This window comes from Sinisalibacter aestuarii, from assembly GCF_027923545.1.
GTDB classification, from domain to species: Bacteria; Pseudomonadota; Alphaproteobacteria; order Rhodobacterales; family Rhodobacteraceae; genus Sinisalibacter; species Sinisalibacter aestuarii.
Genome location: NZ_BROH01000001.1, coordinates 695,001 through 806,695, shown reverse-complemented (window position 1 = coordinate 806,695; position 111,695 = coordinate 695,001). Strand labels below are relative to the sequence as shown.

General features: G+C 65.0%; 104 protein-coding genes, 1 tRNA gene, 2 rRNA genes, 3 pseudogenes and 1 riboswitch (2 of these 111 cut by a window edge). Of the genes and pseudogenes, 44 read left to right on the top strand and 66 right to left on the bottom strand.

What is annotated here, in order from left to right; genetic code table 11:
- The 3 genes from QMG28_RS04080 to QMG28_RS04070 all read right to left on the bottom strand — a co-directional run.
- Positions 1–142 carry the 5' portion of a 4-(cytidine 5'-diphospho)-2-C-methyl-D-erythritol kinase gene (locus tag QMG28_RS04080; protein ID WP_307726340.1) on the bottom strand. Its footprint begins 683 nt before the window's first position, so the window shows 142 of its 825 coding nt (coding positions 1–142); the start codon lies at positions 140–142; the stop codon falls past the left edge of the window.
- Positions 142–1,845, bottom strand: a complete 1,704-nt coding sequence (locus QMG28_RS04075; protein WP_281840875.1) for a tetratricopeptide repeat protein — start codon at positions 1,843–1,845, stop codon at positions 142–144. The genes QMG28_RS04080 and QMG28_RS04075 overlap by 1 nt, the downstream gene beginning before the upstream one ends.
- Positions 1,846–2,177: 332 nt before the next feature.
- Positions 2,178–4,133, bottom strand: coding sequence for a lytic transglycosylase domain-containing protein (locus QMG28_RS04070; RefSeq protein ID WP_281840874.1), 1,956 nt, complete (start codon positions 4,131–4,133; stop codon positions 2,178–2,180).
- A 147-nt stretch (positions 4,134–4,280) separates the two neighbouring features.
- Between QMG28_RS04070 and dapA the strand changes: the two genes are divergently transcribed.
- From dapA to smpB, 3 genes are read left to right on the top strand one after another with little or no spacing between them, the layout of a single operon-like run.
- The gene (gene dapA / locus QMG28_RS04065; protein WP_281840873.1) at positions 4,281–5,153 is read left to right on the top strand and encodes a 4-hydroxy-tetrahydrodipicolinate synthase; all 873 of its coding nucleotides are present in this window, start codon (positions 4,281–4,283) and stop codon (positions 5,151–5,153) included.
- Position 5,154: 1 nt separating this feature from the next.
- On the top strand, positions 5,155–5,631 hold the full coding sequence (tsaA, locus tag QMG28_RS04060) for a tRNA (N6-threonylcarbamoyladenosine(37)-N6)-methyltransferase TrmO (RefSeq protein ID WP_281840872.1): 477 nt from the start codon (positions 5,155–5,157) through the stop codon (positions 5,629–5,631).
- Between the two features lie 15 nt (positions 5,632–5,646).
- A complete protein-coding gene (smpB, locus tag QMG28_RS04055) occupies positions 5,647–6,126 on the top strand; it encodes an SsrA-binding protein SmpB (protein ID WP_281840871.1) in 480 nt (159 codons plus the stop codon).
- Positions 6,127–6,264: 138 nt separating this feature from the next.
- Here the strand turns inward: smpB and fmt are convergent, their stop codons facing one another.
- The 3 genes from fmt to def (QMG28_RS04040) are packed head-to-tail and all read right to left on the bottom strand — an operon-like array spanning position 6,265 to position 8,179.
- Positions 6,265–7,164 (bottom strand): methionyl-tRNA formyltransferase, encoded by a 900-nt coding sequence (gene fmt, locus QMG28_RS04050; protein ID WP_281840870.1) that lies wholly within the window; start codon positions 7,162–7,164, stop codon positions 6,265–6,267.
- Positions 7,161–7,658: a peptide deformylase gene (gene def, locus QMG28_RS04045; protein WP_281840869.1), complete on the bottom strand. Its 498-nt coding sequence runs from the start codon at positions 7,656–7,658 to the stop codon at positions 7,161–7,163. The genes fmt and def (QMG28_RS04045) overlap by 4 nt, the downstream gene beginning before the upstream one ends.
- Positions 7,658–8,179 carry a peptide deformylase gene (def, locus tag QMG28_RS04040; RefSeq protein ID WP_281840868.1) on the bottom strand — a complete coding sequence of 174 codons (522 nt, stop codon included), beginning with the start codon at positions 8,177–8,179 and terminating at the stop codon, positions 7,658–7,660. Before def (QMG28_RS04040) ends, def (QMG28_RS04045) begins: the two co-directional genes overlap by 1 nt.
- A 272-nt stretch (positions 8,180–8,451) precedes the next feature.
- Here def (QMG28_RS04040) and QMG28_RS04035 point away from each other — a divergent pair, with 272 nt between their 5' ends.
- Entirely contained in the window at positions 8,452–9,624 is a 1,173-nt protein-coding gene (locus QMG28_RS04035; protein ID WP_281840867.1) for a MalY/PatB family protein, read from the top strand.
- Between the two features lie 9 nt (positions 9,625–9,633).
- On the opposite strand, the gene QMG28_RS04030 is transcribed toward QMG28_RS04035, so the two are convergent.
- Genes QMG28_RS04030 through QMG28_RS04020 form a run of 3 tightly spaced genes read right to left on the bottom strand, consistent with a single transcriptional unit; the run spans position 9,634 to position 12,176 of the window.
- Positions 9,634–10,566: an alpha/beta fold hydrolase gene (locus tag QMG28_RS04030; RefSeq protein WP_281840866.1), complete on the bottom strand. Its 933-nt coding sequence runs from the start codon at positions 10,564–10,566 to the stop codon at positions 9,634–9,636.
- A 60-nt stretch (positions 10,567–10,626) separates the two neighbouring features.
- Positions 10,627–11,541: an ornithine cyclodeaminase family protein gene (locus QMG28_RS04025; RefSeq protein WP_281840865.1), complete on the bottom strand. Its 915-nt coding sequence runs from the start codon at positions 11,539–11,541 to the stop codon at positions 10,627–10,629.
- Positions 11,538–12,176, bottom strand: a complete 639-nt coding sequence (locus tag QMG28_RS04020; protein ID WP_281840864.1) for an HAD family hydrolase — start codon at positions 12,174–12,176, stop codon at positions 11,538–11,540. Before QMG28_RS04020 ends, QMG28_RS04025 begins: the two co-directional genes overlap by 4 nt.
- A gap of 133 nt (positions 12,177–12,309) precedes the next feature.
- On the opposite strand from QMG28_RS04020, the gene QMG28_RS04015 reads away from it, so the two are divergent.
- The 5 genes from QMG28_RS04015 (at position 12,310) to QMG28_RS03995 (ending at position 17,325) form a co-directional block, all read left to right on the top strand.
- Positions 12,310–12,687, top strand: coding sequence for a DUF1636 family protein (locus QMG28_RS04015; protein ID WP_281840863.1), 378 nt, complete (start codon positions 12,310–12,312; stop codon positions 12,685–12,687).
- Positions 12,684–13,661 (top strand): threonine-phosphate decarboxylase, encoded by a 978-nt coding sequence (locus QMG28_RS04010; protein ID WP_281840862.1) that lies wholly within the window; start codon positions 12,684–12,686, stop codon positions 13,659–13,661. The genes QMG28_RS04015 and QMG28_RS04010 overlap by 4 nt, the downstream gene beginning before the upstream one ends.
- On the top strand, positions 13,658–14,569 hold the full coding sequence (gene cbiB, locus QMG28_RS04005) for an adenosylcobinamide-phosphate synthase CbiB (RefSeq protein WP_281840861.1): 912 nt from the start codon (positions 13,658–13,660) through the stop codon (positions 14,567–14,569). Before QMG28_RS04010 ends, cbiB begins: the two co-directional genes overlap by 4 nt.
- A gap of 42 nt (positions 14,570–14,611) precedes the next feature.
- Positions 14,612–15,820, top strand: a complete 1,209-nt coding sequence (locus tag QMG28_RS04000) for a lytic murein transglycosylase (protein ID WP_281840860.1) — start codon at positions 14,612–14,614, stop codon at positions 15,818–15,820.
- A 656-nt stretch (positions 15,821–16,476) separates the two neighbouring features.
- Positions 16,477–17,325, top strand: coding sequence for a hypothetical protein (locus QMG28_RS03995; protein WP_281840859.1), 849 nt, complete (start codon positions 16,477–16,479; stop codon positions 17,323–17,325).
- On the opposite strand, the gene QMG28_RS03990 is transcribed toward QMG28_RS03995, so the two are convergent.
- The 3 genes from QMG28_RS03990 to smc form a co-directional block, all read right to left on the bottom strand.
- Positions 17,312–17,797, bottom strand: coding sequence for a YbjN domain-containing protein (locus tag QMG28_RS03990; protein WP_281840858.1), 486 nt, complete (start codon positions 17,795–17,797; stop codon positions 17,312–17,314). The genes QMG28_RS03995 and QMG28_RS03990 overlap by 14 nt on opposite strands.
- Positions 17,794–18,276 carry a YbjN domain-containing protein gene (locus QMG28_RS03985; RefSeq protein WP_281840857.1) on the bottom strand — a complete coding sequence of 161 codons (483 nt, stop codon included), beginning with the start codon at positions 18,274–18,276 and terminating at the stop codon, positions 17,794–17,796. The genes QMG28_RS03990 and QMG28_RS03985 overlap by 4 nt, the downstream gene beginning before the upstream one ends.
- A gap of 84 nt (positions 18,277–18,360) precedes the next feature.
- Entirely contained in the window at positions 18,361–21,816 is a 3,456-nt protein-coding gene (smc, locus tag QMG28_RS03980) for a chromosome segregation protein SMC (RefSeq protein WP_281840856.1), read from the bottom strand.
- A 184-nt stretch (positions 21,817–22,000) separates the two neighbouring features.
- Positions 22,001–22,217: riboswitch (cobalamin riboswitch) on the top strand.
- A 33-nt stretch (positions 22,218–22,250) separates the two neighbouring features.
- Here smc and QMG28_RS03975 point away from each other — a divergent pair.
- The 3 genes from QMG28_RS03975 to QMG28_RS03965 all read left to right on the top strand — a co-directional run bounded on the left by QMG28_RS03975 (position 22,251) and on the right by QMG28_RS03965 (position 24,510).
- Positions 22,251–22,916: an energy-coupling factor ABC transporter permease gene (locus QMG28_RS03975; protein ID WP_281840855.1), complete on the top strand. Its 666-nt coding sequence runs from the start codon at positions 22,251–22,253 to the stop codon at positions 22,914–22,916.
- A 77-nt stretch (positions 22,917–22,993) separates the two neighbouring features.
- Positions 22,994–24,058, top strand: coding sequence for a cobalamin biosynthesis protein CobW (cobW, locus tag QMG28_RS03970; RefSeq protein WP_281840854.1), 1,065 nt, complete (start codon positions 22,994–22,996; stop codon positions 24,056–24,058).
- A complete protein-coding gene (locus tag QMG28_RS03965; protein ID WP_281840853.1) occupies positions 24,055–24,510 on the top strand; it encodes a GNAT family N-acetyltransferase in 456 nt (151 codons plus the stop codon). The genes cobW and QMG28_RS03965 overlap by 4 nt, the downstream gene beginning before the upstream one ends.
- A 32-nt stretch (positions 24,511–24,542) precedes the next feature.
- On the opposite strand, the gene QMG28_RS03960 is transcribed toward QMG28_RS03965, so the two are convergent.
- Positions 24,543–24,788 carry a hypothetical protein gene (locus tag QMG28_RS03960; protein ID WP_281841070.1) on the bottom strand — a complete coding sequence of 82 codons (246 nt, stop codon included), beginning with the start codon at positions 24,786–24,788 and terminating at the stop codon, positions 24,543–24,545.
- A 53-nt stretch (positions 24,789–24,841) separates the two neighbouring features.
- On the opposite strand from QMG28_RS03960, the gene cobN reads away from it, so the two are divergent.
- The 3 genes from cobN to QMG28_RS03945 are packed head-to-tail and all read left to right on the top strand — an operon-like array spanning position 24,842 to position 29,405.
- On the top strand, positions 24,842–28,537 hold the full coding sequence (gene cobN, locus QMG28_RS03955; RefSeq protein ID WP_281840852.1) for a cobaltochelatase subunit CobN: 3,696 nt from the start codon (positions 24,842–24,844) through the stop codon (positions 28,535–28,537).
- Between the two features lie 5 nt (positions 28,538–28,542).
- Positions 28,543–28,944, top strand: coding sequence for a GNAT family N-acetyltransferase (locus QMG28_RS03950; protein WP_281840851.1), 402 nt, complete (start codon positions 28,543–28,545; stop codon positions 28,942–28,944).
- Entirely contained in the window at positions 28,941–29,405 is a 465-nt protein-coding gene (locus tag QMG28_RS03945; protein ID WP_281840850.1) for a GNAT family N-acetyltransferase, read from the top strand. The genes QMG28_RS03950 and QMG28_RS03945 overlap by 4 nt, the downstream gene beginning before the upstream one ends.
- Before the next feature lie 25 nt (positions 29,406–29,430).
- On the opposite strand, the gene QMG28_RS03940 is transcribed toward QMG28_RS03945, so the two are convergent.
- A complete protein-coding gene (locus QMG28_RS03940) occupies positions 29,431–29,673 on the bottom strand; it encodes a hypothetical protein (protein WP_281840849.1) in 243 nt (80 codons plus the stop codon).
- 220 nt (positions 29,674–29,893) lie between these two features.
- On the opposite strand from QMG28_RS03940, the gene QMG28_RS03935 reads away from it, so the two are divergent.
- Positions 29,894–31,102 carry a TsoY family (seleno)protein gene (locus QMG28_RS03935; protein ID WP_281840848.1) on the top strand — a complete coding sequence of 403 codons (1,209 nt, stop codon included), beginning with the start codon at positions 29,894–29,896 and terminating at the stop codon, positions 31,100–31,102.
- A gap of 110 nt (positions 31,103–31,212) precedes the next feature.
- Positions 31,213–31,821, top strand: a complete 609-nt coding sequence (cobO, locus tag QMG28_RS03930) for a cob(I)yrinic acid a,c-diamide adenosyltransferase (protein WP_281840847.1) — start codon at positions 31,213–31,215, stop codon at positions 31,819–31,821.
- A gap of 12 nt (positions 31,822–31,833) precedes the next feature.
- Here cobO and QMG28_RS03925 read toward each other — a convergent pair.
- Positions 31,834–32,223, bottom strand: a pseudogene (locus QMG28_RS03925) (transposase); the annotation flags it as partial.
- 284 nt (positions 32,224–32,507) lie between these two features.
- Here QMG28_RS03925 and QMG28_RS03920 point away from each other — a divergent pair.
- Positions 32,508–33,341 carry a CPBP family intramembrane glutamic endopeptidase gene (locus QMG28_RS03920; RefSeq protein WP_281840846.1) on the top strand — a complete coding sequence of 278 codons (834 nt, stop codon included), beginning with the start codon at positions 32,508–32,510 and terminating at the stop codon, positions 33,339–33,341.
- A gap of 168 nt (positions 33,342–33,509) precedes the next feature.
- On the opposite strand, the pseudogene QMG28_RS03915 reads toward QMG28_RS03920, so the two are convergent.
- A pseudogene (locus QMG28_RS03915) lies at positions 33,510–33,624 on the bottom strand (IS3 family transposase); the annotation flags it as partial.
- A 115-nt stretch (positions 33,625–33,739) separates the two neighbouring features.
- On the opposite strand from QMG28_RS03915, the gene QMG28_RS03910 reads away from it, so the two are divergent.
- Together QMG28_RS03910 and rimO are read left to right on the top strand one after the other, a co-directional pair.
- Positions 33,740–34,324, top strand: coding sequence for a GcrA family cell cycle regulator (locus tag QMG28_RS03910; protein ID WP_281840845.1), 585 nt, complete (start codon positions 33,740–33,742; stop codon positions 34,322–34,324).
- 63 nt (positions 34,325–34,387) lie between these two features.
- On the top strand, positions 34,388–35,755 hold the full coding sequence (gene rimO / locus QMG28_RS03905; protein WP_281840844.1) for a 30S ribosomal protein S12 methylthiotransferase RimO: 1,368 nt from the start codon (positions 34,388–34,390) through the stop codon (positions 35,753–35,755).
- 205 nt (positions 35,756–35,960) lie between these two features.
- Here rimO and QMG28_RS03900 read toward each other — a convergent pair whose 3' ends face one another.
- From QMG28_RS03900 to QMG28_RS03890, 3 genes are all read right to left on the bottom strand, one after another.
- Positions 35,961–37,322 carry a hypothetical protein gene (locus QMG28_RS03900; protein WP_281840843.1) on the bottom strand — a complete coding sequence of 454 codons (1,362 nt, stop codon included), beginning with the start codon at positions 37,320–37,322 and terminating at the stop codon, positions 35,961–35,963.
- A gap of 202 nt (positions 37,323–37,524) precedes the next feature.
- Entirely contained in the window at positions 37,525–40,857 is a 3,333-nt protein-coding gene (gene carB, locus QMG28_RS03895) for a carbamoyl-phosphate synthase large subunit (RefSeq protein WP_281840842.1), read from the bottom strand.
- 317 nt (positions 40,858–41,174) lie between these two features.
- Positions 41,175–42,398: an SAM-dependent methyltransferase gene (locus QMG28_RS03890; RefSeq protein ID WP_281840841.1), complete on the bottom strand. Its 1,224-nt coding sequence runs from the start codon at positions 42,396–42,398 to the stop codon at positions 41,175–41,177.
- Between the two features lie 230 nt (positions 42,399–42,628).
- Here QMG28_RS03890 and aspS point away from each other — a divergent pair, with 230 nt between their 5' ends.
- On the top strand, positions 42,629–44,428 hold the full coding sequence (aspS, locus tag QMG28_RS03885) for an aspartate--tRNA ligase (protein ID WP_281841063.1): 1,800 nt from the start codon (positions 42,629–42,631) through the stop codon (positions 44,426–44,428).
- A 71-nt stretch (positions 44,429–44,499) separates the two neighbouring features.
- On the opposite strand, the gene QMG28_RS03880 is transcribed toward aspS, so the two are convergent.
- Positions 44,500–44,688, bottom strand: coding sequence for a hypothetical protein (locus tag QMG28_RS03880; RefSeq protein ID WP_281840840.1), 189 nt, complete (start codon positions 44,686–44,688; stop codon positions 44,500–44,502).
- Positions 44,689–44,879: 191 nt separating this feature from the next.
- Here QMG28_RS03880 and QMG28_RS03875 point away from each other — a divergent pair, with 191 nt between their 5' ends.
- Complete coding sequence (locus QMG28_RS03875; protein ID WP_281840839.1) at positions 44,880–45,599, top strand: GNAT family N-acetyltransferase; 720 nt, start codon at positions 44,880–44,882, stop codon at positions 45,597–45,599.
- Between the two features lie 3 nt (positions 45,600–45,602).
- Here QMG28_RS03875 and QMG28_RS03870 read toward each other — a convergent pair whose 3' ends face one another.
- Positions 45,603–46,304, bottom strand: a complete 702-nt coding sequence (locus tag QMG28_RS03870; RefSeq protein WP_281840838.1) for a response regulator — start codon at positions 46,302–46,304, stop codon at positions 45,603–45,605.
- Positions 46,305–46,436: 132 nt separating this feature from the next.
- Here QMG28_RS03870 and mce point away from each other — a divergent pair, with 132 nt between their 5' ends.
- Both mce and QMG28_RS03860 read left to right on the top strand, forming a co-directional pair.
- On the top strand, positions 46,437–46,841 hold the full coding sequence (gene mce, locus QMG28_RS03865) for a methylmalonyl-CoA epimerase (RefSeq protein ID WP_281840837.1): 405 nt from the start codon (positions 46,437–46,439) through the stop codon (positions 46,839–46,841).
- On the top strand, positions 46,841–47,122 hold the full coding sequence (locus tag QMG28_RS03860) for a DUF1467 family protein (RefSeq protein WP_281840836.1): 282 nt from the start codon (positions 46,841–46,843) through the stop codon (positions 47,120–47,122). The genes mce and QMG28_RS03860 overlap by 1 nt, the downstream gene beginning before the upstream one ends.
- Before the next feature lie 26 nt (positions 47,123–47,148).
- Here the strand turns inward: QMG28_RS03860 and QMG28_RS03855 are convergent, their stop codons facing one another.
- Genes QMG28_RS03855 through QMG28_RS03845 form a run of 3 tightly spaced genes read right to left on the bottom strand, consistent with a single transcriptional unit; the run spans position 47,149 to position 49,578 of the window.
- The gene (locus tag QMG28_RS03855) at positions 47,149–47,835 is read right to left on the bottom strand and encodes an EI24 domain-containing protein (protein WP_281841062.1); all 687 of its coding nucleotides are present in this window, start codon (positions 47,833–47,835) and stop codon (positions 47,149–47,151) included.
- Positions 47,835–48,413, bottom strand: coding sequence for a nitroreductase family protein (locus tag QMG28_RS03850; RefSeq protein WP_281840835.1), 579 nt, complete (start codon positions 48,411–48,413; stop codon positions 47,835–47,837). Before QMG28_RS03850 ends, QMG28_RS03855 begins: the two co-directional genes overlap by 1 nt.
- 49 nt (positions 48,414–48,462) lie before the next feature.
- Positions 48,463–49,578: a class II histone deacetylase gene (locus QMG28_RS03845; protein WP_281840834.1), complete on the bottom strand. Its 1,116-nt coding sequence runs from the start codon at positions 49,576–49,578 to the stop codon at positions 48,463–48,465.
- 59 nt (positions 49,579–49,637) lie between these two features.
- Between QMG28_RS03845 and QMG28_RS03840 the strand changes: the two genes are divergently transcribed.
- Positions 49,638–49,892 carry a DUF167 domain-containing protein gene (locus QMG28_RS03840; RefSeq protein ID WP_281840833.1) on the top strand — a complete coding sequence of 85 codons (255 nt, stop codon included), beginning with the start codon at positions 49,638–49,640 and terminating at the stop codon, positions 49,890–49,892.
- 1 nt (position 49,893) lies between these two features.
- Here QMG28_RS03840 and QMG28_RS03835 read toward each other — a convergent pair whose 3' ends face one another.
- Positions 49,894–50,139, bottom strand: coding sequence for a DUF8831 family protein (locus QMG28_RS03835; RefSeq protein ID WP_281840832.1), 246 nt, complete (start codon positions 50,137–50,139; stop codon positions 49,894–49,896).
- A 113-nt stretch (positions 50,140–50,252) separates the two neighbouring features.
- Here QMG28_RS03835 and QMG28_RS03830 point away from each other — a divergent pair, with 113 nt between their 5' ends.
- The 3 genes from QMG28_RS03830 to QMG28_RS03820 are packed head-to-tail and all read left to right on the top strand — an operon-like array spanning position 50,253 to position 51,287.
- Positions 50,253–50,513, top strand: coding sequence for a DUF6455 family protein (locus QMG28_RS03830; protein WP_281840831.1), 261 nt, complete (start codon positions 50,253–50,255; stop codon positions 50,511–50,513).
- A 46-nt stretch (positions 50,514–50,559) separates the two neighbouring features.
- Positions 50,560–50,919, top strand: a complete 360-nt coding sequence (locus QMG28_RS03825; protein ID WP_281840830.1) for a YigZ family protein — start codon at positions 50,560–50,562, stop codon at positions 50,917–50,919.
- Positions 50,916–51,287, top strand: a complete 372-nt coding sequence (locus tag QMG28_RS03820; protein WP_281840829.1) for a diacylglycerol kinase — start codon at positions 50,916–50,918, stop codon at positions 51,285–51,287. Before QMG28_RS03825 ends, QMG28_RS03820 begins: the two co-directional genes overlap by 4 nt.
- A 6-nt stretch (positions 51,288–51,293) precedes the next feature.
- Here QMG28_RS03820 and QMG28_RS03815 read toward each other — a convergent pair whose 3' ends face one another.
- A complete protein-coding gene (locus QMG28_RS03815) occupies positions 51,294–51,749 on the bottom strand; it encodes a hypothetical protein (RefSeq protein WP_281840828.1) in 456 nt (151 codons plus the stop codon).
- 360 nt (positions 51,750–52,109) lie between these two features.
- On the opposite strand from QMG28_RS03815, the gene QMG28_RS03810 reads away from it, so the two are divergent.
- The gene (locus QMG28_RS03810; protein WP_281840827.1) at positions 52,110–52,703 is read left to right on the top strand and encodes a thymidine kinase; all 594 of its coding nucleotides are present in this window, start codon (positions 52,110–52,112) and stop codon (positions 52,701–52,703) included.
- Between the two features lie 10 nt (positions 52,704–52,713).
- Here the strand turns inward: QMG28_RS03810 and QMG28_RS03805 are convergent, their stop codons facing one another.
- From QMG28_RS03805 to QMG28_RS03790, 4 genes are all read right to left on the bottom strand, one after another.
- The gene (locus tag QMG28_RS03805; RefSeq protein ID WP_281840826.1) at positions 52,714–53,667 is read right to left on the bottom strand and encodes a 2-hydroxyacid dehydrogenase; all 954 of its coding nucleotides are present in this window, start codon (positions 53,665–53,667) and stop codon (positions 52,714–52,716) included.
- The gene (locus QMG28_RS03800) at positions 53,668–54,009 is read right to left on the bottom strand and encodes a tRNA-binding protein (RefSeq protein ID WP_281840825.1); all 342 of its coding nucleotides are present in this window, start codon (positions 54,007–54,009) and stop codon (positions 53,668–53,670) included.
- Positions 54,006–54,821 (bottom strand): pyrroline-5-carboxylate reductase, encoded by an 816-nt coding sequence (gene proC, locus QMG28_RS03795; protein WP_281840824.1) that lies wholly within the window; start codon positions 54,819–54,821, stop codon positions 54,006–54,008. Before proC ends, QMG28_RS03800 begins: the two co-directional genes overlap by 4 nt.
- Before the next feature lie 281 nt (positions 54,822–55,102).
- Entirely contained in the window at positions 55,103–55,606 is a 504-nt protein-coding gene (locus QMG28_RS03790) for a type III secretion system chaperone family protein (protein ID WP_281840823.1), read from the bottom strand.
- A 391-nt stretch (positions 55,607–55,997) separates the two neighbouring features.
- Between QMG28_RS03790 and QMG28_RS03785 the strand changes: the two genes are divergently transcribed.
- From QMG28_RS03785 to urtE, 6 genes are all read left to right on the top strand, one after another.
- Positions 55,998–57,959 (top strand): acetoacetate--CoA ligase, encoded by a 1,962-nt coding sequence (locus QMG28_RS03785; RefSeq protein WP_281840822.1) that lies wholly within the window; start codon positions 55,998–56,000, stop codon positions 57,957–57,959.
- Positions 57,960–58,318: 359 nt separating this feature from the next.
- Positions 58,319–59,602: an urea ABC transporter substrate-binding protein gene (urtA, locus tag QMG28_RS03780; protein WP_281840821.1), complete on the top strand. Its 1,284-nt coding sequence runs from the start codon at positions 58,319–58,321 to the stop codon at positions 59,600–59,602.
- 60 nt (positions 59,603–59,662) lie between these two features.
- The gene (gene urtB, locus QMG28_RS03775) at positions 59,663–61,627 is read left to right on the top strand and encodes an urea ABC transporter permease subunit UrtB (RefSeq protein ID WP_434784415.1); all 1,965 of its coding nucleotides are present in this window, start codon (positions 59,663–59,665) and stop codon (positions 61,625–61,627) included.
- A 79-nt stretch (positions 61,628–61,706) separates the two neighbouring features.
- Positions 61,707–62,939, top strand: a complete 1,233-nt coding sequence (urtC, locus tag QMG28_RS03770) for an urea ABC transporter permease subunit UrtC (protein ID WP_281840820.1) — start codon at positions 61,707–61,709, stop codon at positions 62,937–62,939.
- Positions 62,936–63,676, top strand: a complete 741-nt coding sequence (gene urtD, locus QMG28_RS03765) for an urea ABC transporter ATP-binding protein UrtD (protein WP_281840819.1) — start codon at positions 62,936–62,938, stop codon at positions 63,674–63,676. Before urtC ends, urtD begins: the two co-directional genes overlap by 4 nt.
- Positions 63,677–63,679: 3 nt before the next feature.
- Entirely contained in the window at positions 63,680–64,375 is a 696-nt protein-coding gene (gene urtE, locus QMG28_RS03760; RefSeq protein WP_281840818.1) for an urea ABC transporter ATP-binding subunit UrtE, read from the top strand.
- Here the strand turns inward: urtE and QMG28_RS03755 are convergent.
- From QMG28_RS03755 to QMG28_RS03730, 6 genes are all read right to left on the bottom strand, one after another.
- The gene (locus QMG28_RS03755; protein ID WP_281840817.1) at positions 64,372–65,670 is read right to left on the bottom strand and encodes a TRAP transporter large permease; all 1,299 of its coding nucleotides are present in this window, start codon (positions 65,668–65,670) and stop codon (positions 64,372–64,374) included. The two genes, urtE and QMG28_RS03755, sit on opposite strands and share 4 nt — an antisense overlap.
- Positions 65,660–66,184 (bottom strand): TRAP transporter small permease, encoded by a 525-nt coding sequence (locus tag QMG28_RS03750; RefSeq protein ID WP_281841059.1) that lies wholly within the window; start codon positions 66,182–66,184, stop codon positions 65,660–65,662. The genes QMG28_RS03755 and QMG28_RS03750 overlap by 11 nt, the downstream gene beginning before the upstream one ends.
- A gap of 72 nt (positions 66,185–66,256) precedes the next feature.
- Positions 66,257–67,345, bottom strand: coding sequence for a TRAP transporter substrate-binding protein DctP (dctP, locus tag QMG28_RS03745; RefSeq protein WP_281840816.1), 1,089 nt, complete (start codon positions 67,343–67,345; stop codon positions 66,257–66,259).
- 23 nt (positions 67,346–67,368) lie between these two features.
- Positions 67,369–68,250, bottom strand: a complete 882-nt coding sequence (locus QMG28_RS03740) for an amidohydrolase family protein (RefSeq protein WP_281840815.1) — start codon at positions 68,248–68,250, stop codon at positions 67,369–67,371.
- On the bottom strand, positions 68,247–68,723 hold the full coding sequence (locus QMG28_RS03735; RefSeq protein ID WP_281840814.1) for a MarR family winged helix-turn-helix transcriptional regulator: 477 nt from the start codon (positions 68,721–68,723) through the stop codon (positions 68,247–68,249). The genes QMG28_RS03740 and QMG28_RS03735 overlap by 4 nt, the downstream gene beginning before the upstream one ends.
- Positions 68,720–69,499, bottom strand: coding sequence for a crotonase/enoyl-CoA hydratase family protein (locus QMG28_RS03730; protein WP_281840813.1), 780 nt, complete (start codon positions 69,497–69,499; stop codon positions 68,720–68,722). Before QMG28_RS03730 ends, QMG28_RS03735 begins: the two co-directional genes overlap by 4 nt.
- 120 nt (positions 69,500–69,619) lie before the next feature.
- On the opposite strand from QMG28_RS03730, the gene QMG28_RS03725 reads away from it, so the two are divergent.
- Positions 69,620–71,440, top strand: a complete 1,821-nt coding sequence (locus QMG28_RS03725; protein WP_281840812.1) for a feruloyl-CoA synthase — start codon at positions 69,620–69,622, stop codon at positions 71,438–71,440.
- 52 nt (positions 71,441–71,492) lie between these two features.
- On the opposite strand, the gene purU is transcribed toward QMG28_RS03725, so the two are convergent.
- The 16 genes from purU to QMG28_RS03645 form a co-directional block, all read right to left on the bottom strand.
- Entirely contained in the window at positions 71,493–72,377 is an 885-nt protein-coding gene (gene purU / locus QMG28_RS03720; RefSeq protein ID WP_281840811.1) for a formyltetrahydrofolate deformylase, read from the bottom strand.
- Between the two features lie 481 nt (positions 72,378–72,858).
- Entirely contained in the window at positions 72,859–73,305 is a 447-nt protein-coding gene (locus QMG28_RS03715; RefSeq protein WP_281840810.1) for a universal stress protein, read from the bottom strand.
- A gap of 92 nt (positions 73,306–73,397) precedes the next feature.
- On the bottom strand, positions 73,398–75,059 hold the full coding sequence (ggt, locus tag QMG28_RS03710; RefSeq protein ID WP_281840809.1) for a gamma-glutamyltransferase: 1,662 nt from the start codon (positions 75,057–75,059) through the stop codon (positions 73,398–73,400).
- 21 nt (positions 75,060–75,080) lie between these two features.
- Entirely contained in the window at positions 75,081–75,305 is a 225-nt protein-coding gene (locus QMG28_RS03705) for a hypothetical protein (protein ID WP_281840808.1), read from the bottom strand.
- A 19-nt stretch (positions 75,306–75,324) separates the two neighbouring features.
- Complete coding sequence (locus tag QMG28_RS03700) at positions 75,325–76,965, bottom strand: L-lactate permease (RefSeq protein WP_281840807.1); 1,641 nt, start codon at positions 76,963–76,965, stop codon at positions 75,325–75,327.
- An 884-nt stretch (positions 76,966–77,849) separates the two neighbouring features.
- The gene (locus QMG28_RS03695; RefSeq protein ID WP_281840806.1) at positions 77,850–78,452 is read right to left on the bottom strand and encodes a hypothetical protein; all 603 of its coding nucleotides are present in this window, start codon (positions 78,450–78,452) and stop codon (positions 77,850–77,852) included.
- Positions 78,453–78,461: 9 nt separating this feature from the next.
- The gene (locus tag QMG28_RS03690; protein WP_281840805.1) at positions 78,462–78,827 is read right to left on the bottom strand and encodes a hypothetical protein; all 366 of its coding nucleotides are present in this window, start codon (positions 78,825–78,827) and stop codon (positions 78,462–78,464) included.
- 252 nt (positions 78,828–79,079) lie between these two features.
- Positions 79,080–79,565, bottom strand: coding sequence for a hypothetical protein (locus tag QMG28_RS03685; RefSeq protein WP_281840804.1), 486 nt, complete (start codon positions 79,563–79,565; stop codon positions 79,080–79,082).
- Positions 79,562–80,098: a hypothetical protein gene (locus QMG28_RS03680; RefSeq protein WP_281840803.1), complete on the bottom strand. Its 537-nt coding sequence runs from the start codon at positions 80,096–80,098 to the stop codon at positions 79,562–79,564. Before QMG28_RS03680 ends, QMG28_RS03685 begins: the two co-directional genes overlap by 4 nt.
- Positions 80,095–82,665, bottom strand: a complete 2,571-nt coding sequence (locus tag QMG28_RS03675) for a VWA domain-containing protein (protein WP_281840802.1) — start codon at positions 82,663–82,665, stop codon at positions 80,095–80,097. Before QMG28_RS03675 ends, QMG28_RS03680 begins: the two co-directional genes overlap by 4 nt.
- Positions 82,662–83,597, bottom strand: a complete 936-nt coding sequence (locus QMG28_RS03670) for a hypothetical protein (RefSeq protein WP_281840801.1) — start codon at positions 83,595–83,597, stop codon at positions 82,662–82,664. The genes QMG28_RS03675 and QMG28_RS03670 overlap by 4 nt, the downstream gene beginning before the upstream one ends.
- Positions 83,598–83,659: 62 nt before the next feature.
- Positions 83,660–84,190, bottom strand: a complete 531-nt coding sequence (locus QMG28_RS03665; RefSeq protein WP_281840800.1) for a TMEM70/TMEM186/TMEM223 family protein — start codon at positions 84,188–84,190, stop codon at positions 83,660–83,662.
- Positions 84,187–84,714, bottom strand: coding sequence for a hypothetical protein (locus QMG28_RS03660; RefSeq protein WP_281840799.1), 528 nt, complete (start codon positions 84,712–84,714; stop codon positions 84,187–84,189). The genes QMG28_RS03665 and QMG28_RS03660 overlap by 4 nt, the downstream gene beginning before the upstream one ends.
- Positions 84,711–85,190, bottom strand: a complete 480-nt coding sequence (locus tag QMG28_RS03655) for a hypothetical protein (protein ID WP_281840798.1) — start codon at positions 85,188–85,190, stop codon at positions 84,711–84,713. The genes QMG28_RS03660 and QMG28_RS03655 overlap by 4 nt, the downstream gene beginning before the upstream one ends.
- Positions 85,191–85,198: 8 nt before the next feature.
- Entirely contained in the window at positions 85,199–85,780 is a 582-nt protein-coding gene (locus QMG28_RS03650) for a hypothetical protein (RefSeq protein ID WP_281840797.1), read from the bottom strand.
- A 1-nt stretch (position 85,781) separates the two neighbouring features.
- Entirely contained in the window at positions 85,782–86,261 is a 480-nt protein-coding gene (locus QMG28_RS03645; protein WP_281840796.1) for a hypothetical protein, read from the bottom strand.
- A 195-nt stretch (positions 86,262–86,456) separates the two neighbouring features.
- Between QMG28_RS03645 and QMG28_RS03640 the strand changes: the two genes are divergently transcribed.
- From QMG28_RS03640 to QMG28_RS03625, 4 genes are all read left to right on the top strand, one after another.
- Positions 86,457–86,879, top strand: coding sequence for a putative pterin-binding protein (locus QMG28_RS03640; protein ID WP_281840795.1), 423 nt, complete (start codon positions 86,457–86,459; stop codon positions 86,877–86,879).
- Positions 86,876–88,210, top strand: coding sequence for a sensor histidine kinase (locus QMG28_RS03635; RefSeq protein WP_281840794.1), 1,335 nt, complete (start codon positions 86,876–86,878; stop codon positions 88,208–88,210). The genes QMG28_RS03640 and QMG28_RS03635 overlap by 4 nt, the downstream gene beginning before the upstream one ends.
- Positions 88,207–89,172, top strand: a complete 966-nt coding sequence (locus tag QMG28_RS03630) for a response regulator (RefSeq protein WP_281840793.1) — start codon at positions 88,207–88,209, stop codon at positions 89,170–89,172. The genes QMG28_RS03635 and QMG28_RS03630 overlap by 4 nt, the downstream gene beginning before the upstream one ends.
- Before the next feature lie 473 nt (positions 89,173–89,645).
- A complete protein-coding gene (locus tag QMG28_RS03625) occupies positions 89,646–90,740 on the top strand; it encodes an FUSC family protein (RefSeq protein WP_281840792.1) in 1,095 nt (364 codons plus the stop codon).
- A gap of 393 nt (positions 90,741–91,133) precedes the next feature.
- On the opposite strand, the gene wrbA is transcribed toward QMG28_RS03625, so the two are convergent.
- The 6 genes from wrbA to QMG28_RS03590 form a co-directional block, all read right to left on the bottom strand.
- Positions 91,134–91,727, bottom strand: a complete 594-nt coding sequence (gene wrbA, locus QMG28_RS03620; protein ID WP_281840791.1) for an NAD(P)H:quinone oxidoreductase — start codon at positions 91,725–91,727, stop codon at positions 91,134–91,136.
- Between the two features lie 41 nt (positions 91,728–91,768).
- Positions 91,769–92,677, bottom strand: a complete 909-nt coding sequence (locus QMG28_RS03615; protein WP_281840790.1) for a pirin family protein — start codon at positions 92,675–92,677, stop codon at positions 91,769–91,771.
- A gap of 409 nt (positions 92,678–93,086) precedes the next feature.
- On the bottom strand, positions 93,087–93,815 hold the full coding sequence (locus QMG28_RS21020; RefSeq protein WP_434784414.1) for an acyl-CoA dehydrogenase family protein: 729 nt from the start codon (positions 93,813–93,815) through the stop codon (positions 93,087–93,089).
- Between the two features lie 29 nt (positions 93,816–93,844).
- Positions 93,845–95,005, bottom strand: a complete 1,161-nt coding sequence (locus tag QMG28_RS03600) for an acetyl-CoA C-acetyltransferase (protein WP_281840789.1) — start codon at positions 95,003–95,005, stop codon at positions 93,845–93,847.
- 36 nt (positions 95,006–95,041) lie between these two features.
- Positions 95,042–95,440, bottom strand: a complete 399-nt coding sequence (locus QMG28_RS03595; protein WP_281841057.1) for an enoyl-CoA hydratase/isomerase family protein — start codon at positions 95,438–95,440, stop codon at positions 95,042–95,044.
- An 86-nt stretch (positions 95,441–95,526) separates the two neighbouring features.
- Positions 95,527–96,354 carry a helix-turn-helix domain-containing protein gene (locus QMG28_RS03590; RefSeq protein ID WP_281840788.1) on the bottom strand — a complete coding sequence of 276 codons (828 nt, stop codon included), beginning with the start codon at positions 96,352–96,354 and terminating at the stop codon, positions 95,527–95,529.
- 179 nt (positions 96,355–96,533) lie between these two features.
- On the opposite strand from QMG28_RS03590, the gene QMG28_RS03585 reads away from it, so the two are divergent.
- Together QMG28_RS03585 and QMG28_RS03580 are read left to right on the top strand one after the other, a co-directional pair.
- Positions 96,534–98,027 carry a 4-hydroxyphenylacetate 3-hydroxylase family protein gene (locus QMG28_RS03585; protein WP_281840787.1) on the top strand — a complete coding sequence of 498 codons (1,494 nt, stop codon included), beginning with the start codon at positions 96,534–96,536 and terminating at the stop codon, positions 98,025–98,027.
- A gap of 74 nt (positions 98,028–98,101) precedes the next feature.
- Entirely contained in the window at positions 98,102–98,599 is a 498-nt protein-coding gene (locus QMG28_RS03580; protein WP_281840786.1) for a flavin reductase family protein, read from the top strand.
- Positions 98,600–98,719: 120 nt separating this feature from the next.
- Here QMG28_RS03580 and QMG28_RS03575 read toward each other — a convergent pair whose 3' ends face one another.
- The 4 genes from QMG28_RS03575 to QMG28_RS03560 form a co-directional block, all read right to left on the bottom strand.
- Entirely contained in the window at positions 98,720–100,216 is a 1,497-nt protein-coding gene (locus QMG28_RS03575) for a tripartite tricarboxylate transporter permease (protein ID WP_281840785.1), read from the bottom strand.
- A 25-nt stretch (positions 100,217–100,241) separates the two neighbouring features.
- Positions 100,242–100,748 (bottom strand): tripartite tricarboxylate transporter TctB family protein, encoded by a 507-nt coding sequence (locus tag QMG28_RS03570; RefSeq protein ID WP_281840784.1) that lies wholly within the window; start codon positions 100,746–100,748, stop codon positions 100,242–100,244.
- A gap of 33 nt (positions 100,749–100,781) precedes the next feature.
- Complete coding sequence (locus QMG28_RS03565; protein WP_281840783.1) at positions 100,782–101,855, bottom strand: alcohol dehydrogenase catalytic domain-containing protein; 1,074 nt, start codon at positions 101,853–101,855, stop codon at positions 100,782–100,784.
- Positions 101,856–101,987: 132 nt separating this feature from the next.
- Positions 101,988–102,953 carry a Bug family tripartite tricarboxylate transporter substrate binding protein gene (locus tag QMG28_RS03560; RefSeq protein WP_281840782.1) on the bottom strand — a complete coding sequence of 322 codons (966 nt, stop codon included), beginning with the start codon at positions 102,951–102,953 and terminating at the stop codon, positions 101,988–101,990.
- 531 nt (positions 102,954–103,484) lie between these two features.
- On the opposite strand from QMG28_RS03560, the gene QMG28_RS03555 reads away from it, so the two are divergent.
- On the top strand, positions 103,485–105,788 hold the full coding sequence (locus QMG28_RS03555) for an arylsulfatase (protein ID WP_281840781.1): 2,304 nt from the start codon (positions 103,485–103,487) through the stop codon (positions 105,786–105,788).
- A gap of 107 nt (positions 105,789–105,895) precedes the next feature.
- Positions 105,896–106,813 (top strand): annotated as a pseudogene (locus tag QMG28_RS03550) (formylglycine-generating enzyme family protein); the annotation flags it as partial.
- Positions 106,814–106,839: 26 nt separating this feature from the next.
- On the opposite strand, the gene QMG28_RS03545 reads toward QMG28_RS03550, so the two are convergent.
- From QMG28_RS03545 to QMG28_RS03530, 4 genes are all read right to left on the bottom strand, one after another.
- Positions 106,840–108,495, bottom strand: a complete 1,656-nt coding sequence (locus QMG28_RS03545; RefSeq protein WP_281840779.1) for an IclR family transcriptional regulator — start codon at positions 108,493–108,495, stop codon at positions 106,840–106,842.
- 583 nt (positions 108,496–109,078) lie between these two features.
- Positions 109,079–109,155, bottom strand: a tRNA-Met gene (locus QMG28_RS03540).
- Between the two features lie 82 nt (positions 109,156–109,237).
- Positions 109,238–109,352: ribosomal RNA gene (gene rrf, locus QMG28_RS03535) — 5S ribosomal RNA — on the bottom strand.
- Between the two features lie 77 nt (positions 109,353–109,429).
- Positions 109,430–111,695, bottom strand: a 23S ribosomal RNA gene (locus QMG28_RS03530) (it continues 567 nt past the right edge of the window).

Genomic DNA, 111,695 nt, shown 5'->3' with positions numbered 1-111,695 from the left:
TCGCATCGGCCGGCATCACCCGCACCCGGTCGCCGATATCCGCGAAGACCACCAGGCTGTCGAGCAGGTGGTAGCCATCCGGGCGCTGGCCGGTAACGTGCAGGCACAGGTTGATCTTGGCAGGGGCAAAGGTGCGCGACATCATTTGCGGAGCGGCTCCCCGCCTTCTTCCTCGAGCACGGCATCGAGCCCGACCTCCAGCTTGCGCCGGATCCGGTCGGGGTTCAGCTCTTCGAGATTGGTGTCGTCGGTGACGAAAGACAAAGCCCGCCGCCACTGGAAATCGGCCTCGCGCTTGCGGCCCACGGCCCAGAACGTATCGCCCAGATGGTCGTTCAGCACCGGGTCGAGCGGCAGAAGCTCCACCGCGCGCACCATTTCCTCCACTGCTTCGTCGTAGCGTCCGAGCCGGTAATAGACCCAGCCGAGGCTGTCGCGGATATAGCCGTCATAGGGCCGGGCGGCGACGGCGCGCTGGATCATGCCCAGCGCTTCGTCGAGATTGCGGCGCTGCTCGACATAGGAATAGCCGAGGTAGTTCAGCACCGAAGGCTGGTCGGGGAACAGTTCGAGCGCGTGGCGAAAATCCGCCTCGGCCTCGTCCCAGCGCCCCTGCCGCTCCAGCGTGATGGCGCGGGCGAAATACACGCTCCACTGCCCCGGCAGGTCTTCGATATAGAGCGCGATGGCCGCGTCGTAATGCGGCGTGGCCTCTTCGAACCTCTGCTCAAAGCGCAGCGTGTCGCCGATAGAGGCATGGACGGCGGCCAGTTCCGGCCGTTTTGCCGCCAGCGCTTCCAGCACGGCGAGCGTTTCGTCGATCTCGCCCATCCGCCGCAGCGCGGTGGCCCGCCCAAGCTGCGCCTGCGGATAGCCCCGGTCGGTCTCCGGCACGCGGGCATAGGCTTCGGCGGCCAGCTCGTCATTGCCCATCTCCTCGAAGACCTGCGCCGCCACCAGAGCCGCGCCCACATGGTTGGGGTCGAGATGCTGGGCGATACGGGCATAGATCAGCACCAGCCCCGGATCGGCATCGCCGAGCAGCGACTGGCCGACCTCGTAGAACAGTTGCGCCAAGCCGCCGCGCGCGCCGCTGACGGCGCTGAACGGGATCGGCTTGCCGGCGGCCAGCTCGTCGCGCAGGGTCAGCAGCTCTTCGTCGGTGGTGTCGGGAAAGGCGCTGTCGAGCAGCGCCACCGCGTCGGGGTTGCGTTCAAGCTGGCTCAGGACCTGGGCATAGGCGACCACGCCGGCACGGTTGAGCTGCAGCACCTTGTCTTCGCCGCCGAGAATACGCGCCGCGCCCTCGTAATCGCCCACCTGCGCCAGCGCCAGCGCCTTCTGGAACAGCGCCGCGTCGCCCACCGCATCGTCTTTCGCCAGATCGTCGAACAGGCCGATGGCACGGTTGACCTGACCCTCGCCGATCGCCGTCCAGGCGCGGATCATCTGGTCGAGAAACAGGCCCACGGTGGTGCCCGCATCGAGCATCTCTTCCACGACCGCCCAGTCCTCGCGCTGCATCGCGTCGGCGATCAGCACCAGCCCGGCCACCTGGTTGTGGTCTTCCAGCCCGGTGAGGCGGCGTGCCACGGGCACGGCGGCGGCAATCTCGCCCAGCCCCATCTCGGCCATGATCAGCCCTTCCATCAGGCCGAGATTGTCCGGATCGCGCGCCAGCGCCCGGGTGCCGTATTCGACCACCGCGCGGTAATCGCCGCTCATATCGGCCGTGCGGGCCGCGAGATAGGCGCCGGCAAGCCCGTCCTGGGCGGCGGCGGGAAGGCTGGTGCCGGTCAGCGCGAGGGCGAGACCGAGCGTGCGGAGAAGGCGAATAGGCGGCAAGGGGGGCTCCGTCGCAAAAGGGTTGGGGGCACCCTAAAGGGCCGGAGAGAAGGGTTCAATGGATGTGCGGCATCTGGCCGGTGCTGCTGACGGAGCCGTGAGGTGCGGCGGCCTCGCGCCTGAGCGCGGGCCTGCCCGGAAAAGGCGGCTCGGCACGGCTGACGTCCTGTACCTGCGTTTGGAAATGAGCGGAGCCCAGACGCAAAATCCGGCCTGATCCTTTGAAATTACAGGGTTTTGCGCCTTCGTCGGGGCGCTACTTTTCCGGAATTCCAGTGCCCCGCTTCAGGCAGGCCGCACGCCCACCCGCCTCTCAGCCCAAAGCCCCGCCCTCAGCGCCGCTTGAGCTCATCGGTGAAGCGGATCGCTTCGGTCTGGCCGGTCAGCCGGGCGCGGTAATTGGGCAGGCTCTCCGTCACCCGCATCACATAGTTGCGGGTCTCGTCGAACGGGATATGCTCGATCCAGTCGACGATATCGACATTGCCCGCGCGCGGATCGCCATTGGCCTCGCTCCAGCGCCGCGCCCGCGTCGGCCCGGCATTATAGGCCACCGCGATCAGCACCGGGTTCTGACCGAATTGTTCGATCAGATAGGCCAGGTATTCCGAGCCGAGCCGGGTATTGTAAGCCATGCCCTCGGTCAGCTTGCCTTTGTCATAGGCCACGCCCACACGCCTGGCCATGTCTTCCGCCGTGCCCGGCATGAGCTGCATCAGCCCCATCGCCCCGACACCCGACACCACCCGCGGGTTGAATTCACTCTCGCGGCGTGAAATCGCCAGTTCCAGTGCGCGCGGCACGGTGCGGTTGCCCCGCCCGATATCGGGCGTCGGAAAATAGGGCCGGTTGTAAAGCGTGCCGTGAAAGCTCAGCGCATATTTGGCGAGCGAAAGCTGCAGGTAGGGCGCCTCTGCATCCTCGGCCCATTGCATGAGCTGGCCGGTGGCGGTGCGGTCGAGGCTTTCCATCAGGTGGGCCACGAAGCGGCGGGCATAATAAAGCTCGCCCGCCGCCAGCGAGAGCCGCCCCGCTTCCATCACCGACGATCCCCAGAAGCCGGCCTCCCGGTAGCCGGAATAGGTCTCAGGCCCGGTCAGATCGGTGCGCATCGCCAGCCCCGCCTTCTCGGCAGCCAGCAGGCCGTAAAACGCCGTCTGATGCTGGCCCGCCGCCGAATAGGCCCCACGCGCCTCCTCCGCCCGGCCCAGTGCTTCCAGCGCCCGGCCCTCCCAATAGCCGCCGCGCCCGAGGCTGATCGGGCTTTCCACGCCAGACTTATGCACTCTGAAATGGCGCAGCGCCGTCTCGGCATCGCCCAGCTTGCGCAGGGCGACATAGCCTGCGAGCCATTCCAGCTCGGCGCGGTCCTCGCCATCGCCAAGCTGGTGGTTGGCCGCGATCCGGTAAGCGGTGCGGTCCTGGCCCTCGCGCATCGCCCAGCGGGCAAGCATGAGCCGCTGCCCCGCCCAGCGCGCGGGCTGTCCGAGCGAGGCCGCCGAGCCGGAGCGCTCCAGCAGCAATTCGATGGCGCTGTCGTTGCGGCCCTTCAGCACCCGCCAGAGAAACCGCTCATAGGCCAGGCCGGGATCGTCCTGCAGCGCGCCGGGCACATTGCCGATCGCGGCATCCACCCCATCGGTCTGCTCACGCAGGGCGATACGGGCATTGGCAAGCGCCTTATGCCCCTCATCCACCCGCGCGAGCTGGCGCTTGGCCTCGCTCGTCAGACCACGCCAGAGCAGCATATCCATCCGCGCCCAGTGATGGCTGGCCAGCGTTTGCGGCCAGTCCACCATGAACTGGTCTTCTTCCTCCCGGCTGAGCGAGAACGAGGTCCAGCCCCGGATCGCTTCGGCCATCGCTTCCTGCTTCGCGCCGGTATCCCACAGCGCCTTGGCAAAGCGCAGCGTGCCCGATCCGGTCTCGGGCTTCTGGGCGATGAAGAAGTCGAGCACCAGCGCCGGGCTCGCATCCGCGGGAATCGTTTCTTCCGCCCGCTCGCGCAAAAGCGCGAGCCCCGGCCAGTCGGGGCGGCGGGCCAGAAACGCCACCGTCTCGTCGAAACTGCCCCTGGAGGCGCGCAGCCGGTTCCACTGGATGATGTCGCTGGCAACCGATCCGCGCGGGCCAGCGGCGTCGAGCGCGCCATCCCAGTCGCCCTTGCGCATAAGCTCGAATCCCCGCTCCAGCGCGGCGACGCTGCCCGCGTCCTGCGCCTGAAGCGCACCGGAAAGCCCAAACCCGAGGCTCGCGGCGAGCATCAGGGCACGAAGAAAGACTAGCATTTTTTCAACCATGCCGCATTCCTAACGCGCACGCGCGCTGCTTCAACACACAATCTTGGCATTTGCGCGCCATGCGGCTAGTTTCCGCCGCGTTTGACCCGGCGCCGATTCAGGTGCCCCTCTGAAACCCGCAAAAAGGAGCGTGTCATGTTCAAAGGATCAATTCCTGCCCTGGTCACGCCGTTCAAGAACGGCGAGCTGGATCTCGACGCGCTCAAACACCTGGTGGACTGGCACGTCGAGCAGGGCTCGCACGGGCTGGTGCCGGTCGGCACGACGGGTGAAAGCCCGACGCTGACCCACAGGGAGCACGAAACCGTGGTCGAAGAGGTGGTGAAGGCCGCCGCCGGCCGCATCCCGGTCATTGCCGGCGCCGGCTCGAACAACACCGTCGAGGCGGTGCGCTTCATGAACCACGCCAAGGCGGTGGGCGCCGATGCCGGCCTCGTCGTCACCCCCTATTACAACAAGCCCACCCAGCGCGGGATGATCGCGCATTACACCGAGCTGGCAAAGGTCGGCCTGCCGATCATCATCTACAATATCCCCGGCCGCTCGGTGGTCGACATGACGCCCGCGACGATGGGTGAGCTCGCAAAGCTCGACATGATCGTCGGCGTGAAGGACGCGACCGGCGATCTCGCCCGCGTGGCGCAGCATCGCATCACCTGCGGCACCGGCTTCATCCAGCTCTCGGGCGAGGATGCCACCGCGGTGGGCTACAACGCGATGGGCGGCACCGGCTGCATTTCCGTCACCGCCAACGTGGCGCCGAAGCTGTGCAGCCAGGTGCAGGAGGCCACGCTCGCGGGCGATTATGCCACGGCGCTGGAGCTGAGCGACAAGCTGATGCCGCTGCACCTGGCGATCTTCCTCGAACCGGGCGTGGTGGGCGTGAAATACGCCATGTCGCGCCTCGGCCTGATCGCGCCGGAGGTGCGCTCGCCGATGCTGGAGGCGACCGACGCCACCAAATCCGCCATCGACGACGCGATGCGCCATGCCGGCCTGATGAACTGAGATGGGCGACCGGCCCGCAATCCGGGAGGGCGAAATCGCCCTCCCCCATGACCCCGCCGCCCGAACCGATGCCGGGCTGGTCTTCATCGGCCGCATCCGCAGCCCCTGGGCGCGCGGCAATTGCCCGAAGAACATCTCGAAGGCCCGCGCCGAAAAACCGGACACCTGGATCGAGCTGAAACCGGAATTCGCCCCGGCGCTGGCCGGGCTGACGGTCGGCCAGCCGGTGATCCTGCTCTACTGGATGGACAATGCCCGGCGCGATCTCGTCGTGCAGGCGCCGGCACATGTCGACGCGCCGCGCGGCACCTTCGCCCTGCGCTCGCCCAACCGGCCCAACCCGATCGCCGCCGCCACCGTGCGCATCACCGCGCTTGACGGCGCCCGGATCGGCATCGACGCGATTGATTGCTTCGACGGCACCCCGCTCGTCGACATCAAACCGTGGCTGGAAACCATCGACATCCCGCCCGCCTGAGCCTATCTCCACCCCATGGCGAAGAAGAAAGATACCGATCCCAACTACAAGGTGATCGCCGAGAACCGGCGGGCGCGGCACGATTATGCCATCGAGGACGATCTCGAATGCGGCATCGTGCTGATGGGCTCGGAGGTGAAAAGCCTGCGAAACGGCGGGGCGAACATCGCCGAGAGCTATGCCGAGGTCGACGACGGAGAGCTCTGGCTCGTCAACGGCTCCATCGCCCCCTACGAACAGGCCAAGACCTGGGGCCACGACGAACGCCGCCGCCGCAAGCTGCTGGCGTCGAAAAAAGAGCTGGCCCGGCTGTGGAACGCGACCCAGCGCAAGGGGATGACGCTGGTGCCGCTGGTGCTCTACTTCAACCACAAAGGGCTGGTGAAGATCAAAATCGGCATCGCCAAAGGCAAGAAGCTGCACGACAAGCGCGCCGACGATGCCAAGCACGACTGGAAGCGCCAGCAGGCCCGGCTTCTGCGCGAACGGGGCTGACAGAGGGGGGCTGTCTGCCCCCCACGCGCTGCGCGCTCCCCCCGAAGGTATTTTGGGAACAGAGAAGCCCATCACCTTCTTCGTTCCGTAAATACCTCGCAGGGGGTCCGGGGGATGCGAAATCCCCCGGCCTCGCCGTCAGCTCACCCGCTCGGGCATCTCGAAACCGCGCAGGAAGTCTTCGCGCTCCATCGCCCGCTTGCCGGGGCGTTGGGCGCGGATGATCTCCACCGCGCCGGTGCCGCAGGCGATGGTCAGCGGGCCGATCACCGCGCCGGGCGCGCCGCTGCCGGGGGCGAGGCGCGAGGCCAGCAGCTTCACCCGCTCGCCATTGATCTCGCACCAGGCGCCGGGAAAGGGCGAAAGGCCGCGGATGAGGCGGTCGACGGTTTCCGCCGGTTGCGACCAGTCGATCCGCGCTTCGGATTTGTCGATCTTGGCGGCATAGGTCACGCCCGCATCGGGCTGTGGCTCGGGCGTCAGCGTGCCGAGCCGGTCGAGCGCCTCGACGATGGCCGCCGCGCCGAGCGCGGAAACGCGGTCATGCAAGTCGCCTGTGGTTTCCTCGGCGCCGATGGCGAGCCTCTTGCGCAGAAGCACCGGGCCGGTATCGAGGCCGGCATCCATCTGCATGATGCACACCCCGGTCTCGGCATCCCCCGCCATGACCGCGCGATGGATCGGTGCCGCACCGCGCCAGCGCGGCAGCAGCGAGGCATGGATATTGAGGCAGCCGCGCGCGGGGGCGTCGAGGATCTCTTGCGGCAGGATCAGCCCGTAGGCGACCACCACCGCGACCTCCGGAGCGAACGCGGCAAACTCCGCCTGCGCTTGCGGATTGCGCAGGCTCGCGGGGTGGCGCACCTCGAGCCCCAGCTCCAGAGCGCGGGCATGGACCGGGGTGGGCCGTTCCTTCTTGCCGCGCCCGGCGGGGCGGGGCGGCTGGCAATAGACGGCGGCGATCTCATGCCCCGCCGCCACCAGCGCATCGAGCACCGGCACGGAAAACTCGGGCGTGCCCATGAACACCAGCCTCATCGTGCCAGCTTCCTTGCCTTGGCCACCAGCCTGTCGCGCTTCAGCTTCGACAGGCGGTCGAAATACATCCGGCCGTTCAGGTGGTCGATCTGGTGCTGCACCGAGGTTGCCCAGAGGCCGACGAAGTCGCGCTCCTCCACCTCGCCCGCCGCGTTGAGAAACCGCACGGTCACGGCGCGGGGGCGGCTGATCCTGGCCCAGACGCCGGGCAGGTTCGGGCTGGCCTCGTCATGCTCGCGCATCTGCACGCTCGCATGCAGCACTTCGGGGTTGGCCATGCGCACGGCCTGGCCGCGGTCTTCCGAGGCATCCACCACCGCCAGCGCCTGCATGATCCCGAGCTGCACGGCGGCCAGGCCGACGCCGGGCATCGCCTCCATCGCCTCGATCATCTCGTCCCAGATCGCGCGGGTCTCGTCGGTGATTGCCGCCACCGGCGCGGCGGGGCTGCGCAGCCGCTTGTCGGGCCACATCACGAAGGGGCGGTGCCCCATCAGGCCCGCGCCCGGTCGCGTTTGTATTTCTGGCTCTTGCGGGTCATCATCTGGCGCTTCATCGGGCTGAGATAGTCGATGAACAGCTTGCCATTCAGATGGTCGATCTCGTGCTGCAGCACGGTGGCCCAGAACCCGGCGAAGTCGCGCTCCTGCTCATTGCCATCGCGGTCGAGCCAGCGCACCTTGATCTCGGCGGGCCGCGTCACCTCGGCATATTGCTCGGGGATCGACAGGCAGCCTTCCTCATAGACGGAGGTTTCGTCCGACGAGAGCAGGATCTCGGGGTTGAACATCGCGATCGGCTGCGGCTCGGCCTCGGGGTCTCTCGATGCATCGGCCACGATCACGCGGCTCAGTACCCCCACCTGCGGCGCGGCGAGGCCGACGCCGGGCGCGTCATACATCGTTTCCAGCATATCGTCGGCCAGCCGGCGCAGTTCGTCGGAGATATCCGGAACGGCATCGGCCACCTTCTTCAGGCGCGGGTCGGGGTGGATCACGATCGGGCGAATAGACATGAGGCTGATTTAGGCCAAGGCCGGTGCGCACGCAAGCGGCGGGGGAGTGTTCCGATAAGCCTGAAGCTCACGGGAGAACGAAAAGATAGAGTTCTGGATATCAGACGCAATCAGGAACAATATTCTGATCATAAATCAATGCCAGAATTATGTGCCAACATTGAACATCTCATAAGAACAATGTATCAGCTTCACAGCTCCGCGCCCTCGGAGCAACCCTTGAACACCGTCCCGCCCGCGATAGGCTCGCCCGAATCCATTCCGGAGGCCCCATGAACTTCGACGAAATCTACGACCGCGTTGCAACCCGGTCCAGCAAGTGGACGCTGATGGCGTCCGGGTTCGGCATCACCGACGCCGAGACCCTGCCGATGTGGGTCGCCGATATGGATTTTCGCGCGCCGTCCTTTCTGAGCGACGCCGTCCGCGAGGTCGCCGAAGCGGGGGATTTCGGCTATTTCGCCCACACGGATACCTACCGCGAGGCCGCTGCCTGGTGGTCGAAGACCCGGCATGGCTGGGAGATCTCGCCCGACCGGATCATCAATACCGCCAGCCTCGGCAACGCCATCGCCTTCGCGATCCAGACCTGGTCGACCCCGGGCGACGCGGTGGCGATCTTCACGCCGGTCTACCACGAATTCGCGATGAAGATCCGCAAGAACGGCCGCACCGTGACCGAGCTGCCGCTGGTCGCGGCGGATGGCCGGTTCACGCTGGATTTCGATGCCTGCGAGGCGCGGATGACCGGGCGCGAAACCATGCTTCTGCTCGCCTCGCCGCATAATCCCGGCGGCCGTGTCTGGACCGTCGACGAGTTGCGCGCCATCGCCGATTTCGCCGCGCGGCACGATCTGGTTCTGGTCTCGGACGAGATTCACAACGATATCGTCATGCCCGGCTTCACCCATGTACCCACCGCCCTTGCGGCGCCGGATGCCCGTTCGCGGCTGGTGACCATGACATCGGCGTCGAAAACCTTCTCGATCGCCGGCACCCGGCTCGGCGCGGTCATCATCGAGGATGACAGGCTGCATCGCCAATATGCCAATATCGTCAACCGGGCGGATCTGTATCCCAACCTGTTCGGCGTCGTCCTCTCGCGGGCGGCCTATTCGCCCGAAGGCGCGGCCTGGGTCGATCAGCTTGTCGGCTACCTTGCCGAAAACAACGCGCTGTTCCACGAACGGATCTCGGCCATTCCCGGCACGCTCGTTCACGAACTTCAGGGCACCTATCTGGCCTGGGTCGATTTCTCGCGCCTCGGCATGACGGATGAGGAGCTTTGGCGCCGGGTGACGCAGAAGGCCCGGGTGCTGCCCAGCCCCGGCCCGAATTTCGGCACCGGCGGCGAGGGCGGGCTGCGCTTCAACCTCGGCACGCAGCGCGCGCGGGTGGAAGAGGCGGCCGACCGTCTGGTCGCGGCCTTCGCCGATCTGCAATAGGCGCGGCGCTCAGTCCGGCATATCGCGCAGGAAGGTGCGCACGGCGGCGTTGACCTCCTGCGGGTTGGTATAGGCCAGCGCATGGCCGGCACCGGGAACCACCTCGTGATGGGCCTGCCGGTTCCAGCGCGTCAGCTCGCCCATCGCGGTGATCGGGACCACCGGGTCTTTCTCGCCCCAGATCGCCAGCGTGGGAATGTACATCGCGGCGATTTCGCGGTGCACCGGCTCCATCGGCGTGCTGAGCGTATGGCGCTCCGACGAGAGGATCGCGGCCAGGTAGCCGCGATGGCGCAGCTCCTGCGCGATCCGGTGCGGCAGATCGGCGATCACGCTGGGCGATTGCGCATCCCGTTGCGCGCCCCGCCGCAGCATCGCACCCCCGAACAGGCCCCAGAGCCAGGTGCCGAGCGGCCCGGTCCTGGCGGCGAATTTGAGCAGCCGGCCCGGGCGGTACTCCATGCCCGCCGGGGCGAGCAGAATGAGGCGCTCCACCCGGTCGGACTGGTCCGCCGCGAACTGGGCGGCGATCGCTCCGCCCATCGAATAGCCCATCAGCGTCACCGGCTCGTCCACACCCAGATCGTCGAGCAGCGCCCCGAGCTGGGCGGTATGAAAGGCCAGCGTCTGCCGGCCCGCCGCGCGGTCGGAATAGCCGCGCCCGTACAGATCGTAGCTCAACACCCGGTAGCCGGCCTGCACCAGCCCCCGGATCAGCCCGGAAAACACCCAGGAGGGCGAACTCAGCCCGTGCACCAGCACGATGGTATGCGTCGATTTTCCGCCATGCCACTGGTAATGCGTGCGCCCCTGCCCCAGATCGGCGAACCGGCCCGGCGCGTAGTCGCGGGCGCGGTCGTCGATCGGGCGGCGCATCGCTTCGAGGATGGCCGGAAGCGCGAGGAGGATCGCGGCGGGAACAAGAAGGATAAGCCAGGTCATATCTGCCTCGGATCAGGGACAGGGCCGAGTGTGCCGCCCGGCGCGCCCCGGCGCAACGGGCTACCGGCTGCGCCACTTCTCAAGGATATAGCGCGCGGTCATCAGGTCGAGATGGGCGCCGCCGCCATTCTTGAACAGGGTGATGTCGTCCGGCGCGCGGGTGAAAGCGCCGGCGTCGATATCGTAGAAATCGCCCTGCACATCGGCGGGCGTCACCACGCCCTCCTCCAGCGGGATCTTCAACTCGCCGATATGGCCCAGCACGGTCGCCCGGCTGTCCATGAAGATGCGGGCCCGGCGCATCGCTTCGTCATCGGCTTCGCGCATGTCGGGCCGGTAGGCGCCGATCAGGTCGAGGTGCTGGCCCGGCTGCAGCCATTCGCCCATGACCAGCGGCGCGCGGGTCATGGTGGCGCAGGTGATGATATCCGACGCCATCACCGCGCTTTCGAGATCGCTCGCCACCAGCGTATCGGGAAAATGCGCCGCCATCTCCTCGGCCCCGGCGGGCGAGCGGTTCCAGACCTGGAAGCGGGCATGGGGGAACAGCACGCCATAGGCCTCGCGCAGCGAATGCGCCACCGTGCCGGCGCCGACGATGAGAATGCAATCGGCATCGGGCCGCGCCAGCAGCCTCGCCCCGAGGAAGGAATCAACCGCCGTCTTCCACTTGGTGACGAGGTGAAAATCGACCATCGCTTCCAGCGTGCCGTGATCGTCGGAATAGAGCGTCACGCCACCATTCACCATCGGCAGGTTATCGGCAGGGTTTTCGGGAAAGATCGTGGCCGTCTTCACCGCACTGCCCATGCCGTCGATCCAGGCGGCGCGCGACAACAGCGTGTCCGGCTCGCGGTACAGAAAGGTATCGCCGATCTCGGCTTTCGGCATCCGGTGGCCGGCGACGAAGGCATCGGCCAGCTCGTGCCAGTCGAGCAGGCTCTCGGCCTCGAAGGGAATAATCTCGATCGTCATGCCGCGTCGTCCTCCGTGAGCAGTCCGGCCCGCACCAGCCGCGCGGCCCATCCGTCCGGCCCGTCAAACAAATGGCCCTGCCAGCCGCGCGCTTCGGCGGCGGCAACGTTCTCGGCCCGGTCATCGGTAAACAGAAGCCGCTGCGGGGCGATCCCGCAATCCTCCTCGACCATTTCGTAGATCTGCGCCTGCGGCTTGGTCACGCCCATATGGCTGGAAATATAGCGCCGGTCGAACTCGGCCAGAAAGGGATGATGCCGCTCGCTCTGCGCGAGGCTCTCACGCCCGTAATTCGACAGGGCAAAGACCGGCACGCCAGCCCGGCGCAGCGCCCGCAACAGCCGCACCGAGCGCGCGATGGGCGGCGCGGCGATCTCCGACCAGCGGTCATGCCAGATGCGAATCTCGTCCGCGAAGGCAGGATATCTTTCGGCGGTGGCATAGACCGTATCGCGGAAATTCTCGCCCAGGTCGATCCGGTCGGCCATGTGATGCAGGTCGACGGCGGCAAACATCGCTTCGCGCCGCTCCCTGCCGACGATCTCGTCATATCGCGCTTCCGGCTGCCATTCGATCAGCACGTTTCCGATATCGAAGATCACAGCTTCAGGCCGTGGAAGGCTTTGACGACTCATGACAAAAGCCTAGTGGCTGCGGCTGGGCGAGGGAAGCGGCAATCGGGCCGCAGGCGGCCCTTGCCGGCGGTGGCTCTGTTGCCTTCGGCGGCGTTTTCCGTTTCAAACGGCGGGGCAATGCTGGGAGGATGGCGTGGCAACCACCTGGATCACGATCTGCGACACCTGCAAACGCGACGACTGGGTCGCGCGCGGGGCGGAGCGCACCGATGGCGAACGGCTGGCCGATCTGGTCGAAGCGGCGGCGGCAGGCACCGGGCTGGCGGTGCGGCGCACCTCTTGCCTGATGGGCTGCGACCATTCCTGCAACGTGGCGATCCAGGCGCAGGGCAAGCGTGCCTATACGCTGGGCCGCTTCGAGCCTTCCGCCGAGGCCGCCGAAGGGATCGTCGCCTATGCGCAGGGCCACGCGGCTTCCGATACCGGGCAGGTGCCCTACCGCGAATGGCCGCAGGCGGTGAAGGGGCATTTCATCACCCGCCACCCGCCATTGCCGGAGGATACGGCATGAGCGCCGCAGGCTTCGATCTGCGCGATCACGGCGGCGGGCTCGACGATGCCGTGGCGCTTTATGGTGGCACGCGGGCCGAGTGGCTCGACCTCTCCACCGGGATCAATCCGCGCACCTACCCGGTGCCCGACATCCCGCCCGAAGCCTTCACCGCCCTGCCCGACCGGGTGGCCGCGCAAAAGCTGGAAGCCGCCGCGCGCAGCTTCTGGATGGTGCCCGACGGCGCTGCGGTTCTTGCCGCGCCGGGCGCCTCCTCGCTGATCGCCAACATCCCGCGCCTCGCCGCGCCGGGCCGGGTGCGGATCGTCGCGCGCAGCTACAACGAACACGAAGCCGCCTTTCGCGCGGCGGGCTGGGAGGTGCTGCGCGCCGACCCCGACAGGGGGCCGCTGGCCGAGGCCCGCGTGGCGGTCCATCCCAACAACCCGACCGGCCACATGTTTTCCGGCGAGAACGAGCCGGAGGGCCGCCCGCTCCTCGTGATCGACGAGAGCTTCTGCGACGTGATCCTCTACAATTCCCGCGTCGAGGGCTGGGCCACGAAGCCCGGCGTGGTGATCCTGAAAAGCTTCGGCAAGTTCTGGGGCCTGCCCGGGCTGCGTCTCGGCTTCGCCATCGGTGACCCCGTGCTGATCGCACAACTGAAAGAGATGCTGGGGCCCTGGCCCGTCTCGGGTGTGGCGCAGCATGTGGGCCGGGCCGCGCTGGAAGACATGGGCTGGGCCAACATGGCCCGGCAGGTGATGAATCTCGACGTGGCGCGGCTCGATGCGATGGTGCAGGCGAAGGGGGCCGAGCTGATCGGCGGCACCGGGCTGTTCCGGCTCTATGAGGTGGACGATGCCGCGCGCTGGCAGGAGATTCTGGCGCAGGGCAAGGTCTGGAGCCGCATCTTCCCCTATGCCCCCACCTGGCTGCGCCTCGGCCTGCCGCCGGTGGACCGGTGGGGCCAGCTTGAGGCGGCGCTGGCATGATCCACGTCCTCGCCCTGGCCGTTGCCCTCGCGCTTGACGCCGCTATCGGCGAGCCCGACGCGATCTGGAAGCGCGTGCCGCATCCGGCGGTGCTGATGGGCCGCGCGGTGGGCTGGGCCGACCGCAAGCTCAATCACGGCGAGGGCCGGATGATCACCGGCGCGGTGACGCTGGCCGGCCTGATCGTGGTCGCCTGGGTGGTGGGCGATCTCGTTGCCTCGCTCGGCTGGATCGTCGAGGCGCTGGCCGCCGCCATCCTGCTCGCCCAGCGCTCGCTGGTCGAGCATGTGAAGGACGTGGCCAATGCGCTGAGCCTGTCGCTGGCAGACGGGCGCGCGGCAGTGGCACGGATCGTCGGGCGCGATACGGCCGGGATGGACGAGCCGGCAGTGGCCCGCGCCGCCATCGAAAGCGCGGCGGAGAATTTCTCCGACGGGGTGATCGCCCCCGCCTTCTGGTTTCTCGTCTTCGGTCTGCCGGGGATGCTGATCTACAAGATGGTCAACACCGCCGACAGCATGATCGGCTACCGCACGCCCGAGCACGAGCAATTCGGCAAGGCGGCGGCCCGGCTCGATGACGTGCTGAACTGGGTGCCGGCGCGGCTCTCGGCCCTGATCATCCACCTGCTTGCCCCCCGCCCCGGCGGCTGGGCCAGGATCCGGCGCGATGCGGGCCTTCACCGCTCGCCCAATGCGGGCTGGCCGGAAGCGGCGATGGCGGTGAACCTGCGCGTCGCACTGGCCGGACCGCGCAGCTACCACGGCCAGATGACCGAGGACGCCTTCGTGAATCCCGATGGCGCGCACGAGATCGGCGCGGCAGAGATCGACGGCGCGGTCGCGGTGCTCTGGCGGGCCTGGGGCGTCGCACTCGGTCTCGTGATCCTGATCGCCATTGTCACGTGATGCCAGCCTGCTAGGCTCGCACGGAACATGACGAGGGACCCCATGCGTAAATTTCTGTCAGCCATTGCTTTGAGCCTCAGCCTTCCCACCGCGTCGTTCGGCGCCGGCGCGGGCGACATTCCCCCGCCGATGATCGAATGCGGCGGCTCGTTCTCGTCCTTCGTGGGCCGGATGAAAGATCTCGCGGTATCGAAAGGCCATGACCGCGCCACCGTCGACACGTTCTTCGCCAGCGTACAGCAGGACCAGCGCACGCTTGGGGCCGACCGGGCGCAGGGCATCTTCACCACCGGTTTCATCGAATTCTCGCGCAAGCTGATCTCGCAATACCGGATCGACACGGGCCGCGCGAAGCTCAGCCAGTATGACAGCGTGTTCGACACCATCGAGCGGCAATTCGGCGTGAGCCGGGGCGTTCTGGTGGCGTTCTGGGCCTTCGAGACCGATTTCGGCGCCTTCCAGGGCGATTTCAACACGCTCAACTCGCTGATGACGCTGAGCCACGATTGCCGCCGGCCGGGCCTGTTCCAGCCGCAGGTGCTGGCGGCCATCGACCTGTTCGAGCATGGCGATTTCTCCCCCGCCAGCACCACCGGCGCCTGGGCGGGCGAGATCGGCATGGTCCAGATGCTGCCGATGGATATCCGCGACAGCGGCATCGACGGCGACGGCAACGGGCATGTGGATCTGAAAGGCTCGGCGCCCGATGCGCTGATGTCCGGGGCCAACATGCTGCGCAAGCTCGGCTGGCGCGCAAACGAGCCATGGATTCAGGAAGTGACGCTGCCGCAGGGCTTCGACTATTCGAAAACCGGCACCGATCAGAAAATGAGCGTGAGCCAGTGGGCGACGCTCGGGGTGGCCCCGCGCTCGGGCAGCTTCACCGGCGCGGCTAGCCTGCCGGCCTCGGTGCTGGTGCCACAGGGGCATGGCGGCCCGGCCTTCATCGCCTACCCGAATTTCGACGTCTATTTCGAGTGGAACCAGAGCTTCACCTACGTGATGACGGCGGCCTATTTCGCCACCCGCCTCGAAGGCGCCGATATCTACAATGCCGGCACCCCCGGTCCGGCGCTCTCGGGCGCACAGATGAAAGCCCTGCAGCAGAAGCTGCAGGCGATGGGCTATGACGTGGGCGCGGTCGACGGCATCCTCGGCGCCAGAACCCGCGCCGCCGTCCAGCGCGAGCAGGCCAGGCTCGGGCTCATTGCCGATGCCTGGCCGACAGTGGAGCTTCTTAACCGTCTTTGACGGGGGCCGTTTACGAAATCGAAAGGTCTGTGATAGACTTTGTGGTATCGGAACTTGTTTCAGTGTCATCACCGAAATCAAGTGCCCCGCGGAGAGGCAACTCCGCGGGGCTTCTCTTTCAGGGCCTCAGAGACCGATCCAGAGCCGGATGATTGCAACCAGCAGCGATGCTGCGGCAAGTATCACCATCCATTTTCGGAACCCGTGTTCACTCAGTGCCATCACCTCCAATCACCGCGAAGGATCGCGGTGAGGTGACGCTAGCGGGCAAATTGTCACCACTTCCTTAAAGCTCTGGTGACTCTGGCAGAAAAGACGCGCTTCGACCGGGCGGCAGTTTACCGAATCGAAAGGTCTGTGATAGAATTTGAGCTATCGAAAAGTGTTCAGTGTCATCACCGAATCTAAATGCCCCGCGGAGTTGCTGCTCCGCGGGGCAACTCTTTCACGGGGTCACGCCCCGATCCAGAGCCGGATAACCGCCACGATCAACGATGCAACCGCGATGGCGATCATCCATTTTCGAAAAGTCTTTTCGTCCAGTGTCATCACCTCCTCTCACCGCGAAGGGTCGCGGTGGCGGGATTTGACTCAAATTGGATGAATACCGGGTTAATCTCGGTTACCAATTGGACAGGACAAAGGACGAGGCCCGCGTGGACGGTGAAGTCGCACAATTGGCAGCCCTGGTGATCTCGGCCAACCACCGGCTCACCCACCCCGACGATCCTATGCTCTGGTTCGCCACGCAGCGCGCCTTTGCCCGGTGCGGCGCGATCAGTTTCGAGGTGGCGGCAAAGCAGCGCGAGGGCGGCCCCGCGCGGGTGACGATGGCCGAAACGCCGCGCGCCTGGCTCGATCAGCTTGCCCGCTCGGGCACCAAGCGCGTGCTGCTCGGCTTCGAGCGGCAGGACGAGGAGATGGTGCCGGGCGAAACCATTCCCGACCGCGTGGCCGCCGGATTCGCCGGCGGCGGCAGCCTCTGGACGATGACGACCGAAACCGACGATGGCCGCGCACTGGGCTGGCGGTCGGCATGGAAGGCGGCCTATCCGGGCGCGCGCGACGGGCGGATCTGGGCGGTGCGCTACACCGCCACGGCGAGCGATCCCCAGCCCGCCGGGCGCGACCTCGACGCCGCTGCGACCGAGCTGCGCCACGCTTTGGCTGAGATGAGCGAATTCGCCTGGTCGCATGACGCCAAAGAGGCCAATCTGCGCTTCACCGCGGCGCTTGCCCTGCTCGAAGGCGCGCCGGACCCACGGCCCTTCCCGCATTCGCCCGGCGCGGCCGATACCCTGTCGGACGAGGCCCGCCGGCTGCTGCACGCGGCGCAACGGGGCTGGATGTTCGACGATATGGGGCAATGGGGTCCGCTCAAGGTGGACGAACCGACATGGCGCGACCATGCCCGCCGCTCCGAAGCGCTCTATGACGCCGTTACCGCCGCCGTCGTCGCGGCGGCGAATTCCTCGGCCCCCGCCCGGCCGATCACCAGCCGATGAACTCCTCGAACTCGGTCAGCCGGTCGAGCCAGAGATCCATGAGGCTTTCAAAATCCACCGGGCTCATCCCGTCAACGCCGGTAAACACATCCATTTCCAGCCGGACGACCCCATCGTCGACCCGGTAGGCCCGCGTGTAGCGGCGCTCTTCGCCGTTCCATGCGTTAAGCGCCTCATAGGATGTCGGCTCTTCGAGGCTGTAGGCAAAATAAAACTGCACCGACTGGCAATTCGCGTTGTCGACGCAATCGTAGAACCACAGCGGCATGATCACACCGTTGTAGCGGAACTCGATGAACGGATCGCCTACCCCGTCTTCGGAGAGCTGGGCCGGATAGCCGGCATCGAAGAAGAAGTCGATGAAACTCTGCGGATCGGAGGCGCGCAGGGTGTCGGCCCGGGCCCCGCCGGCCAGCGTGGCGGCCAGAGCAGCCCCGGCCAGAACCGGCTTCAGCCCGACCCGGTTCATCATTCCGAGACCCAGCCCACGCGGTCTTCGAACTCCGCCGCCGCTTCGACGAACACATCGAGCAGCAGCCCGAAATCCTCGCGCGAAAGCCCGTATGCGCCGGTCAGCACATCCATCGTGAACACCACGTCATCTTCATCGTCGATGGCGGCGCTGGCAAAGCGGTTTTCCTGGTTCAGCGCGTTCACCACGTCCATCCCGACTTCGCCATCGGTCTCATAACCGATATAGAACTGGACATTGGTGCATGCGGCGTTGTCAGTGCAATTGTAAAAGAAAATCGTGTATTGCCGGTCGCCCTTGCGGAACTGCACCATCGGGTCGCCATAGCTGTCGACATCGACCTTCGAGGCTATCCCGGTATCGAACAGGAATGCGGTCAGGCTCGCGGGATCTTCCGCCCGCACCGCGTCCTGCGCCATCGCGGCACCGGCAAATGCACTCGCCGCGATCCCGGCCGCGAGCAGGAGCTTGATTGTCATCGGTTTCACCTCCCCGTGTTTCGCAGCACCACCTTAAGCCGTGAACCGCAGGGCGCAACTGACGGAGATCAAAAACAGCCCGGCTCAGGCCACCAGCGCCTCGGCTTTCTTCAGATCGACGCTGACGAGCTGGCTCACCCCCTGTTCACCCATGGTCACACCAAAGAGCCGGTCCATCCGCGCCATCGTCACGGCGTGGTGGGTGATGATGAGAAAGCGCGTATCGGTGCGGCGCGTCATCTCGTCGAGCATGTCGCACAGCCGGGTGACGTTGGCATCGTCGAGCGGCGCATCGACCTCGTCGAGCACGCAGATCGGCGCGGGGTTGGCAAGGAAGACGGCAAAGATCAGCGCAATCGCCGTCAGCGTCTGTTCGCCGCCGGAAAGCAGGCTGAGCGTGGAAAGCTTCTTGCCCGGCGGCTGGCACATGATCTCAAGCCCGGCCTCCAGCGGATCGTCGCTTTCGACCAGCACGAGATTGGCCTCGCCACCGCCGAACAGATGCGTGAACAGCATCCCGAAATTCGCGTTGACCTGTTCAAACGCGGTCAGCAGGCGTTCGCGGCCCTCACGGTTGAGGCTGGCGATGCCGGCGCGCAGCTTGGCGATCGCGGCTTCCAGATCGGCCTTTTCGCTCACCAGCGTATCGTGCTCCTCCTGCACCTCCCTGGCGTCCTCCTCGGCCCGCAGGTTGACCGCACCCAGCGCATCGCGCTGGCGCTTGAGCTTGTTGACCTCGTGTTCGATATGCTCCGACGAGGGCATCTTGTCGGGATCTTCACCGAGGCTTTCGAGCAGACCCGCCGGCGTCGTCTCCTGATCTTCCTCGATCCGCTCGGCGGCATAGGCCACGGTTTCGCGCGCCGCATCGGCGCGGGCCTCGGCCCGCGCGCGGGCCTCGCGCGCCTCGCCCGCCAGCCTCTCGGCATCGCGTTCATTGCCCATCGCGTCGCGCAGGGCAGCCTCGGCGCCGGTCAGGTTGTCGAGCGCGGTGGCGCGCCGGGCCTCGGCATCGGCGATGGCGCGGGCCAGTTCCTCACGCTTGGCCGCCAGCTCGGCAGGCGCGGCGCTGGCCTCTTTCAGTTCGGCCTCCGACGCGGTCTTGCGCTCGCCCAGCTCGGCAATGCGCTTGCCCGCCGTGTCCAGCCGCAGCCGCCAGCCGGAGATCTCCTTCGTCACCTCCTGCGCCCGCTTCACCCGCGCCTCGCCCTCGCGCTTCACCTCGTCATGGGCCGAACGCTTGGCGAGCATCGTCATCCGCGCCGCCTCGACGGTAAGCTTAACGTCTTCCACCTCGGCGCGGGCGGTGGCGAGATCGTCAAGCTCGGCAACAGCGCTTTCGGCCTCCCTGAGCCGGGCCCGCGCACCCATCGCCTCTTCTTCGTGGCGGGCGACGGCAAGGCCGAGATTTTCCAGCTTGCCTTGCGCAAGGTTCTGATCGGCCTCTGCCCGCGACAGCGCCCGCGCGCCCTCGGCCATTGCCCGGTCGGCCTCGCGGCGGGCATCGCGGGCGGCGCGGTCGGCCTCGGTGGCGCGGGTGAGGTCTTCGCGCAATGCCTCATGGGCATAGCGCGCGCCATCGGCCCGCGCGGTGGCGCGTTCCAGCTCCTGCTTCAGCCCTTCAAGCCGGTTGAGCTGCTCAAGCCGCAGCGCGGCGGTCGAGGGCGCATCCTCGGCCCCGGCGCGGAACCCGTCCCAGCGCCACAGATCGCCCTCAAGGCTCACCAACCGCTGCCCCGGTTTCAGCGCCGCCTGCAGGCGCGCACCGTCTTCCGGCGTGACAAGGCCCACCTGTGCCATCCGCCGGGCCAGCACCTCGGGCACGGTGACGTGATTGGAAAGCGCCGCGACCCCCTCGGGCAAAACCTGCGCCTGCGGATAGCCAGGCAGCGCGACCCAGCCGGACGCCGCGTCGCTCTCAACCGCGGGCGCGCGCAGATCGTCGGCCAGCGCCGCGCCCAGCGCCTTCTCATAGCCCGGTTCGACGCGCAGCATGTCGAGCACCTGCCCGCCCTCGCGCGTGTCGCGCTCCAGCAGTTTGGCCAGCGCCATCACCTCAGCCGAAAGCGCATTCACCTCGCCCTCGGCCTCGGAACGTTCGGCCCGCGCATCGGCCTCCTTCGCCTGCGCCTGCCCGCGCGCCTCATCGGCCGCCACCAGCGCGGCCTCCGCCGCCTCCGCCGCCGCCGAAGCCTCGGCCTGCACGCGCTCCGCCTCGGCAAAAGCCACCCGCGCGGTGCCCAGCGCCGCCTTCGCCGCATCCACGGCGGCGCGGGCGCGCTCGGCCTCGGTCTCGCTCCGGTCCAGCGTCTTGCGGCTGTCTTCCAGCAGGCGCTGCGCCGATTGGTGGCGGGCGGCGAGCCGGGCGACATCCTCGGTCAGCTGGCTCAGCGCATCCTCGCGCGCTTCCAGCACCCTGCGAGCCTCCCGCGCCGCTTCGGCGGCGGCCTCAAGCCGGGTCTCATGCCCCTCGCCCGCCTTGGCAAGCTCGCGCGCCTCCCATTCCAGCCGCTCGATCGTATCGCCGGCATCGCGGTTCAGCGCCTCTTCGCGCTCGGTATCGGCCTCAAGCTGGGCGATCCGGCGCGTGAGCGTCTCGATCCGGTCCTTCGCATGCGCTTCCTGCTCGGAAAGCTGATCGCGGGCCACCTGCACGCGCTGCAGCACCGCCGCGGCGATGGCCTCTTCCTCGCGCAGCGCCGGCAGCTTGTCTTCCGCCGCGGCCCGGGCCTTCGCCGCCTCGCGCGCCGCCGTCTCGGCCTGCGCGGCCTCCTTCGACCGTTCGGTCAGCGCCTGTTCGGCGGCAAGCCGCGCCTCGTCGGCCTCTTTCCAGCGACGATAGAGCAACAGCCCCTCGGCCTTGCGCAGCTCCGCCCCGATCGCACGATAGCGCTGCGCCTGCTTCGCCTGGCGGGCAAGCTGCGAAAGCTGCCCGGCCAACTGCTCGATCACGTCATCGACCCGGGCAAGGTTCGCCTCGGTGCCTTTCAGCTTCAGTTCCGCCTCGTGGCGGCGCTGGTAAAGTCCGGAGATCCCCGCCGCTTCCTCAAGAATGCGGCGGCGGTTCTTCGGCTTGGCGTTGATCAGTTCGGCGATCTGGCCCTGCCGCACCAGCGCGGGCGAATGCGCGCCGGTGGAGGCATCGGCAAACAGCATCTGCACGTCACGCGCGCGCACATCCTTGGTGTTGACCTTGTAGGCGCTGCCCGCATCGCGGGTGATGCGGCGGACGATCTCCAGCCCGTCGCTCTCGTTGAACCCGGCGGGCGCGAGGCGCTCGGAATTGTCGATGGTCAGGGCCACTTCGGCGAAATTGCGCGCGGGCCTTGTGGCGGCGCCGGCAAAGATCACGTCTTCCATCCCGCCGCCGCGCATCGCGCTGGCGCGGGTCTCGCCCATCACCCAGCGCATCGCTTCGAGCAGGTTCGATTTGCCGCAGCCGTTCGGCCCGACAACGCCGGTCAGCCCGTCCGCGATCACCAGATCGGTCGGGTCGACAAAGCTTTTAAAGCCGTTGAGCCTGAGTTTGGTAAACCGCAAGCGGCCTGCCCTTTCGTGATTCTTCTGATCGGGGAGTTTCCGGGTCCGCCGGCACAGAGTCAACGCAGCCTCCCCACGATGTGGCGAATGGGCGCCGGTTATCCACAACATCTTGCTTTTCACCGATGTCGCCGAATGCGCCAGACCGTCGCAATCGCGCTTGACGCGCGCCTGCCCGACGCGCCACAAAGGAGGGGCATGGTTCCCGATACCGGCGCAAAGCGCCACGGGAGAATAGGGAATGCGGAACGGGTGACCCACATCGGGGCCCTCAGCCGCAGCCGCCCCCGCGACTGTATGCGGAGAGCGCCCGCCGGATGCCACTGGGGCCACATGCCCCGGGAAGGCGGCGGAAGCTTCGACCCGCGAGCCAGGAGACCTGCCATGTGAACATCAACCCACCCGTCGGGGAGACGGGCAAAGGAGACAGACACATGCATATCGAACCCGGCCTTGTTGCGCCCGCCAAAATGATCCTCGCCTACGCCACCGCTGCCGGTGCCGGCGCCTGGACCGCCAGGCTCGCCTGGGAGGCGATCAGGGAACGCAGCGCCGCCTCGCTCGTGGCGCGCAGCGCCGCCACCACCGCGCTGGTATTTTCCTTCTTCGAAGTCCTGCCGCATTATCCCGTCGGCGTTTCCGAGGTTCACCTGATCCTCGGCTCGACGCTGCTGCTGATCTTCGGCGCGGCCCCCGCCGCCATCGGCCTCGCGCTCGGCCTGCTGATGCAGGGCCTCTTCTTCGCGCCCTTCGACCTGCCGCAATACGCCGCCAACATGACGACGCTTCTGGTGCCGCTCTTCGCGATCAAGGCGCTGGCCGACCGGATCGTCGCCCCCGCCACACCCTATGTGGACCTGAAATACCGCCAGGCGCTGGCGCTTTCGACCACCTATCAGGGCGGGATCGTCGCCTGGGTGGCGTTCTGGGCGTTCTACGGTCAGGGCTTCGGCGCCTGGGAAAGCGTGGCCACCTTCGGCGCGGCCTACATGCTGGTCGTGCTGATCGAGCCGCTCGTGGATCTCGCGGTGCTCGCCGGCGCCAAGTCGGTGCGCGGCCTGGCCAGAACCGGCCTCGTCACCCCGCGCCTCTTCGCCTGAGCGCCCTCCGCCTGACGCTTTGACCGCCGGGGCCCGACACGGCCCCGGCCTTTCCCCGTTTTTCAGGACGCACTCCCATGCAGAAGATCCCCGCCACCGTCGTCACCGGCTTTCTCGGCGCCGGCAAGACCACGCTCATCCGCCACCTGCTCGACAATGCCAACGGCAAGCGCATCGCCCTTATCATCAACGAATTCGGCGATCTCGGCGTCGACGGCGACATTCTCAAGGGCTGCGGCGACGAGACCTGTTCCGACGATGACATCTACGAACTCTCCAACGGCTGCATCTGCTGCACCGTGGCCGAGGATTTCATCCCGACGATGGAGGCGCTGCTGGCCCGGCCCGACGCGCCCGACCATATCGTGATCGAAACCTCCGGCCTCGCCCTGCCGCAACCGCTGGTGCGTGCCTTCCAATGGCCGCAGATCGCCACGAAGGTGACGGTCGATGGCGTGGTCACCGTGGTCGATGGCAAGGCGGTGGCCGAGGGCGTCTTCGCCGCCAATCTCGATGCGGTCGAGGCGCAGCGCAAGGCCGATGACAATCTCGACCATGAAACGCCGCTGTCGGAGCTGTTCGAAGACCAGATCGCCGCCGCCGACATGATCGTGGTCAACAAGACCGACCTGCTCGACGCCACCGAAGCCGACGCGCTGGCCGCCCGGCTCGAAGCCGAAGCCCGCGCCGGGGTGCATGTGGTGCGCTCGGTGATGGGCAAGCTGCCGGTCGAGGTGGTGCTCGGCCAGGGCGCGGAGGCCGAAGCCAACATGGAGGGCCGCGAAGAGGGCCACCACAACCATCATCACCACCACGACGATGACGACGACCACGACCATCATCACCACGATCACGACCATGACGATTTCGAAAGCTTCGTGGTCGAGCGCGCCGAGATCGCCGATCCGGCCGCCTTCTCGGCCCAGGTGGCCGAGGTGATCCGCGCGCATGACATCCTGCGCCTCAAAGGCTTCGCCGCCGTCGCCGGCAAGCCGATGCGCCTCACCCTGCAGGCCGTCGGCCCGCGGGTCGACAGCTATTACGATCAGCCCTTCGGCGAGAACCCGCGCGCCACGCGGCTCGTGGTGATTGGCCAGACCGGGCTCGACCGCGCCGCCATCGCCGAGGCGCTGTCGGCATGAGCCTGACGGTGGAAAGAGGCGATCCGCGCGACCCGGCGGCGATGGCGTTGCTGCGGCAGAGCCACGCGCTGATGGAAAGCCTGTTTCCACCGGAGGACAATTTCTTCCTCGATATCGACGCGCTCACCGCGCCGCATATCGCCTTCTTCGTCGCGCTGAACGAGGGCCAGACCCTCGGCACCGCCGCGCTGGCCGACAAGGGCGCCTATGGCGAGGTGAAGTCGATGTTCGTCAGCGAGGCGGCGCGCGGGCTTGGCGTCGGCGCGGCACTGATGGCGCGGCTGGAACGCGAGGCGCGCGACCGGCTGCTGCCCACGATGATGCTGGAGACGGGCAATGTGCTCTACGCCGCGCACCGGCTCTACGCCCGCGCCGGCTTCACCAAGCGCGGGCCGTTCGGCGATTATCCCGCCGCCGCCTCGTCGATCTTCATGGAAAAGCGGCTCGGCTGATGGTGCATCCCGCCCATAGCCCGGCCCCCGGCCTATTTGCCCTTGCGCGCCTCGGCCGCGGCCTTCATCCGCGCCAGCAGCTCGGCCTTGCTCTCGGCCTTGCGGTAGGGGTTCTTCTCGCTGCCGCGCGCATTGTGCTCGGCGTGGCGGGGGGCGTTCTTGCCGATCTTCGGCGCGCCTGCGGCCTTGTAATCCATCGCGGTGACCTTTCCTGTCTGCGCGGTCTCTGCCTGGCTCATAGCGCAGCTTTGCCGCCCGCGCGAGCCATGCACCTTCATCCTTGCAAAAATACTCCCGCCCAACCGCGCCGCCAAGAGGGGGGCCGGGGCTGATGCACCTGCTCGCCGCCACCCCCGGCCAGATCGACGACGGCAAGGAGCCGGTCGATCTCGGCCAGACGCCCGCCGATCTGGTCTTCATCTCCGCCGCCGATACCGAACTGGCGGCGCTGAGCCAGGCGCGCGCCGAGATGGACGCCCCACCCGGCCTGCGGCTCGCCAACCTCACCCATCTGATGCACCCGATGTCGGTCGATCTGCATGTCGACGGCTGCGCGGTGAAATCCCGGCTGGTGGTGGCGCGGGTGCTGGGCGGCACGGGCTACTGGCGCTACGGCGCCGAGCAATACGCCGCCCATCTGCATTCTGCCGGGGTGCCGCTGGCGCTCCTGCCCGGCGACGACAAGCCCGACCCGGAGCTGCGCCGCCTCTCCACCGTTTCGGATGACGATTACGATGCGCTCTGGGCCTATCTGGTCGAGGGCGGGCCGGACAATGCGGTGAACTTTCTCGCCCATGCCCGCGCCATGCTCGATGCCGGCGAGCGGCCCGAGCCGGCCCGGCCGCTGCTGCGCGCCGGCGTGTTCTGGCCCGGTGCGGGCATCGCCGACCTCGCCACCGCTCAGGCGGTCTGGACCGAGGGCGCGCCGGTGGTGCCCATCGTCTTCTACCGGGCGCTGGTGCAGGGCGCGGGCCTCGATCCGATCACCCGGCTCACCAAGGCGCTGGTGAAACGCGGGCTGAACCCGCTGCCCATCTTCGTCGCCTCGCTGAAAGACCCGGTCTCAGCCGCCACGCTCGAAACCCTGTTCACCGCCGCGCCGCCCAGCGTGATCCTCAACGCCACCTCCTTTGCCGTGGGCAGCCCGCATGAGGGCGAGGATAGCCCCGACAACCCGCTCACCATGCCCGCCGCCAACGCGGCCCCGGTGTTTCAGGTGGTGCTCGCGGGCGGCTCCGAAGCGGCATGGGAAGACGGGCTCACCGGCCTTTCGGCCCGCGATATCGCGATGAACGTGGCCTTGCCCGAGGTCGATGGCCGGGTGCTCACCCGCGCGATCAGCTTCAAGGGTGAGGCCTATTTCGACGAGGCCACCGAATGCCCGATCGCCACCTATCGCGCCCGCGCCGACCGGGTGGCTTTCGTCGCCGATCTCGCCGCCAACTGGGCCACCCTGCGCCACACGCCCGCAGGCGAGCGGCGGGTGGCGCTGGTGCTGGCGAACTACCCCAACAAGGATGGCCGGCTCGCCAATGGCGTCGGGCTCGATACCCCCGCCGCCACGGTGCACGCCCTTGGGCTGCTGGAGCAGGCAGGCTACAGGGTGACGTCCCCGCCCGCCGACAGCGACGCGCTGATGCAGGCGATCATGGCCGGGCCGACCAACTGGCTCACCGACCGTGCCCGTCGGCAGGGCGGCGTCGATCTGTCGATGGCCGAATACCAGATTTTCTATGGCCAGCTCCCGGATGAGGTCCGCGCCGCCATCGAAAGCCGCTGGGGCGCACCCGAGGCCGATCCGTTCTACGAACCGGGCGAGGTGGATTGCGGAAGGTTCAAGCTCTCGGTCCTCACCTTCGGCAATGTCGTGGTCGGGCTGCAACCGGCACGCGGCTACAACATCGACCCGACCGACACCTACCACTCCCCCGACCTGCCGCCGCCGCACAATTACCTCGCCTTCTACGTCTGGCTGCGCCACGAATTCCGCGCCCATGCCATCGTGCATATGGGCAAGCACGGTAATCTCGAATGGCTGCCCGGCAAGGCGCTGGCGCTGTCGGAAACCTGTCTGCCCGAGGCGGTGCTGGGGCCGATGCCGCATGTCTACCCGTTCATCGTGAACGATCCCGGCGAAGGCACGCAGGCCAAGCGCCGGGCGCAGGCGGTGATCGTCGACCACCTCACCCCGCCGCTCACCCGCGCCGAGACCTATGGGCCGATGAAGGATCTCGAAGCGCTGGTCGATGAATATTACGAAGCCGCCGGGGTCGACCCGCGCCGCATCGAGCATCTGCGCCGCGAGATCCTCACGCTCTCGTCCGCCACCGGGCTGGACGCGGATGTGGGCATCAAGGGTGACGACGAAGAGACCGACCTTGCCAAGCTCGACGCCTATCTGTGCGAGTTGAAGGAAGCGCAGATCCGCGACGGGCTGCATGTGTTCGGGCAGTCGCCCGAGGGGCGTCTGGCGCGCGATCTGGTGCAGGCGCTGGTGCGCGTGCCGCGCGGCCAAGGTACGGGCGCTGATGCCTCGCTCACCCGCGCGCTGGCGGCGGATTTCGCCCTTGGCTTCGATCCGCTCGATTGCGACATGGCCGCGCCGTGGGACGGCCCCCGCCCCGAGGCGCTCACCGCCCCCGGCGCCTGGCGCTCGGCGGGCGACACGGTGGAGCGGCTGGAACTCTACGCCGCCCGCCTGATCGACGGCGAAGCGCCGCCCCCCGGCCCGGCCTCCGCCGCCGTGCTCGACGGGATCGCGACAAAGGTGCGCCCTGCCGTTGAGGCTTGTGGCCCGGACGAAGGCCAAGGCTTGCTCACCGCCCTCGCAGGCCGCTTCCTTGCCCCGGCCCCCTCCGGCGCGCCCACACGCGGGCGGCTCGACACCCTGCCGACCGGGCGCAACTTCTACTCGGTCGATACCCGCGCCGTGCCCACCCCCACCGCCTGGGCGCTGGGCTGGAAATCGGCCAATCTCCTCATTGAGAAGCACCTGCAAACCGAGGGCGACTGGCCGCGCGCCATGCTGCTCACCGCCTGGGGCACGGCCAATATGCGCACCGGCGGCGACGACATTGCCCAGGCGCTCGCGCTGATGGGCGTGAAGCCGACATGGGATGCCGCCAACCGCCGCGTCACCGGCTTCGAGATCATCCCCCATACCGCGCTGGGGCGGCCCCGGGTGGACGTGACCCTGCGCGTCTCCGGCTTCTTCCGCGATGCCTTCCCCGGCCTGATCGCGCTGGTCGACAGCGCCGCCCGCGCCGTGCAGGCGCTGGACGAACCGGACGAGGACAACCCCGCCGCCGCCCGTGCCCGCGCGGGCGAGGCGGCCGCCCGCGTCTATGGCTCCAAGCCCGGAGCCTATGGCGCCGGCCTTCAGGCGCTGATCGACGAGCGGGTCTGGTCGACCAAAGCCGATTTCGCCGAAGCCTACCTCGAATGGGGCGGCTACGCCTATGGCGCCGGAGCCGAAGGCAAGCGCGACCGCGCCGGCTTCGAAGCGCGACTGTCTCAGGCCGAAGCCATCGTTCAGAACCAGGACAACCGCGAGCACGACCTGCTCGACTCGGACGATTACTACCAGTTCGAGGGCGGCGCGGCGGCAGCGGTGTCTACCCTGCAAGGGCGCGACCGGCCGATCTATCACAACGACCATTCCCGCCCCGAGCGCCCGGTGATCCGCACGCTGGACGACGAGATCGGCCGGGTGGTGCGCTCGCGCGTGGTCAACCCGAAATGGATAGAAGGCATCAAGCGCCACGGCTACAAGGGCGCCTTCGAGATCGCCGCGACGGTCGATTACCTCTTCGCCTTCGCCGCCACCACCGGCGCGGTGAAGGCGCATCATTTCGACATGGTCTACACCGCCTTTCTGGAAGACGATGAAACCCGCGATTTCATCGCAGAGCACAACGCCCCGGCGCTGGCCGAGATCGCCCGGCGCCTGCGCGAAGCGATCGACCGGGGCCTGTGGCTGCCCCGTTCGAACTCGGCACGGGCGAAGATCGAGGGTCTGGCCGGATGATCACCATGACCGAAACCCACGATGAAGCCCTGCGCGGCGCGGTGGTGGGGTTTCTCACCCAGCACGCAAACGCCGTCGGCCAGCCGTTTTCGCGCGTCGATCTGAGCTTCACCGCCGATGACGGCGCGGCGCTGGTGGGCGGGCTCATCGCCCGGATCACGCAGGGCTGGATGTATATCGAACTGCTCGGCGTGAGCGACGCGGCGCGCGGCAAGGGCTGGGGACGCCAGCTGATGCGGGCCGCCGAAGCCGAGGCGCGGGCGCGCGGCCTCACCGGCATCTGGCTCGACACCTATACCTTTCAGGCACCGGGCTTCTACACCGCGCTCGGCTTCGAGGAATTCGGGCGGATCGAGGATTATCCCGAGGGCGAAGCGCGTATCTTCTTCCGCAAGAGGCTGGGATGACACCCCGGCAATTCACGCCCGGCGAAGACCCCGCCCCGCTGCTTGCCCTGATCCGCGAAAGTTTCGCCTATATGGATGGGCGGATCGACCCGCCCTCCTCCATGCACCGGCTCACCGGGGCCGACATCGCCCGGCAGGCCGCGACCGGCGAAATCTGGGTGATCGGCCCCGCCCCCGCGCCGGTTGCCTGCACCTTCCTCACCCCGAAACCGCCGGCGCTCTACATCGGCAAGCTCGCGGTCGCGCAGGCGGCCCGCGGCAAGGGGCTGGCACGGCTGCTGATCGGCACCGCCGAAGCACGCGCCCGCGCGCTCGCCCTCACCGCGCTCACCCTGCAAGCCCGGCTGGAGCTTACCGAAAACCACGCCACGTTCCGCGCGCTCGGCTTTGTGCAAACGGCCGAAACGGCGCATCCGGGCTACGGACGGACCACCTCGCTCACCTTCACCAAAGTGCTCTGAGCGGCGCCGTCATCCGGCAAAATTCTCACATATCCGGCGACCGGCAATCGAGCGCCGCTTTCATCAACGCCGCGTCGCCCACCAGCGTGCCGGGCACCACGGCGCAGCCCGTGGCCTGCCGAATCGCCGTTTCGGCACGGGCAAAGACCACCGAGAGGCGCGGCATAAGTTCCGGCGTGGTGCGGTAAACCTCCACCGCACTGCCCTTGCGGTGCACCGTGAAACCCGTGCCTTCAACGATAACGGTCTGGCGTTCGCCACCCATCATGCGGGGGCTGGGCGTATCGCAGCCGGAGAGGCTCAGGGAAAGCCCCAGAGCAAGACCAGGAACAACAGGGAAAAGGCGATAACCGGACATGCGATCATCTACCTAAAATTTAGTTAATAAAGGATTAAAAACACGCTGCGTCAGCCTGCCACAGTTTCGCGTCCGTAGCATTCTGCTACATACATTCCAAATCATGAATACGTAAAACTGGAGCTGTACCATGCAACTCACCCGCGCAGCGGACAAATATTCTCCGCTCTACTTCCTGGCCTCGGTTGGCGCCGGCGGCCTCTCCGTCACCTTCTTCATGTATCTCATGTTCTGGGTGCCGCATCCCGGCCGCCCGGTTCCGATCTTTGAAGACATCATCGCCGCCTGGGCCACCGGCGGCGCCGGCCTCAAGGCCGCCATCGCCGTCGCCGTGGCCGGCATCGCCGTCTTCACCGTGATGAATCTGCAAAAGCTCTTCTGGAACATCTCGGCCTATAACGCCTGGAAGAAAACTGAGGCTTACGAAAAACTGCGCAACTCGAACGCCGAAACCACGCTGCTGGCCTACCCGCTGGCGCTGGCAATGTCGGTCAATGCGCTGTTCATCGCCGGGCTCGTCTTCGTGCCGGGCCTGTGGAATGTGGTCGAATACCTCTTCCCCTTCGCCATCGCCGCCTTCCTCGCCATCGGCGCCTTCGCGCTGTGGACGATCGGCGACTTCCTCGGCCGGGTGATGACCAAGGGCGGCGTCTTCGACGTGACCGCCCATAATTCCTTCGCCCAGATGCTGCCGACCTTCGCGCTGGCGATGGTCGCCGTCGGCCTCTCGGCCCCGGCGGCGATGTCGGGCAACGAATTCATCGTCTCGGCAGGGGTGATGACCTCGACCTTCTTCGGCACCACCGCCACGGTCTACGGCCTGATCGCCCTGTTCACCGCCTTCAACTCGATGCTGCATTACGGCACCGCGAAGGAAGCCGCGCCGACGCTGATGATCATCATCCCGATCATGACCACGCTCGGCATCATGACCCTGCGCCAGAGCCACGGGCTGCACGGCACCTTCGACGTGCACACCAATGCCGGCGAAACCATGGTCTTCCTGTCCCGGCTGCTGTCGATCCAGTTCATGTTCCTGCTGCTCGGCATGCTGATCCTGATCAAACAGGGCTACTTCAAGGATTTCGTGTTCGGCGACAAGACCTCGCCCGGCTCCTACGCCCTGATCTGCCCCGGCGTCGCGCTGTCGGTGATGATCCAGTTCTTCATCAACAAGGGTCTGGTCGAGGCCGGCATCATCCCGAAATTCGGCGTGATCTACTGGGTCGAATCGGCTGGCGCCGTGGCCTTCCAGCTCGCGATGGTCTGGCTGGTTCTGCGCCTCAACAAGCAGCACTTCGCCAAGTCGCAGGACGCGCAGGCGGTTCCCGCCGAATAAGGAATGCACCTCACCAAACCGGAAAGGGGCGGCTCATCGGGCCGCCCCTTTCGCTTGCGCACGCCCCCCCGTGCGCTACCATCGGCGACCAGACGCGCCAGGAGACCGCCATGACCGAAGAAACAGACCGCCACGCCCAGAAAATGGCCAAGAAGAAGGCCGCACGCGACAAGATCATGGCCACCAAGACCGAGGAAAAGGGCCTGATCATCGTCCATACCGGCAAGGGCAAGGGCAAATCCTCCGCCGCCTTCGGCATGATCTTCCGCGCCATCGCCCACGGCATGCCCTGCGCCGTGGTGCAGTTCATCAAGGGCGGGATGAAGACCGGCGAACGCGACCTGATCGAAAGCCGCTTTGCCGATATCTGCCAGTTCCACACGATGGGCGAGGGCTTCACCTGGGAGACGCAGGACAAGAGCCGCGATATCGAGATGGCCCGCGCCGCCTGGGAAAAGTCGAAAGAGCTGATCCGCGATCCGGCCATCCGCATGGTGCTGCTCGACGAGATCAATATCGCGCTGCGTTACGATTATATCGACGTGAACGAGGTGGTGGCCTTCCTGCGCGACGAAAAGCCCGGGATGACCCATGTCATCCTCACCGGGCGCAACGCCAAGGACGAGCTGATCGAGATCGCCGATCTGGTCACCGAGATGGAGCTGATCAAGCACCCGTTCCGCGCCGGGGTGAAGGCGCAGGCCGGGGTGGAGTTCTAGGGTCAGGACCCATAACCAAAAGATGACGGTTGTGGCGATGCAGATTGCCGATACGAACCGTTCACCGCATCTGTCGTAGCGGGTCGCGATATGGCACCGGTCTTTCAACCACGCGGACAGTTTCCCGACGCGATGTCGTTTGCGATACGGGCTGGTGTCGTGGCCGGCATGCTTCCGTCGTCCACAACGGCCTGGAATGCACGCATTGATGCCGCGCTCTGCCAGCGCCGTCCGGAACCAATCCGCATCATATCCTTTGTCGCCGAGCAGCATTGTGGCAGGTAGCAGGCTTCCAGACATAGCCAGCGCACCTTTGGCATTGCTCATTTGCCCGCCCGAGAGGAAGAAAGTCAGCGGTCGGCCGCGTCCCTCGCAGCCCGTGTGCAACTTGCCGTTCAGACCACATTCGGCGCCCGGAAACCTGACGCCCAAAGAATTTGCGGCGAAAGGAACGATGAACAAACTGGCCGTGCAAGGCCATCAAACCAACCCCCAGGTTCTCCGAGAGGTGGAGAAACCTGGGGTCAGGTCAACGGGAAACTGCGGACTTTTCTGGACTAATCCTCCAGCAAGTGCATTATACAATAATAACTTCTGAAGTTCAGGGGGAAAGGAGCATCCCGCAATCGTTTCTGAGCTGGGCCTTCGAGGGCCGGTCGAACAAGTGGCTTTACGCCGTCGGGTTCGTGTTCCTGATTGTGATGATGCACTATGGGGCGGCACTGTTCTTCCTTCCAATAACTCTGTTGGGCGACTACACTACATGGCCACCGGCTGTAGCCAGCCTGGCCGCGATGCTGGTCCTGCTTCCGATGATCCTCATTCCGTTCCTCTGGGTGTGGCTGGTCCACAAGCGGCCTTGGTGGAGCATCGTGGTCCCCAAGCCAAGAATCGAGGCGTGGAATTTCGGGATGGGGATTCTGGCGGCGCTCATCGTCGCGATCGTGTCTTGGACCTATTTTACCGTGGTGCTTGGGGTGCCGATCTCGTTCGGTGCGCCGCACTGGGCGACCTATTTGCCAGTCTTCCTGATCGCGATTCCGAAGGTCTTCATGCAGACAACCGCGGAGGAGATCATCTTTCGCGGTTATGGCATGCAGGCGGTCCGCACCTTCACGGCCAACCCCGTGGCGATCGTCGTCGTCACCGCGTTCGCTTTTGCCCTTCCGCACTACCCCAATGTGCTGATGAACGATTGGCCTTGGTGGGGCCTCATCAACTTTGCCCTTCCAGCCCTCCTATTCGGCTGGATGGTTCTGAGGACCGGATCGCTGTGGATGCCAATGGGTTGGCACTGGTTCAACAATTTTTCCCTGGGCCAGATCATCGAGGTGAATAACGGCACGGCCAGCGGGCCGGCTGCCGGGACCGCCATAATGTTCAGCGACGGCCGCCCGTCGCTGGGACAGCAAACGGGCATCACGATCGTCTGCTACGTTCTGATCGCCCTGCTCATCAACTATCTGGTCGGTAGACGCGAGGCCTCCCTGGGTGATCGGGACAGTCAACCGGCGACCTGACTATGACAGCTTTGTCTGCAACCCGGACATAGCCCGGATTTTGCCTTTCGTCCGCTCTTGGTAGAAGCTACCGTTGAGATTGGACCTGTTCATAGGTCCTGACCCTAACTGTTTGATCCCATGGTTTGATTGACCTGCTCCCCTGAGAGTCCCAATTTGTTGGAAAGTTCTGTTCCGGGTTTGGTCCTGCCCTAAACGTTGGTGATACTCCCACGGGATGAGCCCGTCGAGGTTCGAGTGGGGGGCGGTTGTGCTTGTAGTCGTCACGCCATGCCGCGATCAGATGGCGGGACTGAACACCAAGGGCCTAGCCGCCTTGTATCCCCGATGGGGGCTGACTAGTATCCGGGCTTGCTGTAAGAGAGCGCCAAGCGCGCTGCCGAGAGGATGCAAGGCATATGTCCTGGACCGAAGAACGGGTGGAAACCCTCAAGAAAATGTGGGCCGAGGGGCAATCGGCCAGCCAGATCGCCAAGGAGCTTGGCGGCGTCACCCGCAATGCGGTGATCGGCAAGGTGCACCGGCTCGGGCTCTCGAACCGCGCGGGCGGCGGCACCGCCACGGCCAAGGCGCCGGCGAAGGAAGCCCCCGCCAAACCCGCGGCCAAGGCCAAGCCCGCGCCGAAGAAGGCCGAAAAGCCCGTCGAGGCCGATCCGGTGACTGAAAAGCCCGCGGCCGAAAAGCCAAGCCCGGCCCCGGCGCGCAAGCCGATCATTCCCGCCGGCCAGCCGCTGCCGCCGCAGCCCTCGGCCAACGAAATCAGCCCCGAGGCGCTGGAGACGGTGCGCGAGGTGGAGAAGACGGCCAAGAAGCTCACCCTGATGGAGTTGACCGAGCGCACCTGCAAATGGCCGATCGGCGATCCGGCGACGGAAGATTTCTGGTTCTGCGGGTTGCCGGTGCAACAGGGCAAACCCTATTGCGAGGCGCATGTGGGCGTGGCCTTCCAGCCGATGAGCTCGCGGCGCGACCGCAAGCGGTAGGCTAAGGCCGGGGGGCCAGCCCCCCGGACCCCCCCGGGATATTTTCAGCAAGATGAAAGGGGCATGATGAGCAACCCGCCTGACCTGCGCCCCGACCTTGCCCGCGCCACTTTCACCGAGGAGGCGCGGCCCGGCCAGCCGAAGATCGGCATGGTGAGCCTCGGCTGCCCCAAGGCGCTGGTGGATTCGGAGCGTATCCTGACCCGGCTGCGCGCCGAGGGTTATGCGATCAGCCCCGACTATGCCGGGGCCGATGCGGTGATCGTGAACACCTGCGGCTTTCTCGACTCGGCCAAGGCCGAGAGCCTGGAGGCGATCGGCGAGGCGTTGAGCGAGAACGGCAAGGTGATCGTCACCGGCTGCCTCGGCGCGGAGCCGGACTATATCACCGGCGTGCACCCGTCGGTGCTGGCGGTGACCGGGCCGCAAGCCTATGAGCAGGTGCTCGACGCGGTGCATGGCGCGGCCCCGCCCGCGCCCGATCCGTTCGTCGATCTGCTGCCCGCCTCTGGGGTGAGCCTGACGCCGCGCCATTACAGCTATCTGAAGATTTCCGAGGGCTGTAATCATCACTGCAAGTTCTGCATCATCCCGGCGATGCGCGGGCGGCTGCAATCGCGCCCGGCGCATGCGGTGATCCGCGAGGCGGAAAAGCTGGTGGAGGCCGGGGTGCGCGAGCTTCTGGTGATCAGCCAGGACACCTCGGCTTACGGGCTCGATCTGAAACATGCGACCGAGAAGGGGCGCCGCGCCCATATCACCGATCTGGCCCGCGATCTGGGCGGGCTCGGGGCGTGGGTCCGGCTGCATTACGTCTACCCCTACCCCCATGTGCGCGAGTTGATCCCGCTGATGGCGGAGGGGTTGATCCTGCCCTATCTCGACATCCCCTTCCAGCACGCCCACCCCGACACGCTGCGCCGGATGGCGCGACCGGCGGCGGCGGCGAAGACGCTGGACGAGATCGCCGCCTGGCGGTCGGTGGTGCCCGATATCACCCTGCGCTCGACCTTCATCGTCGGCTATCCCGGCGAGACGGAGGACGAGTTTCAGACGCTGCTCGACTGGCTCGACGAGGCGCAGCTCGACCGGGTGGGGTGCTTCCAGTACGAGAACGTCGCCGGGGCCGCCGCCAACGATCTGCCGGGCCATGTGCCGGAGGAGGTGAAGCAGGAGCGCTGGGCGCGGTTCATGGAGAAGGCGCAGGCGATCTCGGAGGCCAGGCTGGCCGCGAAGGTGGGCAGCCGGCAGCAGGTGATCGTCGACAGCGTGGACGAGGACGGGGCCGTCTGCCGGACCCGGGCGGATGCGCCGGAGATCGACGGGAATCTGTTCATCGACGAGGGGTTCGAGGGGCTGGCGCCCGGCGATATCGTCACCGTCGAGGTGGATGAGGCCAGCGAGTATGACCTTTGGGGGCGGCTGGTCTGAGGCTAGGCGGGCGAGGTCGCACACCACGTTAAGTAGTTGATTTATATATTGTTAGCGGTATCTCTTCGGGTGTGGGCCGTGGGGGGTACGGGGCAGGCTTCGGCCTGTCTTTTTTGTGGCGCGGGGGGTGCCGGGCTGACGCCCGGTCTACGCGGTGGTGGGGGCCGTTCAGGTGTGAGGCAGACCAAGCGCCGGGGCAGCTTCGTCAGTCCGAACTCCGCGACAATTCGTCCGCGTCGGCCTCGATGCTTTCAACATCAACGTCGTCAGGATCGCTTTTTTCCGGCTTGATCCGTGGCGCAGGCTTATGCCATTGGGCCAGTTCCTGCCCCACTTCGCGATAGAACTCGGGAACAACCGCCTCCAATTCCGAAATGAAATTGCTTTGCTGGGTAAATCGCGCGCCAAGGCGACGGGCAAAGTAAACATGGAATCCAACCACCTGGAGACCGTGCTTTCCTTCTTCGCAAATGCCCGGGTCCGCTTTCAGATCATCGAAATGGAATTGCGTTTCCGGGCTTCGTCCGGGCCAATTCATTCGCACGAAAAGCTCGCTGGTGCGCTCTGTCTTGATCTGTCTTAACAGCCAGTTCACCCGGGCCTTGGAAGACTTCTTGTCCTGCGGTGCACGCAGACTCATGCCCACATCAATGGTACGGCGCGGTATATCCGCCACGACCTCCAGCGGAGCGGCAGCATCGGGAATGTCGAGCTCTACATAGAGCTGGTTGCTGTCGCGCAAACGCTGCAGCTCCTGCCTGTGGCGTTCGGCGGGGTCGGCGGCGAGCTTGCGAGGAAGCATTTGATGAACCACCGTTTCCGCCTGCCGGCTGAGGATAAGTGACAAATCCCTCGTTTCCTGATGCCATGCCTCCAGCACGGCGGCAGCCTCGGACGACCTGGCCAGGATCTTGCCGCCTGCCGAAACGTGCCGGTTCAGGTCAGTCCACTCTGGCGGCATACGTTCAAATCCGCGCACGCCCGCGCTCTCGTGGGTCAGGAACCGGCGCAGTTCATTCATCAGATAGGACTGGTCGGTATCGGCAATGTCTTCGCGGTTCATGAGCAGGTCGGCAATCGTCAGGATAGACATCCAAGACCAGTGAAACACCGGAACCCTTGAGCGGCTCTTGCGCACATCCGGCAGCGGGTGATTTGCCGGAGCCGTGGCGAACTGGTTCGAAATCGTGATCACGCAGTCGATATTATGGTCGCGCGCCACCTGCCGGTAGCGCTCGATCTGATCGGACTGAAGCTGGCTTGTTCCAACCTTAGCCTCTACCAGTGCCTTCCATTCCTTCTTGCCATTCCGCAAGACGATCAGCCCATCCGGGCGATCCTTGCCGACCCCCTTCTCGCCCGTGAAGACAATCTCCGTATAGGTATCGACGGTTGCGCGTGCTCCAAGCCGTTGCCCGACCGACCCGAGAAGCTCGGCTCCGAATTCCCGCACGCTGGAGAGACATGCCAGAACAATGGATGTGGTTCGGCCTTCTTTCGAGGTATTGGCAAGTACAGGAAACAGACGCGCGGCCTCTCCCTGCGCCAGATAGTCCGGTCGGTGCATGGCCGTTTCTCCCCCCTACCTACAGGGGCATTACACAACCATAGATGGTTTCGCGCAAGCTCGGGGTAATCGCCGCAGGTGACATCGACCAGCCACCGCGCCCACAATTTTCCGGGCGCGTCTCGCACAAACCCATGGCGCGTCTGGCATGTCGTGGCAGGGCGTTGCGGGAAGCCGGGCCGATGCAGGCGGGGGGTGGTTTCTACGCCTGCAGGCTCCGCACCTCGATCTCGCCTTCTTCGCGTGCCTTCATCGCCAGGGTCGCGGCGTGGGCGCCGGCGGCGGTGGTGAAGTAGGGGATCTTGTCGTAGAGCGCGACGGCGCGGATTTCGCGGCTGTCTTCGACCGCCTGCGCGCCTTCGGTGGTGTTGAAGACAAGCTGCACGTCGCCGTCTTTCAGCCGGTCCACGATGGTGCGGCCGCCTTCGTAGACCTTGTTCACCGTCTCCGCCTCGACGCCGTTTTCCACCAGCCAGGCGGCGGTGCCGCGGGTGGCGAGGAGGGCGAAGCCCATGGCGATGAGGGTGCGGGCGGTATCGAGCATCTCGGCCGACTTGTCGTCGTCCTTGATCGAGATGAACACCCGGCCCTCATGCGGCAGGTGCGAGCCCGCGCCCATCTGCGCCTTGAGGAAGGCGCGGGGGAAGCTTCTGTCCCAGCCCATCACCTCGCCGGTCGAGCGCATTTCGGGGCCGAGGATCGTGTCAACGCCGGGGAAGCGGGCGAAGGGCAGCACCGCCTCTTTCACCGAGAACCACGGCACGTTGGGATCGCAGAGCGTGAGCGGATCGCCCATCGGGATCGGATCGCCATAGCCGATACCTTCGGGGTAAGGCGCGCGCAGCGGGAAGTTCGACAGCGGCTCGCCCGCCATCAGCCGGGCGGCGATGGAGGCGATCGCGCTGTCGGTGGCTTTCGCCACGAAGGGCACGGTGCGGCTGGCGCGCGGGTTCACCTCGATCAGATAGACCTCGCCATCCTTCACCGCGAATTGCACATTCATCAGCCCGATCACACCGAGGCTGAGGGCCAGCGCCTCGGCCTGACGCTCGATCTCGGCGATGATCTGTTTCGGCAGGGTATGCGGCGGCAGGCAGCAGGCAGAGTCGCCCGAATGCACGCCGGCCTCTTCGATATGCTGCATGATCCCGGCGACATGGACCGCCTTGCCATCGCAAAGCGCATCGACATCGACCTCGACCGCGCCGGAGAGGTAGCTGTCGAGCAGGACGGGGCTGTCGCCGGAGACGACCACGGCATCCTTGATGTAGCGGCGGAGCTGGTCCATGTCGCGGACGATTTCCATCGCCCGGCCACCCAGAACGTAGGACGGGCGGATCACCAGCGGGAAGCCGATTTCCACCGCTTTTTCAAGCGCTTCCTCGTCGGAGGAGGCAATCGCGTTATGCGGCTGCTTCAGGCCGAGACGGTTGACGAGATCCTGAAAGCGCTCGCGGTCTTCGGCGAGGTCGATGGCGTCGGGCGAGGTGCCGAGGATCGGGATGCCCGCCTCTTCCAGCGCGTTGGCGAGCTTGAGCGGGGTCTGGCCGCCGAACTGGACGATCACGCCGTGCAGGGTGCCATTCTGCTGCTCGACGCGCAGGATTTCCATCACATGCTCGAAGGTGAGCGGCTCGAAATAGAGCCGGTCGGAGGTGTCGTAATCGGTCGAGACGGTCTCGGGGTTGCAGTTGATCATGATCGTCTCATAGCCCGCATCGGTGAGCGAGAAGCAGGCATGGCAGCAGCAATAGTCGAACTCGATGCCCTGGCCGATCCGGTTCGGCCCGCCACCGAGGATGACCACTTTCCTGCGGTCGGAGGGGCGCGCCTCGCATTCCACCTCGCCCATCATCGGCGCTTCGTAAGTGGAATACATGTAGGGCGTCTGGGCCTCGAATTCGGCGGCGCAGGTGTCGATCCGCTTGAACACGGCGGTGACGCCGAGATTGATCCGGGCGCGGCGCACATTGGCTTCGTCGCGCCCCGTCAGCCGGGCGAGGCGGGCATCGGTGAAGCCCATCATCTTGAGCGCGCGCAGGCCCTCTTCGGTCATCGGCAGGCCATCGTGGCGGATGCGCTCCTCGGCCTCGACGATCTCGCGGATGCGGGCGAGGAACCAGGGGTCGAAATCGGTGACGCCCCTGATCTCGTCATCGGTCAGCCCGTGGCGCATGGCCTGGGCGATCACGCGGATGCGGTCGGGCGATTTGGCGGTGAGCGCCTTGATCACCGCGGGTTTTTCCGGCGCACCCTCGATCTCGACCTCGTCGAAGCCGGTCAGCCCCGTTTCCATCGAGGCGAGCGCCTTCTGGAGCGATTCATGGATCGTGCGGCCGATGGCCATCGCCTCGCCCACCGATTTCATCGCGGTGGTCAGCTCGGGCTTGCTGCCCGGGAACTTCTCGAAGGCGAAGCGCGGGATCTTGGTGACCACATAGTCGATGGTCGGCTCGAAGCTCGCGGGGGTAACCTTGGTGATGTCGTTATCGAGCTCGTCGAGCGTGTAGCCGACGGCAAGCTTGGCGGCGATCTTGGCGATGGGGAAGCCGGTGGCCTTGGAGGCCAGCGCCGAGGAGCGGCTGACACGCGGGTTCATCTCGATCACCACCATGCGGCCATCGACAGGGTTGACGGCCCATTGCACGTTACTGCCGCCCGTCTCCACCCCGATCTCGCGCAGCACGTTGATCGAATGCGTGCGCATGATCTGGTATTCCTTGTCGGTCAGCGTGAGCGCCGGGGCGACGGTGATCGAGTCGCCGGTATGCACGCCCATCGGATCGACGTTTTCGATCGAGCAGACGATGATCGCGTTGTCCGCCTTGTCGCGGACCACCTCCATCTCGTATTCCTTCCAGCCCAGCAGGCTTTCATCGACGAGGATCTGGCCGACCGGCGAGGCGTCCATGCCGCTGTGGCAGTAATGCTCGTAATCCTCGCGGTTATAGGCGATGCCGCCGCCGGTGCCGCCGAGGGTGAAGGCGGGGCGGATGATCGCGGGCAGGCCGATCTCTTCCAGCGCTTCCATCGCAAGGTCGAGCCCGGCGCGCAGATCGTGCTTGCCGTTGGGCAGTTTCGGCGCGGTGACGATGGTGGCTTTCGGGTTTTCGATGCCGAGCCGGTCCATCGCCTCGCGGAACAGCTTGCGGTCTTCGGCCATCTCGATGGCCTCGCGCTTGGCGCCGATCAGCTCGACGCCATGCTTTTCCAGCACGCCCAGATCGGCCAGTTCCAGCGCGGTGTTGAGGCCGGTCTGCCCGCCCATCGTGGGCAGCAGCGCGTCGGGCTTTTCCTTTTCGATGATCTTTGCGACGGCCTCGGCGGTGATCGGCTCGATATAGGTGGCGTCGGCCATTTCCGGGTCGGTCATGATCGTCGCCGGGTTCGAGTTGACCAGGATCACCCGGTAGCCCTCTTCCTTCAGCGCCTTGCACGCCTGGGCGCCGGAATAGTCGAATTCGGAAGCCTGGCCGATGATGATGGGGCCCGCGCCGATGATCATGATCGAGTTGATATCGGTTCTCTTCGGCATCTCGGCACCCCTTGGCAGCGGTTGTGCGGGCCGGGGATTCCCCGGTGCGCGCAAATTGTCGTGGGTTATAGGGATTGAGGCGTTGGGCGCAAGGCTTGATCTGCGGCAGGCGGGCGGCGGTCGGACCGGGCGGGGCGGGATCGCGGCGGCGGTGACTCCGGAAATCCGGATTTCCGGAGTCCGGGCCTCAGCCGTTCCGCCGAAAGGTCAATGCATTATGGCGCAATCGCCGCTCTCCCGGTCCTCGGGTTAACGCATCGCTCACCAGCCGACCCCGCCATGCCGGCGCCCGCACCGAACAGCCGCCACCGGATCCGCTATTGCGCCGCTTCAGCCCGGACCATCTCGGCCTCATACAGATAATCGCGGGTGATCGGCGCGGCGTCGAGCTGTTTGCCGAGCTGCACCTGATAGACCAGCAGCGTGCCCACCGAAAACGATGCCTCCATCGACAGCAGATACCAGCGCCACATCCGCACGAAGCGCTCGTCATAAAGCATACGGGCCTTGTCGACATGGGCCATGAAGCGATCGTGCCAGGCGCCGAGCGTCTTGGCATAGTGGATACGCAGCGCCTCGACATCGCAGGTCACCAGGCATTGCTTGTCGATCGCCTTCTGCATCTCGCTCAGCGCCGGGGTGTAGCCGCCGGGGAAGATATATTTGGTGATCCAGCTATCGGCCTCGTTCGCCGGGCCGACATGGCCGATGGTGTGGATCAGGGCGAGCCCGTCTTCCTTCAGCGCGTTGTTCACGAAGCTGAAATACTCGTTGTAATGCGGCACGCCGACATGTTCGAACATGCCGACCGAGACGATCCGGTCAAACGTTTCGGTTACGTTGCGGTAATCGGTCAGGCGGAAATCGACCTTGCCCTCAAGCCCCGCCGCGCGCACCCGGCCCATCGCCAGCGCGTGCTGCTCCTTCGAGAGCGTCACCCCCACCACCTCGGCGCCGTAATCGCGCGCCAGCGTCAGCCCCATGCCGCCCCAGCCGCAGCCGATATCGAGCACGCGCATCCCCGGCTCGATCTGCAGCTTGCGGGCGATATGGTGCTTCTTGGCGGCCTGGGCTTCCTCCAGCGTCATCCCGTCCCGCGCGAAATAGGCGCAGGAATATTGCCGGTCTTCATCCAGGAAGAGATCGTACAGCTCGCGCGACAGATCGTAGTGATGGGCCACATTGGCCTGCGCCTTGCCCACCGGCGCGAACTGGCGGAACCGGCGCACGAGCTGGCGCGTTGCGTCCAGCGGGCGCTGGAACCAGGGCGAACCGGCGGCGTTGATATTGGGGATCATGAAGCGGAAGAAGGCGCGCAGATCGTCGTTTTCGATCTCGATCCCCTCGTTCATATACGCCTCGCCAACCGCGAGCGACGGGTTGACGATCACCCGGGCAGCCAGTGCCGGATCGCGCACGGTAAGCGCCAGTTCCGGCGCGCCGGATCCGTAGGTTCGGGTTGTGCCGTCAGGCAGGGTCAGCCTGAGTGTGCCGGCCCGCACGATATGCGCGAGCAACTTGTCGAGTAACGTTGTCCACATGGCGACCCCCTACGCCAATCTTCCACCGCGGCATCCGCCCCACCCGCCGGGTAGCGCAGCGCCATCGGTATGCCTTTCCATACAATTGTGTTTCGGTCAGGGGGCCGCTGTAAAGGATTTTTTCCTGTCAAGGCTGTCGATTCCACCGCTGAGCCGGGGTCGCGGGCTTGACTTCCCGCCCAGCGCAGGCTGTATCGGCGCGGATGAAACACGCACCTCAGGGGACGATCATGCACAGCTTCCGCAGCCACACCTGCGCTGACCTCCGCAAGACACAAGTGGGCGATATCGTTCGCCTGTCGGGCTGGGTCCATCGCGTCCGCGATCATGGCGGCGTGCTGTTCATCGACCTGCGCGACCATTACGGCGTGACCCAGGTGCTCGCCGATCCCGACAGCCCGGTGTTCAACGAGGTGGAAAAGGTGCGCTCGGAATGGGTGATCCGGATTGACGGCAAGGTGCTCGCGCGCGACGAGAGCCTGGTCAACGACAAGCTGCCCACCGGCGAGATCGAAGTGTTCATTCAGGACATGGAAGTGCTGGGCGCGGCGGACGAGCTGCCGCTGATGGTGTTCGGCGATCAGGAATACCCCGAAGAGACGCGGCTGAAATACCGCTACCTCGACCTGCGCCGCGAGAAGATGCAGGAAAACATGAAGCTGCGCTCCGATGTCGTTGCCTCGATGCGCAAGCGGATGTGGGCGCGGGATTTCCGCGAATACCAGACGCCGATCATCACCGCGTCCAGCCCCGAGGGCGCGCGCGACTTTCTGGTGCCGAGCCGCCTGCATCCGGGCAAGTTCTACGCGTTGCCGCAGGCGCCGCAGCAGTTCAAACAGCTTCTGATGGTGTCGGGCTTCGACAAGTATTTCCAGATCGCGCCCTGCTTCCGCGACGAAGACCCGCGCTCCGACCGCTCGCCCACCGACTTCTACCAGCTCGACATGGAGATGAGCTTCGTCGAGCAGCAGGACGTGTTCGACACGGTCGGGCCGGTGCTGCAGGGCGTGTTCGAGGAATTCGCCGGCGCGCGCAAGGTCGATGCCTATGCCGACTGGCCGCTGATCTCCTACCGCGACTCGGCTTTGTGGTATGGCACCGACAAGCCCGACCTGCGCAATCCGATCAAGATGCAGGACGTGAGCGAGCATTTCCGCGGCTCGGGCTTTGCGATCTTCGCCAAGCTGCTGGAGACCGAGGGCAATGAGGTGCGCGCCATCCCGGCGCCGAAGGGCGGCAGCCGTAAATTCTGCGACCGGATGAACTCGTTTGCCCAGAAAGAGGGCTTGCCGGGGATGGGGTATATCTTCTGGCGCGATGGCGACGACGGCATGGAAGCCGCCGGCCCGCTCGCCAAGAATATCGGCCCCGAGCGCACCGAAGCGATCCGCCAGCAGCTTGGCCTTGGCGTCGGCGATGCCGCCTTCTTCCTTGGCGGCAAGCCCAAGAGCTTCCAGCGCGTCGCCGGGCTGGCGCGCGACGTGATCTGGGCCGAGACCCCGAAAGACCCGGAAGACGAGACCTGGCGCGCCCGCTTCGCCTTTGCCTGGATCGTGGATTTTCCGATCTTCGAGCAGGACGAGGAGAGCGGCGAGATCGACTTCGAGCATAACCCGTTCTCGATGCCGCAGGGCGGGATGGAGGCGCTGGAGGGCGATCCGCTGGCGGTGCTCGGCTACCAGTACGACCTTGCCTGCAACGGCGCCGAGATCCTTTCGGGCGCGATCCGCAACCACAAGCTCGAAATCATGTTCAAGGCGTTCGAGATCGCCGGCTATGGCGAGGACGAGGTGCGTCGGCGCTTTGGCGGCATGGTCAACGCCTTCCATTTCGGCGCACCCCCGCATGGCGGCTGCGCGGCGGGGATCGACCGGATCGTGATGTTGCTGGCGGAGGAAGAGAACATCCGCGAGGTGATGCTCTTCCCGATGACGCAGCGCGCGGAAGATCTGATGATGGGCGCCCCGTCGGTGCCCGACAACGCCCAGCTTCGCGATCTGCATTTGCGGGTGATCGAACCCGAAGCCTAGACGCGGGAATGAAAATGGCGGTGCGCTCTGCCAAGCGCACCGCCCCGGAACGGCCCACTGGGAAGTACCGGTCAGGCCGGACGGAAATCTTCCATCTGCTCGACACGTTCCATCGTGTCATCGGTGATCGTGTGTACGTTCGATGTGATCGTGATCACAACCGAGATCGCCATCAGGACCACGCCTGACATCAGGACAATCCAGTCGATGACGGCGTTACCGTCCTCGGCCTTTGCAAAACGGTTAAATCTGAACCACATACGCACTCTCCACTTGAGCCGGGGGAATGCCGGCGCTTTCACTTCTGCACAACGCAGTGGACCAGTTTTGCCCTGAAAATGGGGCGCGATTGCGGAACGGGCGGGCCAGAACCGGACCCCTTTGGGGGATTTCCCGTGACGGGCGTGGCAACGCGACGTAAGAGGGAAACAGGTGACAGCGAAGGGTAACCATGCGGGAAACAAGGGATATCGGGGCCAGGATCCCCGGCTGGACAGCGCCGCCCCGGCCCGGGGCGGCGAGCCTGCGCGGGCACTATGCCGAGCTTCAGCCGCTGCGGGCCGAGACCCACGCCGCCGAGCTGTTCAAGGCCAATATCGCCTCGGACGCGATCTGGGATTTTCTGCCCTATGGCCCTTTCGCCTCGGCCTCGTCCTATCACCGCTGGGTGCGCGAGGTTTCGGCGGGGGACGATCCGTTTTTCTACGCGATCCGCAACCGCGAGAGCGGGCATTGGGAGGGGGTGGCGAGCTATCTGCGCATCAGCCCCGAGGCCGGGTCGATCGAGGTGGGGCACATCAATTTCGCGCCCGCCCTGCAACGCAGCCGCGCCGCGACCGAAGCGATGTTTTTGATGATGCAATGGGCCTTCGAGGCGGGCTATCGCCGCTATGAGTGGAAATGCGATGCCCGCAACCTGCCCTCGCGCCGGGCCGCCGGGCGGCTGGGCCTGAGCTATGAGGGCATCTTTCGCCAGGCCGCGGTGGTGAAGGGGCGCAACCGCGACACCGCCTGGTTCGCGGCCATCGACGGCGAATGGCCGGCGCTGAAAGAAGCCTTCACCGCCTGGCTGAGCCCCTCGAACTTCGACGCTGAGGGCCGGCAGAAAGAGCGGCTGGGCGATCTCACCCGGCTGGTGCGCGTTGCCGAAGACCCGGCCCTGCGCGGCTGAGCGTCAACCGGCGCGCAGCCCTGCCAGCCTGTCATTCACCAGCCCGGCGATCCTGGCCCGTTCCGCGCTGGCCGGCCCGGCCTCGGCCAGCCGTCGGGCCGCCGCCTCCAGTGCCGTATCATGCGCGCTGCGGGCGACCGCGCCGAGAAACTGCGCCACGTATGCGAGCGGGCGCCGGTCATCGCCGATGATCTCGGCGGCATGGACAAGATCGTCTTCCAAAGCCAGCCGGTCCGGCCGCACCGTCTCGTTCGGCAGGGCGCGCGGGCCGCGTGGCCCCTCCCCCGCCGGCAGATGGGCAAGGATGGCCTGCTGAAACAGCGCGAGGCTTTCCACCGGCTTGGCGAGAAAGCCATCGGCCCCGGCGGCCAAGGCGGTGGCCTCAAGCGCGGGATCGCCGCTCATCCCGATCAGCACGTCGAGCCGGGGCGCGGCGGCGGCCAGTTCCGCGAGAAGCTCGGCGCCGGTGCCGTCGGGCAGGCCGATATCGGCGATCACGATATTGGGCCGGTAGACGGCAAGGTGCCGATGCGCGGCGGCCAGAGTGTCGGCCCGCCGGATACGGGCGCCGGAACGCTGGCATAAAAGCCGGATCGCCTCGGAGGCGAAGCGGCTGTCTTCCACCACGAGCACGGTCATGCCCTGAAGCGGGCGATCCGCCGTGGCGGCGCGGTGAGGATGGTAGCGGCGCGGGTCATCGCTCATATGCGGTCTCCTTTCGCTTCGGAGCCAAACACGAAACTGCCTAACAGCCGGTTAACGCCGCCCTGCCCCGCTATTGCGCCGCCCCCGGCGGACGGGCATAAGCGGGCCAGAATGTCAGGGGAGAGAGACAGGATGATCGGACGGCTCAACCACGTTGCCATCGCAGTGCCCGACCTCGAAGCCGCTGCCGCGCAATACCGCGACACGCTGGGCGCCGATGTGGGCGCGCCGCAGGACGAGCCCGATCACGGCGTCACCGTGGTTTTCATCACCCTGCCCAACACCAAGATCGAACTGCTCTACCCGCTCGGCGAAGGCTCGCCGATCCAGGGCTTTCTCGACAAGAACCCCTCGGGCGGCATCCACCATGTCTGCTACGAGGTCGACGATATCCTTGCCGCGCGCGACAAGCTGAAGGATCAGGGCGCGCGCGTGCTCGGCACCGGCGAACCCAAGATCGGCGCGCACGGAAAGCCTGTGCTGTTCCTGCATCCGAAGGATTTCAACGGCACCCTGATCGAACTGGAGCAAGTCTGATGTCGATCACCGGCGGGATCGTCCTGTTCGTCGTCATCTGGTTTCTCGCGCTGTTCATCGTGCTCCAGGTCTCGACCCGCACCCAGGGCGATGTGGGCGATGTGGTGCCCGGCACGCATGAAGGCGCTCCGCATGATTTCAGGCTCAAACGCGCGCTGGTGATCACCACGCTCTGGGCGGTGCCGCTCTGGGGCATCGCCGCCTGGCTGGTGCTGTCGGATGTGGTCACCGTCGAGGATCTCGACTGGCTCGGCGTGCTCGGCGAGCGGGTGCCGAACTAGCAGCACCCGCCCGGCGCCGCCTGCGATCACCGCCCGGCGAGGCGGTGATACATATGCGTGAAGGTCGCCGCTCCGAGGATCGGGATCAGCAGGTTCACGAGCGGCACCGAGAGCGGCACCGCCATCAGCGTGCCCGCCACCCAGATCTGCCCCGCATGACGGCTGCGCAGCGCATTGGCGCCCTCGCGCCCCTCGCGGCGCATGGCGGCCAACTGGAAGAATTCACGGCCCAGAAGATAGCCGTTCACCACCCAGAACAGCACCGGCGCGAGCGGGCCGACGAAGAAGAACAGGATCAGCGCCACAAGGTTCACGCCGATGGTGACAACGATGAGCGAGATCGAGTCGCGCAGCGTATCCATCAGGGGGATGGTGCCGACCGGCGTGAGGCCGGGATAGTGCTTTTCCTCCACCGCCTCGGCCACGTCATCGAGGAAGATGCCGGTGAAGGCGGCGGCGACGGGCACCATCAGCACCACCGAGAGCACGATCATCAACAGCACCGTGGCCCAGCTTGCCACCGAATCGAGCCAGCTGACCTCGCCGAAGAAGGGCAGCGTGACCACATCCGGCACGAACAGGCCGACCACCCAGCCAAACAGCACCGTCGCGCCGGCCAGCAGCGCGATGGTGAGGCCAAGGCCCATGAGCAGCACCCGGCGGAAGCGCGGATCGGTCAACTGGCCGAGGGCTTTTGCAAAATCGCCGAGCATCACGCGCTGACCCATGTGGTGATGGCATCGAGATCCGGGCGCGGCCGTTCGGGCGGCGGCGAGGTTTCGGTGCCGATATGGATGAAGCCGGCGACCGTCTCCTGCGGCGCGAGGCCCAGCGCCACGTCGAGGAATTCACGGTCATGGCAGGCCCAGCCGGAGAGCCAGTTCGCCCCCCAGCCGGAGGCCAGCGCGGCATTGAGCATGGCAAGGCAGACGGCGCCGGCGGAATAGACCTGTTCGATCTCCGGCACCTTCTCCGATACTTTGGGCGAGAGCACCACGGCGACGACGAGATGGGCATCGGCAAACTGACGGTAGACCTTCTGCACCCGTTCCGGCGCCTCGCCCCGCGCCGCGCCGCGCAACTCCACCTCATGGGCGAGCCGCTCCAGCGCGCCGCGTTCCAGCACCAGGAAGCGCCAGGGCTCCAGCTTGCCGTGATCGGGCGTGCGGGCGGCGGCGGTGAGGATCGGCATCAACTCATCGCGGCTCGGCACCGGGGTGGTGAGGGTCTTCGCCGGGTGCGAGCGGCGGGTGAGCAGAAAATCGAGCGCCGCCGGGTTTTTCTCGGGCATGTTACTCTCCGTTACATCGCCCCTCATGTCGGGGCGCGGGGGGATCAGATCAAGCGGGCGTGGCGAAAAAGGCCGCATAGTCGCCGATGATGTCGGAAAACACCGCCTGCATCCGCGCGTTGGGCTGGCGGGTGGTGTAGGTGGCTTCCATCGGATCGGGGGCGGTGATCGCGCTGCCGGACAGCTCTTCCAGCACCGCATGGCCGCAGAACGGCACATACCATTCGGAATAGCCGCCCTCATGCACCGCTACCAGCTTGCCGCCGCACAGCTCATCGGCCAGCTCGCGCACCTGCCGCGTCATCGCGCGGAAGGTGGCGGCATGGGCGAGCATATGGGCCAGCGGATCGGCGGCGGCGGCATCGTAGCCGCTGGCCACCACGATCGCGTCCGGCGCATGGGCGCGGATCGCGGGCAGCACCAGCCGCTCCATCGCTTCGAGCCAGGTGGCATGGCCCGCGCCGGGGGGCAGCGGAATATTCATGTTGGCGCCCGCTCCGGCGCCGGTGCCGCGCTTGTCGATCTCGCCGGTATCGAGCGGGTAATTGTGCTCCTGATGGATCGAGATGGTGAGCACGTCCGGATCGTCGTAGAACACCGCCTCGGTGCCGTTGCCGTGATGCACGTCCCAGTCCAGCACGGCGATGCGTTTGGCCAGCCCCCCGGATTGCGCGGCGCGGATGGCGACGGCGATGTTGTTGATCAGGCAGAAGCCATTGGGGAAGTCCGGCAGCGCGTGATGGCCGGGCGGGCGCGACAGGGCATAGGCATTGTCGAGCTCGCCCCTCAGCACCGCGAACAGCGCGGCTTTTGCCAGCCCGGCGCTGAGCGCGGCAATCTCGTAGCCGCCCGGCCCAAAGGGAGTGCGCAGGCCCAGCTCGCCGCCACCGGCATCGGAGGCCGCCTTGAAGGCGTCGAGATAGCCGGGCGGATGGACCCGTTCGAGATCGTCGCGGCTGGCGGGCGCGGCGCCTTGCGGCACGAGGTCGGCGATCAGCCCGGTCACGTCGAGGAGGTTGCGCAGACGGCGCTTCGTCTCGGGGTTTTCCGGCAGGCCGCCCGCCGCCAGGGGCTGCACCAGCCCGCCCACCGGGACCATGCCCGCGTAATTGCCGCCGGAATGCCAGAAGCACCGCTCATCGGAGAAAAAGCCGGTTCGTCTCATGCGCCGCACCCTGACCGGCCCGGCTTGCGCCCGCAACCCCCATTGGGCATGGTCGCGGCATGAAAAAGGGAGCGCTTGCCCACCTCGCCGAACCCGGCGCCGAGATCGCCGTGCGCGTCACCCCGAAAGCGGCAAAAAACGCCGTGACCGAGGGGGAAGGCGGGCTGCGGGTGAGCGTGACCACGGTGCCGGAAGACGGCAAGGCCAACAAGGCGGTGGTCAAGCTGCTGGCAACGGCGCTCGGCGTGCCCAAATCGCGCCTCACCCTGACCCGCGGCGCCACGTCGCGCGACAAGGTGTTCCGGCTGGACTGAGCTACGTTCCACCGCCCTCGCGCACCAGCTTGTACACCCCTTCCGGCAGGTCCAGCGCCGCCGCAAGGTCGCGCAACTGGCTCATCGAGAAGGTGACCCGCATCAGCCTGTCGGTCGTCGGTTCGTGCTGTTCCAGCGTGACGCAATCGTCAAAGGCGTTGATCACCACATCCTCGCGCAGATGCGGCGCCTCCTCGTCAACGAGGGTGATCACGGTCGAGTCGAATTCGTGTTCGATGGTAAACATGGCCCCAGCCTAGCGCCTGCATCCGCGGGCGGGAAGCCGCCACGGAAGCGGGTTTTGATCTGGATCAAGGAATTGACGGATTTGCCCGTTTTCTTTGGGCAGCGGAGGTTGTCATGCCCGACGTTGCACACCGCGCCTATCATGAATATCTGCTCGGCCGGATGGCCGATGTGCTCGGCCTCGATCTGGAGCTGGAGGTGGATCTGACCCGGCTGAGCCGCGCCCAGCTCGAACGCGCGGTCAGGCGCTGCTCCGAATGCCCCGATCCGGGCGGCTGCGAGCTCTGGCTCGAAGAGCACAGCGCGGGCACCCACGAAGCGCCGCAATTGTGCATGAACAAGAAGCTGCTCGAACATCTGCGCGACAGCTACTGATTGCCTCGCCGCGCCGCTTGCGGCCATAGTGACGGCGGGAGGGCGAATGCAGGTTTTCGAAAACGTTCTGACCGATCGCGGCTCGCGTTATGCGGTGTCGGGCGGGCCGGTGTCCGGCCGTGAGGACGTGCGCGCCTTTCTCAAGGCGCTGACCCGGCGCAAGAAATTCGCGAAAGCCAGCCACAATTCCTGGGCGGTGCTCCTGCCGGACGGCCCGGCCAAGGGCGATGACGGCGAGGCGGGCGCGGGCGCGGTGATCCTGCAAAAGCTCGAAGGCGCGGGGCTGCGCGGCGAGCTGGTGGTGGTGACGCGCTGGTTTGGCGGCACCCATCTGGGTGGCGACCGGTTTCGGCGGGTGGCCGAGGCGGTGGACCATTACCTTGCCCACCGCGAGGCGCCTGCATGAAAGCGGCCCGGCGCGAATGGCGCCGCTTCGTCAACCGTTGCGTCTGGTCGCTCGCCGGCTGGCGCGACACCTGGGCGCACGAACCGTCACTCCGGTTCTGGACGAGTATCGTCGCGCTCTCGACGCTCGCCGCGCTGCTGCTGCCGCTCGGCTTCAGCGAGCGCGCGGTGATCCTGCCGCTGGGCCTGCTCGTGCTCGCCGCCGAGCTTATGAACACCGCCGTGGAGCGCGCGGTGGATTACATCTCGACGGAAGAACATCCCCTTGCCCGCCGCGCCAAGGATGCAGGCTCGGCCGCCGTCGCCCTCACCGCGATTGCAGGGGGCGTGGCCTGGGGCGTGATCCTGTGGAGATTGGCGGCGGGCTGACCGGCCTCAATGCGTCTCGTTTTCCAGATGCAGTTTCATGTCGACCAGCACCTGTTGCAGCGCCAGGGTTTCGCGCAGAAGCCGCTTGGCCTCGTTCACGGTGATGACGCCGTCCTGGATCGACTGCTGGTACTCCGCCATCAGCATCGCGAATCTCTGGCTGAGCGCGATCACATCGGTATTGACGCCGCCGCCGGGCGCGTTGCGACCGTCGCCGTCGGAGCTGACGGTGTGGCCCGACACCTCGGCCAGCGCCGATGTCACATGCGGATAGCGCGCCGCCGCTTCAAGCTGGGCGACCGTGTCGATCGGCATGAAGCGGCCCGCATGTTCCTCTGAGTCCGAGTAATACCGCCCCAGCGTCGCTTTGGATTTTCCGGTCAGCGAACATGCGGCTTCGATGCCCACATCCTTGACCAGCGTTTCCGTGTGTTTCTTCAGGTAGTCGCCTACACCTGCCATCCCATATCCCTCTCTACCCGAACCGCCCCGGTACGATTGTTGCGGGGAAATCCGTCACACTTTTCCCATTAATTCAATTTTAATTGAATGTCTTTATTTCCATGGTCGCAGTCGCGGCCATGTCACGAGTTTCCGGCGCCCCCAGCGCCGGATCGGGTGGGGGTCTGTCGCTCGTTTCCGCGGCAGGGTTGGCATGTTTCTGGCCGGCAATGGAGTGTTGGCGCTTATAGGTGCACGAGGTCTGTTCCATCCCCAGGGCGGCAACGCCCACTGGCCTCTGGTAGTCTTGCCAACCCCGTTCCCCCGCTCGCCTTCCGCCCGCGGTCTTGATCCCGCGGCAGCGGGGCGCTAACGGAATGCATGGCCAAGCTCTACTTCCATTATTCGACGATGAATGCGGGTAAATCGACGCTGCTGCTGCAGGCGTCCTACAATTACCGCGAGCGGGGGATGGAGACCTATCTCATCACCGCCAAGCTCGACGACCGGGCGGGCGACGGGGTGATCGGCAGCCGGATCGGCATCGAGACCCCGGCCGATACGTTCGGCGCGGACGACGACATGTTCGCCAAGATCGAGGCGCGGCTGGCCGAGGGGCCGGTGGCTTGCGTGTTCATCGACGAGGCGCAGTTTCTCACCCCGCAACAGGTGTGGCAGCTTGCCCGCGCGGTGGACGATCTGCGCGTGCCGGTGATGGCCTATGGGCTGCGGGTGGACTTTCAGGGCAACCTGTTTCCCGGTTCGGCCACGCTGCTGGCGCTGGCCGACGAGATGCGCGAGGCGCGCACGATCTGCCATTGCGGCAAGAAGGCCACGATGGTGGTGCGCCAGGACGAAGCGGGCAATGTTCTGCTCGACGGCGACCAGGTGCAGATCGGCGGCAACGAGACCTATGTGAGCCTCTGCCGCAAACATTGGCGCGAGGCGGTGGGCGACCGGCCCGGCGCGCGCTGAGACAGCAGGATCAGACCGGGCTGGGCAGCGGCTTACCGGCGAAGAAGGCCAGAATGTTATCCGCCGCCAGCATCCCCATCGCCGTGCGCGTCTCCAGCGTGGCCGAGCCGAGATGCGGCAGGAGGGTGACGTTTTCCATGCGTGTCAGCGCCTCGGGCACCACCGGCTCGCGCTCATATACGTCGAGCCCGGCCCCGGCGATCCCACCTGCCTGAAGCGCCGCGATCAGCGCCGCCTCGTCGACCACATCGCCGCGCGCAATGTTGATGAACAGCGCCGTAGGCTTCATCGCCGCGAAGATATCGGCGTCGATCAGATGGCGCGTTTCGGCCCCGCCCGGCACGGCCACCACCATCACGTCGCAGGCGGCGGCAAGCGCGGCAAGGCTGCCCACCTGCCGCGCCGGGAGATCCGGCGTTTTCGGCGAGCGGTTGTAAAACAGCACCTTCATGCCAAAGCCGAAATGCCCGCGCCGGGCGATAGCCTCGCCGATCCGGCCCATGCCGACGATGCCCAGCACCTTGCCCGACACATCCATGCCCATGAGCTGGGTCGGGTGCCAGCCCGTCCAGCCGCCCGCGCGCAGCAGCCGCTCGCCCTCGCCCGCGCGCCGCGCCGTCATCAGGATGAGGGTGAGCGCCAGATCGGCGGTGGTGTCGGTGAGCACGCCGGGGGTGTTGGTGACCGCGATGCCATGGGCGCTGGCCGCCGCAACGTCGATATGGTTGTAGCCAACGCCGAAATTGGCCAGCAGCCGGGTGCGGATCTGGCCGGCCTGTGCGAAGATCTCCGCCGAGAAGGCATCGCCGATGGTGGGCAGGATCGCATCGAACCGCCGGAGCGCGGCGACCATCTCGTCACCGCTCATCGGCCCGGTCTCGTCGCGCACGGCCACCTTATGGGCGGCAGCGAGCGCCGCGATGACCGGCTGCGGCAGCGGGCGGGTGACCAGCACGGTCTTCATTCAGAACATCCGCCCGCCATCGGGCACGCTCTTGTCGGGCGTGAGCAACACCACCTCGCCGTTCTCGTCGGGCAGGCCGAGCACCAGCGCCTCGGACATGAACTTGCCGATCTGGCGCGGCGGAAAGTTGACCACGCCGAGCACCTGCTTGCCGATCAGCTCTTCGGGCTCGTAATGCACGGTGATCTGGGCGGAGGACTTCTTCACCCCGATCTCCGGCCCGTAATCGACCCAGAGCTTGATCGCGGGCTTGCGCGCCTCGGGGAAGGGCTGGGCATCGACCACGGTGCCCTTGCGAATATCGACCTTCAGAAAGTCGTCAAACCCGATCTCACCGCTCATTTGCCGAGCTCCCGGCTGCGGTCGGCGGCGGCTTTCACAGCGCGCCTGAGGAGCGCGGGAAAGCCGGTGTCTTCATCCATCAGCACGCCCAGCGCCGCCTGCGTGGTGCCGCCGGGCGAGGTGACGTTGATGCGCAATTGCGCCGGGCTTTCATCGGCCGCCTCTGCAAGCGCGCCGGCCCCGGCGACGGTGGCCCTGGCGAGCGCCATGGCGAGATCGGGGGCAAGCCCCTCGGCCTCGCCCGCCGCCGCCAGCGTTTCGATCAGATGAAACACGTAAGCCGGGCCGGAGCCGGAGACGGCGGTGACCGCATCCATCTGCGCCTCGTCCTCCAGCCGCACCACCTGCCCGACCGCAGCGAGCAGGCTCTCGGCCAGATCGAGATCGGCGGCGCCGGCATGGGCATTGCCGATGATCGCGGTGATGCCCCGGCCCGCGGCGGCGGGGGTGTTGGGCATGGCGCGCACGATCGGTGTGGCCGCGCCCAGCACCGCCTCATACGCCGCGATCGGCGTGCCCGCCGCGACCGAAACGAAGAGCGTGCCGCCACCGCCCAGCGCCGCCAGCACCGGCAGCGCCTCGCCCATCATCTGCGGCTTCACCGCGATGAGCACGATCGCCGGGCGCTCCGGCAGACCGGCGTTGATGTGCAGCCCGTCGAGGCTTTTGAGCCAGTCGGAGGGGTTCGGGTCGATCACCCAGGCGGCACTCGGGGGCAGCCCCTGCCCGAGCCAGCCCGCAAGCATCGCCGAGCCCATCTTGCCGCAGCCAAGAAGCACGAGGCCGCGCGCGGCGATATCGTCCATGTTCATGCCGGTCTCCCTTTTTGCAGTCACCCTAGCCGCGTCGCCACCGGGATAAAACCGGCGAAATCGCTTGGGCCGGCCGGGCGGGGTCAAGGTTAACACTATCTGAAATTTCGCCGGGGTCTGCTTGCAGATCTTTGATCTTCATTGAAAATCTCTGATCCGGAAAGCCAGTTATCCGGATAAGTGGATTTGGATGCACCGCGACGGCGGCCGCAAGAAAAAGCCCTCCCCGAAGGGAGGGCCATGGAGATTGGCGTGCGTGTCATGCGGCGCCACTTGGAAAATCAGGCCCGGCCATATGCCTCGGCAATCGCCACCTGCATCGCGGATTCAACGGAGCGGTCGCCCCAGGCGACAAGCTGGAAGGCCGGGTAAAACCGTTCGGCGTTCGACACGGCGGAGCCGATCAGCCGGTTGATTTGTTCGGGGCCGGCCATCTGGCCGCCCGCGAGCACGAGGCCATAGCGGTACACCATCAGCCGCTGCTCGTGCCAGTAGGTGAAAGCGCCGTTCCAGCACATGTCGTTGGTGCGGTTCAGCGCCTCGTAGATTTGCGGAAGCTTGTCTTCCGGCGGCTCCATCTCGAAGGTGCAGATCAGCCGCAGCGTCTCGTCGAACGGGCTCCACGCAAGGGTGATCGAATAGGTGCGCCACTGGCCTTCGACGGCCATGGCAATCTGATCATCGGCCACCCGGTCGAAATCCCAGTCGTGGTGTTCGGCAAGATGTTCAACGATGTCGATTGGGTGTAGGTCTTCGCTTTCGAGATAGTGCTCGGTCGCCGCCATTGGCTGTCCCTTTCTGCTCGAACCACCCTAGCAGAGCTGGAAACACTAGGGGTTGGTGCCTTTACCGGGTGTGGCGTCTCCCGCGCCATATCCCTACGAAATATGGTGTGACATTCCCGGAGTCCTGTAAAGCGGAAATGATTTTTTTCTTGATTTCTTAACAAATCGAGTCGGTTGGGGACTCGCCGCTTCCACATTTCGCACATGGTCTGAGCGGCACAGGCGCAGATCGGCCACCTGAAACGGCATTTCGCGGCCACCCGGTCGCGCGGGGTGATTTGCCTGCGCGTGACCCAGCCGCCGCCGCGCAAGGCGCGCGGGCTGACGAACTTGCGCCGCCACGCTCCACCTGCAAGAACCTCTCCACCGGCCAAGCGAAGGAGGACGCATGATGACCACCCCGATCTGGACCCCGTCCGAGGCGCGTCTGCGTGACAGCGAGATCATGCGGTTCAACGCCTTCGTGAACGCGCGGGCCGGCACGGCGCTGGCGTCCGGCGCGGCGCTGCGCGACTGGTCGGTGGCGAACCGGGCGGATTTCTGGTCGGCGATCTGGGACTTTTTCGGCGTGATCGGCGACAAGGGCGAGGCCCCCTGGATCACAGGCGAAGGTATGCTGGGCGAGCGTTTCTTCCCCGGCGCCTCGCTCAACTTCGCCGAGAACCTGCTGGGCCTTGCCCGGCCCGCCGATGACGATATTCCGGCGCTTGTCTTCCGGGGCGAAGACAAGGCGCGGATGAGCTGGAGCTGGGGCGAGTTGGTGGCGCAGGTCTCGAAGATGCAGCAGGCGCTCGCCAAAGCCGGGGTGGGTGAGGGCGACCGGGTGGCGGGGCTTTTGCCGAACCGTCCCGAGAGCGTGGCGGCGATGCTGGCCGTGGTGTCGCTCGGCGCGGTCTGGTCCTCCGCCTCGCCCGATTTCGGCACCCGTGCGGTGCTGGACCGCTTCGCCCAGATCGCGCCCAAGCTGCTCATCACCACCGATGGCTACTGGTACAACGGCAAACGGATCGGGATCGCCGAGAAGCTCGCCGAGGTCCGCGCCGGGCTGACCTCCGTCGAGCAGGTGGTTGTGATCGACTATCTCGGCGAGGCCGAAGCGGTGGCGGCCACGCTGCCCGGCGGCATAAGCTGGGATGGCTTCACCGCGGGCGAGGTGGTGGCGCCGCTCCGCTTCACCCGCGTGCCCTTCGACCATCCACTCTACATCCTGTTTTCCTCCGGCACGACCGGCGCGCCGAAATGTATCGTGCACCGCTCCGGCGGGGTGCTGCTCCAGCATCTGAAGGAACACGCGCTGCATGGCGATCTGAAACCGGGCGACCGGCTGTTCTACTTCACCACGCTGGGCTGGATGATGTGGAACTGGCTGATGTCGGGCCTCGCGCGCGGTGCGACGCTGATGCTGTTCGACGGCTCGCCGTTTGCCCCCGGCCCCGGCGTGCTGTGGGATTTTGCCGCCGAAGAGCGCTTCAGCCAGTTCGGCACCTCCGCCAAGTATATCGACACGCTGCGCAAATCGGGCTTCGAGCCAAAAGCGGAGCATGACCTGTCCGCCCTGCGCACGGTCTTCTCGACCGGTTCGCCGCTGCTCGTGCATGGCTTCGAGTTCATCTACGACGCGGTGAAGCGGGATGTGCATCTCGCCTCGATTTCCGGCGGCACCGACATCGTGTCGTGCTTCGTCGGCGGCGACCCGACCGCGCCGGTCTGGGCGGGCGAAATCCAGGGCGGCGGCTTCGGCATGCCGGTCGATGTCTGGTCGGCCCCCGACACCCCGGCCCCGCCGGGCGAAAAGGGCGAGCTTGTCTGCACCGCCGCCTTCCCGTCGATGCCACTCGGGTTCTGGGGCGACGAGGATGGCAGCCGCTACCGCAGCGCCTATTTCGAGCTGTTCGAGGGCATCTGGTGCCAGGGCGATTATGCCGAGCGCACCGAACATGGCGGCTACGTGATCCATGGCCGCTCGGATGCCACGCTCAACCCCGGTGGCGTGCGGATCGGCACGGCGGAGATCTATGCCGAGGTCGAGAAGTTTCCCGAACTGCGCGAGAGCGTCGTGATCGGGGTCGATTCCGATGGCGATCAGCGGGTGGTGCTCTTCGTGGTGATGGCGGCGGGGCAGAACCTGACCGGTGCGTTGATTGCCCGGATCAAGGCCGCCATCCGCGCCGGAAGCTCGCCGCGCCATGTGCCCGCCGAAATCCTGGAAGTGGCCGACATTCCGCGCACCAAGTCCGGCAAGATCTCGGAGCTTGCGGTGAAAGACGTGGTGCATGGCCGCAAGGTCAAGAATGTCGGCGCGCTCGACAACCCGCAGGCGCTCGACGGGTTCCCGGCGCTCTCGGGCGGCTGAGCCGCGCCTCCGTTCTCCCCGACTCAGAGCTGTTCCGGCCCACCCCTCGATGCGGCAGCGCAGCGAGGGGTGGCTGTTTTTTGTGCATGCCACCGGCAAGCTGCCCAAAATTGGAGCGCGGCCCCCGTGCGCCTGCTTTCCGCGAGTCAAAAAATTGCCTCAGGGGAAACCGCAGCCAATCGTCTTGGTGCCTGCCTCGTCACGCCGATGTGAGTTGAGGGGGTGTGTGACGGCCAAACGAAGTTGCGCTCTGCCCGGCCGCCACACGGATGCAACCTAAGACGTTGCGGGGGGACCCTGCCGGAAAATGCGCTTTGCTTCAATGACGCAGGTCAACCCCCGCGCTCCAGGAGAGACAGATGAATTTCATTAAGACTGCGCTTGTCAGCACCGTCGCCGCTGCCGCGATGAGTACTGCCGCCGCCGCCCAGGATTGCCCGATCAAGGTTGGCGTTCTCCACTCGCTCTCGGGCACGATGGCGATTTCCGAGACCACGCTGAAAGACACGATGCTGATGCTCGTCGAGCAGCAGAACGCCAAGGGCGGCCTGCTCGGCTGCGATCTGGAAGCGGTGGTGGTCGACCCGGCCTCGGACTGGCCGCTCTTCGCCGAAAAGGCCCGCGAGCTTCTGACCGTTCACGAGGTTGACGTGATCTTCGGCAACTGGACCTCGGTGAGCCGCAAATCGGTGCTGCCGGTGATCGAGGAGCTGAACGGGCTTCTGTTCTACCCGGTGCAATACGAGGGCGAGGAAAGCTCGAAAAACGTGTTCTATACCGGCGCCGCGCCGAACCAGCAGGCGATCCCGGCCACCGATTATTTCCTCGACGAGCTCGGGGTGGAAAAATTCGCGCTGCTCGGCACCGATTACGTCTATCCGCGCACGACCAACAACATTCTTGAGAGCTACCTGAAATCCAAGGGGATCGCGGAAGAGGACATCTTCGTCAACTACACCCCGTTCGGCCATTCGGACTGGTCGAAGATCGTCGCCGACGTGGTGGCGCTGGGGGCCGACGGCAAGAAGGTGGGCGTGATCTCCACCATCAACGGCGACGCCAATATCGGCTTCTACAAGGAGCTTGCCGCCGCCGGGATTTCGGCGGACGACATTCCCGTGGTCGCCTTCTCGGTGGGGGAAGAAGAGCTTTCGGGCCTCGACACCTCGAACCTCGTCGGCCATCTTGCCGCGTGGAACTACTTCATGTCCGCCGACACGCCGGCCAACGCCGAATTCATCGCCGCCTGGCACGAGTTCATCGGCGACGAGGCGCGGGTGACCAACGACCCGATGGAAGCCCATTATATCGGCTTCAACATGTGGGTGAACGCCGCCACCGCCGCCGGCAGCACCGATGTGGATGCCGTGCGCGAGGCGATGTGGGGCCAGGAATTCCCCAACCTCACCGGCGGCACCGCCGTCATGGGGGTGAACCATCACCTCTCCAAGCCGGTGCTGATCGGCGAGATCCTGGCCGATGGCCAGTTCGACATCATCAGCCAGACCGAGCCGGTGCCGGGCGATGCCTGGACCGATTTCCTGCCGGAATCGGCGGTGCTGGTGTCGGATTGGAAAGATCTCGGCTGCGGCATGTACAACACCGAGACCGAGACCTGCGTGCAGATCGGCTCGAACTACTAAGACCAACCGGCGGCGGGGCCCCGGCCTCGCCGCCGTCACTCTCCTGGGGCGCGCGGGCATATGCTGAAACGGTTTTTTCTGGTCCTTCTGGCCATGCTTCTGCTGGCGACCCAGGCCTTCGCGCAAAGCGAACCCGGCCCGATGCAGACGGTGCTTCAGGCACATGCCGAGGTCATCGCCGAAAGCTCGCGCAGGACCATCGGTCCGGCCATTGATGCGGTGGCGGGCTCCGGGCTGCCGCAGGCGCAGGCGGTGCTGGAAGCCTGGCAGGCCAAGGATATGTGGCAGCGCCAGTCGGATGGCTGGTTCTTCCGCGCCGAACAGATCGACGCCAGCACCTACCGGCTGATCGACTTCGACAGCGGCGACGCGATAGGCGAGGCCGACAAGGGCGATCTGACCCAGCTCAAGCCGAATGCCGGGGTGCGCGGGCTGCTTGGCACGGCGCTGGTGCAATTCCAGCTTCTCGATCCGGACCCGGCCCGCCGCGCCGATGCGCTGACCTCGCTCGAACGCAGCGCCAATGCCGATCTTCTGGCGCCGCTGCGCGCCTCGATAGACCCAGAGGCCGACGCGGCGCTCAAGGCCCGCAAGGAGCGGCTGGAACGGCTGCTGACGATTTCCTATGACCCCGACGAAGCGGCGCGGATCGCGGCCATCGAGGAGATGGCGGGCGATCTTGGCGTCGATGTGCGGGCCGCGCTCAACCCGCTGGTGGCGACCACGCTCAGAGTTTACGCGGGCGAGGTGCCCGGGGGCATCAACGTGGCCCGCGTGCTGCGCCCCGGCTCGGAGGCGCTGCCGCGCGACACCGCCTATGCCATGCTCGCCGAAGCCGGGCTGGCCCCGCCGCGCGTGACCGAAGGCGATGTGCGCGCCGCTCTGGCCGCGCATATCGACGCTGGGAATGTGGGCGGTGTGCCGGTGGCGGAATTGTCCGATCCGGCCCGGCGCGTCGGCGCTTATACCGCGCTCGCCGCCGGGGGGCTCGTGCCCGCCTACCGCACCGAGGCCGAGATTTCCGCCGCGCTCGATGCGCACCGCTTCGCCCAGATCTATGCCGAACCCTCACCCGCCGTGACCGGGGCCGCGGAAGCGGCGCTGACGCGGATCAGCACCAAGGTGGGGCTGAACCAGGCGCTCGATCTCGGGCTCGACGCGCTCTCGCTCGGCTCGATCTATTTCCTCGCCGCCATCGGCCTTGCCATCACCTTCGGGGTGATGGGGGTGATCAACATGGCGCATGGCGAGTTCATCATGATGGGGGCCTATACCGGCTACGTGGTGCAGCAGCTCATCCCCAATCATACCGCCTCCATCGCCGTGGCGATCCCGCTTGCCTTCGCCGTCACCTTCGCCGCCGGGGTGGCGATGGAACGGCTGGTGATCCGCTGGCTTTACAACCGCCCGCTGGAAACGCTGCTGGCGACCTTCGGCATCTCGATCGCGCTGCAACAGCTGTTCAAGAACATCTTCGGCACGCAGGCGCGGCCGCTGACCTCGCCCGACTGGCTGGGCGGCGCCTGGGTGCTGAACGACGTGGTTTCGATCTCCTATATCCGGATCGCGATCTTCGTGCTGGCGATGCTGTTCCTCGCGCTCTTTCTCTTCATCATGAAGCGCACCCGGCTGGGGCTGGAGACGCGGGCGGTGACCCAGAACCCGGGCATGGCCGGTGCAATGGGGATCAATCCGGGGCGGGTCAACATGCTCACCTTCGGCCTCGGCTCGGGCATTGCCGGGATCGCGGGCGTGGCCATCGGCCTGTTTGCCAAGGTCACCTCGGAGCTTGGGCAGGATTACATCGTGCAGAGCTTCATGACGGTGGTCGTGGGCGGCGTCGGCAATATCTGGGGCACGCTGCTGGGTGCCGGGCTGATCGGCGGGCTGCAAAAGGGGATCGAATGGCTGAACCCCTCCAACACGCTGGCGGCGCAGACCTACATGATCATCTTCATCATTGTTTTCATCCAGTTCCGGCCGCGCGGGATCATCGCGCTCAAGGGACGGGCAGCGGGGGACTGAGCATGACGCGCATGTTTTCTTTGAAAGAAAACGGCCCGGAGTTTTGCAAAAACTCCGGCGCCCGAACGGAGGGCCGGGCATGAACCGCACCTTCCTCGCCCGCAACCCCTCGGTGCTGATCTTCCTTGCCGTGCTGGCGCTGTTCACCATTGCCGTGACGGTGATGTCGGAAGGGTTTGGAATGGGGATCATCTCCACCAGCTTCGTGAAAACGCTGGGCAAGACCCTGACCCTCGCGCTTATCGCCGTGGCGATGGACCTTGTCTGGGGCTATGCCGGCATTCTCAGCCTCGGCCATTTCGCCTTCTTCGGCCTCGGCGGCTATATGATCGGCATGTGGCTGATGTATGAGCGCACGCGGCAGATCGTCGTGGATTCGCTGGCGTCGTCGCCGATCCCGCCGACCGATCAGGAGGTGGTGGACGCCATCGGCACGCAGATCTTCGGCGTTGTCGGCTCGTCGGAGTTTCCGCCCGTCTGGGCCTTTGCCGACAGCCTGACGATCCAGCTTATCCTCGTCGTCGCCGTGCCCGGCCTGCTCGCGCTGATCTTCGGCTGGCTCGCCTTCCGCTCGCGCGTGACCGGCGTCTATCTCTCGATCCTCACACAAGCGATGACCCTCGCGCTTTCGCTCTACCTGTTCCAGAACGACAGCGGATTGCGCGGCAATAACGGGCTTTCGGGGCTGCAGAACATCCCTCATCTCGACCATGTGCCGCAATCGGTGCTCTCGGTGTGGTTCTTCTGGGCCTCGGCGCTGGCGCTGGCGCTCGGCTATGTCTTTGCCGCCTGGATCGTCTCGGGCAAGTTCGGCTCGGTGATCCGCGGCATCCGCGACAACGAGGCGCGGGTGCGCTTCCTTGGCTATTCGGTGGAGGGCTACAAGCTGTTCCTGTTTACCGTAACGGCGATGATCGCCGGTATCGCCGGGGCGCTCTACTACCCGCAGGCGGGCATCGTGAACCCCGCCGAAATCGCGCCCATTGCCTCGATCTACCTCGCCGTCTGGGTCGCCATCGGCGGGCGCGGAAGGCTCTATGGCGCGGTGATCGGGGCCGTGTTCGTCTCGCTCGTCTCGACGTATTTCACCGGCGGGCAGGCGCCTGACATCAACCTCGGCTTCTACACGATCTCCTGGGTCGACTGGTGGACGATCCTGCTGGGCCTCAGCTTCGTCGGCGTCACCCTCTTTGCCCCCAAGGGCATCGGCGGGCTGTTCGATCTCTGGACCGGGCGGCGCACGCCCGACCGGCACGGCGCCGATCTTGGCCCCGATATGGGCTCCTTGCGCGAGAAGGAGGCCGAGGAATGAGCGCGCTGCTGGAAGTCTCGGGCGTTTCGGTCACCTTCGACGGGTTTCGCGCCATCAATAACCTCTCGTTCGAAATCGGCCCGGCGGAGCTGCGTGCCATCATCGGGCCGAACGGGGCGGGCAAGACCACGTTCATGGACATTGTGACCGGCAAGACCAAACCCGACGAGGGCCGCATCCTCTGGGGGGAACTGGGCCGGTCGCTGCTGAAGATGAACGAGGCGCAGATTGCGCGCGAGGGGATCGGGCGGAAGTTTCAGAAACCCACCGTGTTCGAAGACCAGTCGGTGCAGGAAAACCTGCTCATGGCGCTGAAGAAGGACCGTGGGCCGTTCCGCGTATTGTTCTGGAAGCCTGCGGGCGAAGACCTCGACCGGGTGGCGGACCTGGCCGAAGAGATCGGGCTGGCCGAGGAGCTGACGCGCAAATCGGGCGAACTCAGCCATGGCCAGAAGCAATGGCTGGAAATCGGGATGCTGCTCGCGCAGGAGCCGCGCCTTCTGCTGGTGGACGAACCCGCCGCCGGGATGACCCCGGCGGAACGGGAGCATACGACCGAAATCCTCGTCGAAGCGGCCAGAACCCGCGCGGTGGTGGTTGTCGAGCACGATATGGAATTCATCCGCCGCCTCGATTGCCGGGTGACCGTGCTGCATGAAGGCTCGGTGCTGGCCGAAGGCAGCCTCGACCATGTGACCGCCGACCAGCAGGTCATCGACGTTTACCTGGGGCGCTAGATCATGCTGAAAATCGAGAACCTCACCCTGCATTACGGCCACAGCCAGATCCTGCACGGGATCGACCTTGAGGCCAGCACCGGCGCGGTCACCTGCGTGATGGGCACCAACGGGGTGGGCAAGACCTCTCTCATCCGCGCCATTTCCGGGCGGCATAACCGCTCGGGCGGCACGGTGGCGCTGGATGGCGAGAGCCTGCCGGTGCTGCCGGCCCATGCGCTCGCCCGCAAGGGCATCGCCCTGGTGCCGCAGGGGCGCGAGATTTTCCCGCTGCTGACCGTGCGCGAAAACCTCGAAACCGGCTTTTCCTGCCTGCCGAAAGGCGATCACGCGGTGCCGGAAGACATGTTCGAGCTGTTTCCGGTGCTCAGGGAGATGCAGCACCGGCGCGGCGGCGATCTTTCGGGCGGTCAGCAACAGCAGCTCGCCATTGCCCGCGCGCTGATCACCCGGCCCAAGCTGCTGCTCATGGACGAGCCGACCGAGGGCATCCAGCCCAACATCATCCAGATGATCGGCGAGGTGATCCGGAAATTGCGCGACGAAGGCCGGATGGCCATCGTGCTTGTCGAGCAATATTTCGAGTTTGCCTATGAGCTGGCCGACACCTTCACCGTGCTGCGCCGGGGCGAGGTGATCCTCGAAGGCGGCAAGGGCGAACTGGCAAAAGATGCGTTGCTGAAAAGCGTCTCCGTCTAAAGCAGCCCCGGCAGGAACAGCACCAGCCCCGGCACGGCGATCACTACGGCGACCACGACGATATCGGCGATCAGGAAGGGGACGACCCCTTTGAAGATCTGCATCACCGAGGCGTATTGATGCGCCACGTTCCGGATCACGAAGACGTTCAGCCCGACAGGCGGCGTGATCATCCCGATCTCAAGCAGCTTCACCACCAGAACGCCGAACCAGACAAGGTCGATATGCTGGGCCTCCAGCACTGGCAGAAACACCGGCAGCGTCACCAGCATGGCGCCGAAGGGCTCCATGAAGGTGCCGAGGGCGAGGTAGATCAGGACGATGATCACCATCAGCCCGACATAGCCAAGCTCGGCATTCGACACCGCCTGGGCGATGAAGTTCTGCAGGCCCGACAGGCCGAGAAAGCGGGTGAACATCGTTGCCGCGATGCCGATGATCAGGAGCGAGCCGGTGGTGGTGACCGTTTCGATCAGCGAGCGTGCGATCGCCTGACGGCTGAGCCTGCCGGTGGCGGCGGCGACGATCACCGTGCCGAGCGCGCCCACCGCGCCCGCCTCGGTGGCGGTGAAGAGGCCCGCGAACAACCCGCCGAACACGATCGCGATCAGCACCGCGATCGGCAGCAGCCTGACGAAGACGCGCGCGCCCTCGCCCGCTTCGACCTTTGCGCGCGGCGGGATGATATCGGGGCGGGTGAGGCTGATGATCAGCACGACGATGGTGTAGGAAATTGCGGTGGCGATCCCGATCCCCACCCCGCCGATGAACACCTGGGTGACGGAGGTTTCGGCGATGATGCCGTAGATGATCATCAGGATGGATGGCGGGATCAGCGCCCCGATCGTGCCGCCCGCGGCGATGGAGCCGGCGGCAATCGAGGGGCGGTAGCCCGCATTGACCATCTCGGGGATGGCGATACGCCCCATCGCGGCGGCGGTGGCCACGGAAGAGCCGGAAAGCGCGGCGAAGCCCGAGCAGGCGAAGATCGACGAGATCGCCAGCCCGCCCGGCAATCGCGCGAGGAAGACCTTGGCGGCATCGAACAGCCCGCCGGTCAGTCCGGTATGGAAGGCGACGAAGCCCATCAGCAGGAACATCGGCACCGCGCTCATCGTCCAGCTTGCGACGAAGGAATAGGGGGTGTTGGCAAGCACACCGAGCGCGGGCTTAAGCCCGATCATCGACAAGATGCCGGAGAAAGACACGATGATCAGCGCCAGCGCCACCGGCAGACGGAGCAAGAGCAGGACGCCGAGAGCGACAACGCCCCAGATACCGGTTTCAACGCTCATTCGCGGCCTCCTCAAGCGGCGCGCCGATGGCGGGCAGGAACTGGCCAAGCGCGAGGATGGCACTGATGACGGCTGCCAGCGTGAAGCCGACAGCGGAGAAATAGAAGGAATGCCAGACCGGCATCTTGTAGGTGGCAATCTCGACGAGCGTTCCCACGCGGGTCTCGGCGAGCGCCTTGTCCCAGTTGGTCCAGGCCAGCATCGTGTAGATCACGGCGGCGATCACCATGACCAGCGTATCGGAGATGCGGCGGCTTCTAGCGGTCAGCGCGAAATCGAGCAATTCCACCGAAATCATGTCACGCCGGATTTCGAGCCAGGCGAGCGGCAGGAAGGCGAGCGCCGTCATGTAATAGCGCGCGACGATCTCGGGCACGGTGTCGAGCGAGATACGGAAAGCGTTGCGCAGGATCACGTCGAGGCTGATGTGCAGCATCATGGCGGCCACGGCAAGCGCGCCGATATAGCCGAGGATTTTGGCCGCAAGCGCGGCGAAGGTGACGAGGCGATGCATGAGGCTCACGCTGCGGGCAAGAGGAAATGGCCCGCCCCGTGGCTGGGGCGGGCCAGATGGATCACGACGCGATCACATGCCGTAGGTCGAGAAATCGACCTTCGACCAGATCTCGTCCCAGGCGCGCACGGCAAGCGCCTCGGGGTCTTCGCCGACTTCGGCGACGATGCCGTCCCATTTCTCGACAAGGGCCGCGAACTGGGCCGAGAGCTCGTTTTCAGCCGCCTTGGCCGCCGCGTCTTCCGCCGCGAAAGCGTCGGAGGCGGCGAGGAAGTCATCGCCCGGCGCGATCATCTCGATCTCGGTCGCCTCGACCGCGGTCATCGCCTCGGCCGGAAGCTGGTAGCCCCAGCGGTCGGTGAAGGCGAGGTTGCCGCGGTTGGCCGCCCGCACGTACTGGGTGCGTTGCTCCACGCTCATCCCGGCCCAGATGTCATTGGCGGTCGAGAAGTTGGAGGTCACGTGGTAGGTGCCCAGCGGCACTTCGGTCACGTATTTGGCGATGTCGACCAGACGGTAGGACAGCATGTCGACGATCGAGGCCATGGTGCCGTCGATCGTGCCCTGGCTCATCGCCTCGAAGGTGTCGCCCACCGGCAGGTTGACCGGGGTCGCGCCGAAGTTTTCGGCCCAGCGCGAGTAGGGGGCGCCGCCCGAACGCAGGCGCAGGCCCTGAAGATCGTCCAGCGAGCGCACCGGCTTGGTGGTGATCAGCGCATAAACGTTGGACGAGCCCGAGCCGAGGAACACGGCGCCGAACGCCTTGAACTCGTCCTGACAGACGCCGCAGGTGACGCCGAATTCGGTCATCGCCAGGCCCATCGCGTAGGGGTTGCGGCCCAGAAGCGCGAGATCGCCGGCCACGCCGGTTTGCGGGAAGTCGGCGGCGAAGTAGAGCGGCAGCGCGTTGCCGACATTGGCCAGCCCGGTCTGCAGCGCGTCCTTCATCTGCGGCAGGGCGACGACTTCCGGCCCGAGGATGGTGCCGGTCATCGCGCCGCCGGTCTCTTCCGCGAGATATTCGGAGAAGCGCTCATACATGTAATAGGCCGGGTGCACCGGCGGGGCCGCGGGGGCCAGCAGCAGGTTTTGCGCCTGCACCGGGGTCCAGGCCATCGCAGCGGCGAGGGCCAGTCCGGCAATTTTGAGGGTCTTGTTCATCTCTCTCTCCCTGTTGTCGCCCTTCAGAGGTTCAGCAGCCTCCGAGCGTTGTCCTTCAGAATGAGTGGGCGGACCTCATCCCGAAACGGGGCATTTTCGAAATCGGCCAGCCAGCGGTCAGGCGTGATCGCCGGCCAGTCGGACCCGAAAAGCATTTTCTTCTTCAGCAACGAGTTTGCATATTTCACCAGGATCTCGGGGAAGTATTTCGGGCTCCATCCCGAGAGGTCGATATAAACATTGGCCTTGTGCTGGGCGACGGCCAGCGCCTCCTCCTGCCAGGGGAAGGAGGGGTGCGCCATGATGATCCTGAGATCGGGGAAATCCACCGCGATATCGTCAATCGTCATCGGGTTGGAATATTTCAGCCGCATCCCCATGCCGCCGCGCATCCCGGAGCCGACGCCGGTCTGCCCGGTGTGGAACAGCGCCACCACGCCCTCTTCCTCCAGCACCTCGTAGAACGGATAGGCCATCCGGTCATTCGGCCAGAAGCCCTGATAGGTGGGGTGAAACTTGAAGCCGCGCACGCCGTGATCGCGGATCAGCCGGCGCGCCTCGCGCGCGGCCATGCGGCCCTTCCACGGGTCGATGGAGGCGAAGGGGATGAGTATATCGTCATTGGCGGCGCAGATCTCGGCCACCTCCTCGTTGGAATAGCGGTGAAAGCCGGTCTCGCGCTCGGCATCGACGGGGAAGATCACCGCCGCAATCCGGCGCTCGCGGTAATAGGCGGCGGTTTCCTCGACGCTGGGCAGCATCCCCTGATGGCCTGCCGGGTTTTTGAAATAGGCGGCCATGCCCTGCTGAAATTCGTTATAGCCATCGTCGCGCGCATGGTTGCACGGCTCTTCGGCATGGGTGTGCACGTCGATGGCGACGATATTGTCGAGATCAAGGCTCATGTGCCGGCTCCTTCCAGCCCGGAATAGCGGCGCAGAAGCGCGATGAGGTGCTCGGCGTCGTCGGGGGCGAGGTTGGAGCGTTCGGCCAGATGGGCGTGCAGGAACCCGTCACGGTAACGCGCGACGAAGGCTTCGCCCTCGCCGGTGAGCGCGAGGCGGACCGAGCGGCGGTCATCCTGCGGCACGGTGCGCGTCACCCACCCCGCCGCCGACAGCCTCTGGATGAGCTTGGTCATATGCGCGGGCTTGATATGCAGGCGACGGGCAATGGTGCCCTGCCTGAGCCCCGGATTGAGGCCGATCACCCAGAGCACGGTGAACTCGCCGGGCCGCAGATCATGCTCGCCGAGGGTTTGAAAAAAGTAGTCGAAGGCGCGAAGCTGGGCCATGCGCAACAGAAACCCGAGCGAGCCGGTGATCTCGCCCAGCTCGACGATTTCGTCGTCGAGGGTTTCTGTGAGCGCGTCGGTCATCCCGCCTCTCCGGGCCGGGCGACCTTGCCCGCCTTTTTCTGAAGGAAGGCCTGCAGCCGCTCTTCGGCCTCCGGGCTGGTGGCGGTGAAGGACGCGATGAAGCTCTCGACAAAAAGCCCGTCATCCGACGCCATGTCCTGAATGCGCGGCAGGGCGTTGATGATGGCATAGTTGGAAATCTCGGCATTGCTCGCCGCTTTTTCGGCCAGTGCGATGGCGGTTTGCAGCGCCTCGCCCTCGCCGACCACATATTGCACGAGGTTCCAGCGCTCGGCGGTGTCCACGTCCACCGACCGGCCGGTGAGCATCATGTCGGTCATCCGGGCAAGGCCCATGAGCCGCGCCGAGCGGACGGAGGCGCCGCCACCCACAAAGATGCCGCGCTGGCCCTCGGGCAGCGCGAAAAAGGCGGTGCTGTCGGCCACGCGGACATGCAGCGACGAGGCCAGTTCCAGCCCGCCGCCGACCACCGCGCCATGCAGCGCGCCGAACCACGGCAGCTTGCCCTTCTGAATCCAGCCAAACACCTCGTGCCAGCGCCGCGAGCCATGGACGCCCTCGAACGGGGTTTTCTTCACATGCTCGGCAAGGTCCAGCCCGGCGCAGAAATGCGGACCATGGCCGAAGATGACTGCCGCTTTCGCCTCGGCCTCGGCCCGGCGGATCACGACCGCAAGCTCTTCGATGAAGGCATCCGAAATCGCGTTGCGCTTTTCGGGGCGGTTCAGCCCGACCAGCGCGATTTCGCCCCTGAGCTCGTAGGTCAGGTAGTCCATATCGTCTTGTCCTCCCTGGCGCCGTCTTCCGCGAGTCGCCGGTTTTCACTATCCACGGAAATAGTTTCCACGTAAACTATTTTCGAGACTCGGCCCATAAAGCCGATGAGGGAGGATGCCATGACCAAGCCGAAGCTGCGGCCCGTAAAGCTGTGGGACGCCGAGATCGCGACCGAAACCAGAGCCGACGGCGCCGTGATCGTGCGCCAGACCGGCGAGCTTGGCCCATACCCCCGGGTGATCTCGGAGCGGATCGAGCATTGGGCCGCGGTCGCGCCGGATCGCATCTGGATGGCCGAGCGCGCGCCCGGCGGGGGCGACTGGCAGCGGGTCAGCTATGGCGCATTGCTCACCCATATCCGCGCCATCGGGCAATACCTGCTCGGCCTCGGGCTGAGCACCGACCGTCCGCTGGTGATCCTTTCGGGCAATTCGATCAGTCACGCGCTCATGGCGCTCGGGGCGCAATATGTCGGCATCCCCTCGGCGGCGCTGGCCCCGGCCTATGCGCTGGTGTCGAAGGATTACGCCAAGCTCCACGAAATCCGCGACCAGATCACGCCCGGCGCGGTCTTTGCCGACGATCTCGACCGTTTCGCCCCGGCGATGGACGCCGCCTTTCCCGGCCTGCCCCGCCTGGGCCTGCGCGGCGCGGGCGCGAACTGGGAGGAGATCCTGGCAACCGTGCCCACCGCGGCGGTCGACACCGCCCGCGCGGCGACCGGGCCGGAGACGGTGGCGAAATTCATGTTCACCTCCGGCACCACCGGCAGCCCCAAGGCGGTGATCCAGACCCAGAAGATGCTCTGCGTCAACATGGAGCAGGTCTACGATTGCTACGCCTATCTGAAGGAGGAACCGCCGATCATCCTCGACTGGGCGCCGTGGAACCATGTGGCGGCGGGCAACCTGATGTTCAACGTCGCGATCTGGGGCGGCGGCACCTTCCATATCGACGGCGGCCGGCCAACGCCCGACGGCATGGCCGAAACCATCCGCAACCTGCGCGACGTCGCCACCAACTGGTATTTCAACGTGCCGGTCGGCTTCGAGATGCTGCTCGAAGCGATGCAGGACGATCCGGCTCTGGCGGCGCACTTCTTCTCCAGCGTCAAGCTGCTCTATTACGCCGGCGCGGCAATGGCTCAGCACACATGGGACGAGCTGAAACAGATGGCGATCGCCACGACCGGCGAGGAGATTCTGCTTGCCTCCGGCCTCGGCGCGACCGAGACGGCGCCCTTCGCCCTGTTCCAGACCGAACCGCAGGCAAGCCCGGGCAATATCGGCGTGCCCGCGAAGGGGCTTACGCTGAAGCTGGTGCCGAACGACGGCAAATGGGAGGCGCGGGTGAAGGGGCCGAACGTGACGCCGGGCTATTGGCGCAACGAAGAGCTGACCCGCGACGCCTTCGACGACGAGGGCTTTTACCGCCTCGGCGACGCGCTGCGCTTCGCCGACCCCGACGATGCCGCGAAGGGCTTTTTCTTCGACGGGCGGGTGGCCGAGAACTTCAAGATGTCCACCGGCACCTGGGTGGCGGTGGGGGCGCTGCGCGCCCGTCTGATCGACGCGCTCGGCGGGCTGGCCCGCGACGTGGTGATCGTCGGCGAAGGCGAGGATGAGCTTGGCATCCTGATCGTGCCGTTCCGCCCGGCGGCGGAAAAGATGCTGCTCGGCTCCGGCGCGCTGGACGATGCCACGCTCTGGGGGCAGGACAGCCTGCGCGACGAAATCTCGGGCCGCCTCGCCGCCTACAACGCCGGCGCCACCGGCGCTTCGTTGCGGGTGCCGCGCGCCATGGTGATGATCGAGCCGCTCGACCTCGACCGGGGCGAGGTGACCGACAAGGGCTCTGTCAACCAGCGCGCGGTGCGCAGCCACCGCGCCGATCTGGTGGCCGCGCTCTACAGCGACGATCCCCGGGTGATCCGCGCCTGAGCGCGGCCCCGGCGATCTTGCGGGCCGGGGTGCGGAAGCCGAAAAGGCCCGCCTAGCCCATCCGTTCCGACGCGTAGCCGCCGGGCGAGGCCGGGAACACCACCGTCTTGTTCCCGTTCAGAAACACCCGGTGATGGCTGTGGGCATGGATCGCGCGGGCGAAGACCTGAGCTTCCACCTCGCGGCCCAGCGAGACGTAATCCTGCGGGCTTTGCGCATGGGTCACGCGCACAATGTCCTGCTCGATGATCGGACCTTCATCAAGATCCGCAGTCACGTAATGCGCCGTTGCCCCGATCAGCTTCACCCCGCGTTCGAAAGCCTGCTTGTAGGGGTTCGCGCCCTTGAACGAGGGCAGGAAGGAATGGTGGATATTGATGATACGCCCCGACATCTTCTGACACATCTCGTCCGACAGGATCTGCATGTAGCGGGCAAGCACGATCAGATCGGCTTCGGTCTCCTCGACCACCTGCATGATCGCGGCCTCCGCCTGCGGCTTGTTCTCCGGCGTGACCTTGATGTTGTAGAACGGGATATCGTGGTTCACGACGACCCGCTGATAATCCATGTGGTTCGAGATCACGGCGACGATCTCGATGGGCAGCGCACCGATCCGCCAGCGATAAAGCAGATCGTTGAGGCAGTGGCCGAAACGGCTCACCATGATCACAACCTTCATCTTCTCGGCCTCGTCATGGAAGGCGAAGTCCATGCCAAAGGGCCCCGCGACCCCGGCGAAATCACGGCTGAGCGCCTGAATGTCGGCCCCGGTTTCGGAATGGAAGCTCACCCGGATGAAGAAGTTGCCGGTCTGTGGATCGTCGAACTGCGCCGCGTCGGTGATGTTGCAACCGGTTTCGGCGAGGAAACCCGAAATGGCCGCGACGATTCCACGGGTCGAGGCGCAGGTGGCTGTGAGGACATATCTGGACATTTTCGATCTCGCAAACGGGTCAGGACCTGAAGCAAACAGGCCGCATCCATCCGTTCAAGCATGAACCTGCGCCATGCCGCAACGCAGATTCGCGGCCAAACCGGCCCAGGCGCCCGTATCGCGGACGCCGATCGGAAACAAATGCGCCCGACGGGGACGCTGCAGGCCGGACCGGCCTGACGGCGAGACGCGGGGCAGCGGTCAACCGGCGGATTTCGAGCGCAGCCGCAGGTCGACGATGGCACCGTTGCGGCGGACGCGGTGGTCTGCTGCCCGCGAATACCTTCCCCGTTCCCGCCTCCCCGGTAAAGCCTAGGTTTGATCCTGATCTCACGGCTCCGTTCCGCGTTCGGAATGTGCGATTGCTGTATTGCTGCCTGGAGGGCGTGCACAGTCGCGGCGCTCCCGTGCCGAACCTGCTCCCCAACCCTCCTTCCATTCCGACGAATGGATCGCACCATCAAACCATTGGATCAGACGGCTACCGTATGACCAGCACAGGAACGGACGCCTTGACCAATACTTCCGATGTCTGGCTTCCAAGGAGTATCTTTTGAATGCCCCGCCGCCCGTGCGACGACATCACGATCAAATCGCAGTCTCTCGCCTTGGCCAGCCGGACAATGGTTTCAGCCGGAGACTCATCGATCTTATGCACCACGTTCACTTCAATACCGTGATCCCGCGCGCGGCCTTCCACAACTTCAAAGCGTTCTTTCGCCAGACTCTCAAGCTGCCGATTATAGTCGATGACGATGTTGTCGAGACCCGCCAATCGCGCGGCGCGCACCGAGTCCGGGTGCATAGGTTCGGACACTGTCAGTACGGTAATGTCTGCATCAAGCGCCTTGGCAAGTACCAAGCCATGCTCAAGCCCTTTGTGAGCAAGTTCGGAGCCGTCGACTGCAACGAGAATATGTTCGTACATGTGTGTTCTCCTCTACTGATCTCGCGACCCGGGGCATGGGTGCCTCTTCGAACATCCATACCCCGGACGGGTTGTGGTTTGCCTCGGATCTTCTAGTAGCCGATCACGCAGCCGTCGCCACGCGGATCGGCGCCTCCTTCGTAGAACCCCGTGCCGGCATTCCAGCGGATCGCCTGGGCATGGCCCACGATACTGTCCCAGCGCCCGACACGTTTCACGGGCTGGCCGCGCACGGACAGCTCTCGCAGGACATTTTCGGGAATATCGGATTCCATCCACAGATCGCGGGATTCCATACCCCATGTACGCCCAAAGAGCCAGCGGGGTGCCTCAATCGCCTGCTGCACATCATACCCGAAATCAATCATGCGGGTCAGCATCGCCGCCTGGGTCTGGGACTGGCCCTCGCCGCCCATCGTGCCATAGGCGATCGCTGGCATACCATCCCTGACGGCCAGTGCCGGGATGATCGTGTGGAACGTGTTCTTCTTCGGCTCCAGCCGGTTCGGATGGTTTTCATCAAGCGAGAAGAAACTGCCCCGGTTCTGCATGATGATACCGGTATCTCCGCCCATCACGCAGGCACCGAAATCATAGTAGGGCGACTGGATCTTGGACACCATCAGCCCGTCGCTGTCGGTGACGCAAAAGTACACCGTCCCGCCCCGCGGCGCCGGTTTATCGAACTCCGCGCCATAGCGCAGGCCCGGTTCGATACCGTCAACCGCCAGTGAGCGGTCTGCTCTAATCAGCTTGCGGCGCTCATCGGCATAGGGTTTGCTCAGCAGTGTCTCCAGCGGGATATCGACGAAGTTCGGGTCGGTCAGCCACTCGTCACGGTCGGCGGCGGCAACTTTCAGTACTTCGGCCATGTGGTGATAATAGTCCGCCGTGTTGTCACCCCATCCCGCGACATCGAAACCTTCCAGCAGGTTCAGCACCTGAATCGCCGTCATGCCCTGGGTGCTGGGCGGCAACTGATAGATATCGTAGCCACGATAGCTGGTACTGATCGGCGCAACCCATTCAGCGTGGTAATCGGCAAAATCCTCGGGTGCGAGCGGTGAGCCTCCGGGCCGCAAACCGGCACAGATGCGTGCGGCCAGTTCACCCTCGTAGAAGGCATCGCGCGCACCCTTTCTGGCGATCAGTTCAAGCGTGTCGGCCAGCCCTGGCTGAGCGATGAAGCCGCCCTCGCGCTGCGGCTTGCCATCCGGCAGGAAGATCTCCGCCATGCCGGGGTATTGCCTCAGCAAGGCTTCGTCGGCGACCAGCCAGTCGGCCAGAGACCGGGTGACGGCAAATCCGTGCCGCGCGTAATGGATGGCATCCTCAAACAGATCGGCCCAGTCGAGTTTGCCATACCGCTCATGTGCTATGCGGAATCCGTCCAGCGCACCCGGAACCGTCAGCGCCGCCAGGGGCCCCCGATCCGGAATGGCATCCGTGTGACCGTGTTTGCGGTAGTGCTCGATCGTGGCCCTGGCAGCGGACGGGCCACTGGCACGAATGGCCTCGACACCAGTCGTCTTGCCACCGGCAAGCAGCCAGAAACCATCCCCGCCGAGGCCCGACATATGGGAATAGACTACCGCCATGGTCAGGTTCAGCGCGATGGATGCGTCGACAGCGCTCCCGCCCTGCCGCAGCGCTTTCATGCCGGATTCCGAAGCAAGGTAGTGGGGCGAGGACACCATGCCCCGCATTGCATAAATCGGGGGGCGACCCGTGCGCGGTCCATTGGAATTGGTCATTGTCGTGTTCCTTTTCTGGTGTCAGGACACCCGCTCGTCTTCCGGCAGACCCACTTTGGTGGGTTTCGGTAACGGCTCTTTTGGGGGAAAGACGCGGCGCAGCGGGGGAAGGATCCCGCCAATGGCAAGGGCCATGAGCCCGAGCCACCACAGCAAGGGCGGGCCGTTCGTGGTTCCGATGCTGATCAGCGGAAAGGCAATCAGCAGGAAGGCCAGAGACAGTGCCAGGGTTACAAGTCGATTCATATCCGGTTCACCTCACCCGTCATGGAAACACCCAGACCAGCAGCACCGTCGCTGCCCCCGTCAGTACAACGGCGATTATCGTCCAGGGCAGCGTCTTGCGGATGATCGCCCCCTCCTGTCCTGCAATGCCCGCGGTGCTGGCCCCCAGCACAACGTTGGCGGGGGCAATGGCGTTGCCGATGGCTCCGCCCGCCGATTGCGCCGCAATGATGCCGGCTTCGGGCAGGGATTTCAGCTCAGCAACCGAATGTTGCAGATCCGAGAACAGCACATTCGACGATGTGCTGCTGGACGTCATGAAGGCCCCCAATGCCCCGATACTGCCAGACAGGAAGGCGAATGCCATCGCCGGGGCCACCGCCGCGATCCCCAGCGCCAGCACGTCATTCTGACCCGAATGGTTCATGATCTGCGCCATCGCCAAAAAGGCGATCACCGGCACCGAGGCGGGGATGGCATCTGCCAGGAGCGCGCGCATCACGGAACGCTCGCCGGCCTCACCGCCCTCGGGCAACGCCTGCGCCGCGTAGTATCCGCGCGCGCGGTAGATCATCCAGGTCACAACGGATGTGAGGATCAGAAAGGTGCCGGGGTGGGTCAGTGGCGCAATGGGCGAATAAGGCTCCGCCGCCGCCCGCACGACGCCGTATCCCGTTGTCGCCTCCGGGAACGGAAGGCCGACGCTGAACCGGCCAAGCACGGCATTGAGGGGCTCGATCACCAGCGCCCCGATGGTCAGCCCGGTCAGCAAGATGTAGGGCAGGAACGACATCGCAAAACTCATCGGCGCAGCGGCCTCGACAGCACCGTGCGCGCGCACTGTGCGCATGGCCGGCCGGTCGGTGATCGTGTCGGGCAGGTCCGCATACCGCTTCCAGCGCGACAGAGGATAAAGCGCGAGCAAGGCCAGCGTGGCGGGAATGAACGTTGACAATACCGGATCGACAAGCGTCATCACTGCCTGGCCGCCGCCGTGAATCGCCGCGATGATCAGGACCAGCGGCCAGGCATGGCGCAGCGCTGGCCCGCGCCCATACATCCAGACAACGGTGAAGCCGCCAAGAACCACCGGAATGATCAAAAGCAGACCGGTCTGAAACGCCACCTCAGCCTCGTCGGCCAGATCGACGACCTGAAGCGTGGCAAGCCAGCCCACCGCCAGCGTACCGAAGAACTTGGCCCAGACATGAGCGATGATGGGGATGGCCACGGCGTAGATCGGCCGCACCCCGAAGGCCACCAGCAGGGGCGCGACCACGGCGATCGGCGTGCCGAAGCCCGCGATGCCCTGCAGGAACGAGGAAAACACCCAGCCAAGGGCCAGCACGACGAAAAGCTCGTTGTTGCTGAATCTTGTGATCCCCCGACGTAGCGCCTCATACCCACCGGCCTGATCCGTAACCTGATAGAGAAGCAGCGCGGGCCAGACGACATAGAGAATGAACAGAGCATCCCAAACGCCCTTGGCCCCGCCAACCGCGAGGGTTTCCAGGGGTGTCCGGAACGCAAGGAGAGATATGCCGGCAGCGGCGAACATCCCGAACGCGCCGGCCTGAGGCGCCGTCCAGCGCAGCGCGACCATTAGCACCATCAGAACGGCAATCGGCAACAGCGCAAGACCCCACTGCAGGAGATCAACCGGGATCTGAGGATCGGTCATGTCACTACGCAGCCTCTTCTTGTGGGACTGGACGAGTCATCGTCACGGGTGCGGCTTTGGGCACCTGCAACACTTTTGCCCCGGGAAGGATGGGTGGTCGGGAAAACACGCCGGACGATCCGTCGTTACCTGCGGCACGGCGGCCGAGAAAGGAGATCGAAAATACCATGCCGTCTCTTCCTTGATCGCACACTCTGGCATATCGCCCGGAAAGAGCAATGACTTTGGTCAATGCAATGGGCGGGTGCCGTTGCCACTACTACCGGATCCGGCTGTGCCGATGGCGAACGCTCCGGTCGAGCGGAGGAATTTCGTCGTTCAGGTCGACGGATGTGCCCTGCGGCTGCGGCTCCGAACAAATGAGCCGGTCTTTCCCATCCATTCTGCAAAACACGATCTTGTCTGCGACCTGTCCCGTTGTCCCTCGGAGACCTCGCCTGTCTCCCGGCTCCGGGTTCTGCCCGACACCGGTCCGCACCTGAGAGACAAGCGACCGCCCGGTCGCTTCCGGCGACATCGGTGCCGAGTCGCGGCAAAGCCTTCTGTGCCAGGAACCCGGTCGCGCTGGCCGACAACGGCTGCGACGGGCAAGTCCCTGCGGGTAGTGACACCTCCGACGACGTGAAATGCGTCCGGGCGCCCGCCCATTCGAGGCTCCTCTTCTGCCGCATGCGGGCGGGCTTTGCTCAGAAGAATGCAGCAGAATGCACGAACAGGGCAGTGACAAGGCCCATGGTCAGGCCATGCGTATCGGGAACAGGTGGAACAATATCCTCCGGTTTTCGCGCATCAGTGCGGCGGGCGTGGGCGTTCCACCCCGTTCGTCTGAATGGGAGCCTACCCCTGCAACCCTCTGAAACAGGCAACTCCGTTCACGTTCAGCATCACGGAAAGGCGGCGGGCGGGGTGGTGTCGAGACACTCCGTCAGCCGGAAGATACCCCGGGGCATCGGATCGCGTTCGGCCGACGGGTCGTCGGTCAGTGCCGGCAGGTGATACCAGAGCGCCGTGTTCAGTTCCGGCATCAGCAGAAAGGCAGGTGCGGGTTGGCCCTGCTGCGGCTGCGCCGGTGTGAAGCCCAGTTCCGCATCCAGCACGTAGAATCGCAGCAGCGACGGCAGTTCGCCAGGAAATGCATCCGGCGAGCGGGACCGAAATGCTTCGATCAGGTTTGCAGGGCCGCCAACGCGGGCTTCAGGAGCATAGGGATCGCCGACAGGAAGGAGCGTCATGTTCCCCTGCGACGCGGAGACGCCGAACACGAACCAATAGTCGCGCTGCGGAGTGGTCAGACGAAGATAAAGGTCCGACGACCAGCCGGCCCGGGTCTGCGCCGGAATCAGGTGGACGACATGGTCGTTGCCTTCGGTTGCCATCGTGTAGACGGCACGTTCCGCCGGGCAGCCCGTAAGGGTGGACGTTGGTTGGGCCAGGGCGGCGACGGGAAGCAGCAGCGTCACGAACAGGCCGGCACGTAGCGTTTTCATCGTCGGCTCCTATTCGCCGGCCCGGTTCAGCCAGACCACGCGCCGCGCGACGGCATACTGGCCCTGGGCCGCGCCCTCGATCTCAAGGATGGCGTAGATCGTGTCCATGTCGACCGGCAACATGCGCAGCGTCATGTCCATGACCGAGCCTGCCATGGCCACGTGGCTTTGACCGATGAGGCGGGGCAGATCCTCCTGATCGCAGTCTCCGGCCCATGCCAGCACGGCTTCGTCCGGCGTCAGAGCCGGCTCGGGGATCTCGGGATGGTCGGCCTCGGTCACCCAACGGCCTTCTTCGGCAAGGGTGAGAACCATCGGCTCGGTCATCTCCGGATGGTCGAGCAGCAGATCCTCGCCCAGCACCCAAATCGACATGGTCTCTGACTGGGGGGAAGGCTCCATGGGGATGACCATCCTGCCGGAAAGGACGTAGCCGGACAGGTGGTCAACGCGCCAGTCACCCACGAATTGTTCCCGCAGGCCCTGCCACGTTGCCGGCGAGGACGTTCCGCAAAGGTCGGAGCTGTCGCCCGCGCGCTGCGCCAGTGCGGGAACGGCAGCGCAGGACAAAATGGCTGTCAAAACGATGACGGGTCTCATTGGATTGTTCCTCCCTGCCGCAGAACGCTAGTGGCCGGTGGCCGTGATCCGGCCTCCATCCACATCCAGAACCAGCGTTTGTCGTTCGCCGTCAGTTCGGCCGGACTTCGGGTATGCCGTCAGGTCAGCCTCCATAACGCCGGTGACGTAAAGTGTACCGTCCTTGGCGCGGTCGATGTCGAGCATCACCTGCCCGCCTGCATCGCTTGACAGTCCAAGAACGGAATGTCCGCCTTCGTCCTCGATCCTCAGTTCGAGAAGACTTGTGGTTCCCTCGGCCACCATCACCAGCAACCGGATGGAACCGATGCCCGATGGGACCTCCTGCGGTTCGGCAAGAATCCGCAGAGAGCCGATGCCTTCGCTCTCGAAATGGTATTCCGACCGGTCGGCGTCGATGCGCCATGAAACAGGTGTCTCTTCCAGAAACCCCTTCATATTCCCACCCGCCTGATCGGCCAGCACAGGCGCGGACAGGCAGATTGCGATCAGGGAAAACGCCGCGATCCTCACTGCAACTCGCTCAGTACTGCTTCGAATGTCAGGTTGACACTGAGAGTGTCGTCGGGGTCAGGATTGCGAAGGGCCATCCGGTCCATACTGGTTAGAACACCTTCCACCTGGCCCGCGATCGCCAGCATACCGCCTTGGTATGAGGCGCTCGTGATTGTCAGGGAGAGTTCATCATCCAGGTCCGCACGGTAAATGCGATACGGATCGGTCTCGAGAATCGGGACGTCGATTTCCGCGGAAAAGAAGTCACCGTCGAGATCGCCGAGCCACTCTGCGCCGAGGGACAAGCTGCCCAGACCGCGCTCTCTCAGTGCCGGTGCCCAAAAATAGATTGAAAAACTTGAAGATGTGAAGTCGGACTGCTCTGTCCAGACCGACAGTTCAATCTCTTCGCCTGCGATCGTCCCTGATGCCGCTCCCCCCGGTTCCGCTGCCAGGACGGGTGCGGCAAGGGCCAGGAAGCCACATGCGGTGATGGCTATTCTGAGCATGGTCGTGAGTACTCCCGATTGATTGTAATTGTCGCAGATCATTCGCCGAGCGTGATCATCGCGCGTCCGAGAACGCTCTGGCGTTGAAGGTCGAGAAACCGCACTTCGTATTGTCCCGGCTCGTCCGGGAGCTTGAATGCCGTTTCGGTTTCGTCGCCCACGCGATGGGCTGCAATCCAGGTAAAGTCGGGTGCGTCAGCTCGTGCCAGCGCCACACGCCGGTCGGTATCGCCAGGTTCGATTGTCCATGAGACCGTGACGACTTCGCCCGGCCTCGCTGTGCCAGGGACCACGAGCCCGGCGCCCTCGTCCATCGGCGCATCCGCCGCCAGAACCTCGATCGGGCGGCGTGCCATGACCCGGTTGCCGTGATCGAGATGGTAGCGGATCTCGTAGGCGCCCGGCTCGGCTGGGGCGGTCAACGTGGCCGTTTCTTCGGTGTCGCCGACGCGGCGGTAGCCGTCCTGCTCGCCGTCGGGCGTGCCGACGGGAACAATGGCTATGTAGTCACGCGGATGGATGGTGCCGGCCCACGATACGGTGATTTCCGTTCCGGCCCGCACCCTGTCGGGCCCGTTGAGCGAGACATTGCCCTCGACCACCTCGACCGGAGCGCGGGCGAGAACCCGGCCGCTGGCGTCGAGTTGCAGGCGTACCTCGTATAGACCGGGTTCGGCTGGGGCGCGCAGTTCGCCATCGGTGCGGCCTTCCATGCGGTCGTAATCGCCATGGGCGCCGTCCTCGGCCCCGGCAGGAACGATGGTGACGTAATCGCGCGGGTGCAGCCCCTCGGCATCCCAGCTCACCTTGAATGCCGACCCGACGACGACCTGCGCCGGCGCGGATATGGAGACGTCGGCATCGACCACCTCGATGGGAGCGCGGGCGAGAACCCGGCCGCTGGCGTCGAGTTGCAGGCGTACCTCGTATAAACCGGGTTCGGCCGGGGCGCGCAGTTCGCCATCGGTGCGGCCTTCCATGCGGTCGTAGTCGCCATGGGCGCCGTCCTCGGCCCCGGCAGGAACGATGGTGACGTAGTCGCGCGGGTGCAGCCCCTCGGCCTGCCAGGTCACCCTGAATGCCGACCCGACGACGACCTGCGCCGGCGCGGATATGGAGACGTCGGCATCGACCACCTCGACGGGAGCGCGGGCGAGAACCCGGCCGCTGGCGTCGAGTTGCAGGCGCACCTCGTATAGACCGGGTTCGGCTGGGGCGCGCAGTTCGCCATCGGTGCGGCCTTCCATGCGGTCATAATCGCCATGGGCGCCGTCCTCGGCCCCGGCAGGAACGATGGTGACGTAATCGCGCGGGTGCAGCCCCTCGGCCTGCCAGGTCACAGGGAAAGCCGAACCGACCACGACCTGCGCGGGGACCGACACGGTGACGTTTGCATCGACCACCTCGATCGGGGTGCGGGCAAGAACGCGGTCGCCCGCGTCGAGTTGCAGGCGTACCTCGTAGAGGCCCGGTTCGGCCGGAGCACGCAACTCGCCCTCGGTGTGGTCCTCGAGCCGGTCGTAGTCGCCATAGATCCCGTCCTCTGCTTCGGCGGGCACGATGGTGACGTAGTCGCGCGGATGGAGGTCCTCGCCTTCCCAGGTCACCCTGAACGCGGACCCGACAACGGCCTGCGCCGGAGCGAATACCTGTGCAGCGGGCTGCTCCGGCGCGATGGGCGGGAAGATCGCGTGGACATTGCGCGCGCTGTCCGATGCCAGACTGATTTCGGTCTGCGAGACGTCGTCCTGAGCCGTCGAATGGACCGTCACGATATAATCGCCGAACGGCAGATCGGCGGTGAAGGGATTTGCGGTGCCCGTCCGCACCCTGTTGAACCCGGTGTCCGAGATTTCCCAGATCACCTCGCCGCCCAGAAGGGGGAGGTTCGGCGGCGTTGATGGTTGGTCCCAGACGGTGGCGTCGCCGATCCCCTCGCCACCAAGGTTTGCGGTGAAGGTTAAGGTTGCAGACGCGGGCGCGGCGGTGACTTCGCGCAGCGCGTCGGTCAGTTCGCGGGCATTGTCGGCGGTCAGGAATCTGCCGCCGGTCTCCTCGGAGATACATTGCATCTGCATCAGCGCCTCGGCCTCGCCGCTGACGTCGAAGCCGATGACATGGGCGGTGAAATCCACGCCAGCCGCCTCAAGCGCGCGGGCGGCGGCGCAGGGATCGGGGTTGCAGGTTTCGATGCCGTCCGAGACGAGGATCACGGTCGCCGCCTGTTCGGTATGGCGCAGCGCCTGGGCGGCGGCGATGACGGCATCGGACATCGGGGTCATGCCGCGCGGATTCAGTTCGTTGACGATGCGGGTGATCTCGTCGGCGGTGCCCGGCGCCGGGGCCACAATCGTCTCGATATCCGTGCATTGCCCGCGTTCACGATGGCCATAGGTGACGAACCCGAGGTGCTGGTCGGTGGGGAAATCCGACAGGATGCTGGCCACCACCTCGCGGGCGATGGTGATCTTGTTCACCCCGTCGATCTGGCCCCACATCGACCCTGATGCATCCAGGACAAGGATCGTATTCGGGCGCTCCTGGGCGAGTGTCGGCGCCGCGATGCAGCAGGTCAGGGCGGCCAGCCCGGCAGTCACAAGAGGTTTCATACCGGTTCTCCGTTCTGCGCGCTTCCCAAGCGGGCGCCCGCGCGTTCTTTCAGCTTGCGGAAATGCGACGACATCTGCTCCAGCCGCGCATCCCATTCCGGGTCCGGCTGCTGGCCGTCGGTCGTTTTGAAATAGACCTGCATCAGGCAGGCGACGGCGAAGGGTTCCAGGAAGGCCGCCTTGACGCTCCATGCGAACAGAAGCGCGAAGACGAAGCCGCCCGCCGACCAGGCGCCGGGGATGGCGTAGACCAGTGCCGCAGCCGGGGCGAGCATCACGAGGAAGATCAGAAAGGCGAGGCCGTAGGTAAAAAGCGTCAGCCAGGCGGCGTTGCGCAGCATTACTTTCCAGTTCTGGCCGTAGAGCACCAGCGCCTCACGCGCCGATCCCCAGGCATCCGTCGAGCGGGTGCGGATCGCATGAGCGAGGATCACCTCGTCGATGAACCCGACCGCCATGCGCAGGAATGCCTGGACGACGCCCATCAACTGCCGGAGATAGGGGATCGGCAGGATGGTCAGAATGCCGCGCACCAGCCCTGTAATGGCACGGATCACCCCCTTGACCAGCTGGTCCAGCGCGAAGAGCAGCGACGCCTGACCGAACCGTTCCTTCACCTCGGCCGTGGCATGGGTGATCTGGCCGCGCCCCTGCGGCAAGGGTTTGCCGTCGATCAGCTCGACCAAAACCGCGACATGACCCGCCTTGACGACGTAGAGGATATACTCGCGCAGCCAGTACATCACCGCGCCGGTCAGGCCGAAGCCCGCGATTCCGCCCCAGGTCATCGAGGCCGCGCGAAAGTCGGCATCCCCGAAGGCGCCGACGCCCCAGCCAATGCCGATGCCGGCGCCGGTCGCAAGGATATAGGCCAGCGCGATCCCGAAATAGACCACTGCCCGCAAGAGCACGAAAGGCAGCGTCCGCATCATCAGGCTGAACGCTTGTCCTATATTGAAATCCCACAAAGCTCCGGTTTCCTTTCGGGTGTAGATCAGCTTGAGAGGTGATGGGCGGGGGCGCTCGTTTCGTCCCCGAAGTAACCTCGCAGCCAGGCGTTGATGTCATTGGCGATCAGCGCGGGCCCATCGCCCGAAACGCCCCAGCGCGACAGCGGAACTCGTGTCGCCGGCCGGGTGTTGCGAAAGACCAGAACCACCTTCGAGGTAGAGCGGCCCTCACGCCGGTCGTGAGAATGGCTGCGGTCCAGTTCGGCACTGTCGAGCGTCTCCAGCGGATAGTCCCGCTGGCGCATGCCGAGGCGCGATATTCGGGTGATGCTGACTTGCCCGGATCGAGCGTCCAGCTTCAGCCGTGTGCGCTCGGATAAGGCGATGTACCCGGCGACAAAGGCGCCGTTCAGCCCGACCAGCAGCACCAGCGCGGTCATGAACTCGCCGCCGATCAGATTGGCCAGCCCGATCAGCGTGACCGGCAGAACGGGCAGCATGACGAACCACAGGATGAAGCGTGGTATCCCCAGCTCCAGTTCCAGCAGATCTGGCGTGTTCGTCTCGATGCTCATGACGAGACTCCCTGTTCGCGGCGGGACAGCCAGCCATTGACCACGCCTGTCAGATGCGCCACCTCTTCGGGATCCGGGCGGGACATCGGCATGACGATCTCGCGCCGCTCCGGTCCCGATCCGCATACCAGCACCAGCCGGGTCTCGTCGTTTCCTGCTGCCGTTCCGTAATGCGCGACGCTTTCCACCCTGTGCAGGTCCGCGAGGGCGCATGTCTCTTCGCGGCGCCCGCGCAGCGTCGTCACCCGCAGCCGGGCAAGCCCCGCATCGCGATCCAGGCGCAACTGTGTCAGTTGCACCAGTTCATGCAGGTAGAGCCAGCCGATGAGCCCCACCATGGCCAGCAGGATGATGCCGGTGCCGGTGGCGCCGTCCGCGATGGCCGCGAGGCCCGCCGCGATTGCCACCAGTATCACCGCCACGGCGATCGCCGCCCGCCGGATCGGTCGGTTTTCGATCTCCAGCAGGTTGTCGGAAACATGCGTTACGCGCAGCGGATCGGCCAGAAACCCGGCGAGTGTCATGGCGTGGCACCCAGCGAGCTGTCGATCCGCCCCTGGATGTTTCGACAATCGTCAGCGGCATCCCGGCGGCACAGTACCGCCGAGAAATCGGCCCGGATCCGGCCTTCGCCCGCAAGCTCCAGAAGGTCGATCTGCATCCGGGGCGGCTCATCCTCGCTTTCCCAGACGGTGCCCGCCATCGCCCCGCGATCCGGTCGCATGTCGATGGTCAGACCGGCGGGTGACGTATCGCGCGAAGGCTTGCCATGAAAGATCAGGCCAATGGAAATGCTGCCGTCGCCAAGCGCATGCAGGTCGATCATGGTCAGCGGGCCGATATCGGTGATCTGCACCATCGCCGAGCCGTCATCCTGACGCAGCACCTGCCAGTTCAGTTCTTCATCGTCCAGGTTTGCCCTGATCTCGCCGATTGCCTCCAATGCGCCGGCAGGGGCCACGATGCCGAAGCACAGGACAAGTGAGAGAAGCACCTTCATCGCCTATCCTACCGGCTTATCAACTGTTCGCGGACGCCCTGCGCCGAATTGCGTTTCGTCCCCATCGCTTCGGTAGCCGAGAAGAAGCTGATGATCCCGTCGGAGCGCTGTGCGCCGGTGCCGAACTGCCATTCGAATTGCGGCGCCGACGCGATCTGGCAATCCTGAACCAAAGCCCATTCGAAGGGCTCGGCGGGGGGCTCGGAACCCGTTGAAGTCAACATATAAAACTTCGGGTCCATAGCTTCGCCGCGCACGAAATCATAACGCAGCGGCTTGTTGCCACGCCGAACCGGCACCAGTTCGCTCCGAATGCCGTCCTGACCCAGATACAATCGGTTGCGGCTCCGGTCATAAATGATCTCGAAGGTGCTCCTCTGAACGCCTATCGCCACACTCGTTCCGATGGCGGATTCGGTCCATGTTCCCGCGATCAGCGGACCTATCTGGCGCAGATCGAAATTTCCCGCGCGGTGAATGTCGGCGTGGCAGACCGGGTTGGGCGGCTCCTTGGCCGGCTCATTGGCCAATGCTGGCATTGCCGTGGCGATCAGCAGGGCCGCAGTTCGGGCAAGGGTGGCGCCTGTCATCTTAGTCAAGCTCTTCAAGCCGGGTGTCGAAGCTGAAAGTGACGGGTCGGGTTTCGGATGCGGGGCCGCCGCTGACCTGTCCGGTGAGCGTGCCCCTCATGGCGACGATCCCGTCGCCCGGCGCGAATTCGTCCAGTGTCAGCGTCAGGCTGTCCTGATCGCCGGTCCAGTTCCGCCCCATGTCGCGGGCGAAGGTGATCGTCAGCGCCATTTCGCCGGGCGCAGGCAATTCGCCATTGATCGTCAGATCCAGGTTGACCGGCCCCTGCTCGCCCTCCATCAGCGCGGCAAGGAGCGACGCATCGGCGTAGTTGCCGATGATCGTTGCGCCGGACAATTCGGGGGCAACGGTGAGCTCCAGCGGCTGATCGCCAAAACTGCCGGTAACCAGCCCGCCCGGTTCGTCGGCCAGCGCCGGCAGCGCCAGCAGGCCGATCAGAAGGGCGCCGCCTGGCCTGTACATGGTCGAGAAAATGGACAAGCGCCGTTCCTCCTGTTGTTTGATCCCGAGTATATCTTTGCGGAAGACCGGCGGCCCCGTTCGTTTGAACGGGGAACGTCCGGTATTTTGTGCTAAGGTCGCCTTGGAATTGGGTTTTCAGGTCAGGTTGTGGTTATGATTTTGCGGCATCGTATCGCTCGAATCGCGCTGATTGCGGCGCTTTTGCTCAGCTCCATGCCGGCGGTCGCCGAGAGTGTCCTGCTGACCCTGACCGGGGCGGTCACGGATGGCAGGGTGGACCTGACGCGCGCGGATTTCGATGCGATGGACTGGCATGAGCTTGCCACATCGACCAGCGTTACAGATCACCAGCCAGAGTTTCGCGGCGTGCTGATGCGCGACATCCTTGCCCGCGCCGGGGCCGAGGGAAGTCATGTGCGCGCCACGGCATTGAACGACTATGTCGTCGATATCCCGATCGAGGATTTTCACCGTTTTGATGTTCTGGCAGCACTTTACATGGATGGTGTGCCTCTGACCCCGCGTGACAAGGGCCCGGTCTGGATCGTTTATCCTCGCGACGATCACAGCGTCCTGGCCGATATCCGCTATGACATGCGATGGGTCTGGCAGCTTGTCGCACTGCATGTGCAATGACCACCCGCCAGGAGTGGATACGATACCTGGGGCTTGGCGGCCTGGTGCTGATCTGTCTGGGTCTTCTGGGGCTCGCGGCGTGGCAGCTGGTTCAGCTGGAACGTCAGATGCGGATCGACGCCACTGAAAACATGATCTGGGTTTTTGGACAGGCGCAGATCGAAGCAATGAACCTCGCGCTCGCGCTTTCTGACGAGATGCCGCCGCAACAGATCCAGACCCGCTTTGATGTCTTGCTTTCCCGACTGACACTGCTGGAAGAGGGGCCACAACGCCGCTTTCTCGAAAACGCGGGAATCTCCGAAACGCTTGCAGGTTGGCGCAGCGGCCTGCTGGCGCTTGACCCCATGCAAGGGGCTGATCCGGCCGCGCTGCGGGCACATGTTACGGCGCTGGTCGCAGCCCTGCGGGGCAAGGCCAGTCTGGTAATGTCCTACGAATGGCAGATTCAGGCTGAGCGGCTGGACCGTCTGGGACGTTTGCACCGCCTCGCGCTGGTGTCGGTCTTGGGGGCCGCATTGGCAGGATTGGGGTTAGCCGCAATCCTGATCGATCGCGAGAGGCGGTTGATGAGGGGGCGGCTGGATCGCCTCCGGGCTGAAAAGCTGGCCGGCGATCTGGAACGCGAGCGCGAAACCTCCGAGAACAACCGCCGCTTCGCCGATCTGATTGCCCATCAACTCCGCACGCCGCTGGCAGTGATCGACAGCGCCATGCACCGCCTGACCCGGCGCGGTGGCCCGGTTTCGCCGGAATTGGTTTCGGAAAAGGTGGCCGTCTCGCGCGAGGCGGTTGCGCGGCTTGTGAAGCTGACGGATACCGCCCTGATGATGTCACGGCTGGAACGTGACGCGGTTCTTCCCCATCTGAGTGCTCATGACCTGCGTGATCTGGTGACCTCGGTCATTGACGACCTCGTGGTAACGGCACAGGATCGCGACCCCTCCCGCATCCGGCAGCAGGCGCAGGCGGCGCCGATGGTCGCGCTCTGCGATCCGGCGCTGACCGGCGAAATCCTGTCCAACCTGTTCTGCAATGCGCTTCTGTACTCGCCGTTGGATTGCCGCGTCGATGTCGAGGTTTCGCAGTCGCCGACTCACATCGTCTGTCGGGTCGAGGACCGGGGGAGGGGCATGTCGGCCGAAGAGATCGCGCGCGCCTTCGACAGGTTCTACCGCGGTAGCGGGCACGAAACCCTGCCTGGCTCCGGGCTGGGGCTGACACTTGCGCGCCATCTCGCCCGAATGCAGGGGGGCGAGGTAAGTCTGATGCCGCGCGCCGGAGGCGGCCTGGCGGCCGCGCTCTATCTGCCCAGGGAGGTTTCCGCATGACCGCGCCGCTGATCCTGTGTGTCGAGGATGAGCCGTCTCTGCGTGACGACATCGCGTTTGAACTGCACGAGGCCGGCTATGCCGTCACGGCTGCCGCAGATGCACGCGAGGCGCTGGCCTTTCTGGAAAGCCGGCGCCCCGATCTGATCCTGTGCGACATCCTGATGCCCGGCATGGACGGAAGGGATTTCATGTCCCATCTACGTCGGACCAGGCCCGATCTCGACGATGTGCCCTTCGTCTTCCTGACCGCCCTGTCCTCACGCCAGCAGGTGATCGACGGGCGCATCGCCGGGGCCGACGACTATCTGACCAAACCCATTGATTACGACCTGCTGCGAGCCACCGTTGAATCGCGCCTGAACCGGATGCAGCGGCTGCGCGCAATGCCGGGAGACCGTTCCGGCCTGACCGCGCTCGATCGCCTGGCCATCGGCGTGGTGCTGCTCGACGCCAATGGCGGGGTGGTCCATGCCAATCCTCTCGCTCGGCGCCTGGCCGAGCAGACCGGTATCACACTGAGGGAGCGCATCGCCGCCGGCGGCGAGGATGGCCGGAAACTGTCCGCTCTGATCGCCGGGTTGATTTCGGATAGCGCGACAGCGCCGGCGGGCTTGCGCCTGGATGACGGGTGCCATCTCATGGTTGTCGGGATGTCGTTGCCGGCGCATGCGCACCATGACGAGGCGGTCGCCATGCTGATACTGAGCGGCGCGGATGGTCAGCCTTCTCTTGACAATACGACCCTTGGCCAGTTGTTCAACCTGACCCCGATGGAAGCTCAGGTGGCTTGTTTGCTGGCCGAAGGGCTGCGCCGCAGCCAGATCGCGGACCGGTTGGCGATCTCGGGCACGACCGTCGCATTTCATCTGCGAAACATCTTCGCCAAGACCGGCGTGCAAAGGCAGGCGGAACTGGTGGCGTTGGTTCTGTCGGTGCCACTGATGCGGCCCGTGATCTGAGCCAAGCAGAACAAAGGATCCGTGTGGCGTGGAGATCATTCATTGAGGTGTCTTGCGCGTCTGCCGGACGATCCGCCACAAGCACCATCCTGCCGAGTTTCATCCATGGCAGGCATGCGGCAGATGGAGCGGGTGCTGCCTCATGCCGCCGAGGCTGGGGCCAGAATGGTGCTGGCCTGCACTGCCGGGTCGCTGCAAATCTGCGTCGTACGTCTGATGTGGTTGCTGGACGAGCCTCGCTCGCGCAACACCGCTCGGTGCCCCCCCGCATGTCATCACGGTCAGCCTGTGCCGCAGGGAGATGGCCCCGGAGTGTTGACCCTCAGCTATGGGTCAGGGACGTTGCCCCTTACGCCGCGTCGGGATAGCGCCACATATCGAAAGCGGCGGTGCGGCGCGGCGAAAGCACCTGCAAGCTCCGGTCGCTTCTGGTCCGCGGTATTCGTATCATGGCCTTGCGTGTGGTCGGGAACATGACGATGAACTGGGCGAAGATCAGACAGGTTGCTGCAAGGGAATGGCGTGAATTTGCCACGATCAACTCCAGCGACCGCCCCTGGCAGATGCCATTCGCCGCAGCCATCGCCGCCGGACTGCCGCTGTTGGTCGCCGCGGCGTTCGGCAGGATGGCCGAGGGCATGATCGTCTCGCTGTCCGGGTTCGTGTTTCTCTATCTGCCCGCGACGCCCTTGCATCACCGCATGGGCGCCCTGATGGCATTCTGCTTCGGGATGATCTGCTGTTTCACCCTTGGTGCCTTCGCACATGTCATGCCCATTGCAAGGGCTCCGCTGACTACGCTGGTCGCGATCTTCGCGACCATGATCTGCCGCTACTACCGTGTGGGACCTCCGGGTAGTCTTTTCTTCATCATGGCCTGCGCGATCGGCGCTTACACCCCCGGTGCATGGAGCGATATTCCGTTCCGCACGGGGCTGTTGGCAATCGGCTGCATCCACACCTTGCTGATCGCCTATATCTACAGCATCTTCATTCTCGCCAGACGCCCTGCCGACGCGATACCGCCTGCGCCGGTTGCCGGGTTCAACAGGGTCTGGTTCGATTCCATTGTCATCGGCCTGTTCATCGGCCTGTCACTGAGTCTTGCCGAGGCACTCTCACTGGAAAAACCATACTGGGTCCCGATAAGCTGTCTGGCCATTATTCAGGGTGTGTCCCTGCGGGCGGTCTGGAACCGGCAGGTTCATAGGATTGCCGGCACGGCGATTGGCCTATTGCTGACCTGGGGGATGCTGCCGTTTGTCGAAAACGGCTGGATTGTTGCGACGATGGTCATGGGTCTGATTTTTCTGATCGAAACGGCAATCGTCCGGCACTATGGCTTCGCTGTCATCTTCATCACGCCGGTAGCGATCCTGTTGGCTGAAGCGCCGACGCTGGGCCACGGCGACACAGATGCGCTTGTCGCGGCGCGGTTCATCGACACGTTGCTGGGTGTATCCGTCGGGTTCGTGGGCGCCCTGTGCCTGCACAATCCGGTCTTCCGGACGCGTGCGGGACGATGGCTGCGCCCGTTGATCCCGGAACGGATGATCGAAGGCGACTGACATTGCCGGCACTGGCGCCCCGAAGGGGCCGCCGGACAGATCCGGCGGGATGGCCCCGACAATACGAAACCCGACCGGGGCCACGCGGTCGTTCGCGAACCCGGCTGCGAAATTTGCAAAAAAAGAACCTGACACGCGACAATCGCTCGCGCGTCAGGTCATTTGCGTCCTGGATCAGATCCCCCGTCAGAGGGGGTCTTTGCCATGATGTCACCCGTCGACGATCGAGGGTCGGCGCACCCTTGCTGTCTTGCCGCTCAAAACGGCGGCGGGCCACCATGAGGTGAAATCGCCGTTTCGGCCGTCATGGCTACCCCCGTCGCAACAGGCGCAGCGATGACCTGCCGCGCACCACTCCTGCGATGCTGAGGCGGCGCCGGGAACCGGTTCGGCTCAGCTGGCAATCTTTGCCGTCATCTCGACCAGGCGCCGGGCCTGATGGGCGATCGCCGCCTTACCCGCATCGTCCAGACCACCGGCATTGGTCGAGAAGCCATAGGGATTGCCACCGGCCGCAAAAATTGTCTCGTCAGTAAAGCCCGGTGCGACGATAATCGCGCCCCAGTGCATGGCCGTGGTGTAGAGGCTGAGAATTGTGGCCTCCTGCCCACCATGCGGGTTCTGCGCGCTGGTGGTGGCAGTAAACGTCTTGTCGGCAAGCTTGCCGGCGCCCCACAGCCCGCCCAACGTGTCGATGAAGGCACGCACCTGGCTCGCGGTAACGCCGAACCGGGTGGGCGATGAGAAGAAGTAACCGTCGGCCCAGTCCATGTCCTCTGCAGTCACTTCGGGGATGTCGCTCATCTTTTCGAGCTGCGCCTTCCAGGCCTCCTGGCCCTCGACGACCTCTTTCGGCGCGGTCTCGGGGATGCGGCGCAGACGAACCTCGGCACCTGCTTCGCGGGCTGCGTCCGCCGCCGCCTGAGCGACTGCGTGGTTGGTGCCATAGGTAGAATAGAAGACGATTGCGATTTTTGGTTGTGCCATGTTCTTGTCCTTTCGATTGGGTTTGGTTTGGAGAAGCACCTTCAGCCGTGCTTGATGAAGGTGCCGTTGTTGAGTTCACGGAACGCCTGCTGCAATTCGGTTTGCGTGTTCATCACGATGGGTCCGTGCCAGGCGACAGGTTCCTCGATCGGCCGTCCCGTCATCAGCAGAAAACGGATACCCTCGTCGCCCGCCTGCACCGTGATCTCGTCTCCCGATCCGAACCGGACCAACGTGCGGTTGCCGGATTGGTCACGGATGTTCAGTTCCTGCCCGCGATACTCCTTCTCGACCTTGATGCCGACAGGATCGCTGGCATCGCGGAACGTGCCCGAACCCGCGAAGACATAGGCCAGCGCATTGGCGCGGGTATCCACCGGCAGCACCTTGCGGCGCCCGGCAGGCACCGAGACATCGAGCAGCATGGGGCTGGCAGCGATCCCATCCACCGGCCCGGTCTTGCCCCGGAAAGAGCCGGTGATGACCTTGACCACCGTGCCATCATCATCGCCCTCGACGGGAATGTCAGTCCCCGCGATATCCTGATAGCGCGGCGCCGTCATCTTCAGCGCCGAGGGCAGGTTCGCCCAGAGCTGGAACCCGTGCATCTGGCCCTTTTCGTTACCCGCGGGCATTTCCTGGTGCAGGATGCCCGCCCCGGCGGTCATCCACTGCACCGCCCCCGCACCAAGCACGCCGCGATTGCCAAGCGAGTCGGCATGTTCAACCTGGCCGTCGAGCACATAGGTGATCGTCTCGATCCCGCGATGCGGATGCCACGGAAAGCCCTTGGAGTAGAGCCGGGGATCGTCATTGCGGAAATCGTCCATCATCAGGAACGGATCGGTCAGCGACGGGTCGCCGAATCCGAAGACGCGATGCAGGTGAACACCCGCACCTTCGATTGCAGGTTGTGCATGGCTGGTAGCAACCACGGGTCTGAAGGTCATGGAACACTCCTATTTCCTCTTTGCCCCGATATGGGAACGTCAGGGCAGATTTCGTATTGGCGATGATGTGGCACCCGTTGTGCGTTGACGCACGGATGCGGGGATATGGGGGGCATCAGCCCGCCTTGCGCAGCGCGAAGCGACTGCGGTCATGCAGACGTGCGAAATCCGGCTCCGCGCCCCGCGGACGACCTGCATCGGATTTATGATGCACTGGCTCACGCAATCGTGCTGCTTGATGTGCCACAGGCTTACGGTGTCGGCGAGGCCCGGTAGCTGATAAAGGTCGCGGACGTAGTCCGACAGGTTCGGATAGTCCTCAATCTGGAGCAAGGCATCTGGAACCGCCCGCCTCGCAAGAGCAAGGGCAGGAACCGAAGGCACATCCCGTTGTCAAATGAGGCCCTAATCATGCTGAAGGCGATGGAGGAATGTGCGACTGGCAGTTACCTCGTGCCCAGTTCAACCGGCTCGCACATGCCGGATTTGAACGCCCTTGGGCCTGGCGCAAAAAGAGACAGACCCGCACGGCCTTCGGGTTCATGACCTGCGCCACTCTTTTGCATCGGTCCTGATCTCTGGCGGAGTGCCGTTGGAAGCTCTCGGCAAGCTTCTGGGCCACTCTCGGCATCAGACAACAATGCGGCATGCCCAGTTGATGGACGACCCGCTCCGACACGCCAAAAACGATCGCCAGTTTGGCGTTCGGGTGCGTGGCGCCGGTCGAATACCGTTTGCGACCATTGATGACGTAATCTTCGCGATCTTTCAGGATCGCCGTCGGCAGATTGATCAGGTCTAACGAGGCAGTGTCGGGTTCCGTAAGCCCGACAACCGAACTCATCTCGCCCATCATCAACGGCTCAAGCCTCCGTTCTTTCTGCTCGGGCGTCGCGAACCGCTTGAGGATCTCCATGTTGCCCGTATCTGGCGCGGAGCAATTGAACGCCTCCGGGGCCCAGAGCACACGCTCCACTTCCACAGCCAGTGGAGCATATTCCAGATTGGTCATACGGGTGCCGGGATCATCATCCCCAAGCTCCGGCATGAACATGTTCCACAGGCCGGCCTCAAACGCCTTTTCCTTCAGCGGTTCGATCACATCGAGCGGGTAGGTAACGGCTTCCTCGTCAGTCATCTGTCCTGTGTCAGACATGCGATCCCCCCTTAGAGTACTTCGAGAACGGTCGCGTTCGACGTGCCGCCGCCCTCGCACATTGCGACGAGCCCATACCGTTGCCCGCGTGCGCGAAGTGCGTGGATCAACGTCGCGACGAGCTTGGTGCCGGACGCACCGAGCGGGTGCCCCAACGCAATCGCCCCACCGTTCACATTGGTTTTTGCGGGGTCCGCACCCAGCTCTTTGAGCCAGGCCAGAGGGATCGGCGCAAAGGCCTCGTTGACCTCGAACAAATCAATCTGTCCGAGCGTCATACCGGCCTTGTCGAGAACCCGCCGGGTGGTGTTGATCGGCTCCTCCAGCATGATGACCGGGTCGCCGGCCGTGACGGTCATGTCGACCACGCGCGCAAGCGGTGTCAGCCCATGGGTCCTGAGCGCCCGTTCGCCAACGACCAGAACGCCAGACGCTCCATCGCAGATCTGGCTGGCATTGGCAGCCGTCACCACGCCGCCGCCGATCAGCGGTTCGACCCCACCGATCGCATCGAGCGAGGCATCGAACCGTATACCTTCATCATGTGCGTGGAGCCCCTGAGCGGTCGCCACCGGCACCAGTTCACGCTCGAAGGCACCGCTTTCGGTCGCCGCCGCCGCGCGCCGATGGCTTTCCAGCGCGAAGCGGTCCAGGGTCTCCCGGTCAAACCCGTGTTTCGCGGCGATCATCTCAGCGCCGGTAAACTGGCTGAATTCACTGACCCCGAACCTCTCTCGAATACGGGGGCTGACCGGCCCCTCGCCGATCCCGGCGCTGGCGAGAACCGTCATATCGGCGAACATCGGCACGCGGGTCATGCTTTCGACACCGGCGGCAATCACGACATCCTGCGCGCCGGACATGACAGCCTGCGCGGCAAAATGGAGCGCCTGCTGCGAACTCCCGCACTGACGATCGACCGTTACAGCAGGCACGGTCTCCGGCAGGGTCGAGGCGAGCACGGCATTACGCCCGATATTGAAGCCCTGCTCGCCCGCCTTGGTGACGCATCCCATGATGACGTCCTCGATGGCGTTCGGGTCGATGCCGGTGCGCGACACCAGCGCATTCAGGATATCCGCCCCGAGATCGGCCGGATGGCATCCCGAAAGCGCACCCTTGCGCCGTCCCCCCGGTGTGCGTAGCGCCTCGACGATATAGGCCTCAGCCATAATTCTCTTCCCTTCTCTCGGTGCCCGGCACCCGTTCTACCTGGCCAGAAATGCGGCGATTGACGTCTTCGCAGCCTCTTCACCCGCGAGGCGGGCAATGTTTTCAGCTTCCGCCTCGAGATGATCGCGCAGTCCCGCCGTTCGCCCCGCATGCATCAACCGGCGCGTGATGCCACCGGAGCGGCCCTTCCGCGACGCGACGGATGCAATGACCCGCTCCACCTCGCCCGGCAACTCATCGTGCGGAACGGCGCGTGTAATGAGTCCGGCCTCCGCGGCGTCGCCGGCGCCCATTGCCTGACCAGTCAGAAGAAATTCAGCCGCCCGCCGCTCCCCCATCAGGCGTGGCAGAAGCCAGGTCGTCCCGCCATCGGGGGTGAGGCCGATATCCGAATAGGCCGGAACGAATTTGGCCCGGTCCGACTTGACCGCCAGCAGCGTGGGAGAAGCATCGCCCCGTCGAACAGCACGCGGTCAAGACGCGGACCGCTGGACCTCGCCCGCAAGAGTATCCCGCCGAACTAGGACGGCACGCGCGTCTGCAACACCACCTCCAGCTCCTGCTGGCAGGATCGCAGGATCGGCAGCACCTTGCGCGCCGACGCGGCGTTTCGAACCACGCGCGAGAACACCACGAGGTTCACCGCCCCGATCCGATCGCCGGGCAGCCGAACGGGCAGGGCGATGCCGGTGATGCGCGGGTCGATCAGGCCGACAGCCAGGCCGAACCCCTGTTGTCGCGTGGCCTCCAGCCGCTGCGCGAAAACGGCTTGCTGCGCCAGATCCTCGGCCTCGGGTCCGCCGCTCCTGCGCAGCAACGTCAGAAGCTGCGCGCGCTGGTCGTCGGGCATGGCCGCGAGGATGCACAGGCCCAGCGCCGAGCGGGTGATCGACCGTTTCTGCCCGACAAGGCGCCGGTAGATTGTCATCGGGCTTTCCCGATGCGATGACGCCTTGATCACCAGGTCCCCGCCCTCGATCAGGGCAAAATCTCCCGGCCACAGGCTGCGCCGGGTCATGTTGTCCAGCACAGTCTGAACGCTGCTCATATAAGCTTCCTCGGCGCGCAGCGCCGCGGCGATCTCGGCAATCCGCGGCCCCTGAGAAACGCGGCCCACTTCGGCATCGAAGTTCGCAAACCCCGCGCGCACCAGCGTGGCGACGGTTCGGTACAGCGTGCTCCGGTCATGTCCCGTCGCGGCCGCAAGGCCGGCAATGGTCTGCTCCCCCATGCGGTTGAGCACGTCGATCACCTCCAGTCCCCGCATCAGCGCCTCGACGCTGCGATAGGAGTCCAGCGCCTCGACACCGCGCCCGTGGCCTTCAGGATTTTTGCTGGTCAAAGGCATCGTGCATCTCACCCATGTTCGCTCACCGAACGGTAGGACGATACGAATTGATCGGGCAACCCTCAACTCGCAGGTTGTCTCCCATCGTCGGGGAGGATGCCGGGAATTCCCGGCGCACAGCGCCCCGGCACCGACACCGGGCCCGCTCGGAAACCGAAACCCACATATACAGGTGCATCATGACAGTCAGGACCGGCAAGCAGTTCATCGAGGGCCTTCGCGACCGGCCGCGCGATGTTTTCATCCAGGGCGAGAAGGTAACCGACGTCGCGACCCATCCCGCCTTCCGCGCCTCGGTTGAGCAGATCGCGCATCTCTACGATATGCAGAGCGATCCGGCGCACCGCGATACGCTGACCTACGTCGCCGAAGATACCGGCCAGCGCGCCGGCATGGCGTTCAAGCCGGCGGCCAGCATGTCCGATCTTCAGGCGCGCCGCGCCGCCTATCGTCTCTGGGCCGAGGAAAACTTCGGCCTGATGGGCCGCTCACCCGACTTCATGAACGTGTCTCTGCTGGCCTTGTGGGAAATGCGCGACCTTCTGGACCGCCACGGCCAGAAGTTCAGTCAGAACATGGATCAGTATTACCGCCGCGTCCGCGATGAGGATCTGTTCCTGTCGCACGCGCTGGTGTCGCCGCAGAACGACCGCTCCAAGGCATCGCATGAACTGGGCGACCTGCACATGCGTGTGGTGCGCGAAAGCGATGCGGGCATCTACATCTCGGGCGCCCGGATGATCGCAACGCTGGGTCCGGTGGCCGACGAGATGCTGATCTATACCCTCCCCGGCCTGCGTCCGGGTGACGAGGACCACGCGCTGGCCTTCTCGATCAATTGCGATGCACCCGGTCTGCGCCAGATCTGCCGCGAACCCTATACGCTGGCCGGCACCCGGACATCCTTCGATCATCCGCTCTCGACCCGGTTCGAGGAAAACGACTCGCTTCTGATCTTCGACAACGTGTTCGTGCCCTGGGAGCGGGTCTACATCTATCGCGACGTGGAACTGGCCAACGCGCTCTATACGGAATCCGCGCTGCGCAATCACACCGCACACCAGACCAACACCCGCGCGCTGGTCAAACTGGAATTCTCGGCTGGTATCGCCCTGGCACTGGCGCGCTCCATCAAGGCCGACCAGTTCCTGCATGTGCAGGAGATGCTGGGCGAGGCCCTGAGCATGGTTGAGATGGTGAAAAGCGGCCTCATTCATTCGGAAGTCGCGTGCGAGGCCACGCCCATCGGAACGCTGCGCCCCTCGCTGGCGCCCCTCCAAACGCTGCGGACCTTCCTGCCGCGCGCCTATCCCCGGATGGTCGAGTTCATCCAGAAGATCGCGGCGGGCAGCTTCATGATGATGCCGAGTGCCGCCGATTTCCATGTTCCGGAGATCGAACAGGATACCAAGCGCTACTACCTCGGCGCTGGCATGGAAGCGGTGGATCGGGTACGGCTGGTCAAGCTCGCCTGGGATCTGGTGGGCGAAGGCTTTGGTCAGCGCGCGCTGCAATACGAGCGCTACTACGCAGGCGACCCGGTGCGGACAATGGCCTCCAACACCTTCACCCTCCCGTCGGCCGACCCGGATCGCCTGGTGCGCAAGGCGCTGGACCTTGCCGGGGCGCCGGAAAGATCCACGGCGCAAGCAAGCGCGATCCCGGTGGCCTGATCGGCGAACCATGCCTTTGCAGCCGGCCCCTCCGCCGGCAAAAGCTCTCACACCGGAGACTGGAGCAGATGGACATGTCATTTTCCCGCGTGATGACCGACGGCCCCGTAACGCCCGAAACCTATCGGAATGTCATGGGATCGCTGCCCGCAGGCGTCTGCGTGATCACCATCAGAAGCGCCGATAACCGCCTTCATGGCGTGACCGCGACCTCCTTCACCTCGCTGTCGCTCGACCCGCCGCTGGTGCAATGGAGCCTGCGCCGCGAGGCCTGGTCACACGATCAGATGACAACGGTGGAACGCTTTGGCGTCAGTATCCTGTCGGCCGAACAGGAAGAGCTCGCCCGCCGCTTTGCCACACCGATGATTGATCGGTTCGAGGCGCTGGATATCCACGGCGAACCGGATGGCCCGCCCTTCCTGCCCGGCGCGCAGGCCTGGATCGACTGCTCAACCGAAACCCTGCTGCCAGGTGGCGACCACACCATCGTGGTGGGCCGTGTACATGAGGCGCAGGTTTTCGACGTCCGCCCGCTGCTGTTCTGGCGTGGCGCCTTTCATTCGGTTTAGCGTCCGGGCAATCTTCCAACGGCAAACACGAGAGCCACCATGCGGGGGATTGCATCATCGCTACCCTCTCGGCTGGATCGCCGTGGGCATGTTGCAACGCGCCCGCCGCGCCGTTTCTGTTCACCGGTTCTGGGTTTGAGCGTTTCTGCGCAAGCGGCGCGCCGACCACAGCGGCATAACCAGGCTAAGCGCGGTGACGGCAAACAGGATCGAGGCGATCGGCGATTTGAAGAACGCCCAGAAATCGCCCTGCGTCAGAATCATGCCTTGCCGCAGGCTGCTTTCGACCATCGGGCCCAGAACAAAGCCAATCACGATGGGGGCCAGCGGAATCCCGTTCCGGCGCAAGACATAGCCCACGATCCCGGACAGGAAGGCCACCAGCAGATCGAGATAGTTGTAGCTGATGCTGAACGTGCCGATCATCACCAGGACCACCACGCCGCCGAAAAGGATCGGCTCCGGGGCCTTGATCAGCCTGGCGACAAGCGGCGACAATAGCGCCGTGAACGGGATCAGCGCAAGGCTCGACACGATCAGCGCCAGGAAAACGAAAAAGCCGAGATCGGCTTCGTTCACGAAGAAGTTCGGCCCCGGAATGACCCCCTGAATGGTCATCGCGCCCAGCATGATGGCGGTGATCGGGTCGCCGGGCACACCCAGCGACAGGGTTGGGATCATCGCCCCGGCCGTCACCGCGTTGTTGGCGGCTTCCGAGGCGATGACGCCGTCCGGCTCGCCCTTGCCGAAATTCTCGCGGTTCGGAGAGCTGCGCTTGGCCTGGGCATAGGCCACCATCGACGAGGCGGCGGCGCCAATTCCGGGCAGGATGCCGATCCCGGCGCCGATGATCGACGCTTTCAGGAACACGAACTTGCGCTGGTACATGTCCCTCAGGCCCGGCAGGTGGAACCCTGCCTTGCCGGTGATCGAGGTCGCGTGTTCGATCCGTTCCGACATGCGCTCGAACACTTCGGACAAGGCGAAGAGGCCGACAAGGATGGGCACCAGGCCGACCCCGCCATAAAGCTGATAGCTGCCGAAACTGAAGCGCGGCGCGCCGGTGATCGAATCCTGACCCACCGTCGCGACGAAGAGGCCGAGCAAACCCGCCAGAAGCCCCTTGATGACGTTTTCGCGCGATACGGCGGCAAGGCAGGTCAGGGCAAAGACCCCCAGCGCGAAATACTCGATCGGTCCGAACATCAGGCCGAAACTCGCCAATGTCGGCGCGGCCACAAGGAAGATCAGCGTTGCGATGACACCACCGGCGGCCGAGGCGACCGTAGCCCAGCCAATGGCCTCGCTTGCCTTTCCGGCGCGGGCCATCGGATAGCCGTCCAGCAGCGTGGCCGCGGATTGCGGCGTGCCGGGCGTGTTGATCAGAATGGCGGAAATCGCACCGCCGAACACGGACCCGCAATAGATGCCCAGCAGAAGGCCCAGGCTTGCCGCCGGGCTCAGCACGAATGTCAGCGGCAGCGCCATGGTGATCCCCATGATCGACCCGAGGCCGGGCAAGGCGCCAATGATGATCCCGCCAATCGTCCCGGCGACCAGCAGGCCGAAGACGAGCGGATCGGTCAGCATGGCGAGGGCGGAGAGGAAAATGTCCATGTCGTTTTCCTTGATGTTCCTGGCGTCAGGGAAGCAACGGCAGGCCGATGCCCGGCGGGGTCATGCCCAGGCCGTAATGGAAGGCGTACCAGGTGACCGCGACGACCAGCGGCGACGCGATGGCCAGCGGAACGATCCTGCGATATCCGAGGCCGTAGGCGAAGATCGGAAAGAAAATCAGCGTGCTGATGGCAAAGCCGGTCCAGGTGAACAGGGCGGCATAGCCACCGACAATGATCACGACCGCCAGGAGCGCCGGCCAGCGCGGGCCGATGACGATCTCGTCCGTTGCCGCGAAGACCGCGCGCGCGATCATCGCCAGCGCCAGCACCGCCATCAGGATAAGCAACAGGCGCGGATACCAATAGGGATCGTCCGCCACCGAGGTTTCCGGCGGAACGGCACCTATTGTCTCCCAAAAGAAGAACCCGGCGATGCCGAGCGCTCCAAGCCCGTAAAGGATATCCAGCACACTGCGTTTCACGGGGTGTTTGCTCCCAGTCTGATCTTGCCCGGAGCGGCGCGGAAACACCGCAAGTGGGCCTCCTGGCCGGTTGGTACGATGCTAGGCGAAGTCGGTGATGATAACGTATCCGTCCGTCTTGAACTGATCCATGTCTTCGAGAACCGAACCGACCTCGCTCAGCGACACCTCGCGGCTGACCAGCCGTTTCGGGTTCAGCCGGCCCGCCGCCACCAGGCCGAGCAATTCGGCATACTGGCTTTGCGGGTTGCCCAGGCTGCCCAGGATCTCCAGCTCGTTGAGAACGATCTTGTCCATCGGGACAAGAATATTGCCTTGCTCTTCCTGCGAGGTCAGTCCGACCTGCGCCAGACGTCCACCCCGCCGAAGCGCATGGATCGCGGAATTCGCGGTCCGGGTCGAGCCGAGCGCGTCAAGCGCGATGTCGACACCCGCGCCGCGATCGGTGATCGCCTTGACCGCCAGGCCGGTATCGGCGGGCGACATGCCCCTGACATTCAGCGTCTGCGTGGCACCGATTTCGCGCGCGCGCGCCAGCTTCGCATCGTCGATGTCAATCGCAATCACCCGTCCGCCCAGCGCCCGGGCGATCTCGATCGCCGCAAGGCCGACGGCGCCACAGCCGAAAACGGCGATGGACTCGCCGCCCCGCAGGGCCCCGCGCGACCGGACGGCGCGCCACGCGGTCATGTAGCGGCACCCCAGCGCGGCGGCGGTCAACTCGTCGACCCCGTCCGGCAGCGGAATACAATTGAGCGATGCATTCGGGGCGCGCACGTATTGCGCCCAGCCGCCGGATCCGGGGATCAGGTGCGGCGAAACGCGGTCGTCGCACAGATTCTGTTCGCCCCGGCTGCAATGGGTGCAGCATCCGCAGGCCAGGTTGAAGGGAACGGTCACCCGGTCGCCGGGCTTCAGGCCGCGCACATTGTCACCGACAGCTTCGACAATACCGCCGATCTCATGGCCCAGAACGGTGCCCGGCTCCAGCTTGAACCCCAGCCAGCCCCAGTCGCCGTTCCACACATGCCAATCGCTGCGGCAAATACCCGAGGCCGTCACGCGCACCAGCGCGTCGTCGGGGCCGATATCGGGGATTTGCATCTCCTCGACGACCACCTTGCCGCGGACACCTTCCAGGCGGGCGGCCAGCATCGTTCGGGTTGACCAGCTCTTCGGGGCTTCAAACACGGGCAAATCCTTCTTCGGTCGCAAAACAGAAAGGGGCGGTTCAGTAAACGTCACCAGCCCGGCCCTCGTGGCCGGACTGATGCGCAGTGATTTTGGTCAGCCGCCGATCAGACCCATGGTGGTCAAGAGGTCACGATAGACCCCCTCGCGCTCGCGAAGATAGTCCTCGAACCCCTGACCGTCCGCATAGTCGACGACCGCGGTCAGGTTGTGAACGACCTCGATGAACTCGGGCGATTCAGAGAGCGTGCCGCAGGCGTCGATCAGCGTCTGCCGCACCTCCGGATCCATGCCCTTCGGGCCGGAAATCCCGAAAGCCACGCCGGCGGTCGTCTCATAGCCCTGCTCGGGCGCGGTGGGAACATCCGGAACATTCGACAGGCGCTGGTTGCCGTAAACGCCCAGAACGCGGGTGTCGTCACCCGACAGAACGTTGGTTGCCGGGCTGCCCGCGACGTAGAGGTCGACATGCCCCCCGCGCAGGGCCGCCGTGCCGGGACCGTCGCCGTTGAACGGAACGCTGCGGACCTGAATCCCGGCCTCCAGCATGAAGCTTTCCATGGCCAGATGCGGCACCGTGCCCACCCCCGGATGGCCGTAGACCAGTTCATGGTCCTTGGCATAGTCAGCCAGTTCCTGAAGGTTCGTATAGGGCGCGTCGGACCGGCCGAACAGCGCGACCGGCATGAAGGTCAGCTTGCAGATGTGATCGAAGGATTCGAACGTGTAGGGCAGCGGGTTGCGCAGGGGCTGCACGGTAGCCAGCCCCTCCGGCAGATAGCCCAGCGTGTAGCCGTCAGCCGCCTCTTCCATCATGCCGACCAACCCGACAGTGCCCGAGCCGCCAGCGACGTTGCGGACGACCATGTTGCCGCCAAGGATCTCGGACAGACCATGAGCCGCTGCGCGTGCCTGGGCATCGCCGCTGCCACCGCTGGGGAAAAAGAAGATCAGCGACATGGGCCGCTCCGGAAACCCTTCGGCTGTGGCCATCGCCGGTGCCGCAAGGACCAGGGACCCCAGTACGGTCGCCTTCAGCAGTGACTTGATCGAGTGAATCATCTTTCTCCTCCCAAGAGCTTGATTCCAGTGTTTATATTCCAGTGTTTATTGGCAACGAAACCGCCAGGCAGACCATGTATCGCCCCATTCGGCGAGACCCTGATGGCACCACGTGTTTCCGTCCTCCTCGTTCCGGGCCGAGCGGCCCCCCGACTGGCAGCGCACGCCGATTCACGGCACCGCCCGAGCAATCGAAAAACGATTCGGATCGCCGCTCGACATGGCTCATCCATAGTCAGATGATTCGCTACTGTCAAAACAATTTACCAATATCGAATTTAGAATTCATCTCAGCCCACCCCGCAGCGGCCAGTTGCGCCGCCGGCGACAGCGCCGCAATCTTCACCATAATTGAAATTATTTGACATTGGTGAATATCGACCCTAGCTTTCCGACCCTATGAACACGCAGCGGCGGCACTGCATCGAACCCGATGACAGGCCGCCCCGGACATCCGCGCGGCGCCCGCGCGCTGTGCGCTGCTCTCAGGATGGAACAGGGCCGCCCGGCCGCCCGGGCAAAGGAGACGACATGAGCGAGAACCGGAACGAAAGAATCAGCGTCGATTACCGCGACAGCACCCCGAGCTGGCCCGCCGAACCGACGCCCCCCGACGGTGCGCCCAATGTCGTGATGGTGGTGCTGGACGATGTCGGTTACGGGCAGATCGGATGCTACGGATCGGATATCCGCACGCCCAATATCGACCGGCTCGCCGAGGCGGGGACGCGCCTCACGCATTTCAACACGACCGGAATTTGCTCGGCAACGCGCTCGTGCCTGCTGACCGGCCGCAACCACCACTCCAACCACATGGGCGCCGTCGCCGAGCTGGCAACGGGGTTCCCGGGCTACGACTTCCGGATGCCCATGGAAAACGGCACGCTTGCCGAAGTGCTGCGCGACCGCGGCTACGCAACCTTCGCGGTCGGCAAATGGCACCTCACCCCATCGGAAGAGCATCACCATGGCGGACCCAAAAAGCGCTGGCCGCTGGGCCGCGGCTTCGAGCGGTTCTATGGCTTCCATGGGTCTGACACGAGCCAGTACCACCCGGATCTCGTCTACGACAATCACCAGGTCCAGCCGCCGAAGACCCCGGAGGAAGGCTATCACCTGAGCGAAGACCTTGCCGACCGGGCCATCGAATTCACCCGCGACCTGCATAACGCGGCACCGGGCAAGCCCTTCTTCCTGTATTTTGCGCTGGGCGCGATGCACACGCCGCTGCATGTCGGGCAGGAATATATCGACCGGTATCGCGGACAGTTCGACCTTGGCTGGGACGCCTGGCGCGAGGTGGTGCATAAGCGTCAGCTTGAGATGGGAATTCTGCCCGAGGGCACGGAACTGACCCCGCGCCCTGACTGGATCCCGGCATGGGACTCGCTGGACGACACTCAGAAGCGGGTCTACGCCCGTCTCATGGAGGTCTATGCCGGATTTCTGGAGCATACCGATGCCCAGATCGGCCGGCTGATCGACGATCTTGCCGCGCGGGACCAGCTGAACAACACGATCTTCGTCGTGGTTTCAGACAACGGCGCCAGCTCCGAAGGCGGGCAGAACGGCATGTTCAACAACGTCCGGTATCTGAACGGCATCCGCGAGCCGGCCGAGACGATCGACGCCGAGCTCGACAAGCTCGGCTCGGTCGAGACCAACCCGCATTACCCTTACGGCTGGGCCTGGGCCGGGAACACCCCGTTCCGGCGCTGGAAGCAGGAAGTCCATGCCGGAGGTGTTGCCGATCCCTGCATCGTATTCTGGCCCGACGGCCTCGGCGCGCGCGGCGAGATTCGCACGCAATACGCCCATGCCATCGACGTCATGCCAACCTTGATGGGCCTGATCGGCGTCGACTCGCCCGCAATCATCAACGGGATCGAGCAAAGCCCGGTTCAGGGCTTCAGCTTTGACCATTGCCTCAAGGACGCCTCCGCGCCCTCCGGTCATACCCGGCAATATTACGAGATTCGCGGCTGTCGCGCGCTCTATGAGGACGGCTGGAAACTGGTCACCTACCATCCGCGGATCGGCCTGGCATGGGACGGGTCCGACCCGACGCGGCCCTATTCCGAAGACACCTGGGAGCTGTACAATCTGCGCGAGGATTTCTCCGAACGGCACGATCTGGCCGCGCAATACCCCGAACGGGTCGAAAAGATGGTCGAGACATGGTTCGAGGAGGCCTGGAAGCACGATGTCTTCCCGCTCGACAACCGCGGCGTCGCACGGCTGGCCACCCGCAAATCCGAGCAATACGGGCCCGGGCGCGATCATGTGCTCTATCCGTCCGAGGGTACGATCCGCGAGTTCGGCGCGATCGACTTCAAGAACCGCTCGCATTCGATCGAAGCCGCACTGGAAATTCCGGCGGAAGGCGCGGTCGAGGGCCTGATACTGTCGCTGGGCAACGGCTATGGTGGCTATGCGCTGTTCGTGACCGATGGCAAGCCCACTTACGTGCACAACTATGCCTCGCTGTCGGAATATACCGTCCAGTCCACCCGCCCGCTTGAACCCGGCCCCGCCACCCTGCGCTTCGAGTTCGAGAAGACCGGCGAAAATGCCGGGCAGGGACGTCTGCTGATCAATGGCGAACTGGTCGGCGAGGGTGAAATCGCCCGGACGATCCCGCATTATTTCGGCGGCGCGGAGATGAGCATCGGAAAGAACGCGGGCTATGGCGTGTCGGAGCTCTATCGCGGACGCGGCACGTTCCGGTTCTCGGGCAAGATCCACAAGATCACCCTGAGTGCCGATCCCGTGTGCGACGAGACCGAAAGCGGTCAGCGGGCGGCGATGGAGCAGGTGGCCCTGGCTATTCAGTAGGCGCACCAATGAACGATGCCTGTCCCTCCCGGGGCAGGCCGTCAAGGCTCGGGGGCGCCTTTCATGCCGCCCGGAGCGAATTCTGACCAGGACAGGAAAGGTGGCCCGACATGCGCAAAATCGAAGGCGGAACCTTCTCGATGGGCTCCGACGCCCACTACCCCGAAGAGGGGCCCGTGCGCGAGGTCGAGGTTGTATCCTTCCTGATCGACGAAGCCCCCGTCACGAACCGCGAGTTCGCGGAATTCGTGCGCGCCACCGGCCACGTCACCTTCTGCGAGATCCCGCCCGACCCGGCGGATTATCCGGGCCTCTTGCCCGAGATGGCCAAAGCGGGATCGCTGGTGTTCCATAAAATGCCGTTTCCGCGGCGGCTTCGCGAGGGCGAATGGTGGGAGATGGTCCTTGGCGCCGCCTGGAACCGGCCGCTCGGACCCGGAAGCGGGATCGACGACCTGTTGGATCACCCCGTCGTACACATCACCTATGCCGACGCCCGCGCCTATGCCGAATGGGTTGGCAAGCGCCTGCCGACCGAGGCTGAATGGGAATTCGCCGCGCGGGGCGGTCTCGACGGCAAGGAATTCGCATGGGGCGACACCCTGGCCCCCGGCGGGCAGATGCTTGCCAATTACTGGCAGGGCGAGTTCCCCTATGAAAACACCCTGCAGGACGGCTGGGAGCGTACCTCCCCGGTACGCAGCTTTCCCGCCAATGGCTATGGCCTGTTTGATATGATCGGCAATGTCTGGGAATGGACCGAGGACTGGTTTGCAACGTCACGCCCCGGGGCACCGCGCAGCGCCTGCTGCGGCGGCGACCGTCGCGGCAAGGCGACCGAAGCCGACAGCATAGACCCGGCAGAGGCTGACTTTGCCATCGGTCGCAAGGTGCTCAAGGGCGGCTCCCACCTGTGCGCGGAAAACTACTGCCGCCGATACCGCCCCGCCGCGCGCTGGCCACAGCCAATCGACACCTCAACCTCGCATGTGGGGTTTCGCTGCGCCAAATCCCTCGACGCCTGAACGCCCGACGCCGGAACCCCGCAGCCTCAGCCCGGTATCGGTGCGTGCGGCGCGATGTAACCCAGTTCATGCGACAGAGCGCGCGTCTCTTCCACCATGATCCCTGCGGCCGGACTGTCGTCCTCGACGCTGAGATGCTGGGTATCACCAATGATCGTCACCACCGCGAAGACCTGCCCCAGAAGATCGAATATCGGGGCCGCGATCGCATTGTTGCGGGGCCGCAGCGACCGGGGCACCGTGGCAAAGCCCAGTCTGCGGATCTTGTCACGTTCTTCAGGGCCAAAGGGCTGAGGAACCCCGACACAGCGCTCGGTGAACAGTTTCGGCAGCCCCGCCTGCTGGAATGTCCGCGTCATGTCATGCGGCATGAACGCAGCAAAGGCGCGCCCGGTGGCAGTGCCGGTCACCGAGTAGACCGACCCGACCTTGGTATTCATATGAACCGCGCGCGCGGTTTCGGTCACTGAAATCACCGTCGGCCCGAAGGCCCCCCAGATCGACAGCAGGACGGTATGCCCGATCCGCTCCGAAAGCTTCGGCAGCCAATCGCGCACCACGGCCATCGGATCGAAATTTCGCAGATAAGCCAACCCCAGCTCCATCGCGAACGGACCCAGCCGGTAATGCGTGTCCTGGGTGACCAGCCCGAGCGCCTTCAGGCTGACCAGATAGGCATGCGCCAGAGCGGGCGTGATGCCAACGGAAGCCGCCAGTTCCTTCAGCGTCGCCGGCCTCCCAAGATAGACGAACGCCTGCAGAAGCCGCGCCGCGGTTTCGATCGACTGCACGCCCTTGCCCGTCACATCCGGGGCGGCATCCATCGGTTCAAAGCCGGTATCGAACCACTGGCCCGGCCCCAGCGGGACATCCGGCACATGCCTGTCAGACGCCGCGGTGTCGTCCGCGGTGATCGCGCGCTTGATCGAATCGAGACGGGCCTCGTCCAGATCGTCTTCGTGACCGAGAAAGGTGGCGACCGCGGCAAGCTGGCCGTCTTCGTCGAAAATCGGCGTTGCGATCTCCACGATGCCGGGAACCAGGGCGCCATTGACGACCAGCACGCGGCTCTCGCGGGCGTCGGCCAGCGCGGTCCGGAGGTTCCCCTCAAGCCCAGGCACGGTCTCCGACGCGGCAGCGCCTTGCGCATGAAGTTCGGCCTCGCCTCGCCCTTTGGCCGCGTCCGACGAGTCGAACGCCATGAACATGCGGCCCGTCGCGGTTTCCACCGTGGAAAACTGCGTGCCCAGGCGAATGTTCACATCAATGCGCCGTTCCTGCGCATGGACGACATTGATCGCCGTCGGCCCCTTGGGCGTGAAGATCGTCAACATCGCCATCAGGTCGAGCCGCGACGAGAAGTCGAACAACCAGGTCCCCGCATTGGCATAGCAGGGCACCGTATTCAGTCGCGTAAGCCCCAGCCGCAACGCATAGGAGCCGAGCTCATAGCGCGACGTTTCCGAGTGCTGGCTTGCCAGACCGACCCGCCGGAAACTTGTCAGGTATCCGTGCACCTGGGCCGGCGTCAGCCCGGTCGCGGCGGACAATTCCTTCAGGGCCACAGGAACGCCGGCATCCACCATCGCCTTGATGATCTGACCGCCGACCAGAACCGAGCGGATGCTTTTCGGCTCAGCCGATGGGGAAGAAGCTTTCATGGGCATTTTGGATGGCGTCACGTGCGGCAGTTCGCTCAGTGCCTTGACCTCCGGCGATATATATGTCGGACCTGTCCCGTTCGCGGTCCGGCCCCCGTGCCCATTTAGGCGACCTTTCACGCGAAGGCCAAGGGGCTATTCCTTCCCGAACCCGGTTGGCGTCGGCGCAGATTGTAACAGCCATTGATGTTTTCATGGATCGCCCGTTCCGCGCCGCGGTGCATTTGCCGGGATCGTTGCCGCAGAAGTTCGGCCCTGATCGTCGTGCAGAAGGTGTTCGCGCCCGTATGTTCGAGACTGAGCGATGCACCTGGAGCCGAACGGGTCCGAGAACGACAAAGCCGAGCGCCTCGTAACTTCAGAACACCGCCTGGATGGCGCGATCGACTCCGCGAAGATCCGGCAACAGGCAGGCGACGTGTTCGATCTGTGAGTTCAGCAAAAAATGGGCGCGCCCGAAAGCACCTGTGATCGCCGGCGGCAATTTGCGAAGCAATATCAGGGACGTCGCCCCCGCTTGCTTCCACCGTGCTTCCACGGGCGCTCAAACGCAAAAAGCCCCCCGTGCGGGAGGCCATTAAGCGCTTGATATAACGCTGGAATTTGGTTGCGGGGGCAGGATTTGAACCTGCGACCTTCAGGTTATGAGCCTGACGAGCTACCGGGCTGCTCCACCCCGCGCCAATGATTGCCCCCAGGCGTGTCGAAATCGGCAGATCTGGGGATGCATCGCAGAGAGATACACGAAACGGTTTCTTACTAGGTTTGGCGGTGACCTACTCTCCCACGTCTTAAGACGCAGTACCATCGGCGCAACGGTGCTTAACGGCCGAGTTCGGGATGGGATCGGGTGTTTCACTCGTGCTATGACCACCAAACCAAGAAAGAAACCGTTCCAAGTCAACACTTTGGTGTTGGTATGCTTCTGACCAGTACAGCCTGGCTGTTACTGGATCAAATCAAGCCTATCGGGCAATTAGTACCGGTCAACTGAACATGTTACCATGCTTACATCTCCGGCCTATCGACGTGGTGGTCTTCCACGGCCCTCAGGGATACCTGGTTTTGAGGGGGGCTTCCCGCTTAGATGCCTTCAGCGGTTATCCTGTCCGATCATAGCTACCCTGCACTGCTGCTGGCGCAACAACAGGTCCACCAGTGGATCGTTCACCCCGGTCCTCTCGTACTAGGGGCAACTCCTCTCAAGTATCCTACACCCACGGCAGATAGGGACCGAACTGTCTCACGACGTTCTAAACCCAGCTCACGTACCTCTTTAAATGGCGAACAGCCATACCCTTGGGACCTGCTCCAGCCCCAGGATGAGATGAGCCGACATCGAGGTGCCAAACGATGCCGTCGATATGGACTCTTGGGCATCATCAGCCTGTTATCCCCGGCGTACCTTTTATCCGTTGAGCGATGGCCCTTCCACGCGGGACCACCGGATCACTATGGCCGTCTTTCGACTCTGCTCGACTTGTCAGTCTCGCAGTCAGGCTGGCTTCTGCCATTGCACTCAACGAGCGATTTCCGACCGCTCTGAGCCAACCTTCGCGCGCCTCCGTTACTGTTTGGGAGGCGACCGCCCCAGTCAAACTACCCACCACGCAGGGTCCCGGATCCGGATAACGGACCGCGGTTAGACATCAAGCAGAACAAGGGTGGTATCTCAAGGGAGGCTCCACAGAGACTGGCGTCCCTGCTTCAAAGCCCACCACCTATCCTGCACATGTTGTGCCTGATGCCAGTGCGAAGCTGTAGTAAAGGTGCACGGGGTCTTTCCGTCTAACCGCGGGAAGCCTGCATCTTGACAGGCAATTCAATTTCGCTGAGTCGATGTTGGAGACAGCGGGGAAGTCGTTACGCCATTCGTGCAGGTCGGAACTTACCCGACAAGGAATTTCGCTACCTTAGGACCGTTATAGTTACGGCCGCCGTTTACCGGGGCTTCAATTCGGAGCTTGCACTCCTCCTTTTAACCTTCCGGCACCGGGCAGGCGTCAGACCCTATACGTCGTCTTGCGACTTCGCAGAGCCCTGTGTTTTTAGTAAACAGTCGCCACCCCCTGGTTTGTGCCCCCAGCCACTAGTTGCCTAGAAACTGGGCCTCCTTCTCGCGAACTTACGGAGGTATTTTGCCGAGTTCCTTCAACATCGTTCTCTCAAGCGCCTTGGTATTCTCTACCAGTCCACCTGTGTCGGTTTAGGGTACGATCTAACGGAGGGCTATTTCCAGGAACCGCTCAGCAGCCCAACCAATCCGATAAGGTTGAACTACACCTGCGATCCGTCACATCCTCCTGGCCCAGGAATATTAACCTGGTTCCCATCGACTACGCCTTTCGGCCTCGCCTTAGGGGTCGGCTTACCCTGCTCAGATTAGCTTTAAGCAGGAACCCTTGGACTTTCGGCGACAGGGTCTCTCACCCTGTTTGTCGCTACTCATGTCATCATTCTCGCTAGTGATCTCTCCACCGGATCGCTCACGCGCCGGCTTCACAGAAAACTCCTATCCTCCATTGCACCCGAAGGTGCAGAAGAGGAACGGAGTTATGTCACACTACGCTCCGCTACCACCGGTACCGAAGTACCGATCCTAAGCTTCGGCTCATGGCTTGAGCCCCGATACATCTTCGCCGCAGGACAACTTAAATTAGACCAGTGAGCTGTTACGCTATCTTTAAAGGATGGCTGCTTCTAAGCCAACCTCCTGGTTGTTTTGGTCGTCCCACCTGCTTTCCCACTTAGCCATGAATTAGGGGCCTTAGCTGTAGGTCAGGGTTGTTTCCCTCTTCACGACGGACGTTAGCACCCGCCGTGTGTCTGCCGTATATTACTCCCCGGTATTCGGAGTTTGGTTAGGATCAGTAAGCCTGTGGGGCCCCATTACCCATCCAGTGCTCTACCCCCGGGGGTATTCGTACGACGCTCTACCTAAATAGATTTCGCGGAGAACCAGCTATCTCCGAGTTTGATTGGCCTTTCACCCCTAGGCACAACTCATCCCGACCTTTTTCAACAGGTGTGGGTTCGGCCCTCCAATAAGTGTTACCTTATCTTCAGCCTGGTCATGCCTAGATCACTCGGTTTCGGGTCTGATCCCACGAACTCATTCGCCCTATTAAGACTCGCTTTCGCTGCGCCTACACCTATCGGCTTAAGCTTGCTCGTGAGACCAAGTCGATGACCCATTATACAAAAGGTACGCGGTCAGCTCT

What these genes read in the sequence shown, in the direction of transcription:
- QMG28_RS03890 (WP_281840841.1), bottom strand. Translation starts at nt 42,398, where the DNA reads ATGTGGACAACGTTACTCGACAAGTTGCTCGCGCATATCGTGCGGGCC.
- def (WP_281840868.1), bottom strand. Translation starts at nt 8,179, where the DNA reads ATGTCTATTCGCCCGATCGTGATCCACCCCGACCCGCGCCTGAAGAAG.
- QMG28_RS03825 (WP_281840830.1), top strand. Translation starts at nt 50,560, where the DNA reads ATGCAGGTTTTCGAAAACGTTCTGACCGATCGCGGCTCGCGTTATGCG.
- urtE (WP_281840818.1), top strand. Translation starts at nt 63,680, where the DNA reads ATGCTGAAAATCGAGAACCTCACCCTGCATTACGGCCACAGCCAGATC.
- QMG28_RS03725 (WP_281840812.1), top strand. Translation starts at nt 69,620, where the DNA reads ATGACCAAGCCGAAGCTGCGGCCCGTAAAGCTGTGGGACGCCGAGATC.
- QMG28_RS03580 (WP_281840786.1), top strand. Translation starts at nt 98,102, where the DNA reads ATGTCATTTTCCCGCGTGATGACCGACGGCCCCGTAACGCCCGAAACC.
- urtA (WP_281840821.1), top strand. Translation starts at nt 58,319, where the DNA reads ATGAATTTCATTAAGACTGCGCTTGTCAGCACCGTCGCCGCTGCCGCG.
- ggt (WP_281840809.1), bottom strand. Translation starts at nt 75,059, where the DNA reads ATGACCAATTCCAATGGACCGCGCACGGGTCGCCCCCCGATTTATGCA.
- QMG28_RS03695 (WP_281840806.1), bottom strand. Translation starts at nt 78,452, where the DNA reads ATGAAAACGCTACGTGCCGGCCTGTTCGTGACGCTGCTGCTTCCCGTC.
- QMG28_RS04035 (WP_281840867.1), top strand. Translation starts at nt 8,452, where the DNA reads ATGAACTTCGACGAAATCTACGACCGCGTTGCAACCCGGTCCAGCAAG.
- QMG28_RS04070 (WP_281840874.1), bottom strand. Translation starts at nt 4,133, where the DNA reads ATGCTAGTCTTTCTTCGTGCCCTGATGCTCGCCGCGAGCCTCGGGTTT.
- QMG28_RS03735 (WP_281840814.1), bottom strand. Translation starts at nt 68,723, where the DNA reads ATGACCGACGCGCTCACAGAAACCCTCGACGACGAAATCGTCGAGCTG.
- QMG28_RS03650 (WP_281840797.1), bottom strand. Translation starts at nt 85,780, where the DNA reads ATGACAGGCGCCACCCTTGCCCGAACTGCGGCCCTGCTGATCGCCACG.
- QMG28_RS03880 (WP_281840840.1), bottom strand. Translation starts at nt 44,688, where the DNA reads ATGTGGTTCAGATTTAACCGTTTTGCAAAGGCCGAGGACGGTAACGCC.
- QMG28_RS21020 (WP_434784414.1), bottom strand. Translation starts at nt 93,815, where the DNA reads ATGACTGACGAGGAAGCCGTTACCTACCCGCTCGATGTGATCGAACCG.
- cbiB (WP_281840861.1), top strand. Translation starts at nt 13,658, where the DNA reads ATGATCCACGTCCTCGCCCTGGCCGTTGCCCTCGCGCTTGACGCCGCT.
- QMG28_RS03820 (WP_281840829.1), top strand. Translation starts at nt 50,916, where the DNA reads ATGAAAGCGGCCCGGCGCGAATGGCGCCGCTTCGTCAACCGTTGCGTC.
- QMG28_RS03805 (WP_281840826.1), bottom strand. Translation starts at nt 53,667, where the DNA reads ATGAAGACCGTGCTGGTCACCCGCCCGCTGCCGCAGCCGGTCATCGCG.
- QMG28_RS03855 (WP_281841062.1), bottom strand. Translation starts at nt 47,835, where the DNA reads ATGCTCGGCGATTTTGCAAAAGCCCTCGGCCAGTTGACCGATCCGCGC.
- QMG28_RS04010 (WP_281840862.1), top strand. Translation starts at nt 12,684, where the DNA reads ATGAGCGCCGCAGGCTTCGATCTGCGCGATCACGGCGGCGGGCTCGAC.
- QMG28_RS03675 (WP_281840802.1), bottom strand. Translation starts at nt 82,665, where the DNA reads ATGAAACCTCTTGTGACTGCCGGGCTGGCCGCCCTGACCTGCTGCATC.
- QMG28_RS03575 (WP_281840785.1), bottom strand. Translation starts at nt 100,216, where the DNA reads ATGGACATTTTCCTCTCCGCCCTCGCCATGCTGACCGATCCGCTCGTC.
- dctP (WP_281840816.1), bottom strand. Translation starts at nt 67,345, where the DNA reads ATGAACAAGACCCTCAAAATTGCCGGACTGGCCCTCGCCGCTGCGATG.
- QMG28_RS04000 (WP_281840860.1), top strand. Translation starts at nt 14,612, where the DNA reads ATGCGTAAATTTCTGTCAGCCATTGCTTTGAGCCTCAGCCTTCCCACC.
- urtD (WP_281840819.1), top strand. Translation starts at nt 62,936, where the DNA reads ATGAGCGCGCTGCTGGAAGTCTCGGGCGTTTCGGTCACCTTCGACGGG.
- QMG28_RS03615 (WP_281840790.1), bottom strand. Translation starts at nt 92,677, where the DNA reads ATGACCTTCAGACCCGTGGTTGCTACCAGCCATGCACAACCTGCAATC.
- aspS (WP_281841063.1), top strand. Translation starts at nt 42,629, where the DNA reads ATGCACAGCTTCCGCAGCCACACCTGCGCTGACCTCCGCAAGACACAA.
- QMG28_RS03985 (WP_281840857.1), bottom strand. Translation starts at nt 18,276, where the DNA reads ATGACAATCAAGCTCCTGCTCGCGGCCGGGATCGCGGCGAGTGCATTT.
- mce (WP_281840837.1), top strand. Translation starts at nt 46,437, where the DNA reads ATGATCGGACGGCTCAACCACGTTGCCATCGCAGTGCCCGACCTCGAA.
- QMG28_RS03750 (WP_281841059.1), bottom strand. Translation starts at nt 66,184, where the DNA reads ATGCATCGCCTCGTCACCTTCGCCGCGCTTGCGGCCAAAATCCTCGGC.
- QMG28_RS03940 (WP_281840849.1), bottom strand. Translation starts at nt 29,673, where the DNA reads ATGATGGGTGGCGAACGCCAGACCGTTATCGTTGAAGGCACGGGTTTC.
- QMG28_RS03655 (WP_281840798.1), bottom strand. Translation starts at nt 85,190, where the DNA reads ATGAAGGTGCTTCTCTCACTTGTCCTGTGCTTCGGCATCGTGGCCCCT.
- QMG28_RS03730 (WP_281840813.1), bottom strand. Translation starts at nt 69,499, where the DNA reads ATGGACTACCTGACCTACGAGCTCAGGGGCGAAATCGCGCTGGTCGGG.
- carB (WP_281840842.1), bottom strand. Translation starts at nt 40,857, where the DNA reads ATGCCGAAGAGAACCGATATCAACTCGATCATGATCATCGGCGCGGGC.
- urtC (WP_281840820.1), top strand. Translation starts at nt 61,707, where the DNA reads ATGAACCGCACCTTCCTCGCCCGCAACCCCTCGGTGCTGATCTTCCTT.
- QMG28_RS03910 (WP_281840845.1), top strand. Translation starts at nt 33,740, where the DNA reads ATGTCCTGGACCGAAGAACGGGTGGAAACCCTCAAGAAAATGTGGGCC.
- cobW (WP_281840854.1), top strand. Translation starts at nt 22,994, where the DNA reads ATGCAGAAGATCCCCGCCACCGTCGTCACCGGCTTTCTCGGCGCCGGC.
- QMG28_RS03990 (WP_281840858.1), bottom strand. Translation starts at nt 17,797, where the DNA reads ATGATGAACCGGGTCGGGCTGAAGCCGGTTCTGGCCGGGGCTGCTCTG.
- smpB (WP_281840871.1), top strand. Translation starts at nt 5,647, where the DNA reads ATGGCGAAGAAGAAAGATACCGATCCCAACTACAAGGTGATCGCCGAG.
- QMG28_RS03840 (WP_281840833.1), top strand. Translation starts at nt 49,638, where the DNA reads ATGAAAAAGGGAGCGCTTGCCCACCTCGCCGAACCCGGCGCCGAGATC.
- QMG28_RS03790 (WP_281840823.1), bottom strand. Translation starts at nt 55,606, where the DNA reads ATGGCGGCGACCGAGCACTATCTCGAAAGCGAAGACCTACACCCAATC.
- wrbA (WP_281840791.1), bottom strand. Translation starts at nt 91,727, where the DNA reads ATGGCACAACCAAAAATCGCAATCGTCTTCTATTCTACCTATGGCACC.
- QMG28_RS03690 (WP_281840805.1), bottom strand. Translation starts at nt 78,827, where the DNA reads ATGTCGATTTGGGTGCTGGGCGAGGATCTGCTGCTCGACCATCCGGAG.
- QMG28_RS03945 (WP_281840850.1), top strand. Translation starts at nt 28,941, where the DNA reads ATGACACCCCGGCAATTCACGCCCGGCGAAGACCCCGCCCCGCTGCTT.
- QMG28_RS03670 (WP_281840801.1), bottom strand. Translation starts at nt 83,597, where the DNA reads ATGATGCGGACGCTGCCTTTCGTGCTCTTGCGGGCAGTGGTCTATTTC.
- QMG28_RS04025 (WP_281840865.1), bottom strand. Translation starts at nt 11,541, where the DNA reads ATGACGATCGAGATTATTCCCTTCGAGGCCGAGAGCCTGCTCGACTGG.
- QMG28_RS03935 (WP_281840848.1), top strand. Translation starts at nt 29,894, where the DNA reads ATGCAACTCACCCGCGCAGCGGACAAATATTCTCCGCTCTACTTCCTG.
- def (WP_281840869.1), bottom strand. Translation starts at nt 7,658, where the DNA reads ATGGGGCACCGCCCCTTCGTGATGTGGCCCGACAAGCGGCTGCGCAGC.
- QMG28_RS03810 (WP_281840827.1), top strand. Translation starts at nt 52,110, where the DNA reads ATGGCCAAGCTCTACTTCCATTATTCGACGATGAATGCGGGTAAATCG.
- cobO (WP_281840847.1), top strand. Translation starts at nt 31,213, where the DNA reads ATGACCGAAGAAACAGACCGCCACGCCCAGAAAATGGCCAAGAAGAAG.
- QMG28_RS03870 (WP_281840838.1), bottom strand. Translation starts at nt 46,304, where the DNA reads ATGAGCGATGACCCGCGCCGCTACCATCCTCACCGCGCCGCCACGGCG.
- QMG28_RS03850 (WP_281840835.1), bottom strand. Translation starts at nt 48,413, where the DNA reads ATGCCCGAGAAAAACCCGGCGGCGCTCGATTTTCTGCTCACCCGCCGC.
- QMG28_RS03625 (WP_281840792.1), top strand. Translation starts at nt 89,646, where the DNA reads ATGACGATGAACTGGGCGAAGATCAGACAGGTTGCTGCAAGGGAATGG.
- QMG28_RS03590 (WP_281840788.1), bottom strand. Translation starts at nt 96,354, where the DNA reads ATGCCTTTGACCAGCAAAAATCCTGAAGGCCACGGGCGCGGTGTCGAG.
- QMG28_RS03585 (WP_281840787.1), top strand. Translation starts at nt 96,534, where the DNA reads ATGACAGTCAGGACCGGCAAGCAGTTCATCGAGGGCCTTCGCGACCGG.
- QMG28_RS03845 (WP_281840834.1), bottom strand. Translation starts at nt 49,578, where the DNA reads ATGAGACGAACCGGCTTTTTCTCCGATGAGCGGTGCTTCTGGCATTCC.
- dapA (WP_281840873.1), top strand. Translation starts at nt 4,281, where the DNA reads ATGTTCAAAGGATCAATTCCTGCCCTGGTCACGCCGTTCAAGAACGGC.
- QMG28_RS03640 (WP_281840795.1), top strand. Translation starts at nt 86,457, where the DNA reads ATGCCGGCGGTCGCCGAGAGTGTCCTGCTGACCCTGACCGGGGCGGTC.
- rimO (WP_281840844.1), top strand. Translation starts at nt 34,388, where the DNA reads ATGATGAGCAACCCGCCTGACCTGCGCCCCGACCTTGCCCGCGCCACT.
- QMG28_RS03900 (WP_281840843.1), bottom strand. Translation starts at nt 37,322, where the DNA reads ATGCACCGACCGGACTATCTGGCGCAGGGAGAGGCCGCGCGTCTGTTT.
- purU (WP_281840811.1), bottom strand. Translation starts at nt 72,377, where the DNA reads ATGTCCAGATATGTCCTCACAGCCACCTGCGCCTCGACCCGTGGAATC.
- proC (WP_281840824.1), bottom strand. Translation starts at nt 54,821, where the DNA reads ATGAACATGGACGATATCGCCGCGCGCGGCCTCGTGCTTCTTGGCTGC.
- QMG28_RS03635 (WP_281840794.1), top strand. Translation starts at nt 86,876, where the DNA reads ATGACCACCCGCCAGGAGTGGATACGATACCTGGGGCTTGGCGGCCTG.
- QMG28_RS03600 (WP_281840789.1), bottom strand. Translation starts at nt 95,005, where the DNA reads ATGGCTGAGGCCTATATCGTCGAGGCGCTACGCACACCGGGGGGACGG.
- QMG28_RS03800 (WP_281840825.1), bottom strand. Translation starts at nt 54,009, where the DNA reads ATGAGCGGTGAGATCGGGTTTGACGACTTTCTGAAGGTCGATATTCGC.
- QMG28_RS03950 (WP_281840851.1), top strand. Translation starts at nt 28,543, where the DNA reads ATGACCGAAACCCACGATGAAGCCCTGCGCGGCGCGGTGGTGGGGTTT.
- QMG28_RS04030 (WP_281840866.1), bottom strand. Translation starts at nt 10,566, where the DNA reads ATGACCTGGCTTATCCTTCTTGTTCCCGCCGCGATCCTCCTCGCGCTT.
- QMG28_RS03960 (WP_281841070.1), bottom strand. Translation starts at nt 24,788, where the DNA reads ATGAAGGTGCATGGCTCGCGCGGGCGGCAAAGCTGCGCTATGAGCCAG.
- QMG28_RS03785 (WP_281840822.1), top strand. Translation starts at nt 55,998, where the DNA reads ATGACCACCCCGATCTGGACCCCGTCCGAGGCGCGTCTGCGTGACAGC.
- QMG28_RS03860 (WP_281840836.1), top strand. Translation starts at nt 46,841, where the DNA reads ATGTCGATCACCGGCGGGATCGTCCTGTTCGTCGTCATCTGGTTTCTC.
- QMG28_RS03560 (WP_281840782.1), bottom strand. Translation starts at nt 102,953, where the DNA reads ATGATTCACTCGATCAAGTCACTGCTGAAGGCGACCGTACTGGGGTCC.
- cobN (WP_281840852.1), top strand. Translation starts at nt 24,842, where the DNA reads ATGCACCTGCTCGCCGCCACCCCCGGCCAGATCGACGACGGCAAGGAG.
- urtB (WP_434784415.1), top strand. Translation starts at nt 59,663, where the DNA reads ATGCTGAAACGGTTTTTTCTGGTCCTTCTGGCCATGCTTCTGCTGGCG.
- QMG28_RS03630 (WP_281840793.1), top strand. Translation starts at nt 88,207, where the DNA reads ATGACCGCGCCGCTGATCCTGTGTGTCGAGGATGAGCCGTCTCTGCGT.
- QMG28_RS03740 (WP_281840815.1), bottom strand. Translation starts at nt 68,250, where the DNA reads ATGAGCCTTGATCTCGACAATATCGTCGCCATCGACGTGCACACCCAT.
- QMG28_RS03680 (WP_281840803.1), bottom strand. Translation starts at nt 80,098, where the DNA reads ATGATCTGCGACAATTACAATCAATCGGGAGTACTCACGACCATGCTC.
- QMG28_RS03715 (WP_281840810.1), bottom strand. Translation starts at nt 73,305, where the DNA reads ATGTACGAACATATTCTCGTTGCAGTCGACGGCTCCGAACTTGCTCAC.
- QMG28_RS03875 (WP_281840839.1), top strand. Translation starts at nt 44,880, where the DNA reads ATGCGGGAAACAAGGGATATCGGGGCCAGGATCCCCGGCTGGACAGCG.
- QMG28_RS03965 (WP_281840853.1), top strand. Translation starts at nt 24,055, where the DNA reads ATGAGCCTGACGGTGGAAAGAGGCGATCCGCGCGACCCGGCGGCGATG.
- QMG28_RS03555 (WP_281840781.1), top strand. Translation starts at nt 103,485, where the DNA reads ATGAGCGAGAACCGGAACGAAAGAATCAGCGTCGATTACCGCGACAGC.
- QMG28_RS03665 (WP_281840800.1), bottom strand. Translation starts at nt 84,190, where the DNA reads ATGAGCATCGAGACGAACACGCCAGATCTGCTGGAACTGGAGCTGGGG.
- QMG28_RS03830 (WP_281840831.1), top strand. Translation starts at nt 50,253, where the DNA reads ATGCCCGACGTTGCACACCGCGCCTATCATGAATATCTGCTCGGCCGG.
- fmt (WP_281840870.1), bottom strand. Translation starts at nt 7,164, where the DNA reads ATGAGGCTGGTGTTCATGGGCACGCCCGAGTTTTCCGTGCCGGTGCTC.
- tsaA (WP_281840872.1), top strand. Translation starts at nt 5,155, where the DNA reads ATGGGCGACCGGCCCGCAATCCGGGAGGGCGAAATCGCCCTCCCCCAT.
- QMG28_RS03660 (WP_281840799.1), bottom strand. Translation starts at nt 84,714, where the DNA reads ATGACACTCGCCGGGTTTCTGGCCGATCCGCTGCGCGTAACGCATGTT.
- QMG28_RS03705 (WP_281840808.1), bottom strand. Translation starts at nt 75,305, where the DNA reads ATGAATCGACTTGTAACCCTGGCACTGTCTCTGGCCTTCCTGCTGATT.
- QMG28_RS03755 (WP_281840817.1), bottom strand. Translation starts at nt 65,670, where the DNA reads ATGAGCGTTGAAACCGGTATCTGGGGCGTTGTCGCTCTCGGCGTCCTG.
- QMG28_RS03835 (WP_281840832.1), bottom strand. Translation starts at nt 50,139, where the DNA reads ATGTTTACCATCGAACACGAATTCGACTCGACCGTGATCACCCTCGTT.
- QMG28_RS03815 (WP_281840828.1), bottom strand. Translation starts at nt 51,749, where the DNA reads ATGGCAGGTGTAGGCGACTACCTGAAGAAACACACGGAAACGCTGGTC.
- QMG28_RS04020 (WP_281840864.1), bottom strand. Translation starts at nt 12,176, where the DNA reads ATGAGTCGTCAAAGCCTTCCACGGCCTGAAGCTGTGATCTTCGATATC.
- QMG28_RS03565 (WP_281840783.1), bottom strand. Translation starts at nt 101,855, where the DNA reads ATGCTGGCCGCCCGCCTGGAAGGTGTCCGCGGCAAGGTGGTCGTCGAG.
- QMG28_RS03700 (WP_281840807.1), bottom strand. Translation starts at nt 76,965, where the DNA reads ATGACCGATCCTCAGATCCCGGTTGATCTCCTGCAGTGGGGTCTTGCG.
- QMG28_RS03975 (WP_281840855.1), top strand. Translation starts at nt 22,251, where the DNA reads ATGCATATCGAACCCGGCCTTGTTGCGCCCGCCAAAATGATCCTCGCC.